The organism is Cupriavidus sp. UME77 (assembly GCF_014170355.1).
GTDB lineage: Bacteria > Pseudomonadota > Gammaproteobacteria > Burkholderiales > Burkholderiaceae > Cupriavidus > Cupriavidus basilensis.
In genome coordinates this window covers 1-115,343 of record NZ_LZZU01000075.1, presented here as the reverse complement: position 1 = coordinate 115,343, position 115,343 = coordinate 1, and the positions used below count along the sequence as shown (strand labels likewise).

The window sequence follows — 115,343 nt, the reverse complement described above, 5'->3', positions numbered from 1 at the left end:
CTCGCGGTGCCAACGCTTGAACTTCGGCTTCGAATTGTTGGACCACGGTGCGGTATGTGCCGAGGTCCAACAGTTCGGGTGGGAGAACTGCCTGGACGCACCGGCCTATCTCGGTATTGTGATGCCCCAAGAGAGCGTCTTTGTCATCGGCGACAAGGCCGATGTGCTGCGTGCAACGTCCCCTGGGCTGCTGTGCACTGCCATGGCGCTGGTGCGCGAAGCATCAAGCAGGACGGTGCATGTACGTGCGCCTGATGACTACCTCGAGATGTTCGGCCGTTGGCACTGGGAGTATGAAACCAGCGCCTGCGACGAAGACGTCAGGGAGGGACTGGCAGAGCGCTACGGAGACGGAGATTCCGACGTCGAGCGCTACCTGCCTTCGGTCGTCCGGGCGGAAATGGCGCCGGACGAGTTCCTGCCGAAGTACATGCGGGTCGATCGCCGATCTGGTGGCATCTTTCGGGAGCTTTCCGGCAAGGCTCTGCTGGCGGTCGCCGCGCGTCAGCGCGGCTGGGTGCGCAGCCTTTGTCTCGAACTAGCGGCCTTGAAGAAGCAGCTGGCGCGGAGCAAAGCGCAACGGCTATTCGGCGACGCACAGTGGGGCGAGCCTGCCTATGCCGCCGCGTCGATCGTCACCATTCCCGGCGGCTACGCGGAAGAGGTAATTGACGACCATTTTGAATGCCTGAACAACGCCGGCGACTGCACGATGTATCAGATGTTTATCCCTCTTGCGACCACACCCGAGTCCATCCGTGCGCAGTATGCGGATTGGGCAATCGCTTTCGAGGTCATGGCACGCCTTGACCGGGTGCTCACTCTACTCTCTTATCCGGATCCGAACCAATGACCAAGATTGTCTCCGACAAGAGCACGAACGAGGTGGCCCTGCAAGGGGCCATTCTGCTGTATGGGCCCAGGCCATGCGAGTTTTCCTACGCCACTGCGCACGTGGTGACGTTAGATGACAAGTCCCAGCGCCCGCTTATCGGCGCCGGCACACCGTTGAACCGCCGGGCATTGATTCACGCGGTCACCCAGGTTGCTGCGGCCACGCTACCGAAGGGGGAGTTTCTGACCCCCAACGTGTTGTCGATCAGCCCGCATGCGGTTACCTGGTGGTGTCCGCCTGCGGTGCGCCGTGTGTTCTTCGAATGCAAGGAGCTTGGTACCCGCAGTGAGCTGGTGCCACACCCGGGCCTGGTATTCCAGGCTTCCGAGCGTGGCTTTCGGGTCTTTAGCCTCAGCGCTGACGAACGGCCGCTGCCCGACACGATGTTGCACGAGCCCCCGTACTTCAATACGTGGGACAACGGCAAGATCTGCGTCGGCAACGCGCATCTGCCCAAACAGATTGACGTGGCTTCCATACCCGGCTGGGAGGCCGGCTTCTTCTCCTCCGCGTTCACCCATCCCAATGCCGGTGGAAAGCGTGTCGACTATGCAGACGGTGCCTTCGCGTTCTGGCGGGACATGCTGGACGGGAAGTTCCCTTCCTATCCCAAGCAAGTCCTTATCCCTATGAAACAGAAGCTTGGCGACCTGATCGCCGGCAGAATTGGAGTTTAGTGATGCATCCTATGGATCTGACGTTGCAGCAGTCGTTCCCGACTGTGATGATGCCGCGCTTCGGTAGCCTGCAGGCAATGCAGGCCAACGGAGAGAGGCTTGTGGTGGCCAGCAATGGCTTGTTCCTCGAAATCCTCCGTCCCTGGCTCCACCTCGTGCGCCGTGTCGCGCGGTTCGATGTCTCCACAGCCATTCCGTATGGGAAGGTTGACGTGTGCACCGAGCTGTTCTGCGGAAGGGTGCCGCCCGCGCTGATTGGTGAGTTCGCCGCGCTTGCGCGGCAGACCATGCCGAACGAGGCGGGTGCCTGGATTACCTGGCGCCGTGATACCAATACTTTCCGGCTGGTGCCTGTGAGAGTGCTGGAGCATAGTGCTGGCCATCTGCGTTATGACCGGCCGGAGCTGGATGCCGGCGAGTCATTGGTCATGGATTGCCATTCGCACGGCGCCGCGGAAGCGTTTTTCTCGCGTACCGACGACACCGACGATCAGCACGACGTGAAGTTCGCATTCGTGCTCGGAAACTGTGGGAGTCATTCTCCGTCGATGAAAGTGCGGCTATGTGCGAAGGGGATCCTTGAGCCGGTCACCGATGTCCCAGTGGCCTGGCGGCATGCCGTTTCGCCACGGGAGGTCGCCCTGTGACTGTATCCACTACTTTGCACAGTGTCCCATCAGCCATGACGCGCCGTGCTTGGAGCGTGGTGGTGGTGGGCGCCGGCGGCACTGGCAGCGCGCTGCTACCGAACCTGGCACGACTGCACCATGCGATGTTGGAGCTTGGCCACCCCGGTGGGATCGACTGCACTGTGTTGGACGACGATACGGTGAGCGAGACCAACGTGGGCCGCCAGGGCTTTTACCCCAACGATGTTGGACAGTACAAGGCATCGCTGATCGTCAACCGCCTGAACCTGCTGATGGGCACGCGCTGGGAAGCGCGGACCCAGCGGCTCGCCAGCGCGGACCGTCTGAGCTGCGACTTGGTGATTGGCTGCGTGGACACCCGCACTGCGCGCAAAGCCATCCTGGGTGCTGCGAAACGGGGAAAGGTCCGTTACTACTTGGATTGCGGCAACGAGACAGATCGTGGCCAGGTGATCCTGGGTGAGGTTGGCGTTCGCGGTCCGGATCGCCTTCCCCACGTTGGAGACCTCTTCCCCGACCTCCTAAACCCGCGGGGCGATGTTGTTGATGTCGCTCCCTCTTGCTCGATGGCGGACGCACTAGCCAAGCAGTCGCTGGTGATTAACCAAGCGATCGCCGTGCAGGCGTTCAACTTGCTCTGGACGCTGTTCCGGACTGGCACGCTGAGCTATTCCGGGGTGTTTGTGAACCTCCAGGCAGGTCGGACTAACCCGCTGCCCATCGATCCGGCTGCGTGGGCACGCTTTGGCTACGATGCCGCCAAGTGTGTGCCTCCGTCCAGAAAGAAGAGTTCAGCATGATGTTGAAGCGGCGCCGTTCCCCCAGAATCATGGGGGGCGGCGCTTTTTTTTTTGCCCAGGACGGTCTTGAGCAATGGGTTGTGCGCTTGCTAGAATGGATGCACACACCGCGTCGTCGACGCATCGAATCGCTTGCCTGCGCAAGCACACCACCCACGGGGATTCTTATCCCCGGTTCGGGCGATGGTTTCCTCGTTTCCAGTACCTCCAGGAGACGCCATGACCGTCCAGCACTACCTTACGCTGTCCACCGCCCATCTGACGCAACACACCGCGTGCGGATTCGCTCGCTTCCCCGTGATCGGGCAGGTCGACACCGGCCTGTTTGTACGGGTACCTACGCCTGGTGAGATTGGCGATCAGGTGCCGTCGGACCTGCAGACGATTCTGGAGCGCGCACGCGCTCTGGGTGCCTCACTGCTGCATTTCGATTGCGATGCGGAGGAGATTGAAGGGCTGCCGACTTATGAGTGGCGGTAGAGCCTGTATTTTCGCCACCATATCAGGAGCCAAGGATGATGAGCAACCTGGAGCCGATGGCCTGCGGCAATTGTGGCCACGGCCTCTTCCGGATGTACAGCGCTCAGCGCGAGCCAAGCCTCAAGCTAGTCGCGCAATGCAACAAATGCCGATCGACTTCGATCATCGAGCCGGCGCCAGCAGCTCTGCAGATCGAATTCGGCGAGCACTCCGATGGTCGGCTTTGCTGCATGCGACCAACTAGTTGAAGCTTCGCAGCGCCGAGGTTCGCTGCTATCATAGAAGTACTTACCGCGTCTGCGACGCATCGACACCTGCCGACAACCGTTGGCACAGCTTTTTCTCCCACCACGGGCCATCCTGCCCGTGGGCATGTTGGCCTATTTTTTTGAGGCCATCATGATCCGCACGTTCTCCATCGCTTTTTTCGTTGCTCTGTGTGCGCTTGCTTCCGGCTGCGCCACGCAACAGACCTCGCCTAACGTCTATCGCACCTCCGAAGCCCTCCGTAAAGGGGACATCGAGATGGTGACGGTGGTACGCGCGCGCCAGGTCACCATAACCGGCAATGACGGCATGCTCTCCACGAGCAGCGGTCTTCCCGGGATGATCGGTGCCGGCGTCGGTGCCTTGCTCGGCGCCCGCACGATCGGTGGTGGCAACGGTCGCTACCTGGTCGGTGCGCTCTCTGGCGCTGCAGGCGGCTTCGTGTCGCAGCAGATCGCCGAGCATGTCAGCAAGCGTGCCGGGCTGGAGGTGATTGTCCGCACGGACAATGGCCGCCAGCTTGCTATCACGCAAGATGCCGACCAGCAGTTCAATGCTGGAGACCGCGTCTACTTGGTCGCGGCCGGAAACGGTTATCGACTCACGCGTTGATGCCAAGGGGACCGGATTGCCGGTCCCCCACTTCCTCGCCCCTCGCTTCCCCCAACCGATTCAACGCACCCCGCGGGACGCCTCCCGCGACGGGGAGCGCTCCGCTTCAAGGAGCCCCCATGTTGCATTCCACACTCACTGCTACCCACAGCACCGTTGTCCGGCGCCCCAAGGTCGCCCCGATCGAAACGAGCGGCTTGACGGTTGAGCAAGTCGAATCCGTGCTCTATGCCTTGCTGCGCGGCATGGAGATCGAGCCCGAATGGATCAGCCCCACCAATCGCTACCGGGACGAAGAGCGCATCCACGGACTGCACGCGGATTCACTGTGGCCGGCGCTTGGTGCCCGCGACCGCCTGGCTGTGTCGGTCTTCCGTGGTTGGTCGGAAGGCTGGACAGTTAATGTCGAGAGGATCCATCTCGTGACGGACGCCTCCGGTCAGTACCTGGCCGCACAGAAGCTGCTGTGTGCCAAGGTCTTCGGCTCTGACCTCGCATTCATGATCGCGAGGGTGATATCCGAGGCATTGGATCTCGTCTGAAAGGGTAGGGCGCCGCGAGGTGCCTGGCCACCATAAAAGAGCGCTTGCGGAAACGTATCTGCGCTTCGGCAAACGCTTTTGACCGCGTCTTCGACGCATCGAACCTATGTCTGGCTTGCCCAGACCCCACCCATGCGGGACATCGTCCCGTTGGGGATTGGTGTCTCGCGCTTCTCTGGAAACACCATGAAAATCCCCAAATCCTTTACCCATCCACACGTGCCGGACAACCGTTCGGCCTGTGCCACCCTGCAGCGTGATGCGTCACGCGTGCTTCGCCGTTTCGCCGGTGATTTGTCGCTGCGTCAACGCGACTTCGACATCCGTGCCCGACGCCAGCGCCGCCACCAGGTCGAAGTGTTCTCGTTGCATACCGAGACGCTGTGCGTTCAGATTGCACACGGTCCCGACCGGAACGCGGCAAGCGTTTCCTTTCGCACTTGCCGCGGTCGCGGCGATATGAGTGGTGGCCGCGACAATGTCGTGAGCCTGGACTCGCTGGATACACCCCGAGGCTACACCGACCTGTTGACCTCGCTTCGCGCGGTCGCTGGCCGGCGCGGTTAAGGGGTTGCCATGACCAAGCTCGCAAAGGTAATTCTCAAGACTACTAGCGGCGACGAGTTCACCTGTTCCGTACACCACAATGTGGGAGCAGGGAGGGTGGAGTTGCCCGCCCGTCTGGCTGACCTGATCGATGACGCCGAGGCTAACGGGGAGAAGTATGTCCTCGTGCTTCTTGACAATGGATTCCAGTATCCGTTGGCGATTGGCGAGGATGGCGGCTATAGCGTGGATCTGCTCGCGGCTGCCAAGCGCGGCTTCTGGCAGGAGGTAAGGCTAGCCCTGTTTCTACCGTCCAAGGACCAGCGCATGCAGTACGGTCGCTTCGTCCATACGTTGTCCGCTTCGGCGGTCATCGGCATGGCGGGCTATCTTGCTGGGAAGCCCGGCTGGTCTTGGGGCGCTGCGCTCAATGTCATAGGCTTTTCCGTCACCGGCGTTGTATTATTCGCCGTAGGAGCTGTGCTTTCCAAAGGAGAAAAGTGATGCTTGGAACATTTGTGCTAGTGTTGGCGCTTGGCCTGGCCGCGTATTTCCTATGGGCCGACCGCAATGGTCGGCGCTACCACAAGGACTGACAGCTTAGCCATCCAACGATGTCGCCCGGCACTGCCGGGCCATCCATGAAGCGCACCCCGACCGGGTGCGCTTTTTTTTGTCTATCACGCGGGGCGTGCCCCGCTGGGGCAGCTCGCATCCACACCCGGAGTTACCCCAACATGACCGCACGGAAAATCTACGGCGCAGGCCTGACCGGCCAACCCGCCGGCGTCCATTTGGACGTCCAGCTGTATAGCGGCAACCGCCGCATCGCACTGCGCCTCACGGACGCGGATGACGGCATGCCCTACGGCATGCTGACCGCAAACGTGCCGCAGGTCGAGCTGGCTGAGGACGAGTTCGTCGTTCAGGCCGGCTGGATCCTGCCGACGGATCTGAAGGCTTCCTTCTTGGCCAGCGGCCTGTTCGAAGTCGTCCGACAAATCCCTGACGGCACCGGCCGCGCCGAAGTCTGGCGAGTCGTGTCGGCCGAACTGCTGAGCGCTGCTGCTGTGCTTCGCGCCCAGCTACCGGCCAAGCGCCGGTCCCGGGCAGCCGCCTGAGCCATTTCCTTCCAACCCAGACGGGGCAATGCCCCGTTGGGGCCTTGCTCCCCGGAGCAGACCCCATGTATGTGATTCACTTCGATTCGGGTCGAACCGAATCCTGCACCACCCTGGCCGGCGTCTTGGCCTTCTTCAACTGCAACGACGATCTCCGTCGGCGCACATCGGTGGACGCCGTGAGCGTTCGCCACATAGCACGCGGTGACATTCCGCTTGTTCGCCTGTCCAACGGGACTTTCGCTGTTCGCCCGAAAGGCACGATCCGTGAGATCCTGGACACCATCCTCAACGAGGTTGATCGGGTGATTGTCCGTCCTGACGGCAAGCCGTTGCGCCCGTTCGAGATGAGCCGCGAGGCATGGGAGGCAGTCACGGCCGCAGGGCGGTTGGGCTATTTCCCGCAGGAAGCCCTCGCACCAGAGTGCATCGACCAAGGCACGCTGTTTGCCGACCCAGGCGCGGCATTCATTGACCCGCAAGCCCACGTTGACCAGTTCTTTCGCCAACGGTTCGGCTACGGGACCAACGGGCCCGAGTACGCGCCCGGATCCGGCACCAACTCGCGGCACGAAGTGCATGTCGCCTATGCCTTGCAGCGCGGCGAGACGGTCAAGGACAGTGTACTGAACGCCTACCGTGCCAATGGGGACATTGGGCGCCACGATCTGCAATGGATGCGGGTGCTGATCGATGTCCCGGCGCTGCGGGGGGCGCTCGCGCCCAACCCGCTGCAGTGGCTGTGCGCAGCAATGCGTCATGAGCATCTGCCTATCGCGGCGGACAACGCGCGCCGTCTGATCAACCTCATGAAGCCGCTACCGATGGACTGCACGTTTATCCAGGTGGACGACGCGCTGTTTGCCGGTGGCGTGCTGCCACCGCGTACTGCGGTCGTGCGCCCACCAGTCGCGCTCGATCCGCCGGCCTCGCCGTTGGCGGCCAGAATTCGTGACGTGGTGGCAGACCAAATCCATCGGAAAACGGTGGATCGGGTCAGCCAGGAGCGTGCGCGGGGCCTGATGTCGCAACGCGAGGTGGAGCACCAACTGAGGCTCGCTGATCAGGAGAAGGTGCGCGCATCCTATGAATGGGGCAATCGCGTCGCGCTGGCCGTTCTGGAGCGCAACGTCGCCGCGTTGCTGGATATGCTGGATACACCCGCAGACAGCAATACGGCGACCAAGCGGGCCATCCGGGAGGTGCTTGGTGTGAGCCTCACGGGCGTGACTGCGGCCATTCGCCGGCGTCGCATTTTCGACCTTTGTGGTTTCTCGGTGTCCGAGCAGCAGCAGTGGGACGCGCAGGCCGCGGCCGACCGTGCCAATGCCATGAGCCTTCGCGATCTGGAGGAGGCGGCCAAGCGGGCTGAGGCAACGAATTACCGCCTTGAGACCGGCGCCGTGCTCAACGGACGCGAGTACGTCGACCTCTGCATTGCAGAGGGGTTCTCCAAGATCTGTCACGTGCCAACGGGCAGCGCGCGTCGCTACTACATCCAGGACCCTGGACGTCAGGCGGGACGACCTCTGAGAGCCAAGGACGGAACGCTGGCCTATGCGCAAGCGAGGCTTGCTGGCAGCGCTGTAGACGTTACCGTGGCGGCGTGAAGTCCTAAGCTTTTGTCGCCCTCCCTTTGCGGGAGGGCGGCGCCTTCTACTGGCGCTGGCGCGCTATTCGTCGTAACCTTGCATTTCGTTGAGCGGCGTTCGCATTGGCCCGAGCCAATCCCAACTGCGCTTTACCCGCGTCTTCGACGCATCGACCTCAGCTGGCTCCGCTGGCTTTCGTTCTCGCTCCCGCAGGGATTCCATCCCTGCAGGGTGGCGTTCATGCGGGATCTTTCTTTTTGGATCCCCAAATGAAAATCAATCCATCCCAACTGCGTTCCCTGCTGGCCGCCTATGTGCCGGCGCGTCTTCCCGTGCTCATCACCGGCGCCCCTGGCATCGGCAAGAGCGACATCGTGTCGCAAGCTGCGAAAGCCGCCGGCCACGACCTTCTCATTTCCCACCCCGTTGTTGAAGATCCAACCGATTCAAAGGGCTTGCCCTTTCCGAATTCGGACGGCTCCGGTGCCCGCTTCCTGCCCTTTGGGGATCTGGCGAAGGCGATGACGGCAGAGCGCCCACTCGTCTGGTTCATTGACGATCTGGGCCAGGCCTCGCCGTCCGTTCAGGCTGCAAAGATGCAGCTGTTGCTCGCGCGCAAGATTGGTGAGCACAAGCTGCCCGAGTATGTCACGTTTGTCGCCGCGACCAATCGTCGCGTCGACAACGCTGGGGTATCCAATATCCTCGATCCGTTGAAGTCTCGCTTTGCGACGATCGTGGAGCTGGAGCCTTGCATTCAGGCCTGGACGGAATGGGCGGTGTCCAACGACGTTGCTCCGGATCTGATCGCCTTCCTGCGTTTCAGACCAGCCCTTCTGTTCACCGACCAGAAGACGAAGGAACTGGAGAATCTTCCATCGCCGCGCGGTTGGGGTAGTGTTGCCCGGCAACTGCCGGTGGTGCCGAGAGGACTGGAACTGGAAGCGATTGCCGGCGCCGTTGGCGAGGCGGCCGCAGCCGAGTTCATTGCGTTTCAGCAGATCTATCAACACCTGCCTTCGATTGACGGCATTTTGACTGCGCCGGATGTTGCGCCGATACCGACCAACCTCTCGGCGCTTTGTGCAATCGCAACCGCGTTGGGCCAGGCGTCACACCCCAACAACTTTGACCGCGTGATGGTGTACGCGCATCGCATGATGGCCGCAGGCTATAGCGAATATGCGGTGATGCTGTGTAGCGACGCCGTCCGTCGCAACTCGGAGATCTGCGCAACCCCTGCCTGGATCAAGGCCCAGGGCACCGAGTTCGGTCGCCTGATCATGGGCAACGCCTAACCCCTTCCTGCTTCATCCATCCCCTGAACGGCGAGCCACCTGGCTCGCCGTTCTCGTTTCCGACGTATCCATCCCATTTCCAGGAACCACCATGAACATCAAAGACATTGGCTCGCGCGTCATGCTGGCCACACTCAATGTTTCCGTCTGGCGGGCACGCCGCTTCGACACCAAGGCCACGGCCGAGGTCGAAAACAAGCACGAGGCCAAGGACATCGGCCGCTTCAACAAGCGTCTGCTGACCGACGGTGCCATGTCGTACAAGGACGTGTGCGCCATTGGCAACCGCGCTCGCGCACTGTTCGACGCCCGGACCCTCGACTATGACCAGCTCGGTGTGCGTCTCATGCCGACGGCCGTCTATATGGACGTCGCCGATCGCATGCGCCAGTACCAGGACGAGTTCAGCACCGCGACCGAAAGGTTCCTCGCCGACTATCCCCTTTTCATGGAGGAGGCGAAATCCGCACTGAACGATCTCTTTGACGAGACCGACTATCCGACCGTCGCCGAATTGCGCAAGAAGTTCGGCATGCGCATGTCGGTCCTGCCGTTCCCCGATGCGGACCAGTTCGACATCAACCTTCCGCACGACGTGCTGGTGGGACTGAAGGGCGAAATGGACGATCGGGTGCTCAGCGCGGTGAAGACGGCGAATGACGACCTGGTCGGCCGGCTGTTCGAAGCCGTCCAGCACCTGGCCAACCGCCTCTACCAGGGCACGAGCGTGCGGCTGGACGTGGCGGACAAGGTGCGCGAGCTCTGCGATCTGCTGCCTCAGCTGAACTTCACGGCTGATCCAACCTTGACCACCATCCTGGCCGACGCCAAAGCCCACCTCGCCGTTCATTCGGGCGCGGAGCTGAAGGAATCGCCGGAGTTGCGTCAGCAGGTCGCGCAGAAGGCAATGGAGATCGAGGCGCAGATGTCGGCCTTCATGGGCGGCATGCCGAGTTTCTCGATGCCGGCGCCGGCACAAGCGGCGCCGTCGGCTATGGTCCGGCTGCTTTCGGCGTGAGGTGATCATGCTCGATCGCATCAAGAACCAGCGCGTGGCGATGATCCTGTCGGAGCCGTTCTTCGGCGTTCTGGCCAGACGGCTTCTCATCGTTGAGGATCCGACCTGCAAGTCCACGTGGACCGACGGCGTGTCCCTTGGGCTGAACCCGCCCTATGTCGCAGCCCTGACGGATCTGCAACTGCGGGGCGAGTTGGCTCGTAGCGTCATGCACCCGGCCCACGGTCACAACTGGCGCCGCGGCGGCCGCGATCCTGATCGATGGAATCGCGCTTGCCACTACGCCATCAACCCATTGGTGTTGGGGGCGGGGTTCCAGCTGCCTCCAGGCGCATTGGTCGATGGCCGCTTCCTTGGCAAGTCGGCCGAGGAGATCTATGCCGAGTTGCGCGAGGAGGATTCCGAAGCGCAGCAGCAAGCCGAGCCGGATGCGGGCAGCCGGGGGACGGGCGGTCCTCAGGCGCCGGCGGCGCCCGGTACTGACCCGACCTCCGAGTTCGAGGCCGGGGAGGTGCGGGACCGGCCTGTTGATGCCAACGGCAATGTCGAGGGCCAGTGGAAGGTAGCCATGCTGCAGGCGGCGCAAGCTGCCCGCATGCGGGGTGCCATGGGCGGGGATCTGGAGGCGATGGTGCAGGCTGCCGGCCGGCCCTCTGTGGACTGGCGGGCGGTCTTGCACCGCTTCGTCAACGAGGCCAGCAAGACGGACTACACCTGGTCACGTCCCAATTCCCGGTACACGCACCTCGGGCTGTACTTGCCCTCTCTGCACACCCAGGCTGTTGGCGATGCGGTGTTCGTGCGTGACACCAGCGGATCGGTGTTCGGTGAGACGCAACGGCAGTTTGCCGCGGAAATCGAAGCGGTTTTCCACCAGCTGCAGCCCGCGCGACTCTTCGTCATCGACTGCGATGCACGGATCAATCAGGTCCAGGTGTTCGAGCGTGGTGACGCGCTCGATCTCGGCCCAGTGAAGGGCGGCGGCGGTACCAGCTTCCGGGCGCCGTTCGCGTGGTTGGAGAAGGAGGGCGTCGATCCGGCGTTCCTTGTCTACCTGACCGACCTGGATGGCGCCTTCCCGGCCAGCCCGCCTGCCTACCCGACCCTATGGGCGTCGACCATTCCCCTGCACAAGACGAAACCGCCGCCATTTGGCGAAACAGTTGACGTCATCGTCTGAATTGACCCCGGCCTAGGCCGGGGTTTTTTTCTTTTGGAGGCTTCCATGCAAAAGCCTGCACATCCCGTTATTAGTCTCGATACACTCCCGGCTCATGGCCAAGCTCAGTACCTGGAGCAATGGCTTGCAGACAGGAAGAGACACCTCTCGTTTCTGCCTTACGATGAATGGCTTGAGGCGCGGCTGCATCTGGGTGCCACCCTCGGGCCGGCCGTACGCTACCAGCAAGGGCGACTCGTCTTCCAGTTGCAACACGGCGCTTGGTATCACATCACCGACGCAGTCCGCGGGGAACGCATGTTTCGATGCATGATTGTCGGTGAGACGCCGTTGGTGGCATTCGTATCCGCCGACTCTGGCACGCGATACCCCTGGCTGTGTGTCCCGGGGCTTTTCACGATCGAGGAGATCGTAACGATGCGCCAAATACGGAAGTAGAAAAAGAGAAGCCCGGCCATGTGCCGGGCTTTTTCCGTTGAAAGCTATCAGTTTGCTTCCGCGTTATCGGGGAATAGTGTGAATCATGATTAACGGCTAGCTCTCCGCCACTGGCGCCTCGGCGGGCTCAACGATCTTGATGTCGGCCGGCGCGGCCAACGCTACGACGCGAGACACCTTGCCCTCGAGCACAGCATGGTGGCCTAGTCGAATCGTGCCGGCATAGGAGATGTCCCCACGGACACGGCCGTTGACCACCAGCGAGGCCGCCGCAGTCACGTCGCCTTCGACGGTGCCGTCGATCACGACATGGTAGCCCTCGACGGCGCCGCGGACCATTCCGCCCGGCCCGATGTGCAGCAGGCCGTTGCTGGCCGTGATGCCGCCGTCCACCAGGCCAAGGCACGTCAGGCCATGATCGAGCGCCATATGCCCATGAATGCTCAGTCCTTGTTGCAGGACACTGATTGTCATCGCTTGCTGCTTCATGTCCGCTCCTTAGAACAACTTGATTTCCGACGCCTCACGGGGCTTCGGGTTGGCTGTCGGCTTCTCAGCGACAGCCGGAGGGATACGCGACGGCGCGAGTTGGGCCACCGCAGGTTGGACAGCGGGGCGAGATGCCTGGACTTGTTGGGGCGCCACTTGTTGGCGCGGTTGAACTGCCTCGGTTCGTTGGGCCTGAGGCGCCGGCATAGCCGCCGGCTGCGCTACCGGTGCAGCCTGGCTTGCGGGCTGAGCAGGCCAATGGATCGCGTCAGCCTGCGATGCTGCCGCTGCCGCTGCCGGTGGCACATCAGGCTGAGACGCCACGATGGGCGGACTAACCTCGGCTGTCCGTCCGCCGCGACCAAGGATCGATGCGGTGAGCATGCCGACCGCCGCTGCTGCTGCAAGGAAGACAACGCCGGCGGCAAGTCGCTTCATGCCCTGGCTCAGCGCGAACTTTCCGGGAGGCGCCGCATCGGGGGCAGCCGCAGGTCCGGGAAGCCCAAGGAAGGTGGGGGGGCCATCGGGCGTGGTTGGCATCTCGATGGTGAGTGCCGGCTGGTTGTAGTGTTCGTGAAGGCGTTGAATGTCCCGGAGGTCCATAGCGTCGTGTCCAGAATGAGAAGAAGGGGAGGCAGTTACTGATCAGCACCGCGACGCGTGCCGTCGGGTTGGAACTGGTCGTTATCGGGCATGCAGAGGGCGTGAATGGCTGCGATGTGGTGCCCTGCCGCGCCTAGCGCGTTGTCGCGGGATTGCCCGTCTACGGAGTTGACCATCAAGGCAAACGTCAGCTTGCTGGAGAGGGTGTCGTAGTGACGAAGCAATCGCAGCAGGCGCCCTGAGAGCGCGTGGGTGAGAAGCAGCTCCCTCTTGTGGTACTGGAGCGGTATGGTCCGCTTCTCGAGCCGGTCAGCCCATCGGTGCGCCCCTTCGAACCAGGCCTCAGCGTGCCGGAACGCCTCGTCGATCGCTTTCACCTTGCCGCCACGGGATACGCTGAATTTTGCGGAGCAGAAGGAGTAGTCCGCCCGAACGAAGTCCCGCACGAACGTGGTAGAGAACGACAACTGCATGGTTGTCTGGGTCTCCGGCACAATGCGGGACAGGCGATCCTCGCTGATCAAGCGCTTGATCGGCTTCAACCCAGAATCGGGTTGCTGGCCTGCGGCCTGCGTTACTCTGATGGTGGCATCGGTGATGATGTCTTCCGGTTCGGCTTCCATATCATTTCTCGGCGTATCTCTCTCGCCTGCCATTGTCGGGCCGTGGGATTCGCAGTGTTCGGAGAAAGCGATGTGATATTCGCGAGCTTTCTACTTTTCGCATCTGCGATAGTTGTGCCAGAATTCAATCACACCTCGCGTCACCGACGCATCGACCTCCGACTCCCTAGCGAGTCCATCTCTTTGTACCAAGTCGTGCCTTGCGCATGCTCCGACCAGTTGGCTACTGGTGTGGAATCTCTTTCTGAATAGTGTTTTCGCCGAGCACTTCCCATGTCAGCTTGTAAAACGCGCCTCGCAGCGTGCCCACTTCGGTGTGCACAGCGGGCACCGTTCGAGCCTGGGACCATGTGGCGTCTCTCTCCAGGCCCCTCCTAGGTAGAACGGCCGTCGTTGGCTGATCCGTGAACCTGCGGTGGACTTTGTCCAAAATGGGTATTTGTGCAGCGTGACCCTGCTGCACGAGGACGGCTTCACGTCCTCGCATCGAGCTGCGCGCATCCGCGCGTCTGCTCCCTGTAAGCCACGCCCCCGGAAGGGGCGTGGCTGCAGGTTTCTCGCAAGCAAGCTCGCTTCCGCATGTCGGAGCGAGCTTTTTTTGTTTGTGAGACACCTTCGAACGGGAGCCCATGATGACGATCAATTCCGAAGTTGATTTCAAGATTCCTGCCGCAATCGCGGCAACGCTGGCTCGCCGGCGGTCCCAGTACACGGACCAGCCGCAAGCCTGGCGCACCCTTTGTGAGGCGGCATTTGTCGCCGGACTTCCCGAACCCGCTCGCGCGGCGTTCCTTTCCAACGTAACGACCCAGCGCGGGGCCGACATAGCCCTGCGCCTTCGGGAGCATGCTGCGTCGATCCGCGCCGCCGTCGTTCAGCACCTTGAGCGAAGGAGTACCAATCCATGCATGCACCCATCACCTACAGCGAGTTCGGGGCAGTCCGAAGCCTGATCGAGGAGCGGCCCGCGCGGCCGCCCATCATCGGCAAGATTCGCCCAGGCATCAAAGTCCTGACGAAGAAGGCCCGCGAGAGTGAACGCGCGGTCAAGCTCCACGATTCGCTGCTCGCCCAGGGCAAATCCTTCGAGACGATCGAGAAAGAAATAGAGCGCGCGACGGGCATCCGGAATTCAATGGCCCCCAAGAATGTCGGCTGGTTCACGTGCCGGCGTTCCGACTTCACCAATCCGGCCATTGCCGACGAGATCCTGGCGCGGCACGGTGAGGATCGCGGGGATGGCCTGAAACTCTGGCGCTTCCCTGTGCTATTCGCCTTCGACGACTGGCTGAGCAATATGCCCAACCAGCTCGCCGCGTGGGGAGCCAGCGGTCGCCAGTTCTTCTCCGAATACGGACCTGACGGACGGCGCTACTGCAAGACCTATGCGCCGCCGGAGAAAGACCCCCGTGCCAGCCGCGTCAAGCGCAATTTTGGTGGCAGGACGATCATCCTGCGTCAGGATGACGATATCCCGGATGGCATCTGCGACCCCGCGCAATGCCCGCAGTACCAAGCGCGGACATGCAATATGTCCGCCTCGATGTTCTTCAGCATCCCCGGTATCAAAGGGCTAGGTTTGATCGAGCTGCCGACCAACTCCATATACGTTCTCCAGAAGGCCTATGCTGCCATGCAGACCGTTTCGCTCGCGCGAGGCGGACGGCTGGTGGGTGTGCATTTCTGGCTGAGCAAGCTGGAGGCCGAGATAAGCCGCATCGACGAGAACGGTCGCCCTGTCCGGCAGAACCAGATGCTCACTATGCTGGATGCGGAGATCGACCTCGGTGCGCTGTTGGACGGCGGCGATCAGGTGCCTCAGGCCATCGAGGCCGCTAGCCAGGCTGTCGGCGCACTGGAGGCGCCGGCCGCGGTGGCGTCCCAGGCTGACGATGCGGGAGGGGATCGCACCTCGGCCCAGGTAGGCCAGCCTGGGCTGGTCGAAGGAGATCCCGACGACAAGGCGCATCAGTTGGAGGATTTGATTGCGCGCTTGGGTCTTGCGAGTGGTGAGGATCGGCAAGACCTCAGGGTCTACGCACACGTTCACTATGGCAAGGGATGGTTCAAGCGTGCCAACGATCTGAGCAGCTTGCTCGAAGTGATGCGGGCTTCTCTGGCCGATCCGGCATCGTTCCGGGCACGTGTGCATGCCGCAGCCAGTGAGGCGCGTGCCGCCGCCTGATTGATGTTGCTGTTCCTCTCATGGTCACCCCGTTGGGGTGGCCATTTTCTATTTGGTGCCCGCGCGGCGCCACTTCCCATTCCTGGAGGTCTCTCATGCAACACGAAGGCGCGCGCCTGCGCATGGCGCATTTTTCTGATCTGCACTACTCGCCCGGGCACTTGGCCGAGGCGGAACGTTGTTTCGGCTTTGCCGTGGAGGACGCCATCGCAGCGGAGTGTGTCGTGGGAGTGGTGTCGGGAGATTCGACCGACCACCGCTTGGACGCGCACACGCCCGCACTGGGTGCGTTAGCCCGCCGCATTCACCAGCTCTCGGCGAGCATGCCACTCCTGATGTTGCAGGGCACCTTCAGCCATGAGCCAGCCGGCACACTGGACCTGTTTCGCCTCATCGGGGCGCGGTATCCGGTCTACGTCGCGGATCGCATCCACCAGGTGGCGCTCCGAGCGGGCGTCTTCATTCCGTCCGAAGGGCCACTGTTCACCCGGCTCGAACTGGACCGGCTGGTGGCCGGTGGGCTGCCGGACGTGGTCTTTACCTGCGTGCCGACGGTCAACAAAGCCGTGCTGGCGTCAGTGGCCGGTGTGGCCGCGGCCGCTACGGCACTGGGGGACCACCTGTCTACGTTCCTGGTTGCCGCCGGCGCCGTGAATCAACAGCTGCGGGGCTTCGGCGTCCGGACTGTCGGTGTGTCCCATGGCACGGTGAATGGCTGTCTCACTGAGCACGGCGTGCCAATGGCGGGTTTCGATCACGAGTTCACGATCGGGGCGCTGTTCGCTGCGCAGTGCGATGCCTTCATGCTTGGCCACATCCACCGCTGCCAGCAATGGGAGCGGGAGGGGCGAGTCGTCGCGTATCCGGGATCGATCGGACGCTTTCACTACGGAGAGGAAGGCGATAAGTCCTACCTCCAATGGTCGGTGGCCCCTGGCAACGCGGTGGCCACGCCGGTCGTGACGCCAGCTCGGGAAACCGTCTGCATCGACTTCAACGGTCCCCCCGATATGGATCAGCTTGCCTTGGCGGCTGCAACTGCCGACGACAAGTTCTTCCGCATCCGATGGACGATCGATGAAGAGCACCGCCAACTGGTGGATCGGGACGCAATCTGCGCGCTGTTTGGCGCGGCCGCCGAGCTGAAGCTGGAAGGCCGGGTCTTGCCGGCGGTGCGAAGCCGTGCCGAGGGCATCAGCCGGGCTGCGACGCTGGCCGAGAAGGTGGAACGCTGGGGCGAACTCGCCGCAGTCGATACCTCCCGTCTGGTGGAGTATCTGCCTGTGCTGGAGAGCCTGGACGCACAGGCCATTGTCGATCTCGAGCTTGCCGAACTGGCTGACGCTGTTGTACCTGCCGGGAGCGTATTGCCGCCCCCGGCAGTACCAGCGGTCACTCCGCCAGCGCCAGCGCCTGCAACCGCGCCGGTGCTGGATTGGCTGACTGATGATCTGTTTGCCGGCGAGCCGGCCTAACCCTTGAGCATGCGAGCCATGTTCCGATAGCCCTGTGGGGGTTATCGAAACCCGGTTTTCCCCGCGTCTTTGACGCATCGACCCGCTGTATCCATCTTCTTCCCTTTACCCTGACGGGTGCTTCCCGTCCGGGGCGCACTCCGTCCCATTTGGAGTGCATCATGATTTTGTATCCCGCGGGCCCGGAATGGACCCATACCTTTGACGCAGACATCGCCGCGACCGAGATGGCCGCGCGTGTCACCAACGCCCATGGCTTCACACGCAGCACGCTGTTCCAGCCTTTCGGGGCCGGACGGGGTGCCGTGATCGCGCAGCGCGACCATATCCTGCTCATGGCTTTGCATACCGACGCCGGCCATGGCTGGTTCTCGGTGGCGCCCTCGCTGCCCCTACAGCAGTTGCTCTGGTCCCTGTCCAACGGGCTGACCAGCCAGTGGAGCGAGCGCGAGCTGAAGATCCTGACCGGCTGTCGCACTTGGCCGGAAGTAGCCAACCTGGCCGGCAAGCAGTACGCCGCCGCGGTACGTTCGGTTGAGCGTGCGTTGCAGGGACTGCCGGAAGCGGAAACGCCCCCGGTGTCCGCTCTGTTGCCGGAAATGCCCGTGGATGAGTCCGGGTTGCTGGAATTGCCTGGCAACTACATGTCCTACATGCAGACCGATGAGGAGCTGTCATGCGCCCGCTGAAGCTGACCCTTTCGGGATTCCATGGGGTACGCGACGGCATGCGCCGCGAGAGCGTTACCCTGGACCTCACTGACCTGCCAACCGGCTTGATCGCGCTGGTGGGCCCGAACGGGGCCGGCAAGACGACGCTGATGGACAACCTCCATCCGTACCCGATCATGCCTAGCCATGCCGCCAAGATGTCTGCGGATGCGTTTTCCTACTGGGACCATCTCTGCGCCCCGCGCGCTGAGAAGGAACTGGTCTGGGAACACGGCGGCAAGACTTTCCGCTCGGCATTCTCTTTCCGCAATTCCGGCAAGACGCGCAAGGCAGAGTACTACCTGTTCGAGCGCGACGCTGCTGGGAATGATGTGCCGCTCCGCTTGCCGGACGGGACTGTCTCAGATGGGAAGGCCGATACCTACAACCGTTGTCTGGAAGGGGTCATGGGTTCGCCCGAAGCGTTCTTCACGAGCGTGTTTTCCGCGCAGAACCGGCGTCCGCTGGCCAGCTACCAGACTGGCGAGATCAAGAAGCTGCTAGCCGAGCTGCTGGGCATCGAGCACCTTCGGGAGCTGTCGACGAAGGCCGGTGAGGTGGCCAAGCTGCTTGGTCGCCATCTGGACGCCCTCCAAGGCGAGGTGGTTGCTCTCATGGGCAAGCGCGATCGCGGTTCCGTGCTGGCCGGCGAGATTCGGCAGATCAGCGAACGGCTGGGAGCTGAGCGGGAAGCGCGGGAGCGCGAGACTGCCAACGGCGCCAAGTTGCTGCAGGAGCGGGCCACGCTGGCGGCCAAGCAGTCCGCCGGCGCCGCTGTGGAAGCCCGCCTGCGGGAGTTGACCCAGCGCCAAAGCGAATTGACGTCGCGTAGCCGCCAACTGGTGGCCGATGACAAGGCTGCCGGCAGTCGCGCAGCCTTGCGCCGGCGCGAGCTGGATAGCCAAGTCGGCGCCCGCAAGGCGACGCTTGCCGATGGCGATGCGATCACTGCGGCGGTAGGGCGGCGCGATGCCGTGCAGATGGAGATCGGCCGCAGTCAGGCCGAGCTCGCGAAGCTGCACAAGTCGGTCACGGAGCTGGAAGCCGTGCGACTGGCGCATGCATCCCTTACCACTGAGTTGGCTGGCCTGGAAGCCCGCGGCGCCACCGAGGCGCAGCTGGCGAAGGGCCTCAAGGGGCAAGCTGATGTCATCGAGACCGTACCGTGTGCGGACCATCCCATGCATGCAGCTTGCCCATTGCTGGGCCAGGCCCGCGACGCGAAAGCGAAGCTGGACCGCCAAGTGGTGCTGGTCACTGACCTTCGGGGCAGCTACCGCGCCAAGCTGGAGGCCAAGAAGCCGATGGATCTAGCCTTGGCCACCCTGGCTAGCGCCCGTGCTGCCCACACCACGCTGCAGGCCGGGTTGGTGCAACAGGAGCGAGAGCTGCAACGCCTGATGGCGCTGGCCGCCAAGCTGCCATTGCTGGAGGCCGCCCGGGAGGGCTTGGCCGAGGCCACACGTGACTTGGCTACGCTCGCCGAAGAGGAAGCGGCGCGTCAGACCCGGCATACCCGGGATCTGGCCGACGTGGAATCGCAGTCCACTGCGGTGCAGCGCGAGTTGGCGACGCTGGCCACGGAAGACGTGAACGGCAAGCTGGCCCAGCTGGATCGCCAGGTGACTGCCAGCCGGGAGGCTGTTGCGGCCCTGGACGCCCGTATCGAGGCGCTCATCCGCCAGCAAAGCACGCTGGCGGCGGACGTGGAGCGGCTTGAGGCGGAGTTGTTCGGTTTGCCAGCGGCGCAGGGCAGGGCGCAAGCGCTGTCCGACCGCATCGCCGTATGGAAGCTGCTGGCGAAAGCCATTGGCAATGACGGCGTGATCGCGCTATCCATCGATGACGCGGGTCCCGAGTTGACTCGGACGGTGAATGACCTGTTACTGGCCTGCTATGGACCGCGATTCACTATTGCGATCCAGACGCAGACAGCGCTAGCCAATGGCGAGAAGCGCGAGGGGTTCGAGATCGCTGTGCAGGATGGCGATAGCGGTGAATCGAAGAGCTTCACCGTGATGTCCGGCGGTCAAAAGATCTGGATCAACGAGTGCCTGACCCGCGGCATCGCGCTCTACCGAGCGCGGGACACGGGGCAGGCCTTCCAGACCCTTTTTACCGACGAGGCAGACGGGCCGTTGGACCCGGATCGCAAACGCGCCTTTATGCAGATGAAGCGCGAAGTGCTTCGCCAGGGCGGGTACCAGCGTGAGTTCTTCATCTCGCACACCCCCGACTCGGTCGACGAAGCCGATGCAGTGATCGACGTGGCGGCCCTCGCGGCCTAAGCGATTGTTTAACCCGATGGGGCACGCCCCATCGGGGCTGCTCGGTCCACTCCTTCTTCCCATGAAATTCCCGACTCTTCTTCTTGTGCTTTTCATTGTCCTGCGAGCCGCGGCTGCAGTGTTCCCGCCTTCGCAGGCGAGACCGGCCAAGCCAGCCAAAGCCTCGCCTGTGCGGCTGGTTGTTGAGTGCCACGCGAAACTGCCCGCCGCACACAGCCTGCTCTAGGCTCGATCTCGTTCAACCGCTTGGCGCTCCTTCGGGAGCGCTATTTTTTTGCCCGATTTCCAAATGAAACATGACCTATCTACTACCGTTCCACACCCTGAACCACGCTGCCGATCGAAGTCCGCCGCGGTGTCCTTTGCCATGCTGAACGCCGCGGCACTGGTGGCCGATCTGGACGCCGCTCTGCAGCCGCTGATGGCTGCGGCCGGCGTTACCGATGGCGACGTTGCGGGACAGTTCTTCGCCTGCGAAGCCGGTGAGCAATGGCCCGCCGCATGCTCAGCCAAGAGGATCGGGTGGCTCGTGCAATGGCTGTTAGCGGAAGACCGCGACGCAGCCCGGCTAGCTACCCGCTGAGCGACTTCCAACGCGCTGTGCCTGACTGGCACTTTCAATCTCCTTCTCTCGTTTCCCGCAGGGTGTCCAGCGCCGCCCTCGGGCAGCTGGCCCCCCAACCTTATGAGGCCAGCATGACCCAAACCATTGATCTGTTTCCGCAAGGCGCCTTTGAGCCCGTCGAAAAGAAGATCGACCGCGCCGTCGCTGTGGTCGTCGGGCTGTTCCGCGCAGGCCATCCGTTGTTTCTCGCGTTTAGCGGGGGTAAGGACAGTAGCGTTGTAGCGGCGATCGTCCTTCACGCGGCGCTGGAGTATCGCGCTGCAGGCGGCCGACCGGTGGTCTTCGCCACGACCGGCGATACCCTCGTGGAATCCCCGGAAGTCACCCAACACTTCGCGCAGGAACTGCGCCGCATGCGGGCGTTCGGTAAGGCCCATGGATTTTCCGTTACCACTGGCATTGCACGGCCAGGATTGAGCGCAACCTTTCAGGTGAAAGTGCTGTCCGGCCGCGCGTTACCGAGCTTCCCTGGTGCCCACGGCGACTGCAGCACTGACCTCAAGATCTTGCCACAGCGGGCGTTGCGGCGAAGACTGTTCCGTGATGTGGCGGAGCGCGGCATGGCTGAGCCTGTGACGTGCCTTGGCACTCGCTACGATGAAGGCGATCGGCGAGCCGCGAAGATGAAGGCGCGCGGCGAGTCGGATCAGGTGCCTGTGCGCAACCGTGATGGTGAGCTGGTCCTCAGCCCGATTGCACATTTCGGAGTGGACGATGTGTGGGAGGCCATTGCTCTCTACAGCAGCGGGCAGCTGCCGGGCTACTCGGACTTCGAGGAGACCAAGCGGCTGTACGCCCACTCTGTCGGAACGTCGTGCGCCGTTGTGGCCGATGCCATCCTTGCCGGATCTAGCGGCCGCCGGCAGGGCAAATGCGGCGCGAGGCTTGGCTGCCATGTTTGCCAGATGGCCGAGGACAAAAGCCTCGCCAACATGATTGCCTATGACGAGCGCTATGCCTACGCATCGGGCCTACACAAGCTCAACCAGTTTATCCGGAGCACCCGGTTCGACTGGTCGCGCCGGCACTGGATTGGCCGGACGATCCGTGAGGGTTACATCAAGATCCAGCCCGATACGTACAGCCCATCGATGCTGCGCGAGTTGTTCCGCTACATGCTGCAGATCGATTTCGACGAACAGGCTCGAGCTGCCAGAGCGGGGGAACGGCCACGGTTCGAAATGCTGCCGTTGGAGATGATCGTTGCGATCGACGCCTTGCAGTCGCTCAATGGCGTCGCGAAACCGTTCGCCTGCTGGGCGGACAGGCGCGACGTCTTCGAGCGCGGCATACGTTTTGACGTACCGGCAGTGGAACCTGTTGCCATGTCGGCGGTCCCGGCCCCCCGCTTCCTGTTCGTTGGGAATAGCTGGGACGAAAAGGCACCTAGCGCAGAGTGGACGGGCATGCGGGATCCATTTCTTGAAGCAATGACTGCGGACTCGCCGTGTGCGCCGGATCTGGCGAGGACAGGGGCGGGGAGAGTCATATGGGATATGCCCACCGAGCAGCAATTCTCGGTGGACATAGAATCGGCAACGCTCCTTCAGGATTTCGAGCTCGCGGGGATGCTGGCAATGCATGACCGCGGCGTTGAGCCTGGTCAGGTGACGGCGGGATATCGCTGGTACCTGCAGTATGGGGTTTTGACTCTCTCACACGCGCAGCGCGCGGAACACGATGCCGTATGCCGACGCACTGCGTTCAAGGACCGCTTGGGGCTTACGCTTGAGTATGACCTTGGCCAGTTGAGGTCGCTGGCTGTCGAGTATGCGGAGCTCCCCAAGGGTGCCCAGTTGGCGTGGAGTTACGCTGCCGCCTACCAGGAGGATCTGCTGTTCGCCGCCTGAGGCGCATTGAGCCTTAAGAAGAGCGCCCCGACATCGTGAGATGCCGGGGCGTTTTGTCGTTCGTGGGGTCAATGTGATACGTACTTATCATCGGCTAGGAATGCGCGCTCTCGGTGAGCCGCTTCCCGCAAAAGCTCGTCGAAATCGGTGAGCTTTTGACCATCGACCCCCGTGGTTAATCCGACAGAATGTCGCTGGAGCGACATGCTTGCTCTATCGGACCGACGCGGCGGCTGGCCCCCTTTCGCGGCTAAAGAAGGCGCTGCCCACGTCTATTTCAGATCCCATCTAGGAATGAACAAATGCGTTATCCCGGCATAGCGAGGGCGATTCTTCTGTCCTCCGCGCTACTTTTGTCCCATCAAGCTCTGGCTGGTTCGGCCCAAGCAACGATCGCGGCCACCTTCACACAGACGCAAGACTGCGTATTTGGTAGCGGAGGTGCATCGTGGACCCAGCCAATGGTCATCAGTGGCTCGGTACTCCAGCAGCCGCTTACCGGTCAGCGAAGCGGGCCTTCCGCCGTGCGGCTGGGATGTACGGCCGGAACGCCGTGGCAGCTCGGCATCAGCCCCGGCACCGCCGCCGGGTCATCGGACGCGAAGCGGTTGATGGTTGGCCAGACGAGCGGTGCGACGCTGGAGGTGAAGTTCTTTCAGGACGCAGCGCGTACCGTGCCTTGGGGAAATACCCCCGGGGCGAACGTGATGTCGGGGGTAGGCACTCCGTCACCGGCCCCGGCCATTTACTACTCGATCCCAAACCAACCGTCTGCGGCACCTGATACCTATAACGGCAGCTTTGACTTCGTTGTGACCTACTAGCTGGACGCAGAAAGCGCTTCCAGAAGACACCTGCAAAACCGGACCAGTCATGAAGACCCGTACCACAAGAAAGCACGCCATTGCCCTTTTGCTAGTCGCTGCGGCCTTGCCGCTCGGCGCGCACGCAGACACCAGGAGCGTGACCCTGGACATATCCATGTCCGTCACCGCCGATTGCTTGATCTCGGCGACCCCACTCAACTTCGGCACGGGAAGCATTATGCAAAACGCCGTGACGCAGCAGGCCAACCTGTCGGTGACCTGCACAAACACGGTGCCCTACCAAGTGGCCCTGGACGAAGGGACAGTGCCGGGATCGACGGTCACCAACCGCCTGATGGCTGGTACTGGAGCCAATACGATCGGCTTCAACGTCTACAGGGATGCTGCCTACACGCAAGTGTGGGGAAAGACCGTGGGAACGGATACCTACGCAGGTACTGGCAATGGCGCGGCGCAGTCGATCCCGCTCTACGGCCAAATCACAAAGACGATGATCGTCGGCTCGCTTATCCCGGATAGCTACGCAACCACGCTCACCGCGACGCTCTCGTTCTAATAAGCGCCACCCCCGGCAACGGGGGAGCCCCTCTGCGTGCAAGCACTTCGCTGCGCGAACCCCACCCCAAGCCCTCAATGCACTTCGACCTACGCCTAGCCTTCGTTGCGGCGGCCGCAATCGCGACGCTGCACGCCAACGCCGCCTCTTTACAGGCATCCCCGATTTCCATCAACGTTGACGCGGAAAGGGGGGCGGCGACCTTGACGTTGAAGAACACGGACGATGCCCCGGTGCAAGCGCAGGTTCGACTTTTCCGTTGGACGCAAGCGGACAACAAGGACGTTCTTGAGCCGACGGAGGAGGTGCTGGCCAGCCCGCCGTTCGCAAGTATCAAGGCGAACGGCACTCAGCTGGTGCGGGTCGTCTTGACGGATCCCGCATTGAGTGTGCCGGAGCGCAACTATCGCATTCTCGTCGACGAAATTCCGAATCCAGAAGCAACGCCAAAGGGCATCACAGTGAATTTCCGCTACTCGATCCCGGTTCGGGTGGTGCGGCAAGCGGACGCCAGCGTTCAACCCAAACTCGTTTCTGCCTGGGTCGCAGACGGCGCTTCGCTCGCGCTCACGCTTCGCAACGAAGGTACCGGCAGGGCGCAGATTAGCGCAGTGTCAGCCAACGGCTCTGGGACCGAAGGAACCGTCCTGGAGAAGGGCCTGCTTGGCTATGTGCTTCCCGGCGCGGAGCGAACTTGGGTGTTCTCCATGCCGACGGAATCACTGGCCAAGGCCACACGGTCCTTCACCGCGCGGGTCAATGGTATGGACGCCAAGTTCGTGCAACGCCCCGATTAAGCATGCGCCAGCGCTTCAAGCGCGCGCGCCGGTCGTCGGTGACGCGTGCTATCCCGAAAGGACTGGCCTTTATCATGGCGCTACTTGCCAGCTACCCGGCGGTCAGCCATGCCCAAGGAGGCACGAGTGAGCGCGCAGAGCGGCTGCTGCTGGAAGCCTATGTCAACAGCGTCGATACCGGGAGAATCGTCCGCGTTGAGCAGCGGGGAGGCGAATTCTTCGTGGAGGCTGAACAGCTTCGATCGCTTTCCATTCGAGTACCTGGCAAGCAGAAGCTAAAGCTTGGCACCGTGCCGGGGTTGGCGTTTGAGTATGACGGCGCGAATCAGCGGTTGCTTTTGACGGCCGCGCCGGACCTCCTCCCAGAGAGCCACCTGTCTGCACCCGGCCGATCCATCGCTGCCGCGTCTGGTGGCTCCGGAATGATCCTAAACTACGACCTCGCGGCGATGAATGACCTGAAGGGGTCCGGGCGACCGACGCTGTCGACCTGGGCTGAGCTGAGGGGTTTCTCGCCCAAAGGCGTAGCAAGCAACACCGGAACGTTCCGGAGCCAGGGTAGCAAGTACACCAGACTGGATTCGTCGTGGGAGTACCTTTCGGCCGCGGACATGCGGGGCTACAAGGTGGGTGACCTGATCAGCGGGTCGTTGCCGTGGACCCGCGCTGTGCGCATGGGCGGCTTCCAAATCCGGCGGAATTTCGGCACCAGGCCAGACCTGATTACGTTTCCCACGCCGACGTTCGATGGAAAGGCGGTGGTCGCCTCTACCGTCGATGTCCTCATCAACGACGCCAAGGTGTTCAGTGGTGAGACCAACGCAGGCCCCTTTGTCATCAACAATGTGCCGGCATTGGTTGGGGCAAACACCGCCTCCGTCGTGGTCAAAGACTATTTGGGGCGCAACGTGGTCACGACAGTCCCGATCTATGTGGACAATCGCCTCCTAAAAGAAGGGCTGTCCGACTATTCGCTCGAGGCAGGGTGGCTCCGCTCGGGATACGGGACAAAGTCCTTTGAGTACGGCCTGGGGGCGGCCGCGTCAGGTAGCTATTCCTATGGATTCTCAAGATCGCTCACGTTGCAGGCGCACGCAGAAGCGGGCAGCAAACTGTTCAACGCAGGGACCGGGGCGGTGTTCCTGTTGCCGGTAGCGGGCGTGCTGACTGGCAACCTTGCCGTCAGCAGTTTCGCTGGGACTCTGGGCAAGAAGTATGGGGCAAGCTACCAATACAGCTCCCGGCAGATCTCTCTGAATGCGCAAGGTAGCCTGGCAGACCGGAACTATGCCGATATCGGCAGTGTGTCCGGCACGCCGAACCAGCGCAGTCTCTACAGTGTGTCTGGATCCATCCCGGTGACCAGCACGGGTAGTGTCAGCGCGACCTGGATCTCCGCAGTGTCGTGGCAAGGCAACAGATCCGGAAGCGCGGTGGCCACGCTCTCTTACCGAATCCTCCCCGGTGTCAATATCGTTGGGTCCGTCCGAAAGTCCCTATACGGCGAAGGAGGAGTCAGTGCCTATCTGGGCATCTCCTTCAACCTCGGCAAGGCGACAAACGTGACGATTAGTGGCGGCAGGCAAGACGGTGGCGCGTCCGCTGGGGTGTCAGTTTCTGGCCGTCCGGACTACACAAACAGCTTTGGGTATAGCGTGCAAACTACCCATGAGGCGCAAAGCTACCGCAATTTCGGCAGGCTCGACTATCTCGGGCAAGCACTCAGTGCATACGGGGCGCTGGACCAAGGGCGGGGCTCCGAAGTGGTGTCGGGCGGCGTCAGCGGCAGCGTAGCGTACATGGCAGGTCAGGCCTTTGCCACGCGAACCATCAACGACGGTTTCGCCGTGGTCTCGACCGACGGCGTCGCCGGCGTCCCTGTGATGGGCGAGAACCGCTATGTGGCCAAGACCAACGCAGATGGCTACGCGCTGGTGCCAGACCTGCTCAGCTACCAGAACAACCAAATTTCCATCGACACCTCAATGTTGAAGGCCAACCAGAGCATCGAGGTCGATGCCAAGTACGCTGTTCCGACCTACCGCTCGGGTGTGCTGGTGGAATTTCCGGTCAAGCGTTTCAGGGGCGGCTTGCTGGAACTGGTTGGCGAAGACGGCACGCAGCTTCCGGTAGGCACGCCTGTCGCCATCGGCGCTGGCGGCGGCGTCGCAACGGTCGGATTTGATGGGAAGGTCTTCCTGGAGCAGGTCGTGAAGGGGGCGAGCCTTAGGGCGAAGGTGGGCGGTCGCGAGTGTCTTGTGACGCTGCCCGACGCAATCGAACACAAAGGCGTTGGCAGAATCGGCCGATTTGTATGCCGGCCTGTTGAGTCATGAGATCCATGGTCGCCATGAGAGTCTTGATCCGGTTTATGTTCACCGCCGCAGTACTGCTGGTCGGCGTGGCTGGCACGACGCCGGCACGCGCGGCGAGCGGAAGCTGCTCGTTCTCGATCAGCAATCTGGTCTTCGGCAACGTCTCAACGATCTCGCCCAATCCGGTCGACGTGACGGCGACGCTGACAGCGAACTGCAGCGGATTTAGCACTTCCGCTGTGCAGATCTGCGCGGCATCCATCGGTTTTCCTCACTCCGATGGCACGCGACAGATGTCGAATGGGCGAGACGCCCTGGCGTACCAGCTGTACTCGGATGCTGGCCGCCAGAACGTTTGGGGCACAGCCAACAGCGGCATCGCGCCGGCGCCCGGCTACAGTATGTCCCTCTCGAACGGGAGTGGAACGGCCACCTTTCCGGTCTATGGCCGCTTGTTCGGCGGCCAATTCTCAGCCGGTGCCGGCGCTTACGTGGACACCTACAGCGGGTCCAACGCAGAGCTTCTCTATTTCGGCGGCGATGCTGGTGGCCAGCCCTGCGCCGTTGGCAGCGTTGCGACGTACGAAGTCGCCTTCAATGTGGTCGCTACCGTCATTCCCGACTGCGACATGACGGTGCAGCGGAACCTGGTGTTTCCGGCCACAGGCTTAATCCGCTCGCCGTTGAGTGTGTCTTTCCAGCTGGGCGCCACGTGCACAAATCGCTCGAGCTACAGCATCAGCCTTGACGACGGGGCCTCGAGCGGCGGCCCGTCGCGGGTGGACCAGCGCTATCTGAACCTTGCGAGCGGTGGCACGGCCTACCTCGTCGCTTACAACCTATATCTGGACAGTGCCGCGACCCAAGTTTGGGGGGATGGGACCCGGGGTACCGCTGTTCTGCAGGGAACGGGTATTGGTCAGAAGCAGGCCTATGTCGGCTACGGACGCGTTCCCCCTCAGGCCTTGCCGGCCCCAGGCACGTACACCGGCCGGGTGACCGCGACAATCACATACTGACAGGCTTAGTTTTCCAGATTTGGGAGCGGATAGTGCGCTCGAGTTGAAAGCTCGCAAGAATCGCATAGCTTTCAACGATCGCGACTGCCCGCGCGGAAGCAACAATAGTGGAGGCGCTAGTCCGCGAGAACGGAAGGTCGCGCTGCCACCAACAGGAATAATTAATACTGTGAGAAAGCTCCTCCTAATTGCCCTGGCCATAGGGGCAGGACTGGCCAACGCAGCTGAGCCTAACGCGCAACTGCCCGTGGTGCGTGTCGTGAAGTGGACTTTGACGAAGGACGGCTCGGTCCGAACCGGCTATGTTCCATTGTCCGCGGCCAATACCGATGCCGTGCTGTGGCGCGACGAAAGCCAATACACCTGGACTGACAGCTGCTCCGTGTTGAAGGACGGCACCACCCTGACGACGAAGGCGGTTACAGATCTAGGGGTCAATGTCACTATCGCTGGGGACCCTCAGGTGCTCGGGGAAGCGTCGCTTGACGTGTTTCCGCTCGAGGTAGCGGTATCCGCTCGTCGACTGGTTAAGACGGGTGCCGCACTGTCCGACCACGTGGCGCGCGCGGTTGATGTCCCGGAATTCGACGGGCGGATATCCCGTCAAATCATCACTTCGCGCCCTGGTGAAGATGTCGTCGCGGATGCCACGGCCCACTATCGCCTTACCTATAGCGTGGAGTAGGGGCAAGCGAAATGCAAGTACATCGAGCCAGAGGCGGCGACCCGTCAAGGGGTGAAGATCGTTGGGTGGGTGACGGGAATGTATATCGCCTGAAGGGCGTAGGAGAGGTTCATGAGTACGGGCTTGCCCGCTGGTTCGCGTACGTGAACGGACAAGCTACAACAGGCCCATACGCTACCCGTGAAGAGGCACAGCGCGCAGCTGTTGCTGCCGCCGATGCTCGCGTGTTGCAGGAGGTGACTGCTGCGCAGGATGCATTCTGGCCTCAGTGCGCAATGATAGTGGGCGGCGCCGTGGCCCTGTGGCTGATCCTGTCGATCGGGATCGCCATCGGCTCACTGCCGTCGTGGTTGGATCATCCCGAGTACGGGCTGATATGGTGTTGCGTCCTGGCTGTTGGCAGCGCGTGGATGGGCCAGCAACTGCTAGGAAGCGGCCATTTCTCTGCAGGCTTTGCGCCGCAGATCCTTTGCATTTTCACGGTATTCCCTGTGGCAGCGTACCCCGGTCATGTCGGGTTGCTTCTCACAATTGCTGCCGCCCTAAGCGGACTGCTCGCACTGGCAGGGGTAGTGGTGCTCTGCCACCAGGCTTTGGGCCGTCGGCGTCGATTTCCAACCTTGAGAGGCTAAATTCGCATCGCCGCGTCGAATACAAAAGGGAGCCGCGCGGGCTCCCTTTTTGCTACATTCTGGTTCCCGCTTACAGCGCGGCGGCGTCCTTCAGCTTCTTCAGTGGGCGCACCTTCACCTTAACGGTGGCCGGCTTGGCTGCGAACCACTGGTCCTCACCGGTGAACGGGTTTTTGCCGAAGCGCTTCTTGGTGGCCGCCACTTGCAGTGCAGTGACTTTGAGCAGGCCGGGGAGCGTGAATTCGCCCGCACCCTTCTTGTGCACCGCGCTCAGGACCGTGTTTTCCAGATGGGCCAGCACGGTCTTAACGGTCTTGGCGTCCAGCTCGGTCTGGGCGACCAGATGGGCCAGCAAGCTCGCTTTGGTGAAGGTTTCCTTCAGCGGCTTCGCTACTGGCGCAGCCGCTGCGGCTTTCCTTGCCGGTGCGGCCGCCTTCGTGGCAGGTGCCGCTGCCTTCTTGGCGGCAGGCTTGGCCGGGGTCTTTACGACAGCTTTCGCTTTGGTTGCCATGGATTCTTCTGTGGTCTGGTTACTCGTTGATATATCGCCGTGGAGGCGTTCGAGAGAATAGCAAAATCCATGCGGCGTGTGCGACTGCGTGAAACCAACGATTACAACTGCATGCCGATGGTAGCCCTGATCCGGTCGCAGGTGCGCGTGCTGGCCAGCCCAAGCAGCTTGCTGACTTCATCCCGGCCGTGGCCGGCAAGTAGCTGGCGCCGGCAGTACGTGTTGCGCAGCACCCGCGGGCTCATGTCTTCGTCTTCGAAATCGGTGGCCATGAGCGCCGCTCGCACAATCTTGCCAAAGCTCATATCGGTGATCGGCTCGCCGCTGGCCCTCAGTGAGAAAACGAGGTCGCCGGCGACCGGCAGTGTCTGGCGGCGAACGTGCCATTCCGCCAGGATCGGGACCGCGAAGGACCCGATCGGGACTGTGCGAATATCGCGCGCGCCGTGGGCTGGCACGCGCAGATAGGGCGTGGAAGTGCCTGGCTGCAGATCCTCCCGCCTGGCCGTGCGCGCTTCTGCTGCGGTGATGCCGGTGGCTAGGAAGAATGCCACGATGGCACGGCTTCGCAAGGCTGCCAGATCGTCGCCGTTGTGCGGCTGAACCCACGCCTGCAGCCGGGCGTCGGCGTCTTCGGGCAGATAGATAGGGTCCGGCTCATCCTTCGGCCAGTGGCCATTCCGCACCAGCTGATTGGCTGGGTTGCTCTCGCGCACGCCCACGGCAACCAGATGCCGGCAAAGCCGGTCCAGCAGCTTCAGATAACGCATGCGCGTGGCGGTGCTATAGCCGAGCGCGTCCGGCGATTGCCAGAAGGTATCGATATGGTCCGGGCCGAAAGTGGCCAGGGTGGCTTGGGCGGCCACCAGATGACGCCTGAAGTGTTCGAACATGGCCTGATGCTGGACGATCGAGCGGGCGGCGAAAGGGCGTCTGTCGGCGCCCGCGGCTTCACGGCGTTGCCAGTCTGCGTAGGCGAGGGTGGGGTTGCTGAGCCAGAGGGTGTCGACGGATGTCATGGCGTATTTATATACTGAATTTTGCATCCCCCACACCCCTGCCGCCTCTACGAGGCGGACATTGCCCGCAAGAAGAGGGGGCACGCGCCCTGGCGGCGAGAGGTCCGCCACTTCGTGGACCCGAAGGCAAGTCTGCCGGCGTGCTCATGCCCGATGCGGGTTCCGCTTGAGGTGGGCGTAGCGCGGATAGCGCCCGTCAAGCATTTCTTCTATCGCCTGCTGCCGGTCTCCGTCCTCAGGGTCAGGGGGGCACTCCAGCAGGTTTGTGTCTGCACAGAAACGCATGATTTCCAACAGCAACGCTTCGCGCCGCGGCGGTGGGAAATGCAGGCGTCTGGCTTTGGTCCAGCAGCGGTAGCCGGCATGAGTGAGGGCAAGCAGGGCGTCGGGCGTGCCATCGAGGTTGGCAGCGAGGGCCTTGGCTTCCAACTGCAGGGGGATGGTGATAGTCATTGGTTATGGAGATTCGTCAGGGCAATCCAACGGGAAGCGATGTGCGCGCGGTTTCCCATTCCTTCCTCGACATCGGCTTCGGCGGTCAGGCCACTCGGTCCTTGGAAAAGGGCCCGGATGGTTGCCCAACGGGGCGCAATGCCAGGCAGGTGTCGGTAGGCGTGAATGACGCGCTCGCCCACCGTGAACGGCCCAGCGCGGCGGAAATAGGGCAGCCCGTTGGGAAAGTGCCCGATCTCTTCGGAGAGTTCATTGCCTAGGCCGTCCAGATACTGGCCGAGCTGGGAGCGCTGCATCCCGATGCCGCCGCTGGTTTCCATGATCGTCGGTGCGCTGCCAGCACCGACCTGACGCGCCAATCGCTCCACGGCCGCACGCATCACCCGACGGTAGTGCATGCCGCCGGCGAGAAAGACCGGGCCGACCTGGTCGGGCCACACCGCACCGGCCATCGCGGTCGACAGGTCCGAGACCATGATCTCCGCGCGATCCGCAGTCATACGGGCATCGTAGGGGGCAATCTCCGCGTCCGGTTGGATAAAGCCATGCTGTGCCGAGAGAATGATGACCTGGGGCTGCGCATCGGCTGGCACGTGCGCGCGAAACGTTTCGTACATGACGCCTCGATACAGGTCGATGGCTGGGGCAGGGTGGTCAAGCTTTGTGGCGGAGCAGGCCATCAGCACCAAAGGACGAGCCATTGATCGTGCGACGGATCCGCGAGCGAGTTCGTCGAAGAGGTTGAGTTGGGGGGAGTGAGCCCGCATCGGAAGCACCTGGGTGATGAACGTGCATCCAATCTACCCGGGCGGGGCTGAAGTCAAGGTCGGTTCGTCGAAGCCCGTCAAATGTCGCGGCCGGCGCGTTTGGTATTGCGTGCACCGACGATCGAGGCTTCGCTGCGCGTCGCCAACTCCGGAATTGGCATCTGCATCATGTTGCGAGCAGCCTCGCGTATCGCGCTCGTGAGGCACTCACGTTTGCCAGCCAGGTCAAGACTCCCATGGTCCCGGATCAAGCGGGTCGCGTTGAAGCGCCAAGCGGGAAGCCGTGCGGTGGCTCCGGACTCGGGTGCCGCGCTGATGCCGACGGTGGCGTGGCACACATGGTCCATTCCCAGTTGAACCGTATCGTAGTGAATCACTAGGACCGTGCCGGCGGCACTAAAAAAGCGCTCGAACTCGGTCGAAATCAAATCCTGCACGACGGCACCTGGATCACCTACCGGCTCGTCGCCGTAGGCGAGGACGCTGAGAGCTAACGCGGGCGGGGCGGCAAAGGTGAGGGCGGCGCTAATTGCGGCGATGGTGCTACGCATTTATTTCTCCTGACGGATGAAGATCCTTCGGCTTCCAAGCCGGAACCTTGAGTGTTCAGTCTGTCAGGATGCCCTCCCACCAGCGAAGTCAAGAGGCGGCGGCAGGTGGCTTGCGGCTGCGGGCGGGTCTCTGCGCGTCGCTACCGGCGCCGTGGGTGTCCAGTTCCGCATGGCCCTTGGTCTCGGCCTGCTTTGCGGTTTCGGCCAGCCTTTCCCGCAGTGCTTTCAGTTCTGCCTGAGCGCCGGCAGCAACGCCGACAGCCTCGGTCAGCCTCTCTCGCGTGGATTGGTGCGCGGCCTGCGCTTCCGCCAGTTCCCCGCGTGCCCGCCCTTCCCGTTGCTCCGCGCTGGCCAGCCGTGCCTCGGCTTGTGCCTGGGCCGTTTCGGCGGCGGCCCGCCGTGCCTCGGCAACGGCTGCCATCTTGTCGGCTTCCGTGCGTGCCGTTTGCTCGGCAGCCAGTTGAGCCCGCAGTTGCACCAATTCCTCCTCGAGGCGCGGCAAGGCTTCCAACCTGAGTTCGGCCTGAGCCAACATGCGCCGTACAACGGCGGTATCCTCGCGCTCGCGCTCGGCATCTTGGGTCAGGCGCTCGATCTCGGCGGATTGACCAGCGGCTTTGCCAGCGAGCGTGTCGCGCTCGGTGGTAATCTGGAGCAATTGCTCTGACAGCGCGTCTCGCTCTGCCTCCAGCGCTTCGCCGTTGGCGCTATACACGGAAAGCTCGTGCAGCGCCTGGGCCAGCGCCGCTTCCGATTCAGAGGCAGCTTCCTCGGCGACCTTGGAAAGCTCCGCACCCAATGCCGATAGCAGGCGCGTGTTTGGTTCGCTCACCTTGCGCGGCGCTGGCTTGAGATGGCTCCGCCAAGCGGTCCAGTGTCGGTGGATCGTGTTCATGCTTCCGCTGTTACCCAGCCGTTCACGAACGGCCGTCAGCGTTGGCTTCTGGTTTTCAGCGATCAGCGCGTCGGCCGCGGCCGCGACGCTTTCGTAGGACACCCCTTGGCGAGCCATATCGTATTCTCCTGTACCAGCCGTATCGTATTTTTAATAATACGATACGATACGCTATTTTCCCAACCCGGCGCCTAAAACTGCCGGCGGGAGGGCTCGAACTGCATTGCCCGGTGACATGCGACCCGTTCGGCGGATAGTAAGCGAAGTCGAAGCCTCCCGGCCAGATACCGCGGCTGGCTTTGCACAGACCTAGGTGGCTTGCCGCTTACGGCGCCGATCCCTGCCACCCTGAACCCGCGCGCGAAAACTCAAGCACGCGCCTGGGGCCGTCCAACAGGAAAGACCATCCGCTGCTTCCGTTCCAAACGAAGGAGACGGCGTGGGGCCAAAGACCTGGCCCGATACGCGGACCAGGAGAGTTCGGCTGCGACCCAAGCTTTGGCGAAGGCGCCAAGGTGCCGCGCGGACTGTAAGTTGCCCGCGGCCCTGCACGCGGCTATCTCCTCGAGCCAAACATGCAAATGCCCACGCTCTGCCATGATTTCGTCGACAAAGGCGCAGGCGCATAGCACTTTCGCGAGCTCTCCGTGCGAATCGGTCTGACGGAGCTGCCTGAACCAGTATGCGAGCGCCTGCCGGCGACTCTTGTGGCCGTCGGCGTGAAGGACGCCGCCAGTCCCGTGATTGGCCAGTTCTATAAGATCGCCTAGCAAGCTCGCTCTGACCAACATGGATGTCGCGTCGAGCCATTCGAGGAAAACGGTGGCTGGCGTCCTGGGAAAAATAAAATTCATTGTCGAAGGTAGGAGTTTACCGAGGTCCCATTTACAACGGCATAACTTCTCCGACCTTTACGAGTTCCCCCTTGAGTTCCGCCGCTACGGAGCCACTTCGGATACGCGAACTGGAAGCACCTAAAACTTATCCCGAAGAGTTTTGTAGAAGATGGGGAATCCAATGCGCACCGTCCTTCTTTAGATGGTCGATTTAATCCATGCACAACCATCTGTGATATTTTTGCACCAAGTGAATTCAGAAACCGAGATGTGATCCGTAAATCATATAATAAGGCTTATGTTAAATCGTGAACATGTGAACGAATTGAGGTTGCGCCATGCCCGTTGAACACATTGAATGCCCGCTCTGCCATGGCGCATCAATTGCTGAGCCCCAGCGGTTGTACGGCGGCGGCTACGAGTACCAGTGCCCAACCTGTGGCGGCCCGTTTGAGGTGGGCACCAGCGCCCAGGCTCATGCTGAAAAAGGCGGAATCCACCCGCAAGCAATCGAGCAAATGCAGAAACTCTTGGCCGAGGGCAAGCGGCCTCGTGTGGAGTTCATCGTGGCCACCCCGAATAGCTACTACTCCGTTACTGTTGTCCCGCCCAGCGCGACCACAGAGTTGGTGATGCGTGCCTAGCAGCAGACTTTTCCCTGCCAACACGGAACCAGATCAACAAGAGTGTCATGTTTATTCCTACTACCCACACGGCATTGAACTACCGAGGCACGGGCGAAATTAGGGGATCCCGCTTGGGCTCCAGCCTGCATCTCACCGGAGACGGGCACTGGGTGATCGCCAGGAATGGAGAAAAGACGGTTCTCGATGAAGACGCGTTCTTCGACCTGTTGACGCAAACCAAGTGACCCGCGCGAGCGCTGTCTGGCCGGCCTCCACGCTGGCCGCGCGCTTAGACGGAGTTCCAACCGGGCCAAAACGCGCCCGGTTTTTTTATGCCGAGACAGATAGCGGGTTATGTCTAGCGGTGCCCTGTTCGCCGGGTTGTCCGGGCGCGCAGCGCACGCCTGGTGGTCGCCCCTCGGACAGGCGGTTTCTTGCGTTATTGAACTGGCACCCACTACGACACCTCCGGCGCGGATCCACGCCCTGGACCAGCCGCCCGATCCTCTCCCCCAAGCTCCTCCTGCCCGTGCTCGCGCTGACCACAGCCGCGAGGGCGTGACCGCTACGCCCCGCAGTCCGACTATGGGATGAGTCCGACATAAGGACAAGGGCCCACTATAGGAAAGTACCGGCGTGACGGGCCACTATGGCCCGTACGCCATGACAGCCAAGGGACTCGCAGTTGCACAACAGGATAGAGGGCCACTATGGGGAGAGACCAGGCACAACCCGGCGGTATGCATAACAAAAGGCAGTCGTGACACTATGGTCAGAACCAACACTTCACCACCAGACAAGGATCACGCGATGCGGCTCAACAAGGGTGTAAAGCCTGCCGTGCCGGCTTACTACGGCCAGTTTGTGTCATCCACTGCGACGACTTCCGGATCGGTCCATCCCATCCAGGAAAAGGCGAAAACATGGATTAATCTGCCGGCGCTGGCGGGTTTATCCGTATTTCTCAAGGGATTAAAGCTAAAACCGATGGCAGCGAAACCCCCGCTTTCGGGCAGGCGATTTCCGTTACAAAAGCATCTGTGCGGTGTGGCTAGTTTTTGGTTGTAATATAGCGGTCAGGCTTTGGCAGAACGCCAGAGAAGGGGGCTGGGAAAGGGCCGACGGCAATCGGCCCCACCCAGTGGTCAATAACCATAACGGAGATTCATATGATTACTGAATTCACCGGACTGATCATCGCGCTGACAATGCTGGTGATCGTGCTCCGGAAATAACACAGTAGAAAACGGGCAATCGATTCGTCGGAAGTGAGTCGATTGCTCTACCGCATCACACCGATTAGCCAGGGTTTCGACACCACTTGTTAATCAATGCGTGACAGCATCTTTTCACGTAACCGCCCCGCACGTCAACCTATCTAAACCCGGATGCACCCCGAAGCATCCCCCGACTGCCCCTCCTGTGCACCCAGAAGCATCCCCGACCGCCCCTCCCTCTGATATGCCACTGAAGATACGCTACTGATCGTCTGCGCGGCGCAGGATTTGCGCATGCGGTGGGCGAAATGTGGAGCAAGATGTACATAACGCACATTTCAGCCTATTAGCACAGGGCGACTCGCAAGTCTCCCATCTCACAGCCACCTCCCCGCAGGCGACCCGCGGAATAAGTTAAGTCTGCAGCCGGCGGTAGGCGTTGAAATGCCGGATTGCGCGCATCCCGTTGCCAAGCGTTTCGTAAATACGGGCTGCGTTGAAGTGGGCATCGGCAAAGTCCGGTGCAAGCGCAATGCATCGCTCGTAACTTGAGAGCGCGTCCCCTGTTCGGCCCATGTCCTCCAGGGCAACACCAAGATTGAAGTGGAGCAGCGGTTCGTTCGGCAGATGTGAGATTCCGAAACGATACAGTTCCACTGCATCGCCAAACCGGCCGGTGTCGCACAGCATGCAGCCCAGGTTGAGGTAGGGATCAAGAAATGTCGGCTCAGCCTCCAGCGCGCGACGGTACGCTGCCTCGGCTTCGATCGGCTTCTCCGTTTCCAGCTCGGCGCCGACGAGAAACCAATCTTGCGCCTCGGCCGCCGGCGCCCGCGCATCGTGCAGAGACTCCACGACTGCCGCGCCCGGCTCTCCAGGCTCAAAGTCCATCAGCATCTGACCCGACACGGCCTGCCATCCCCTACCCTCGTCTTTTGTCGCCACCTCGTTGCCCATCGCACGAATCCGCACACCGGTCAGCGGCTGGCCGGCGCCACGAGATGCCTTCACCCGCGCAAGCGCTCGGACGATCAATCTCGTTGGTATCCTCGCGTCATGCAGCGAATTCGCGGTCCTGAGCAGCACCATGTCCTGAAACGTGAATAGGAGTTGCCGGCGCGGCCCGCGTGTGGGCGTGATGATTCCCTCGGTGACCAACCTAGAGGCCACCGAGCGCGGGATGCCCAGCATCGTCTCGGCGTCCTTCAGGGTGTACGTCGGCATTGGCCCGTCACTTTTTTGCCGCTGAAGCTCGCTTGGCGGGAGCCGGCGCCGGCGCCGCTGTGGCACGCTTCGCGGACTTCTTGCTCTTGCCCTCCGCGGCAGCCGCTGAGGTCGCCGCCTTGATTCCGGCCTGTTTGCCCCGGGCCATGCTTGCGCGCAGGGCCTCCATCAGGTCGATCACTTCGGCGCCCTCGCGTGGTTCCCGCCGCTCTTCGCTCACGGTGATCTTTTTGCCCGCGATCTTCTTATCGATCGCTGCCAAGATGCGGTCTTTCTCCTCATCCTTGTAGGCTGCGGGGTCGTACCCTTCCACCGAGTTCTGTTCGATCAGCTGTCTAGCCAAAGCCAGTTCGGCTGGCTGGACCTCAGCTTTCTCCACGTGCAGATCCAGCATCGATCGGACCTCGTCAGCATAGAGCAGTTGCTGGAGCACCAGGCCTTCGTCGTTCGCCCGCACCTGCACCATGTACTGCTTGCCTTTCCAGACCCACTGCGCGAGCGCACAGGTCCCCGTCTTTCGCATGGCTTCGGCCAACAAGTTGTATGGCTTACCACCGCGCTTGTCCGGGCCCAGGTAGTAGGCCTTGTCGAAATAGATGGGGTCGACGGCTCCGGCCGGCATGAACGAGACGATATCGATCGTGTGCTTCGCCTCGTCTTCCAACGCCTTCAGTTCGTCCGGCTCAAACACAGCATAGTGATCCGGCTCGAACTCGTAGCCCTTGACCATCTCGGACCGCTCGACCACCACATCCTCTCGGATGCAAACATACTGCTGCTTGAGCCTGGAGCCGCAGCCTTTGTGCAGCAGATTGAAGCCGACCCCCGAGTTGCTTTCCGTGGCACTGAAGATCTTCACGGGGATCGACACGAGGCCGAAGCTGAGAGAGAGGGAAGCAATGGAACGGGCAGCCATGGCGATCTCCGTGCAGGTCAGGAGTACATCGATCTAGCTTAGATCGTGCCCACCGAATCGGCGGCGTTCCACTGTCACTTTGCGGATAGGTGAGCACTTCCTGGAAAAACATGTGCATGTAATTTCTGTCGGACCTGCATGGCGACCAGTGCCATACCACGTGTCGGACAGCGGCCTATTGCCGCTTCCATGGGGCGGGGAAATACTGCGATTACCGAAGACGAGGCAACGGAGACGGTCATGGCGAACAAGAATGTGCACGTCGTTCCACACGGCGATCAATGGCATGTCCTGCGCGAGCGAGCCCACGAGCCCTCTTCTACACATGACGACCTGGGGGACGCCATCGCGGCCGGCACGGCGGAGGCTAAGCAGGACAAGGTCGAGTTGCCGGTCCATGGGCGAGATGGGCAGATCCGCACGCGCAACAGCTACGGGGAGGATCCCCGCGGCGTGAAAGGGTAAAGCCCGCGCCAACCCGTCTCTGAACACAGTCCATGGCTAAGTCGGCCTCTTCCAACGCGCGGACCCTGGAGCGATACCGTCAGAAGCGTGATTTCGCCGCGACGACGGAGCCGAATGGCCAGGTGTCCGCCCTGGGCGTCGCCAGCGGCGCCCTGAGCTTTGTCGTGCAGAAACATGCGGCTCGCCGGCTCCATTACGACTTTCGGCTCGAGCTGGAGGGTACCCTCAAGAGTTGGGCGGTCCCCAAGGGACCCAGCCTGGATCCCGCAGAGAAGCGGATGGCCGTGCATGTCGAGGATCACCCGCTGGATTATGCGAGCTTCGAAGGCGTGATCCCGCCCAAGGCATACGGGGCCGGCACGGTCATCGTTTGGGATCGAGGGACGTGGACGCCGGTCGGCGATCCGGTGGCCGGCTACCACAGCGGCAAGCTGAAGTTCGAACTTCAAGGTGAGAAGCTACATGGCCATTGGACCTTGGTCAGGATGCACGGCCGCGGCGACGAGCGTCAGGATCCGTGGCTCTTGATCAAGGAGCGGGACGCGTTCGCGCGCTCGGCCGCCGCGTACGACATCACCGAGGCCCTGCCGGACAGCGTGCTGGCCCAGCGCAACAGCCAATCGGCTGCCGGTGGTAACGCAAAGATTGCCGTGCCGAAGCCGCGCCGCTCGCGCCTAGGCCAGGGCCGGCAGACACTACCCGCTGCAGCACGCCCCGCCCCCCTTGCGCTTGCGTTGGCCCCGCAACTGGCGACGCTCGCTTCAACGGTGCCGCGCAATGCCAAACAATGGGCCTATGAGATCAAGTTCGACGGCAATCGGTTGTTGGCTAGGGTCGACGGCGATGACGTCCGTCTCTTCACAAGAAATGGCCATGACTGGACATCGCGCCTCAAATCGCTTGCGGCGGAGATACGCGCTCTTGGCCTCGGCTCCGCCTGGCTGGATGGGGAGATCGTGATACTCAGCGACAAGGGCACCACGGACTTCCAGGCGCTACAGAATGCCTTTGATAGATCGAAGGTGGAGGACATCCAGTACTTCGTCTTTGACCTCCCCTTCTTCCAAGGCCACGACCTACGACAGGTCCCGTTGGCCGAGCGCAGGGCGCTGCTCAAGGAGGTGATAGCCGTGCGAGCCGTGCCAGCCGTGACACGAGTCAGGTACAGCGAGGCCTTTGAGGGCACGCCTGACGACCTTCTTGCCGTAGCGTGCCAGATGGGCCTGGAAGGTCTGATTGGCAAGCGCGTCGACGCGCCCTATGTCTGCGCCCGGGCGCCCAGCTGGATCAAGCTCAAATGCAAACAGCGGCAAGAATTCGTCATCTGCGGGTTCACGGCCCCGAAGGGAAGCCGACAAGGCCTCGGCGCGCTCCTGCTTGGCGTGCACGATGAGACCGGGAAACTGCACTACGCGGGCAGCGTTGGCAGCGGTCTGGATTCGCGCATGCTGACCAAGTTGCTCGCCATCCTGACTGAACTGGAAGTGCCAGGCTGCCCGTTTGGAAAAACACCGCCGCGCGTAGCCGCCCGATGGGTCAAGCCGAAGCTGGTGGCCGAGATCTCATTCGCCGAGTGGACCAAAGAAGGCCGAATCCGGCATCCCGTCTACCATGCCTTGCGCGCTGACAAGGCCGCTGGCAACGTGACAAGGGAACGGCCGTTCGATGTGGAACAGCCCCGGCCTCGGCCCGCGCGCTCGGTCAAGGTATCCAACGCGGAGCGCGTGATTGATCCAACGACCGGGCTGACGAAAGGCGACCTGGCCGGCTTCTACGAAGCCATCGCGCCGCACCTGCTGCCTCATCTCCGCGGGCGCCCTGTGTCCTTGGTACGCGGGCCAACGGGCATCGACGGCGAGCTGTTCTTTCAGAAGCACGCCGAAACCATCAAAGTCCCGGGGATCAACGTCCTCGATGCCAGCCTATGGGCAGGACATCCGCCGCTCCTGGAGATCGCCAGCGAGACGGCCATCGTTGCCGCTGCGCAGCTGAATGTGATCGAGTTTCACACTTGGAATGCCACCAAGAGAACCATCGACAATCCCGATCGCGTCATCTTCGATCTGGACCCCGGCGATGACGTGCCATGGCGGCACATGCTTGACGCCGCCATGCTGACGAAGACGTTGCTGGATGAACTTGGACTGGTGAGCTTTCTGAAGACCAGTGGTGGCAAAGGCCTGCATGTCGTTGTTCCCATGGCACCAAAACTGCCGTGGACCACGGTGAAGAAGTTCTCACAAGATGTCGTTCTCCATATCGCCCAGACCATTCCGCAGCGCTTCGTTTCCAAGAGTGGGTCGCGCAATCGCGTGGGTAAGATCTACATCGACTACCTGCGCAACGGCCAAGGTGCGACGACGGTGTCCGCATTCTCTGCGCGCGCACGGCCAGGTCTCGGGGTTTCGGTTCCGGTATCCTGGCAGGAACTGGAGGAACTGACAGCGGGCGATCATTGGACGATCCAGACCGCCCTGCAGCGCGTGGAAGCCGCCGGCTACGTCGATCCGTGGGCGGAGTACGCCGATACTAGAAAGGTGCAACAAATTGGTACGGCCATCCGCAAGCTGGCTGGCTAGTCGATTGGAGAATTTGTCATGGCAACCCTTGAGGCGTTTCCTACCGCGGAGCGCGATGCCTTTACCAGCGCTTGCCGTCGATACGGATTCATCGCGGCAGACTTCAGCGTCTGGGACATGACCGAGAAACAGGTTCGCCTGGTCAGCGTACTGAGACCAGAGACAGGCACTCTGATGCACTATGCAGCAGGGTCTCGTGATTCTTGGTCGACCAAATTCGAGCACGACCTGGCCATCCGGGTCTTCGGAGACGCCCCCGAGTAAAACCTCGACGCTGCCCCCTCTGCGAAGTGCTCGTTATCGTGCCCTACCACCCGGCTGCCCACCGCCTCCTACCGACCCTCAACAGCCCTTCAGATTCTCCAATAACGGTCGTTCATAAGGTAACGACCGGTGCCGGGTTTCGGACGTGTCACGTTTGGGAGAATCGTTGTGCCAATCGCCATCACCCTGCGCAAGAACTTTGCTGCTAGCTATTACCGTGACGCCTTTGTGCGCGCACTGAGCGCACAAAGTATCGACGCAGCATATATTGCTTCCGGCTTCTTCCTTGATTTCACAGGAAAGCTACAAAACTCTGCGCCCGATTTTGGTATTGGTGAGGAGATGCTCGGCAAGGAAGTTTTCCGCTTTGGTTCCTACAAGGAGGATGCCTCATCCCTGAGGGAGCTTAGGGATGCACTCGCCGTGCGCGGGCTTAAGGCTCACGCGCACCGCTTGGAGCAACCAGAGGCAAGTGGCCTTGAACTTCGTTGGCACGCAAAGATCGCTATCTTTCTGAGCGACATGCGCCCGGTTTTGGCCATCGTAGGCAGTAGTAACCTTACAGGCCCAAGTATGTATGGCGCGAGCGAGCATAGATTCATCGCTGCTCCCGGCTGCATTCAGGTCGAGGGTGACAGTTTCTATTGGCTTCGTAGCGACATAGACGCATCTCAAACAATGCACGATGTCTTCCACTATTGGGGAAGCGGGTCGTTGGCGCCCAAGATCGCCTTCAATCACGAGAGGTTTGATAGCGAAATCGAGATACTCATTGAGTCGCTATATCGCGACCTCCTTCGTTTTCCTTGGCGTAAGTTGTAATCCATCGCTTCCATCCGCCTTGTCGGAACTCAAAGGAGTGTTTGCATCGTCACGGCCAATAGTATCGATTGACCAAGGATCCTTTGGGGTTAACCGCCATGGTCCCCATCTCGGGCCACATTTTCAACGAAAGACTTGTAGCTGTCGAATGGCTCTTACTGGCTGCCGGTTGGCGACGCTGGCGGCAATCAGGCGGTCTCGGTCGCGGCGGCGGGCCAAGTGTGGTAGCCCCCGGTGCGGGCCTTTTTATCGATCTTGCGATGCCAGCCGTCATGTCGGAATGCCGTCATTGAAACTATCGAACCACTCCCGGATCGCGTCGGCCACAACGCTTGGATCGCAAGTGGCGGCATCCGGAACGCATGCCCGAATGAGACCTTCGACGTCAAATCTTCCTTCCACCCGTGCCCGCCAGCCATCGCGGTCGCTGGCTAGGATAGCGAGGTGCTGGTCTTGGATCGGTATGTAACGCATGGCGGAGACAGGAAATGGAGTTACCCCGTATTGACGGCCGCCTCTCCAATATCTTGACCCACTCACTGCTTTAGTCAGCAGAGGGTGAACCCATGTGCCGACCGTCGGGTCCTGGCTCAGCGTCGGCGGGAATTGCTCGCCAGTCCAGCTAATACCGGTTTCCTGTAAAGCGTCTCGTAAAGCACTTTTTGGTCCATAAAAGAAATTCGTGACCACTGTATATATATACAGTAAACTGAGTCGCATGGACTCATCCCACAGCCATGCCGACGCCCAATCCAGAATCCATCCATCCCGCCCTCTGGCGAGCCTCCCAGCTCGCGCGGGCGAACGGTCGCACCGTCGCCACCGGCTATCCGGTGCTGACGGCTGAGCTGCCGGGTGGCGGCTGGCCGACAGCATCGCTGATCGAGTTCTTGGTGCGCCAACCGGGTGTGGGGGAGTTGCGCCTGTTGCGCCCCGCGCTGGCGGAGGTCTGTAAGCGGCCTATCGCCCTGATTCAGCCGCCGCAAACGCCACAGGCACTCGCATTGGCCAACTGGGGCGTGCCGCCCGAACGTCTGCTGTGGATTCGCAGCCAGCGCACGGCGGATGCCCTTTGGGCCACCGAGCAATTGCTGCGCGCCGGCACCTGCGGTGCGATTCTCCTTTGGCAGACCCATATCCGCAATGACGCGCTCCGCCGCCTGCACCTGGCCGCGCAGAGTGGCGAGGCGCTGTTTTGCCTCATGCGTCCATTGGCCTGTGCGCGCGACGCTTCGCCAGCACCACTGCGCATTGGCGTTGCGCCCGCCGCCGGCGGCGTCGATCTCTCCTTCATCAAGCGGCGCGGCCCGCAGCAGGACCTGCCCGTGCGCGTCCTGCTGGAACCGTCGCCGATCCTGCTTCACCGTCATGTTGCGCCTCTGGATCTGCCTGCACCTCTCGTCCCTGCCACTCGAAGTGTTCCGGCCGAATTGGTCCACTGAGTTGGCTGTGGCGGTGTTGGACAAGGAACGCGTGCACCTCGCCTCGCGGCTGGCGGCGGAGGCTGGCGTTCGCCCGCAGATGCGCCGTGGCGGTGTGCTGACCATCGCACCGCAGACCCTGCTGTACGATCGGGCCCCGGAGAAGGAAGCCGACGCGCTGCAGCGCGTAGCCATGGTGCTCCTGCAGTTCGCGCCCAACGTGGTGCATGCCGAAGAAGCGTCCATGCTGGTCGACGTGTCGGCCAGCCTGCGCCTGTTCGGCGGCATCCGCCAGTTGCGCCGCCGCATGCGCGCGTCTGTCGCCGCGCTGGGCTTCAGCGCGGCCTGCGGCTGTGCTCCGACAGCCCAGGGCGCCTGGCTGTTGGCCCATGCCGGTGGCGCAAGCACCCTCAAGATCGCGGCATTGGAGCGCCGCCTCGGCGCCCTCGCCGTCGGCACCCTGCCCGCCGCACGGCCATTCCTGGAATGGCTGGATGGACTGGGGTGCCGTTGCCTTGCCGATATCCGCCGGCTGCCGCGGGCCGGACTGCAGCGCCGGTGCGGCCGCGAACTGAACGAGACGATGGATCGCGCCCTGGGCCTGGCGCCAGAGATCTTCGAATGGCTTCAGGCCCCGCCAACCTTCTCCGCGCAGGTCGACCTCCCCGATCGCATCGAGCATGCGGAGGCCACGCTGCTCTACAGCCGCGGGCTCATCGTGCAGATGCTGGGCTGGCTGGCCGCGCACCACTTGGCGGTCACCAAAGTCCTGGTGGAACTCAAACACGAGCGTGGCCGCGAGGCGCTGGCGCCAACCGTCATCGAAATCGCGCTGGCAGAGCCCAGCTGGAGCGAGGATCACCTGATACGCTTGCTGCGGGAGCGGCTGGCGCAGCTGCAGGTCGATGCCCCCATGATCGCGGTGCGCCTAACGGTCACCGACGTGCAGGCCAAGGCGCCGCCGAGCGAATCGCTGTTTCCTGAGCCCGGCGGCACGCCCGAGGACCACGCCCGGGTGATGGAGCTGCTCGCGGCGCGGCTGGGCGCCGACAACATCCTGCGTCCGGAGTTGCGTGCGGACTACCGACCGGAAGTGGCCAACACCTGGGTGCCGGCCGTCGGGAAACCCAGGCCAAGCGCGGAAGCGCCCGCCCTGCCCCGCCCGACGTGGCTGCTGGACAAGCCGATTGCCTTGCTGATCCGCGATCATCGCCCGTTCTATGGCTCGCCCCTGCGCATGGTCTCTCCCCCGGAGCGTATCGAGGCCGGTTGGTGGGGCGGCGAGCTGGTGACGCGGGATTATTACGTGGCCGAGGGGCGCGATCACGCCCATTACTGGGTCTATCAGGAACGCATGGGCAGCCGGGACGGCGATGAGGCCACGTGGTACCTGCACGGGCTGTTCGGGTGAGGCGGCGCCATGGAATCCCTACCCACCGGCGGCGGCTTGCCCGACTATGCCGAGCTTTACTGCCTCTCGAACTTTTCCTTCCTGGAAGGCGCGTCCCGCGCGGAAGAGCTGGTCGAGCGCGCCGTGCAACTGGGATACAGCGCGCTCGCCATCACCGACGAGTGTTCGTTGGCCGGCATCGTGCGGGCGCACGCCGAAGCCAAGAAGCACGGGCTCAAGCTGCTCGTTGGCGCATCGTTTCACTTGGTCAATGCAGACGGCAGCCGCTGTATCTCGTTCATTGCCCTAGCCCGCAATCGCGAAGGCTACGGCAACCTCTGCGAGCTGATCACGCTGGCCCGCACCCGCACGGCCAAGGGCGCCTACCTGCTCACCCGCCGGGATCTGGACGCACCGGAAGGCGCCTACGCGCACCTGCGAGGCCTGCCCGATTGCGCGATCATTTTCACGCCGGAGTACTGCACCCCGGCGGAGCGGCTGGACACCCAAGCCGCATGGATCACGGCCACCTTCCCAGGTCGCGCGTGGATGAGCCTGACCCTGCTGTACCGCGCCATGGATGACATCCATCGGGCGGGCGTCATGGAAGCGGCCGCGGCGAATCACCTGCGGGTGGTGGCCACCGGCCACGTGCAGATGCACGTACGGTCGCGCAAGCCGCTCCATGACGTGCTGAGCGCCATCCGCCTGGGCAAGGCCGTGCCCGATTGCGGGTACCAGCTGACTCCCAACGCAGAACAGCATTTGCGCTCGCGCCTACGGTTGGCCAATGTCTATCCGCACCGACTATTGACCGAATCGCTGCACATCGCCAATCTCTGCCAATTTTCGTTGGATGAGTTGCGCTATGAGTATCCCGATGAAGTGGTCCCGACGGGCGTCTCACCTGCGGAATACCTGCGAAGCGAAACCTACATCGGTGCGCACCACCGCTTCCCAAAGGGTATCCCTGCCGCCGTCCAGGCCCAGATCGAGCACGAACTGGCGCTCATTGGGGACATGCACTACGAGCATTATTTTCTGACCGTCTACGACATCGTCCGCTTTGCGCGCTCCAATCGCATCCTGTGCCAGGGGCGCGGCTCGGCGGCCAACTCCGCGGTCTGCTACTGCCTCGGCATCACCGAAGTGGATCCGGCGCGCGGCAACCTGCTGTTCGAACGTTTCATCAGCAAGGAGCGCGGCGAGCCGCCCGATATCGATGTCGATTTTGAGCACCAGCGGCGTGAGGAGGTCATCCAGTATCTGTATACCAAGTATGGGCGGACCCGCGCAGCGCTGGCAGCGGCGGTGGCAACCTACCGCCCGCGCAGTGCGCTGCGTGAATCCGGCAAGGCGCTTGGCGTGGACCCGGCCATCGTCGACTTGGTCGCCAAGGCACACCACTGGTTCGACAGCAAGGCCGATCTGCTCAAGCGCTTCGCCGAAAGCGGCGTCGATACGGAAAGCGAGCTGACCCAACGATGGGCGAACATGGCGACCCAGCTGCTCGGCTTTCCTCGGCACCTCTCCCAGCATTCGGGCGGCTTCGTGCTCGCCCGCGGCAAGCTATCCCGCCTGGTGCCTATCGAGAACGCTGCCATGCCCGATCGCAGTGTGATCCAGTGGGATAAAGACGATCTGGATGCCGTCGGCCTGCTCAAGGTCGACGTGCTGGCGCTGGGCATGCTCACGGCGATCCGCCGTGCGCTGGATCTCGTCTCCGAACAGCGCGGGGAGGCGTTCGAGCTGCAGGACATCCCGGCGGAGGATCCGGCCACCTACGACATGCTGTGCCGCGCGGACAGTGTCGGGGTGTTCCAGGTGGAATCCCGTGCGCAAATGTCGATGCTGCCCCGGCTACAGCCTCGCACCTTCTATGACCTGGTTGTCGAGGTGGCCATCGTGCGGCCGGGGCCAGTGCAAGGAGGCATGGTCCACCCGTACTTGCGGCGCCGCCAAGGCAAGGAACCGGTAACCTATCCGAGTCCGGAAATGGAACGGGCGCTGTCGCGCACGCTCGGCGTGCCGATCTTCCAGGAACAGGTGATGCAGGTGGCCATGCTCGCGGCCGGCTTCTCGGCTGGCGAGGCTGACCAGCTGCGTCGGGCCATGGCGGCCTGGAAGCGCAAGGGTGGGCTGGAACATTACTACGATCGCATCGTCTCCGGCATGTTGGAACGTGGATACGAACGCGAGTTCGCCGAAAGCATCTTCCGGCAAATCCAAGGCTTTGGTGAATACGGCTTCCCGGAAAGCCACGCAGCCAGCTTTGCGCTGCTGGTCTACGCCAGCGCCTGGCTGAAATGCCATGAGCCGGCCGTGTTCCTCTGCGCGATGCTCAACAGCCAGCCGATGGGGTTTTACTCGCCTTCGCAGCTCGTGCAGGATGGGAAACGCCACGGTGTCGAAGTGCGGCCAGTGGACGTCACGATCAGCGGCTGGCACGCGTCACTGGAAGCCGTCGACAAGAAGCCGCCAGCGGTTCGGCTCGGCCTATCGCTACTACGCGGGATGCGTGCGGAAGCAGCGCAGCGTATTGAGGAGGCACGCGCCGTGCGCCCGTTCTCTGGGACGACTGACCTCGCCCGCCGCGCGAACTTGGATAGGCACGATGTGCAGGTCCTGGCCGCCGGCGACACACTGCGAGCCCTCGCGGGCCACCGACGCAATGCGCTCTGGCAAGCCACGGCCGCGGTGCCCGACAAGGATTTGTTGCGGCCAGCCGACGTGCCGGAAGAGCTACCGTCGCTTGCGGCGCCGAGCGAAGGCGAGGCTATCGTCGCGGACTATCGATCGACAGGCCTGACACTCAACCGGCATCCGCTCGCGCTGCTGCGCCGACATCTCGCCGGTAGCCGGTTTGTGCCAGCGGAAACGCTATTTCGCTACCAGGACCGCCAGTTGGCCCGCGGCGCCGGCATCGTGACGGTACGACAGCGCCCTAGTACCGCGAACGGCGTGCTGTTCATGACCATCGAGGATGAGACGGGATCGGTCAACGTGATCGTTTGGCCGTCGGTCCTCGAGCGGTTCCGCAAAGAGGTGCTGGGCGCTCGGCTGATCGGTGTCCTGGGCCAGTGGCAGTGTGAGGGCGAAGTGAAGCACCTCGTTGCGCAGCGGTTGGTGGACCTCACACCTCTACTCGGCCATCTGCAAACGAGCAGCCGCGATTTCTGCTAGATGACGGATGCAGCAGGAACACCTTGCCGAAAATAGCTGTTATCGGCATGGTGGCGGGTGACAAAAAAGCCGCCCGCAGGCGGGCCCGCAGGCGGCCTCTCTTTCACTTCATGCCGTCGCGTGTCGGCGAAAACACGGCCCGGTGTCCGACCTTACCGCTTCGGCGTGTCGCAGCCGATTGGGCAAGCTCCACGGACTTCGCCACGCAGTACACGGCGACCGCACTGCCAATGAGGCCCATAGCAGCACGAACGTCGCCCCGCACCTTCAGGCAATACAAACTCAAGGGTACCGCTGCCACCGCCATGCAGACGGTTGCAAGGTTTAGCAGCTTCTGGCTGTTCTTCATATCGGCTCCAATGACAGCCCACCTTTGGGGAGCGTCTTCCTGTATTTCCCTACTGGGGCGTTTTCTCAGGCTAGCTTCGTGTGGATGGACGGGAAGTAGATAAACGGCTTCAACCCCTTCTCTCGCACTTCCTTCTTGATGCCGATAGTAGCGCCCATGCCATACAAATGCAGTTCCGTGGCGCCGGAGCCTAGAGCGTCTTCCAGAGCGCCCCGGCATGCCGCAATCTTCGTCGCGAAGACCGCGCGCCGAAAGCGCACCGGCTCCGCGATGGCTGATGCCTCATCTGCCTTGGGCACGAACCAGTAGCCCGGCGCGTCCTCGAATACGGTGTACTCAGCTTTCATTTCGTTTGACCAGTTATCGGCAAGGAGGTTTGTTGCGAAAAAGCCGGATCGCGGGCGGCCGGGGTTACTCTTCGCCAATTGCCAAAGGAGCTTTAGGGCTAGCGGTTTGGCTTCCGGTCCCGGTCCGAAAGCCAGACGGCCCCTTTGCGGCGTGCGTGCCACGGAGATACCCGAGTTGCAGCGCTTTTGCCTTCGCTCCACAGCGGGGACAGTCCCACTCGATCGGGCGAAGCGGATCATCCTCTTGGGCATGCGGTGCCAGTCGAAACACCTTGTTTGGTCCGGCATGTCCAAAGAACTTGCAAATGAGTCGAGCCAGCATCGGCTTATTCCAGTCTACGGCTTCCGGCCGGGTGCGGGGCGCGTGGTGCGCCTAGATGCCCTGCTGGGGGCGTTTTCGCTTGCTAGCCCGCGTGCCGGAAGATCCAACGCATAATGGCTGCGGCCGCTCGTTCCGCACAGAATACCGCGGCACCCGCTAGTACACCGCCCAGCACAAGGATTAGCCCCTGGACAACCGCTTCCTGGCAGGCCAAGCGCCAGAGCTCGTGCAGGAGCGGAAGACGCCCCAACATGCCAAAGCAAAGAACACCAGGGTCAGCATCGCTTGCAGGCGAGCCGGCGCCGGCGGCCAGTTCGCCTTGTTGTTTTGCACTCTCGCTTCTCCAACCTCCCCTCGGGGACGTATTCCTAACTCGTCCTTGCGCCAGCTTGTGCATGACGACGTCGGAATCAAGAGTTAGCCAAGATTCAACATGTCAATCATGGTCGTGAGATCAGTGAACCATGCATCAACCTCTCGATTGTCTATTGAGTCGACGATGAACACCTTACCATCATGCACGAGCAGCAGAATATGCCGGATCGAGTCGGGGGCACCGACAATACAGACGCCCTTGCTCACCAACTCCCAATCTTCCGTCTCTGCCTGAATAGCTTCAGCCATCCATAGCCTCGAGCCAAGACAGAAAATACCGCACATACAACCGCTGTCAAGTCTTCACGCCCTGTGCCTACGGCTTCCGCCGAGGGCCTCAGATAAGCGCTTGACGTCTCGCGCCTGCTGCGGAGCGAACGTAGCGGCTCAACGATGACCTATTGCCCTCGGGCTGCAAATCTGAGGGTGCGCTGTGGCGGCGGTGGCAAACTACGGCTAGCGATGCGGTGGCGCCTGCCGCAGATCAGGCAACTTCGGGGCAGTTTCGTAGTGATTTCGTCATCATGGGTTGTTTCTTCAGTAGCCCTTTGGGATACGATAGGTGTCAGGCAATTTACCAAAAGCACCAGTGAATTGCGACTCATCGGTGCGAACGCAGTAGCGAACCTTCCCATTTCCAACGTCACACTTCTCCCACTGCATCCGGGACACCAGTTTCTCCAGTCTTGCAGCCTCGGCGTCAAGTCGCTGGACTTCGGCTCGGCGCGACGAGATCTCATCTAATGGTGGGATCAGCATATAGGCGAATATACCCACCATTAAAACAATCGCAAATTGCGCACTCACAAAATAGAGCCAACGCCGCTTGCTCAACGTGTTTGCCGCACCTCGGTAGCGCTCTGCCACCTCCACTGCTATCGCGTCTGCCGCAACGAATTTCTCTCTCAGTAGCGAAGCTGCCTCCCTGGCCGTCCGCTCCACAGCGCTGTCGAGTCCCGTGTTCACACTGCGCTGAAGTTCGCCCAATCGGGCTTCCATGAGGTTCCGCGCTTCGGCCAATGCCGCAGTAGCCCTACCAACGCTTGCCTCGTTGGCTCTGGACGCTTCCAATACACTTTTTGCCGCGTCAAAGAGTAACTCGAAGTTCCGTTCGTGTCCCTGACTTCTCGTGTCTACCATAGTCACATTCCAGGCTCATAAGAGGGAGCTTCCCTCTCCAATTTCCGCTGCAAAACAGGCTCGTGCGATAGAGCCAGAACCCCGATCTTCTGGTGGTGCTCGATCCAGCGATCGTGCATCATATTCAGCTCTCTGATGTCCTGCAAGGCAGCGAACCCCAGGCCACCCGATGAGCTACCAACAAGCACCAGTGCGCCGGACCCCGTTGCCTTTGTCCCGCTAGCTACGCTCACAAGATCCAAATAGTCCCGCTGCGCTCGCGCATCCTCGGGAGAGGAACCGCTAAGAATGCAATCGGTAATCTTCGCGATGAATTTTGGAAGAGCCTCCGCCGTCTTCAATCGCTCCCCTGGCCCAAAAGCATTTAGATACGCCTCGACGTAAGCCAACACTGCATGGGACGTTGAGGGAGCCGTCTCTATATACCAGTGCATCTGCCGCGACACTTCCACCATATCCGAGCGAGCCTGCAGAGCCTGGGTGAGAATCGCATGACGGTCCCGTTCTTTGGGCGATCGATTCCCCTCAGCCTTGAATTCGATGAGCCGAACCACACCCGGGAAGTTCAAGAGCACGTCCCCAAGTCGCTTGTCTTCCGGAGTCTGCTGCAGCAAATTCACGGCGCTCGGCAAAGGGTGCCCCCGCAGACGTCCGCCGATCGAGTATCCCAATCCGTACAAGACATTGCCAATAACAACATTTTCGTATAGTTTCAACATCTATCCTTGCACCTCTCGTAGTTTCTCCGATTTGGGGATGACGCACCGCGGACGGCATACCGGCTGGTCCATCGGAGCATCTATCGGCGGGTGCCAAGAGAAACTTGAGACATTGGCGTTCGCCCTACCCGCATTCCGCCCAATCGCCAGCATTTGGGTGTGTTTTGCGATTAGCAAATCGATGACGCACGTACTTTCAAGAATAATGTACGATCCACTCTATTTTGAGGAAAGAATAATGGCAACATACAAGCAGCTATTGGCAGAGCGGGAAAAGATCGAGGCACAAATTGCCGAAGTCCGCGCATCGGAGATCGCTAGCGCGATTGGGCAGATCCGTGCTCTGATGAGCGAGTACGAACTCACGGTGGAGGACTTGGCACCCAAGCGTGGCCGCGGCAGGCCTGCGGCTGGTGTAAAGGCAGTGGCGGCGCCCCGCTCCGAGATACCGCCGAAGTATCAGGACCCGAAGACTGGCGCAACGTGGTCTGGCCGTGGCCGCGCGCCGGCCTGGCTCGGCAAGAATCGAGATAGGTTCCTGATCCCCGCGGCCTAAGAAACTGTTGCGAAATTACCCGTTGGGTCTGTTAACTTTTTCGAGCCGGTGTTAACTTCCTGTCTTGTTTTGCCTGACAGGAAGCGATGCCCAGAGAACTGATAGACGACGAGCTGTGGTCACTCATCGAACCGTTGCTGCCGGCGCGTGCGCCGCGCAGCCGCCGATATGCAGGGCGCAAGCCGACGCCGGACCGAGCGGTGCTGACCGGCATCGTGTTCGTTCTGCGTTCTGGCATCGCCTGGAACCTACTGCCGCAAGAGATGGGCTGTGGCTCGGGCACCGCATGCTGGCGGCGGCTGGTTGCATGGCAGGAGGCTGGCGTCTGGCAACGCATCCACGAGACACTACTGGCCGAACTGCGCCGTCGCGGCCAACTCGACATGGCGCGCGCCATTGTCGACAGTTCCTCGGTTCGCGCCATGCTGGCGGGAAAAAAACCGGCCCGAACCCAACGGACCGACGCAAGCTCGGCAGCAAGCACCACCTCATCGTCGACGCGCAAGGCATCCCGCTCGCGGTCATCCTGAGCGGCGCGAACTGCAACGACATCACGCAACTTGACGCTCTGGTCGAGGCGATTCCCCCGATTCGCGGAAAGCGCGGACGCCCTCTGCGTAAGCCGGAAATCGTCCAAGGCGACCGGGGCTACAGTTCCGAGCCACACCGAGAACGCTTGCGCAAGCGCGGCATCACGCCCGTGCTTGCCAAAATCGGCTCGCCTCACGGCAGTGGACTTGGCAAAACGCGCTGGGTCGTGGAGCGCTCGATTGCTTGGCTTCACTCGTTCAGACGCCTGAAGTTTCGATACGAACGATATGCCCATGTCCACGAAGCCTTTCTGTCACTTGCCTGTTCATTGATTTGCTGGAGCAGGCTAAAGCCCTGCATGAACTAATTTCGCAACAGCTTCTAAAGGGAAATCTCCTGCTCCACGCAGGGGCGAATCAGGGAGTGCTTCGATGGAATCCCGTCGAGGCCCGACCGATGTACGTCTAACGAAACGGTAAAACGGATGCCCGGCCCGATCATTCTCGTCGACATGGAGAACATCCAGCAGATCGCACCGGCTGCTGTGCCTGGGGGAGCCCGCCTGATTATCTTCGCCGGCGCCAGCCAAAAGTCCATTTCTCTGGATCTCGTGATCGCCGGGCAGGCACTTGAGCCGCCGGCACAATGGATTCGAGCCAGCGGCAGCGGTCGCAATGCACTGGATTTCCACATTGCCTTCGAACTGGGACGGCTCGCAGAGCGTGGCGAACGCGGCCCTGTCTTCGTCCTGTCCAAGGATAAGGGATACGACCCGCTCATTGCACATATTGTTGGCGGCGGCATGCGTTGCAGGCGCATTGAGTCGATGTCGGAAATCCCATCGCCTGCGAAGACGAACCACAGTGGTTCCGCGCAAGTCACCGACGGTATTGATATTGGCGCTGCCTTCGCCGCGACCATCAAGGTCCGCGAGATCTTGGGTCGGTCGCCAAAGACAGCACGGCCGGGCAAGCGCGCGACCTTGGTCAAGCATCTCAAGGCGATGGAGCACCTGAAGCTGAAGGACAAGGACATCTCCGGTGTCATTGATGAGATGCTAGCCACGAAACTGATCGTGGAGGCCAAAGGCAAGCTCTCGTACAATTTCTGATCAGAGAGGACCCGACTGCGGATTGCCAAAGTGCCCGACAGCAGAAGACTTAAGTTGCCGCGAAAACGGGATCGAGCTCCAAGGCTTCAACTTATCGCTGTCAGGCTTGCCGCTGAAAGCGGCGTCGCAACCCGGTGAACGGGGCTTTCAACTTTCTGGCTGTGGCCGCGCCCCGGCTTGGCTTGGTAGAGTCGCGATCGGTTGCTGATCCCCGTGGCCCGAACACATTCCTCTGCTCTACTCAGCGGCAGAACAGGGGACTTCGGTGGTACTTCATCGGCTCTAAGGATACCTCGCCTAGCTCGCTAGACAGGTGCCAAAGCGCCTTAGTTGGTCCCCTGCGCCTTCCAGCCGTCGGCAGTCCGATTGAGACTCACGAAGTCCTGCTTCTTTCCTGCGCCATCCATAGCAATCTTGATTCCGACGAACGCGGCCTGAAGTTTGGCGTCATTTGCCCAGGCCGCAGGTTGTGCAAGCTTGTAGGTATAGGTCGCGACTACGACTTTGAAGTCGGTGTCGCGATGAGGCCCCTCCCATCCATTTATCTTATCGAGGACACGCTTGCTCCAACACAGATCGGTGAGAGTTCTTGTCTGCGGACCACCATCTGGATTGAAGGATGCGATCTCCCACGAGCGGATATAAGGCTTCGCTGCGTCCGACAGCTTATATCGCCTGACCTGGTATCTCCGCACGGCGCCGCCCCACCCCTCGCGCACCACTTCTGTGTCTGCTGCCGATACGAGGCCCAGGGACTCCAAGGCTCGCATCTTGCCAGCGGGACCTGCACCTGGTGTCCTGTTTGCTAGGTCAATTTCGCCCGGTGTCACATCTACGGGCCATGACGTGACGCCAAGACAGAGGTTGCCGGTTTGATCAAGGTACTTGGAAACGGCAGCCCCGAGGATGTCCTCGCTGACCTCGTTCTTACTGCCGCACCCGACAAGTGCCGTTGCACCAACTAGGGCGCAGAGAAAAATTTGGCTTCGCATCGATCTCTATTCACGGTTGATTGACTTTCCACTACTCGCGCCCGGCAGCCCGGCCGCAAGCGATGTGATCAATTCTACCTACCAACCAACCCTGTCAAATCCCCAATATCCTATGCTGCCTTACGATGCTCATAAAATGGCCGTTGGCGGTCATCCAGAATGGCGTATTGCGATGAAATATCCGCAGGATCGGGATTGAGCCATGCAGATAGATTCTGCTCCTTCACTGGAACGATACAGCGATCATGCCCGGCGGCCGCAACCTCCGCTGGTGGTTCGTCAGTGATTGCAGCGAAGGACAGCAGATCCTGCTCCCCCTGCTCGCCCTTCGTGAACGACCAGAGACAAGCCACAAGCATCGGCTGCTTAGTCTCCGGCCGGAACTCAAGGACCACGTTCTCCTCGTGCTCCCCGGGGGCCAATCCTCTATGTTCCATCGTGTGCAGGGCAACGTTCTCGCAGAACGCGTCCACCACCAGGATGCCGTGGCGGTGACCAAAGAGCTTGCGCCAGGCCTTCTCGAGATTGTCGCGGCGAGCATTGTAGGTTCCCGGCATCTTGCGCTCCATCGCAGGCGTCCAGCCAGCCAGGCAGGCGGCATTGGTAGCGCATTGGCACAACAATTCGCTTGCCATCCTTCTCCACGATGACAGGAGCGTAGCTGCCCGGGAAAATTCGCGCGTCCCTTGGCAACAACTCGGTTCGGCGCAGGTCCGCTAGATTTCGTTGAGCCCGCTCGATCTTGTCGGTTGCCACCCGTCTGTCGTTCTCCGCCTTCTTCGTTGGCTTCCCCGCCAGACTCCGCTCGGCGCCGGCAAGTCGGGTCTTCTGCTGGAAAAGCTCGGCCTCGTAGGTATTTGCCTGGAGTGCCTCAACCGCCTCAACCATCTGCGCCAACTCGCCTTCCACTTCGCCGTCAAATCCAGCCAGGCTGGATCGCATCGCCTTTGGAATCTTTTGCCAGCCGCTGCCACCGCGCATGCCCCCCAACAGCTCAGCGAAACGCTGATAACTTATGACGGCGCCATACTCGCGCTCCAGCCGTCGCAGATCCGCTTGAACTTGCGCTGAGTAACACACGGGGGCCTCCTTGTAGCTCTTTGCACAGGCCTCAATTGTGGCACCAACCCGATCTGTCTCGGTAAGCGCATCGTCAGCTTTCGGCATGGAACTGGGCCGCGTGCGCCGCGCCACATCGCATTGGCCCGTGTCTCCCGAGCGCCAGTCCCCCTGTTTCGAAAAAAAAGCTGCGTGTCACCAGTTGGACCGGCTTGGGCCCATCTAAGGTACCTAGTACCCACGCAGTACCGCCGCCGCGGGCAGGAATTCAAATTGCGCCTCACATAGGCCGTGCGCGCAAATGGGCTTCTTGAGCGTGAACGGCCGTTGGAACTTCGAACGACGGCATTTCGGACAGGTGAAATGGCGCTGGAAGGTCTTGAATTCCTCCCAGCGCGCACGTTCATCGCCAATCGATCCGTCGCCGTAGGGTCCGTCCTGAAAGTGACTGCCGAAATTCTCAATGACGCCTTGCTGCAGACTCGTCAGGAAGCGATTCTTAACACCTGCCACAGCAGGAGGTTCCAGCTTGGCGTCCCTGAGGAAGGATGCAAGCGCCACAGCCAGTTCACTGCGCTCATAGGCGTACGCCCTTTCCAGCGGCCGAATCCGCACATTGACGCCGAAAGCGCGGCACATGCCGAGCAACCATTCCTCCTCAGCTTGTCGCATTTCATTGGCCGCGGATTGTCCGGCCGCCCAGCGCGCCTCGATCATCTCGTCACTGACCTGATGGTCGGAGAAGCGGGGTCCGAATTCCGGGTCCAGACCGATGATCCGAGTAAATTGCCAATCGCTGGCCTCCAGCTGGTCTTTTAGGTAGAGGAAGAAGCGTTCATCGTGGGTGGTGACGATCATTTGCCACCCGCCGAACCTAGTTGCAATCAAGCTGGCGATTGCACGACGATGGTCAGCGTCGTAGGACGTCACAATGTCATCCAGCGCAAGGATGGGAGCGCGGCGATTGAACTGCCAAATGGCCGCCATGCGCAGCGCTAGGCCCACCGAGTGAATCTGGGAATCGCTCAAGTACCCGCCAGGTTGCACACCAGTGCGGTTCATTGCGAAGTCGATCAATAGGTTGAGCCGCTGTTGGTTAGTATCATCTTCCGCTGGCAACTCCAGCCGAATTGATGGAGCGCCCGGGCCCTGGATCTGCCGATAGATTTCGTTCATGGGCGCCCGCAAGGTGTCTAGCATCGCCTGCACCTTTCCGCGGATCTCAGCCGTGACAATCGCAGCCTGCGCAGCGAGCCCGTCGAAGAGTTTCTCCAGCTCGGCCTGCGTCCGCTGCTCCCGCGCCCAATCAGCTTGCAATTCGATCAGGCGATCGATCTTGCCTTTCGACTTGACATACGTATGGTCCCCTTGCTTTGCCTCTATCTCAGCAATCTGCTTGTCCAGGTTTGCGAGCAACTCGCCTAGCGCCGTGGTGAGCGCACCTGAGTCCGGCACGCCAACAAGTGTCCAAGCCTCAACGCCTTCCCGGTAGGTCTCGAGGTCAGCCTTCAGCACTGCCTGCGCCTCCCCGAGGAGACCGGCCACCCCAGGTAGAACACTGGTGAGCCGTATCTGGATGCGGTTCATCGCGACGGCGGCGCGATCGAGCGCCTCCTTCGCCCCCACATAGTCTGCCAACTCCGTCTGGTGCTTTGCCAAGTGGGCGCGCACCCCTCCCGCGCTTCCAGCTATCGTCTCCCCGAGTGGCGTCGCGCAGATCGGACAGGTCTCCGGACTCTCCACGCCATCCGCAAACAGCGGCTCCGCTGCCTTCCAAACAGCCTGAAACAGGGCAGTCGCCGCCTTGCCGCGCTCGCTTGCTTCGGCCTTCTCGGCTTTCTCGAGCGCTGCCGCTGCAGCCTCGAAGTCGGGAATCGCCCCCGTCAAGATGCGTTCGCCGTTCGATTCACGCACGGTGCACGTCCAGAGGTTCGCGACCGATTGCCGCATTTGACGCAGGGCGGGGAGCCCCACTTGTCGCTCTTCGGCGTCGACCCGGCTGACTAGCTTGGCATAGGCATCATCGGAGGCATCCAGCGACTTCAGCGCCAGCCCCTTATCGAGCGGGGCGAGCACGACCTCGTTGGCGTGGGCAAGAACGTTGTGATCATTCCAGGCCACGAGCACGTTGCCGGTTTCTCGCTTAACCAGCCCGTCAATGTGCCGAAGCGCCCCCTTATCCTCGACAGTTGCTTTCAGTTGTGCTCGCAACGCGCGCAGGTTCTTCTGGACCTCAACCAGCGGGCCGAGCTGCAGCCAACCGGCAACGTCTGCGTACCGCTGTTCTGGGGTGTGGTCTTCGACAAATGTCCGCAAGGTATAGCCGCGGATGATCGGGCTGACCACGAAACACCCGCGCACCGTTGCCGCGATTGGAGGAATTGGCCGACGCCCCCCCACAGCCGGCCTAGAACCACATTCAACGACCTTCCCCTTCGCAAGGCAGATGGCGACGCTTGCCGCGATCCGCGCCTCGTCGGCGAGGTTGTGCACGAGCGCACCAACACCGGCTTGATTATTTATCGTTCGGATGCCGAGCCGATCGAGCGTGCCGTCCTTCGAGAAGATGAATTCCAGCGCGTCGATGAGGCTGGACTTGCCATTGCCGTTCGGCGCAAAAATTGCCAGGCAGCGCTTCTTGCCAAAATCAAAGGTCTTGGGCTGCAGGTAAGCCCGGAACCCGTCCAATTGCAAGGTCTGGATGAAGTAGGGTTCGTCAGCCATCGATAGTCCCGCAGTCTGCTTGACTCGCTCGTTCACCCGCCAACTTCACGATGGCAGCCATTGCCTTTGCCACTGCTTCATTGGCTGGAGCGACCGTCAGCAGATGTTCCTTCAGGATTTTGGCAAGATTTGCATCCACGCCATCCCGAGCGGACAGATCGTCGCCAAGCTTAGTGAGAAAGGCTTCCGTGCTTTGGGCCTGCACCTGATCATCCAATTTGGTCCCCTCCGCAGATTGTTCATAACGATACAACGAACGGAATGGTGGGAGAACCCTCCACGACACGTTCTTCTCTACACATACAAGTCCCCGCCGGTCCCGGCTTGGTCTATACATAGAGGGACCAGAATGGCGCGCGCCCAGCCTTGGCGAAGTGTAACGTCTGACAGAAAGCGGGACGCAGACTAAGAGCCGCTAACAAAACCGTGTCATCGTCACATGACTGTTGAGCGTTGCCATGTGTCGTGGCGCGAAAGAAGATCAACAACGAATTGTGGAAGGCATTGCAGCCGCTGCTGCCGACGGTGGAACCCTCGCCCAAAGGTGGTCGCCCCAGAGTGGACGACCGAACCGCGTTGAACGGCATCTTGTTTGTACTGCAGACCGGGATTGCGTGGAAAGACTTGCCGCAGGAACTGGGCTTTGGCAGCGGCATGCCTTGTTGGAGTCGCCTTCGTGATTGGCGGGCCGGCGGCATCTGGGAGCGCCTGCATTTGGCCCTGCTGACGCGTTTGCGTGAGCATGACCAGATCGATTGGAGTCGGCCAAGTATCGATGGTGCGGCGGTGGCCAGCCCCCGGGGGGCCAGCAGACCGGCCCGAACCCCACGGATCGCGGCAAGCTCGGCAGCAAACGCCATCTCATCGTAGACCGGCGCGGCCTTCCCTTGGCGCTGGTCGTGACCGGTGCCAATCGGCACGACTCGGTGGTCTTCGAAGACTTGGTCGATGCCATACCAGCGGTACCTGGTCTGCTCGGCCGCCCGCGAAGCCGCCCCGACAAACTCCACGCCGACAAGGGGTATGACTTCGCACGGTGTTGTCGGCATCTGCGTAAGCGGGGCATCAACTCACGAATTGCGCGTCGTGGCATCGAGAAGAACGACCGACTCGGCAAGCATCGTTGGGTCGTCGAGCGGACGCATGCGTGGCTTGCAGCATTCGGCAAATTGCGCATTCGCTTCGAGCGTCGCATCGATACGCACTTGGCGTTACTCACCTTTGCTTGCGCCGTCATCTGCTCCCGATTTGTCGAGGAGCTTTGCTAGCTCGCCCGAGATTCCGACCAAATCAAGTCCGATGGATGATGTTCTCGAATGACATCGATTGCGTGTGTCATTGCGCCAGCGCTCTGTAGATAAATCTCATGGGTAAAGATCGACCCAGACATTCCACTTGCGCGTAGCTCATCTACTTCCTGCTGCGATAGGACGCCACGGTGGCATCCCCCATCGAGGAAGCGCAGCGCCCGCTCGCGATAGCGCGCATTGGCTTCGCGCAGCGCGACGTACTCGTCGTTGCGACCCTCTGAACGATGAACTGGCAACCCTTGCAGTGCTTGGGATTCGGGTAGTTTGATCACATAAATCCGAACCGTTGCGTCCCCCAAAATCTGAACTATGGGGTCCCCTTGATTCTGGTGCAGTTTACCGGGATAGCGCTCCCTAGCAGCTATGCGGGTTTCCGGGCGATGGTCGGGTAAATAACCTTGTAAATCAATAAGTTGCTGTCTACTATTCCCCCGCTGAAAAATTGCCTCATGGCGCACTTCCTTGACTTGTGCGTTGCGTTGCCGTCGCATTGCCGCTAACCTCTGCCGTCCGTCTCACGCTTGGAGAGCGCGATGGATCACTGGCAACTGGCGTATCTCGGCATGCAGCAGATTCCGCGCGAACTCAGCGAGTTCGAGCTTGCCACGTTCTTCACCTTCTCCGCCAAGGAGCGGGCCCTGATCGACGCGCGGCGCAGCCACCTGCACCGCCTGGCCTGCGCCGTTCACATCGGCTTTGTCCGCATGACGGGCCGCACCCTCGATGCCTACAAGCAGGTGCCTAAATTCCTCTGGGCCTTTGTCGGCGCGCAACTGGGCATCACCCCGCCGGATATGGGCACGCTGGGGGCGCTGTATGACGGGCGCACCGATACCCTGGTGGACCACCAGTTGCTGGCCTACCAAGCGCTCGGCTTCGGCCCGATGGCCGAGCATCAGCGTCGTTACGTGACGCGCTGGCTCAAGGAGCGGCTGGCAGGCCAACCGAGCCGCAGTGACTTGCTGCATGACTTGAAACGCTGGCTGTACGAGCATCGCATCCTGATCCCGCATGACCGGGCGCTGAAGCGGCTGATCAACCAGGCCGTGGACGCCTGCGAGGCCGCGCTGGCTGAAGCGCTGATGCAAGCCTATGGCGAAGCTTCCCTCGACGCGTGGGGGACGTTGCTCCCGCGGCCCGAAGGCGACCGCGCGAGCCTCCAGCAATGGCTGTGGGCGGTTCCGCTGCGCAACTCCACGCATCAGATGGGCGAGCTGTTTGACAAGATCGACCGGCTGTACCAGCTGGGCGTCCACCAAGGCTGGCCGGCGGTCTGCAATGAAGCAGTGGTTCGCCACTATGCGCGGCGTTGTGCGAATCGTCCAGCGTCAGTCAGCAAGCGGGTTGCGCAACAGTCCCGCCGCCTGGAAGCCGCATGCTTCTTGCGCTATGCCTTGTGTGCGGCCACGGATCACCTGTCATCCATGCTGCGCCACTGGATTCGCAAGTCCGTCAACGATGCGGGACGCCTGATCGACGCCGGCCGGCCGGACCCTGGCGTTAAGCTCCGGGAATTCGCTGCCGCCGTCAAGGCGCTGGTTGCCGATGAGACGCAGACACGAGAAGCCCTTTGCCAGCAATTGGGCGCCCTGGCCGACGCGGCGACCTCCCAGAATCTGCCAAGCCGAGCCAGCCTGATCCGCGCACAACTCCTGTCCCGACACCGGCAAGCCAAGGCCATGCTGGGCAGGCTGGTTTGCCTGCCATTCGCCGCCCAGTCGGCCCACCCGGTGATCGAGGCCATGGAGGTGCTTCGCAAGCTCTATGCGCGGAGGGCCGACTGGCTCCCTGATCGGGTGACGGCTCGATTGGGACGCGCCTGGCAGCCAGCATTAGAGGGCCAGGATCGCAAACGGGCGCTGGCCGCCTTCGAATGGGGGACGCTGTTTGCCCTACGGGTGGCGCTGCGTAATGGCTCGGTTTTCCTGGACCACAGCTTCGCATTCCGTAGCCAGGCGGCACTGCTGATTTCCAACGAGGATTGGCAGGCCCGGCGTAACCATTTCTACGGTCATCTCAAGCTGCCGCAGGACGCCAAGGCTTTTCTGGAGCCCGTGGTGGCACATTTGGATGCGGGGCTCGCCAAGTTGCGAGACGCGGCCTCGCGCGGCGAACTGAAGATTGATAGCGCGATCCATATCGATCCGCTCACGGCAACGAGGCCGGAAGCCTCCGTGGAGGCGTTGCGGCGCGCGCTGTTCGAGCGGCACCCCGGTGGGCAATTGCCGGAAATCCTGCTGGAGATTGATAGCAGCACCCACTTCAGTTGGCTCCTGCTGGGCCGGGAACCGCATTCGCGCAGCGAGCTGCTGATGGTCTACGCCGCGGTACTGGCGCACGGCACCTCAATGTCGGCGGCAGACCTCGCACGCATGGTGCCGGAGTTGTCGCCCAGCGCGATCCGACAAATGATGCATCGCATCGCGGACGAGCGCAAACTCCGCCAGGCCGCCGATGCTGTCCTGGTCTTCATGCACCAGCATCCGATTGCCCAACACTGGGGGCGCGCCGATCTGGCATCATCGGACATGATGTCACTGGAGACCACGCGCACGGTCTGGCGGGCACGGGCCGATCCGCGCCGGCGCACGAAATCGATAGGCATGTACACGCATGTCCGCGACCGCTGGGGCATCTTCTACGACCAACCGATCCTGCTCAATGAGCGGCAGGCCGGCGCGGCCATCGAGGGCGTCATCCGCCAGAGCGGATCGGAAGACGTGGCGCAACTGGCTGTCGATACCCACGGCTTTACCGATTTCGCCATGAGCCACTCCCGGCTGCTTGGCTTTGATCTTTGTCCACGGCTTGCGCATCTGCGCGACCGCCGTCTCCATGTGCCCAGGGACCACGACATATTGGCCGAATTGGCTTCGGTGACGGACGCGGATGTCCGGCTGGATCTGATCGAGCACGCCTGGGACGAACTGGTCCGCGTTGCGGCATCGGTGCAGAGCGGGCAATGCACCGCCGTCCAGGCGCTCACGCGCTTTGGCGCGGCGGCGAAGGGCCAGCCTGTCTATGAAGCGGGCGTGCATCTCGGCCGGCTGTTTCGCACCATCTTCCTGATTGACTATTTCACCATTCCTGCGTTCCGCCACGAGATGCAGCATGCCTTGAACCGAGGCGAGGCGGTCCACACGGTGCAGCGGGCCATCCACTACGGAAAGATTCCGCTCGAACTGACCCGGCATGATGCGTCGCTGGCGGCGGTGTCATCGGCGCTGACCTTGTTGTCGAATGCCGTAATGGCTTGGAACACGCTGCACATGCAGCGCGCGCTCGATGCCATCGAGGCGATCGGCGGCGAAGCCATGCGCGCCGAAGACCTGCGCCAAATTGCCCCGACTCATCTGGAAGGCATCAACCTGCGCGGCACCTTCGACTTTCCGATTGCACGCTATGCCCATCGCCTCCTGCCGAACGTCGCAACGGCGCTGGATCAATCAGCCCTGCATCAGCAGGCCGGTTAGAGGCAGCCAAGCCTGGAACCGGGACCAGGCTTCTTGGCCCATCACGCTTCACCGGCCATCGAGCTTCGCCGAGACGGCACGTGCCAGCGGTTCAATCACCGCGCGACGACGCTCAATCATGCTGGCCGGCCCTTCGCTGTAGACCTCGCAGTCAAGCCGGGCGCCACCGCCGGGAGCTGGCGTCAGGAGGATGCGGCCCAGCTTGCCGATTGCCGCATGCGACAGATGGTAGACGAAGGTGCCTCCTGGCATGAGCTCGCGCTCAACCGCTACATCCTTCGGCCAGACAAATGACGAAGTGGCCATCGATTGGCTCCAGTTGGGGTTCGAGGCGGAATCGTGGAGGCGCTGCCGGAAGGACTGAGCAACGCGGCGCTCCCTATTGTAGAACGCCTACCGCTGGGAGCCTCGCTTGGTTGCAGCGCTACACCGGCCCTCTGATGTTCGTCAACTGGGACAGAGCCCAGATTTGACTAGAATCGGGAAATTTCCAGGGCAATTTTCGCATTGCTCCGATATCCCGGCGGACTCGATATCCAATGGGGGAGAAGGGTCGCCAGCCGCCGGGCAAACACCAGCCTATGTCCCTTCCCGGCCACAAGCGGCCGTTGAACTCGGCCCTCTCGCTGCCATTCGAATGTCGCCTTCGCTTCGGCAACAGACCTGCACACGGCAGTCTACGTCGGCGTTCTTAGACCATCGCAGTTTGACGGCGTAATACGCTTGCCCAACGCGCGGTGCGGTCTCTATCACACTGAGCCTGACCCCAGACGCTCGAGGCCGGCGGCAGACCGTCCTCTAGTCGGAAAAACTATTGACAGGCTACTTTGGTCAACCTAAAGTTTGGGTAACCAAAACAGTTAGGCCCAGCCGAGGCTACACCCGTGCCTCCCGTGCGAAGGCAAAAGGGCTTCTCACAGTCAAATCCAGGAGACGAGCAATGACCTATCCCCCCATAAATTTCAGGCGTCTATACAGCAACGCCTGGCTGAGCAAGGCGGCATTAAACAAGTTCAAGGCGATGCGCTGGCTACTCGCATGCGTGGCGCTCGTCCTTGCGGGGCCCGTATTGGCGCAAGATTTTCCCCAGTCTGGCCGCGCGATCCGAATCGTCGTGCCCAGCGGCGCCGGCAGCGCATTGGACTTGCTGGCACGGGCTTATGCAAAGGCCATCGCCGAGACAAAAGGGTTGAGCCCCTATGTGGAGAACAAGCCGGGCGCGGACGGCACCATCGGCATACAGTCCTTCCTCTCTTCACCGACTGACGGATATACCGTGCTGCTGGGAAGCAGTTCGTGGACCGTATTAAATCCGCTCATGTTGCGCAAGGTCCAATACGATCCGCAGAAGGACCTGCTCCCGCTCGTGACGATCAGCAAGACCGGGATCGTGATGAGCATCGACGCCGCGGCACCGTACAAGACGCTCCACGACTTCATCAAGGCGGCCAAGGCCAATCCGGGCAAGTACACCTGCGCGAGTGCCTCGCCGTCGCTGCGCATGGCATGTGAATACCTGCAGGCCAGCGCGGGCATCAAGCTGCTTGTCGTCCCCTACAAGACGACCGCCGCGGCAATGTTGGCCGTCTCTTCTGGCGAAGCCGATGTGGTCTTCGCGGACGCAAGCTCATCCATCAGCTACTGGCAAACGGGACGTCTGAGGGGCGTCGCGTTCGCCACGCCGAAACGCAGTACCGCGTTTCCGAAGATTCCGACGACCGGCGAAGAGGGTGTGCCCGATTTCCTCATGGGTGCGTGGTACGGGTTCTATTACAAGGCTGGAACGTCGCCTGCCATTGCCGCCTCCATGCGCGACATCCTGCAGAAAGCGGCTGACACCGCTGCAGTAAAGGATGCGTTGAAGAGCTTTTCCCATGAACCGATGAACCTCACGCCCGAGCAGATGACCGAGCTGACGCGCAAGGAATCGGCGCAATGGGCCGACCTCATCCGGACTCACGGCATCAAGCTTGTGGACTGACGCCGGTCCGACCTAATCCACCATGACAGGCGCGCGCCGGTCGGGGGCCGGCGCGCGTGGCACACGCAAGGCGTGCCCATGCGAGAACAAGACACAGACGATTCGAGAAGCAAAAAAAGGAAGGAGAGGAGATAAATGAAGAAGCTTTACGCCGCCACTTTGCTGGCACTCGCTGCGCCTCTTGCCAGTGCGCAGAGCTCGATCACCCTATACGGGGTGGCGGACATCGGATTCGAGTTCCTGAATCACGTCAATGCCAACAACAACACGCTCACTCGCATGAATGCGGGCAACGTGTCCGGCTCACGTTGGGGTCTGCGTGGCACGGAAGATCTGGGCGGCGGCCTGAAGGGGCTGTTCGTGCTGGAAAGCGGCTTCGATCTGGACACCGGCGTAATGAGCCAGGGCGGACGCCTGTTCGGCCGGCAAGCTTTCGTCGGAGTGGAGCACTGGTGGGGCCGGTTCACGCTGGGCCGTCAGCAGAACGCGCTGTACGACTTGCTGCTCAACTACGAACCCATGGTGCTGGCGGCGCGCTATTCGGCGCTCGGCCTCGATCCGACGCTGGTCGGACGCTACGACAACACGGCTAAGTACACCGGCAAGTACGGGCCCCTGACCGCCACTGCCTTCTACAGCTTTGCGCGCGGCACCTCGGTGACCACGGCCGGCGTGACGTCGATTGCCGGCGAGACACCGGGCGACGTCAAGAGCGACCGGGCCTTTGGCGGCGGCGTCGAGTATGCAAGCGGCCCGTTCGGCGCAACGCTCATCTACGACCAGCAGCAGGGCACGCGCGGCATCACCGGTCAGAACTCGGACCAGACCGACCGTCGCATCGCCGCGGCGGCCAACTTCGCTTTCGGCAACTCGACGATCCTGGCGGGATATCGCTGGTTCAACGGGGACATTGGCGGCGCCCGCCGCAACGATCTGTACTGGTTGGGGTATCGGTATGCCGCCACGCCGGCCCTCACGCTGACTGGGGCGGGGTACTACTTCAACAACAAGCGCAACGGCCAGGATCCGTGGGAACTGGTGGCGTCGGCCAACTACGTGCTGTCCAAGCGCACCGACGCTTCTTTCACTGTGGGTTACGTCCACAACAAGGACAATTCGAACCTCGGCCTGAACGGCTTCGGCAGCACCATCAGGACGGGTGCCAGCCAGACCGGCGTCTCGATGAGCATCCGCCACAAATTCTAGGCGGGCCGCGGAAGGGAATACGCTGTTGCAATAGGACCCGGGCCGTGAGGCCCGGGTTTTTGTCGTGATGACTGGCGCCGCGCCCCCGTCAGTCCGGCCTAGTTGGCGCGCGCCCTGCTTTCGATCGGCCTGGCGCCCCCGGGTAATCAAATCGCCTGATTCTTGCGCGTTCGGGAGCTTCGAACCGCCCTGACCGGCGGTTGAGGCGACGCGGCGCCCTCCGATAGGAGCACCTCCGCCGAGGGTTGCGCAAGCGAGTGAACACGCGACGCCGTCATGTGCTTGCGCATCGCATGTTCCGCGGCCTCTGGCTGGCGTGCCGCAATCGCCTCGTTCACGCGCGCGTGAATGTCGATAACCTGCCGCCTCGTCTCGGGCGTGTCGTACTCTTCCGCCATCGACGCAAGCTGCACTCCGTGCGAGATCGAGTACAGGAGCGTGGCGAGCAGTTCGTTGCCGCTCGCCTGCGACACCGCGGTGTGCCACTTGAGGTTGGCCACCGTGAAATCCTTGAAGCTGTGCGCGCTGTTCACCAGCTCTTCATGGAGAGCCTTCAGTTCCCCGAGTTGCGTCTCCGTGCGGCGCTCGGCAGCCAGCCGTGCCAGAAACGGTTCCAGCAGTTCCCGCGTCTCCAGCAGGCTGCGTATGGAAATGCGGCGCCCCTGGACGAATCTGAATATTGCGGAAGCCATCGACTCATGGCTCGGCAGCGTCACGATGCTGCCGCCAGCCCGGCCGGGCTTCGTCTGAATCAGCCCTTCGGCGGACAGCACTCGCAATGCGTCGCGTACGGCGCTGCGGGGCAGCCCGGTTTGCTCAACCAACTCCCGCTCGGGCGGAAGCGCTTCGCCCTCGGGAATCTCCCGCTTCAGGATGCGATCCCGCAATTGGTTCGCCAGGACCTCATGCGCGCGCGGTACCACGACCGGGCTCACCGTGATCGCCTTCCTGCGTTGACCCGTCTCGCGTTGCATAATGGTTTCGAAGTGTATTTGTTGACCAAATCATACTCTAGCAGCAAGACGGCATTCGGTCGATCTTTCGACGTTTAGCCAGGGCCTCAAGGTAGTAACCGTGGCCCGCAGTCGCCCCGGACCTCCAAAAACCGCATGCCGCCACGCCGCAACGGGGGCCAGAAGGCCTTCCTGGCGCACGCAGTAGCCGCCCTCTCCGCCTCACAACACCTCGAAGCCCTTGACGCCGCAAAATGTCCGCACTATAGTTTGGTCAACCAAACGTGTTTTCAACCATTTACTGATACGAAGGCAGGGGACCATGGCTGAACGTGACTCGAACCACCACAGCGCAATTGAGGATGGCGTAACCGCCGTTTGCGAACGATTCGGCGACGACTACTGGGCGGAATGCGACCGCTCCGAGCGCTTCCCGGTCGAGTTCCACCAGGCCATGGCCGCCGACGGGTGGTTGGGCGTCACCATGCCCGAGGAATACGGCGGCGCAGGTCTGGGCGTGACCGAGGCCGCGATCGTGATGCATACGGTCGCCAAACACGGTGCGCAAACCGCAGCCTCCTCCATCCACATCAACATGTTTGGGCCGCACCCAGTGGTGGTGCATGGCACGGACGAGCAGAAGAAGGAGTGGCTGCCCCGCCTCGTTCGCGGCGAAGACCAGGTCTGCTTCGGCGTGACCGAGCCCGACGCGGGTCTGGACACCACCAGCATCAAGACCTTTGCCACGAAGGTGGAAGGCGGCTACCGCGTCACCGGTCGCAAGATGTGGACCAGCACCGCGCAAGTGGCAAACAAGATCCTGCTGCTGACCCGCACAGCACCGAAGTCGGACGGCGCGAAGTCGACGGACGGCATCACCCTCTTCTATACGGACCTGGACCGGTCCAAGGTCGAAGTGCGGCGCATTCCGAAGCATGGCCGCAACGCCGTGGAATCCAACGCGGTATTCATCGATGACCTCTTCATTCCCGAAGCGCATCGCATCGGCGAGGAAGGCAAGGGATTCCGGTATCTGCTCGACGGCCTGAACCCTGAGCGCATCCTGGTGGCTTCCGAAGCCATCGGCATTGGCGAAGACGCGTTGCGCCGCGCCGCCCAGTACGCGCGCGACCGGGTGGTATTCAACCGCCCCATCGGCATGAACCAATCCATTCAGCATCCGCTCGCGGAGTGCTGGGTGAACCTGAAGGCCGCCCGTTTGATGGCCAACCATGCCGCCGCGCTGTACGACGCCGGTCAGCCCTGCGGCGCCGAGGCCAACAGCGCAAAGCTGCTGGGTGCGCGCGCCGGTTATCAAGCCGCGCTGCAGGCCGTCATGACCCACGGTGGTATGGGCTACGCTAAGGAATACCACGTGGAGCGACTGCTGCGCGAAGTGCTGATTTCCCGCCTGGCGCCTGTGTCGGAACAGATGATCCTTTGCTTCATCGCGGAGCGCGTGCTCGACATGCCGAAGTCCTACTGATACGGCGCGACCGGGGTCGCCGCCACGACATGCATCGGCCGCGGTGCATGTCGAGACTGGCGACTCCCATTGCAGACCCACTCTGACCACGCAATCACCAATATTCGGAGAAATCAGTGTCCAAGTCACGCAAGGTTATCGTCACGTGTGCCGTCACGGGTTCGATTCACACGCCCAGCATGTCGCCTCACCTGCCGGTGACCGCAAAGGAAATCGAAGAAGCCGCGGTTGGCGCAGTGTCCGCTGGCGCCGCCATCGTGCATCTGCACGCGCGAGATCCGATCGATGGCCGGCCGTCACAGGACGTTGGCCTGTTCCGCGAGTTCGTCGGCAACATCAAGCGACGCACCAACGGCGTCATCAACCTGACGACCGGGGGCGCGCAGACTATGACGGTGGAGGAACGCCTGCAGCCGGCGCTCCAGCTCAAGCCCGAACTGGCGTCCCTCAACATGGGTTCGATGAATTTCGCATTGCATCCCATGCTGACGAAGTACAAGCATTTCAAGCATGAATGGGAAGCGCAGTATCTGGAATCGACGCGCGACTCGGTGTTCCGGAACACCTTCAAGGACATCGAGTACATCCTGCGGTCCTGCGCGGACAATGGCACCCGTTTCGAGTTCGAGTGCTACGACACGGCGCATCTGTACAACCTCGCGCACTTCGTCGATCGCGGTCTCGTGAAGGGTCCGCTGTTCGTGCAGACGGTGTTCGGCATTCTGGGCGGTATCGGCACCCATTCGGACGACGTCTCGCACATGAAGCGCACGGCCGATCGCCTGTTCGGAGATCAGTACGTTTGGTCGGTGCTCGGCGCCGGCCGCTTCCAGATGCCCATCGCCGCGCAGGCCGCCGCCGCTGGGGGTAATGTACGCGTGGGACTCGAGGACTCGCTGTGGGACGGCCCCGGCCAATTGGCCGAAACCAATGCCGCGCAGGTCCAACGGGTACGCTCGATTCTCGAAGGGCTGTCCCTGGATATTGCCACGCCCGATGAAGCTCGGACCATGCTGGGCTTGAAAGGCCATGGCAATGTGGCCTTCTGACCGGCGCATCGCCGCCATCGCTGCAATGACCACATGCGAGGACTGACATGGCTGGACCGTTGACGGGAGTGACCGTTCTGGAACTGGCTGGAATGGGGCCTGGCCCATTCTGCGCCATGATGCTGGCCGATATGGGCGCGGACGTCCTGCGGGTGCAACGCCCCACTGCCGGCGCCGCGAAAAGCCCCACCAATCCGGTGGTCGGGCGCGGCATGCGATCCATCGAACTGGACTTGAAAACGGAAGCCGGCCGACAGGCCGTGCAGCGATTGGCGGCGCAGTCGGACGTCCTGATCGAAGGCTTCCGGCCCGGAGTGATGGAGCGGCTGGGACTGGGACCCGATGTGTGTCTGGAGCGCAATCCCCGCCTGGTCTACGGCCGCATGACGGGCTGGGGCCAGAACGGCCCCCTCGCGCAAAGCGCAGGCCATGACATCAACTACATCGCACTGACCGGGGCGCTTGCCGCCATCGGAACCCAGGACAGCGGGCCCATTCCACCGCTCAATATCGTGGGCGACTTTGGTGGCGGCGGCATGCTGCTGGCTTTCGGCATCGCTTGCGCGTTGTTCGAAGCCATCAAGTCGGGCAAGGGCCAGGTCGTCGATGCCGCGATGACCGACGGGTCGGCCATGCTCATGGCCACGACGTTCGGGTACTACGCGGCTGGGATGTGGAAGCCCGAGCGCGGCAGCAATTTGCTCGACGGCGCGGCGCCCTTCTATACGACCTACCGCTGCGCCGATGGAAAGTGGGTCGCGGTCGGCGCGATCGAACCGCAGTTCTATGCCGCCCTGCTGCAGCGCCTGGAGCTCGACCAGGCGGAATTCGAGCCGCAGCACGACCGCCGCCACTGGCCCCAATGGTGCGAGCGGCTGGCACAACTTTTCGCAACCCGGACCCGGGATGAATGGTGTGCACGGATGGAGGGTGCCGACGCCTGCTTCACGCCGGTCCTCGACATGCGTGAAGCGCCCTCGCATCCGCACAACATGGCCCGCAACACCTTCGTCGAGCGCGAGGGCGCCATGCAGCCGGCCCCCGCCCCCCGCTTCTCCCGCACCGCGCCGGAGCTTCGGCCTCGTGGCGAGGAATCGATGGCGGCCATTCTGACCGGATTCGGATTCAGCGACGCTGAAATCGCGCAGCTCGCGGCCGGCGCCCGGTGAACTTCACTTCGTCTCACCCATCTACCCTTCAGCTTCAAACGGACATCATGAATTCTTCCGCCCAAAGTGTCGTAGTCGAGACTCGCCAGGACGTCTGCTGGATCACCATCAATCGACCGGAACTTCGCAATGCGATCAATGAAGACGTGATCTGGGGCATCTCCGCCGGATTGCGGCAGGCCGAAAGCACGCCCGGCGTGCGCGCGGTGGTACTGACCGGAGCGGGTGAGCGGGCCTTCTGTGCCGGCGCCGATCTGGGTCAGAACTCGAACATCTTCGACTTCGATTTTTCCCAACCGCGCACGGATTATGCCGACCTGCTGCGTCAGGCCGTGGCCTTCGACATCCCGCTGATCGCGCGCGTCAACGGCGCTTGCATGGCGGGCGGGATGGGGCTCCTGAGCATGTGCGACATGGCCGTCGCGAGCACCAATGCCGCGTTCGGCCTGCCCGAAGTGAAGATCGGCATGTTTCCGATGCAAGTGGCCAGCGTCATGCAGCATCTGGTGCCGCGCCGCAAGTTCGCCGAGATGTGCATCACCGGCGAACCGCTGTCCGCGCAAGAGGCGCTGGAGATCGGGCTCGTCAATTACGTGGTCGCGCCCGCCGAACTGGACGACAAGGTCGACTGGCTCGTGTCACGTGTCACGGACAAGTCGCCGACCGCGATCCGCCGCGGCAAGAATGCGCTGCGCGCGATCTCCGACATGACGTTCGCCCAGTCCATCTCCTTCATGGAAGCCCAGCTTGGCAGCCTCCGCATGACACAGGACGCTGCCGAAGGCCTTATCGCTTTCGCCGAAAAGCGCAAGCCGGTGTGGACGGGAAAGTAAGCGAGGCGCCCATGTCGACATATCAGCTTCCCGACCGCGTCATTCTCCAGGAGGAAGGCCCGCGCGAGGGATTTCAGAGCGAAGGTCTCATCCCGGTTGACGCCAAGCTGCGCCTGATCCACGGCCTTGCCGAGACCGGCCTGGAAGTCATCAATTGCGTCTCCTTCGTCGATGTCCGCAGGGTGCCGCAAATGGCGGATGCGGAGGAGATCGCCGGACGCATTCAACGGCGGAACGGCGTGAGATACACCGGCATCTGGCTGAGTCCGAAGGGCTTCGAGCGAGCGCTGGCTTCCGGCCTCGACCTTGTGCCAAACGTGTTCACCAGTGTCTCCGACACCTTCGCCCGCAACAACAACGGCCGCAGCGCGGCGGACCTGCTGCACGTTCAATCGGGCATGATCGAGCGCTACCGGGCCGCCGGCTTGCGCGTGGGCGCCGCGCACGTCTTCACGGCATTCGGCTGCCCCTATGAAGGCAAGGTCAGCCCGGAACGGTGTCTGGAAGCAGTGGCAGCGCTGCTCCGGACCTGCGAGGAACATGGCGAGACACCCGAGGTGGTATATCTCTGCGACACCGTCGGCGCGGCCAACCCGTTGGATGTGAGCAAGACGGTCGACCTGGTTCGCAACCGGTGGCCCGCCATGGAATTCGCCCTGCACCTGCACGATACCCGGGGCATGGGTCTCGCCAATGTCCTGGCCGGACTTCAAAGCGGCGTGCACCGCTTCGACACGTCAGTCGCCGGGCTCGGTGGCTGCCCATTCGCCGGAAACAAGTCGGCTGCCGGCAATGTCTGCACCGAGGATGTCGCCCTGATGTGCGAGGAAATGGGCATCAGCACCGGCCTGGATCTGGACCGCCTGGCCGAAGTGGCGCGCATGGCGGAGGAGATCGTCGGCCATTCGCTGCCCGGAAAATTCATGAACGCGGGCCGCATTCGCGCCGCTGCGGGCAATGCGGTTGCATAAGCTTGGTTACAAGATAACGCTCATCAAAGGAGATGGACATGACAAACACATTCATTACGTTCGAGCAACTCGAGTACAACGTAGTCGACTCCGCCGCCTACATCCGCCTGAATCGCCCCGACGTGCTGAACTCGTTCACCACGCAGCTCTATGGCGAAGTCAAAAATGCGGTGCGCCTGGCCAACTCGGACCCTGACGTCGACATCATTGTCATCACGGGCACGGGCCGTGCCTTTGCAACGGGTGGCGACCTCGAGGAAGTCCTGTCCAGAATGGAGGACGAGAATCCTCTTGCCCTGTATGCGTACGACGACAACATGCCGTTCGACGCGGTGAAGTACTCGTCGAAGACCACGATCGCGGCGGTCAACGGCATCTGCGTGGCCGGGGGACTGGCCATCGCATCGGCGTGCGACCTCCAGATCGCCGTGCGCAGCGCCGTATTTGGCGCACCAGAAGCGCGCATCGGCCTGGCAAGTTCCATGATGCCGAGCCTGCTGCTGAGCAAGATCAGCCTGTCGAAGCTCAAGTATCTGCTGTACACCGCAAAATCGATCTCCGCCACGGAAGCGGAACGCATCGGCCTGATTACGCAGGTGGTGGAAGACGGCACCCTGGAGGAGAAGGTCCAGGAACTGATCAAGGATATCCGGAAGACCTCCCCGAACGCGAGAAGCCTCTACGCGGAATATATCAACCGGATGTTGCCCACCGCGCCCAATTCCGACCTGCAGCGCGGCTTCCGCTCCGAGGAATGCCGGGAAGGCTTGCGCGCATTTAGTGAAAAGCGCAACCCCGGATATCAGCGTTAAGGAGGCGGCTGGATCGGACCAGGAAGGAACCATGAATAGCATTCCGTTGCATCAAAGAACACTGGCGCAATTGCTGCGCGAACAGGCGCACGCTCACGGCGACAAGACGTTCCTGTTGTATTACGGCCAGGCTTTCTCCTACGCCGAGGCGTATGAGGCGAGCCGCCGCATCGCGGGCGGACTGGCGGCCGTGGGCATCGCGCCCGGCCAGCACGTGGGCGTGATGATGGAGAACCGTCCGGAAGTGGTCTGGCTGAACTTCGCGCTCGCGCTGATCGGTGCCGTGGTCGTGCCGATCAACAATGCGTCGCGCGGCGACCTGCTGGCTTACTACACCAGCCAGTCGGACTCGGTGGCATTGGTACTGGACGAGGCGTTCGTCGATCGCGTTGCAGCCATCCAGCCGCAATGCCCCAAGCTGGGCCACATCATCGTCTGCCCGGACGAAACCACCACCGGACCGAAGGCCTGGGCGTTCGACAACGTGCAGGTGCATGTCTGGGAGGCGATCGCCAATGCGCCGGCGTTGCCGGCCGACGCGCCCGAACCCGCCTACAGCGACATTCTCCAGATTCTCTACAGCTCCGGCACGACCGGTGTCTCAAAGGGCAGCATGATCGCGAACGCCACTGCTGTCCGCGCGGCGCAGAAGCATGTGGAGATGTACGGTTACACGAGCGAAGACGTGATGTACACGTGCCTGCCGATGTTCCACGGCAACGCTCTGAACTGCACGGTGCTGCCCGCGCTGATGGCCGGCGCCACCGTCGCCCTGTCGCGCCGATTTTCAACCAGCATGTTCTGGCGCGAGATCAACGAATGCGGCGCGACCAGGACTTCTCTGCTGAGCGCGATGATCAATTTCCTGTGGCTGCGCGAGCGTTCGGACGAAGAGCGCAGCCATCGGCTGAAGACTTGCCTCGTCGTACCGGCGCCGGAATTCGCAAACGAGTTCGAAGAGCGCTTCCGCGTAAAGGCCACCTCGCTGTATGCATTGGGCGATTTCGGCTACGCCACCATGTTCGGCCCGGATGAGCCCCGCGAGAAGATTCGTTCCGCCGGCCGTCCGCTCCCCGAGGTCGCTCTGGCAATTCTGGACGAAGACGACCAGCCGGTAGCGCCCGGTGATGTCGGCGAAATCTGCCTGCGGACGAACGAAGCTTGGTTCGCGCGCCAGGGATACTACAACCTTCCGGAACTGTGGGTCGGCGCCAATCGCAACTACTGGCTGCACACCGGCGACCGGGGCAGGCTGGACGAAGACGGGTATCTGTACTTCGCGGGACGCAACAAGGAATTGATCCGCCGACGCGGCGAGAACATTTCCGCCATTCAGGTCGAGGACGTCATCAGACGCCATCCCTCGGTGGCCGACGTGGCGGTATATGCCGTGCGCGCGGAGTTCCTTGAGGATGAAGTGATGGCCACCATCGTGCGCAGGGAAGGATGCGATCTCGACCCCGCCGAACTGGTCCGCTTTTGCGCCCCACAGATGGCTTATTTCATGGTGCCGCGCTTTGTCGAGTTCCTGGCCGAGCTTCCCTTTACCGCGACCGGCAAGGTCGAGAAGTACAAGTTGCGCGCGGCGGCGGAAGAGCGAATGAGCGAGATCTGGGACAGGGAAGCAGCCGGCATCAAGCTGGAAAAGTGAGCCGCAACGAACGGAATGCAACCCATGACCCGCCAGAATCGACAATTCTTCGCCAACGCGCCTGCGAGTGCCGAAGGCTTTCCCTTTGAATCCGTCCTCCGCCCCGGCGACAGGATATGCTTCGGTCAAGCCTGCTCGGAGCCGCAAAGCCTGCTCCGCGAACTGCTGAATCAGGGCGAACGGCTGCACGCGAGGTTCGGGCGTCTCAAATTGTTCGTTTTTGGCAGCTATTCCGGGCTGATCAAGCCCGAGCATGCTGCCTGGTTCGATTTCGAAGGTTACGGCGCGATCGGCGATACGTCGGCCTTGGCCCGGGCCGGACTGCTTGACATCTATCCGGTCCACTACTCGGCGCTTCCTGCCCTGCTGGCGAGTACGCTGCGGCCGGATGTCATGCTGCTTCAGCTCAGCCGGCCGGACGGCGCCGGACAATACAGCCTCGGTGTCGCGTGTGACTTCCAGTTGACCGCCAGCCGCAACGCCCGTGTTGTGATTGCCGAGGTGAACGCCCACGCACCGTTTTCGCCAGGCGCGCTGCTTCCGGATGATGTGCGCATTGATCATGTGGTGCGCAGCGATCTGCCACTGGTCGAAGCGCCGCGCGCCGCGCGCGATGACATCAGCGACAGGATCGCCTCCCATGTGGCGGGGCTGATCGAGGACGGCGCCACGCTGCAGATGGGCGTCGGCAGTGTAATGGACGCCGTTTGTCGCGCCCTCGCCACCCACAAGGATCTGGGCGTCCACGGCGGCATCCTGACCGATGGGCTCGCGGATTTGATGAGGCAAGGCGTTGTCACCAACGCGCGCAAGGGTTCGCATGTGGGACAAAGCGTTGTGGGCTCCCTGCTCGGAACGCGGCACCTGTTCGAGTTCGCCGACAACAATGCGCAGATCAGCCTTGCGGAAACGCACGTCACGCATAGCCCCGAGTCGCTTGCCAGGCAACTCCGGCTCTGTTCGATCAACTCCGCCGTCGAAGTCGACTTGACCGGACAAGTCAATGCGGAGATGAGCGGCGGCCGCTACATCGGCGCGGTGGGCGGCCAGCTGGATTACCTCCGCGCGGCGGCCCGCTCGCCAGGCGGCGCGTCCATCGTGGCGTTGCCGTCCACGGCGCGCGGGGGCAGCGTCAGCCGTATCGTGGCCGACCTCAACGGACCGGTCACGACGCCCCGCTCGGATGTCGGGTATGTTGTGACGGAATGGGGTGTAGCCCGACTGAAAGACCGTCCGCTCGCCGACAGGGTGCGGGCCATGATCGCCATTGCCCACCCCGATCACCGGGACGCCCTGGTCGAGCGGGCGGGAGCCTTCCAAAGGAAAGCCGCACCGGAACGCGCGGCATCGTTGACGGGACATCAATCATGAACTTTGCACTCACCCCGGAACTGCAGCAGCTCCAGCGCACCACGCGCGCATTCATTCGCGACGTGATCATCCCGATGGAATCCGATCCTCGGCAGGACGCCCATGGCCCGCACGAGTCCCTGCGTCTCGATCTGGTCGCGCGTGCGCGCGAAGCTGGCCTGCTGACGCCCCATGCCTCAGTCGAGATGGGCGGCATGGGACTCTCGCATATCGCAAAAGCGGTCATGTTCGAGGAGGCGGGATATTCGAAACTGGGCCCCACCGCGCTGAACATCCACGCGCCGGATGAGGGAAATATCCACCTCATGGACGAGGTGGCGTCGGCCGTGCAGAAGGAGCGCTGGCTTCGTCCGCTAGTCTCGGGGAAGACCCGTTCCTGCTTCGCGATGACGGAGCCCTCGCCTGGCGCCGGCGCTGATCCTGGCATGCTCGCCACTACAGCGACGCGAGACGGGAAAGGCTACCGCATCAATGGTACGAAATGGTTCATCACCGGTGCCGACGGCGCCAGCTATGTCATCGTGATGGCACGCATGGAGGACGGCACCGCCACCATGTTCCTGGCGGACATGAATCAGCCGGGCATCACGCTGGAGCGCAACATGGATGCCATGGACACCTGCTTCACGGGAGGACACGGCGTACTGCGCTTCGACAATCTGTACGTGCCCGAAGAGGACATCCTCGGTGAGCCGGGGAAGGGTTTCCGCTACGCACAGGTCCGTCTGGCTCCGGCGCGACTGACTCACTGCATGCGCTGGCTCGGTCAGGCGCGCAGAGCCCACGACGTTGCCGTGGCGTACGCCAGCAAGCGCCAGGCATTCGGCCGCCCCATTGCCGAACATGAAGGCGTAGGGTTCATGCTTGCCGACAATGACATGGACTTGCAGACCTCGCGTCTGCATATCTGGCACACCGCGTGGCTGCTCGACCAGGGCGCTCGCTGCAACTTCGAATCCAGCCGGGCGAAAGTCGTCTGTTCTGAAGCGCAGTGGCGCGTGGTGGACCGTTGCGTCCAGATTCTGGGAGGCCAGGGTGTCACGGGCGAGAAGGAAGTGATGCGCATCTTCACGGACATGCGGGCGTTCCGCATCTATGACGGTCCCAGCGAAGTACACCGCTGGAGCATGGCGCGAAAGATCGTGCATGCGGCGACCAGCGACAATCAGGGAGGCAAGTCGGCATGAGCGTGTCAGTTTTCGATCGGCTTCGACTGGATGGCCAGATCGTTCTCGTAACAGGGGCGTCAAGTGGTTTGGGCCAGCACTTCGGGCGTCTTTTTGCCGCCGCCGGAGCGCGCGTGGTGCTTGCCGGCCGGCGCGCCGACAAGCTGGCGGTCAGCGTGCGGGACATCGAGGCGGCGGGCGGCCAGGCACGGGCGTTGACGCTGGATGTCACGCTGGCGAACAGCGTCACCCAAGGATTTGACGAACTGTGCGCCGATTGGGGTGTGCCCGATGTCGTCGTCAACAACGCGGGCGTCACGGTCACGCGCGCGCTCCTCGCTCAGACGGAAGAGGACTGGGACCAGGTCATGACGACGAACCTCAAGGGTGCATGGCTCGTCGCGACTGAGGCAGCCCGGCGCCTCGTGGCGGCCGGCAAGGAAGGCGCCATCGTCAACATTGCCTCCATCCTCGGCGAGCGCGTCGCGGGTGGGGTAGCGCCTTACGCAATCAGCAAGGCAGGGATCATCCAGGCGACGAAGTCGATGGCACTGGAGCTCGCACGTCACAAGATCCGGGTGAACGCCCTGCTGCCCGGCTACGTCGTCACGGACCTCAATCGCGAATTTCTCGAAAGCGAGGGCGGCGAGAAACTTCGCTCCCGCATTCCGAGCAGGCGCTTCCTGCAACTGACGGATCTCGACGGCCCGGTATTGCTGCTGGCCAGCCGTGCGGGGAGTGCCATGACCGGTGCGTGCCTGGCCGTGGATGGTGGTCATCTGGTGAGTTCCCTATGAGCAACGCGATTCCGGATTCGAATGCGCCCCTGCATGCGCCCTTCGACGTGAAGCGGCTGGGCGAGTATCTGCACAGGCTTGGACTGCTCCGTACGTCGGACGTTAAAGTCCAGGCAATCTCCGGCGGGCAGTCCAATCCCACCTTCATCCTTCACGCTGGCGGTGACCGCTATGTGCTTCGCAAGAAGCCCGCCGGCGCGACGCTTCCCGGGGCCCATGCCGTGGATCGGGAGTACCGCGTCCTGGCGGCACTGCAGGGCACCGATGTGCCAGTGCCCCGCGTCCATGTCTACTGCGACGACACGGAGGTCATCGGCACGCCGTTTTACGTCATGGATTGGCTGGAAGGGCGCGTGCTCGTGGATCAGTCGCTGCCAGGGGTGTCCGCCGCGGAGCGTGCGGATATCTATGGAGAGATGAATCGCGTGATGGCCAGACTGCATGCTGTCAACCCAGCAAGTGTTGGCCTCTCCGACTACGGTCGACCAGGCAATTACTTTGCGCGCCAGATTTCCCGCTGGTCCAGACAGAGCGTGGAATCGTCACTTCCCATGGGTGATGCAATGCGCAGGCTGATGGACTGGCTGCCCGAGCATATTCCGCCTGGTGACGAAACGACGCTGGTCCACGGAGACTTTCGGCTGGACAACTTGATATTCCATCAGTCGAAGCCTCAAGTCATCGGCGTTCTCGACTGGGAGCTTTCGACGCTGGGTCATCCCCTTGCCGATTTCGCCTATCACTGCATGAGCTGGCACATTCCTGCGTCGTTGTGGCGAGGCATCGGCGGCCTGGATCTGGATCTTCTCGGCATTCCGAGCGAATCGCGCTATGTGGCGGCGTATGCGCAGTCCACCGGCCGAAAGGCGGCGGATCACTGGGACTTCTACATGGCCTATAACCTGTTTCGCATGGCTGCGATTCTGCGAGGGATCGGTCAGCGAGCTGCCGACGGCACGGCTGCCGCCTCGGATGCCGGTGACATCTCGCTCAAGGCGGACCCGCTTGCCGAAATCGGCTGGCGGTGTGCATTGCGGTACGCAGCCGGTTTGTAGGCGGCTAGTCCCGATGTACCTGTAGCGTCCAACGCCCCCTGCCAGATACCGACGTACGGCCACCAACAGATAACATGCACAGCCAGGGCAAATCGTTCCGGGCGCTTTCTGTGGCATTTGCCGAACTTCAGAAAGAGGTTCGGGCGGTGACCAGGCAAGTGCAGGAATGCGCAATGAAGCAGGTGTGCGATGGCGATGACGATGGCCATTACATGGCGCGCGTGATACGCCTCATCGACTACTTGATCGACCAAGCAGACGCGCGCGGTCGGGTTGTTTGTTTCGCGTCTGCGGCGGAATTCGGCCTATCGCTCCACCATCAAGGGGAGCGTTGCAGACAGGCAGCGCTGAACACGGGATCCGACTCAGTCAGGGCGCTTTACTGGGCAGCGATCCGGCGCATGCGCACGCAAAAGAGCAAGCCCGCCATGTTGTCGGAAAACAGGGTTGTTCCAATTACCCCGGCTGGCGCCCGTTCCGGCGGCGGCATGGGCTGGACAGATGCCCCTTCTCTCACCAGCGAATTGTGTCGATTGTGCGAACATCTTCGCGTCGATGCACGCCGCGAGAGCGGTCACGACGCGTTGCGGCCGATCTCCGGCAAGTCATTTCGTCGAATTGGGCAGGGCCTGCTTTCGGAAGCGCTGGGGTATCAATGCAATGCCTGCAAGGCCGTTTGGACTCGGTACAAGCATTCCGCAGCCCCGTTTGCGATGTGGGTTGTCAAGCCAAGACAATAGTGTGGTTCGAAAGCGCGGTATCCTCACATCGCTGACTTTTGGCTCGCAAAGTGGCTCGGACTCCATCGCTCGCTCTCCGGCGATTCGCCCTGCTCGATGTATCCGCGAGGACCATACCCGCGCACGAGAGACCCCGACACAAAATTCCGAAACAGGCGCCCAGGTACGCCGCTGGGGCCTGCTTCCGCCGCTGGATCAGTTTGCGACCTTGGCCATCAGTTTTGGACTTTAACTTTTTCGTTCACGGCCTTGGTCCAGGTCTGAATCTCATCGCGGGTCATGTCGTTGATCTGCTCCGGCGTCAGATCCAGCTTTTCCATGGCATAGCTGGACATGACCTCGGTGAAAGGCTGGGATTTCGCAGAAATCCGGACGATATCGCGGATTTTCGCCACCACCGCAGGAGGCGTCTGGTTGGGAACATAAACCGCGTACCAGGCGGACATGTTGAAACCCGACACGCCCTCTTCACGCAAAGTGGGCAGGTTTGGCAAGCCCGGAATCCGGCGTTCACCCGTGACAGCCGCACCACGAACGCGCCCGCTCTGCCACTGGGCCTTGGCTGAGCCCGCGTCGACGAAAATCACATCGACCTCGCCACCCGCCAGGGCGGTCATGGCCGAGGACGTTGCCTTGTAAGGTACCGGTAGCAATTTGACGCCGGCCATGGCATTCAACATTTCGCAGGCCATCCGTTGCGTAGTCGAGCCAGTTGCGCAGGTGTACTTGCCGGGGTTTTTTCGGGCAGCCTCAATGAACGCGCGCGCAGTCATCGACCCAGTACTCGCACCGAGATTCATCACCAGCGCCGTTCTAGCCAAGGTGGCGACCGGCGTGTAGTCCTTCACCGGGTCATATTTCAGATGCGGGATGATGACCGGATTCAGCGTCTGCGACGAACTGCTTGTCACCATGAGGGTGTAACCGTCCGGCGGCGACGACATCAGCGCGCGCACGCCAATCGACAGTTCGGCGCCGGGCTTGTTCTCAACCACCACGTTCAACCCCGCTTCATCCGACATACTCTTGCCGAGCGCGCGCGCGAGCATGTCGACTGCACTAGCCGGGCCGGTACCAACGATCATCTTGATCGGCTTGCTCTTGTCGGGGTAGCTTTCCGTGGACGCCATTCCCGCAGCGCTCGACACTGCGAGCACACAACCAAGCAAGATCGCGCCTCGCGTGTGCCGCTGTCGCGAGTATTCCGTAGCAATGCGTTGTCGTTTCCTGGTATCAGCCAAAACGCCGCTTCCTGGTCTCATGATGCCGTCTCCTTCTATTTTGGATATTGATTGACTACCGCGACTGCCTGCAGACTACCGTGTTGAAATGCGCCCTCCTCTATGGCTTCGCCACCAGCCGGAAGAGTTCCCTCACATCGACCATCGACTCGAGCTTCCATAAGCCGTTAATGAACTGGTCGACATTCCGCTCTGAAATGACACCTTCGGCATTGCGCGCGAACTTGGCAGCGAGTTCCTCGTTTGACATCGTCGTGGCAGGATCGGGTGACGGACTTCCCTTGGGATACCGCCGTTCCGCGACAAAAGACTTTCCGCGAGCACGAACCTCGATGCGTGTCGGACGGCTTGCCGCATTACTGGTCAGAAGCGTCTCGTAGTCGGGATGCACCGCGCATTCGATCTTGTCCATCAGATCAAGCACGGAAGGATCGAATACCACTTCAGGCGATTGCCATGCTTTGCCCGGAGGAATGCGATGGGCGCCGACCGACAGTCCATGCGCAATGCTGAATTGCGCTTGCGTCACGTGCGTGATCTCGCGGTTCAGCCATAACGGCTGCATAACGAAACCTTCGACCCATGCCTTAATGCCGTCGATCTCGGAGGGCCGGATATCGTTGCCTTCCAGTATCTCGGCGAGGGCATCGAGCGGCGCATGCAGAATCCGGCAATGGGGATATGGCTTGTAAGCCTGCTCAGCCGGAAATCGCCATGTGGTACCCAACTCCGCAGTGATGTGTTCGGGCGCCCAGCGCGAACTCCCAATCATTCTTCGCCAGCCGCAATCGGGATCGTCCAGCAGTTGAACATCGCCGGTATGGCCCAGTTCGGCGAGCCAAGCGCCCGTCATAGCCGCTTGCACCAGTGCCCCGGCCACCGCATACTTCACTGACGCGGTGGGCGAGTGCACCGACCAGGACCACTGAGCATTGACTGGTGACATGCTGCCGGTGATGCCGATAGCGCTCGCCGTCATCTCCGGCGAATAGCCTTTTACCTTGCCGATCGCCGCAGCCGCCCCGAATACCGTGCTGGAAAAGCCATTGACGGGCGGCGGAGATATCTTGCCGTCCTTGACGTCGCGGAGATAGTCGAGCGCCTTGGCGATCCGATAGGAAATCTCGTGACCGATCGCGATGGCGCTCAGCAGGTCCTTGCCAGAGCCGCCGCGCGCCTCGGACTCGGCCAGCGCCCCTGGTATCACATAGGGGCTTACGTGGCCTGGCGGCAGGATGGCATCGAAGTCGAGGGCATTGGTGAGTTCAGCGTTGGCGAATGCTGCCCCGACGGCGGACAACCGTTCGTTTGTACCAAGAACCGTGGCCTGCGCCCCGGCAGTGCCGGCGCCGATTCTGCGCGCGAACTCGATACCGATGGTTCCCTTTGAATGGCTGTGACCGCCAAGCGCGCATCCGACCGCGTCAAGCAGCAGGCGCTTGCTTTCCTCCACGACGTGATCCGGAAGATCTTCGAAGCGAGTTTCGGAGGCGAAGCTGCCCAGCTTTTCGACAATGGTGGCCATGATTTCTCCCGAGCCGAAAGCCGGCTCTTGTTGATCGTTATGGATGTCCGTCGAGGTGCAGCGAAAAATGCGATTTATCGTTGTGCACCTAGACGATCTGTGGCCCGTCCACGTGTAATCCAGGGTACGTTCAGCACTAGTCGGGCGTTCGAGGAATTGTGTAGACTGGTTAGAGGACAGTCCAATCGCAATTTCCCATCTGACGATCCGTTTTTCTTATCGTTCTGCTGCTGCGCCAACTTATGGAATTCAGGCAACTTCGCCACTTCGTGGCCCTCGCAGAGGACATGCATTTCCACCGCGCCGCCGAGCGGCTGTGCATCAGCCAGCCAGCCTTGAGCGGTAGTATTGCGCGACTGGAAGAGCACTTTGGTGTACGGCTTTTCGACCGGGACAGCAAGATGGTTCGCATCACCCAGGCAGGCGAACTGATGCTGAAGTCCGCGCGCGAGATGTTGAGCTATGCTGCGCGCACGGAGAACTTCTCCCGTTCGCTGGCCGAGGGAAAGGCTGGCCATATCGAAGTCGGGTTCTCCGGCCCGGTATTGCAGTCCGGACTGGACCGGGTAATCCTCGACTGTCGCCTAGCGCATCCCGACATCGAGATAGTCATGCGGGAGACAACTTCGCAGAATCAGACCGACCTCGTGCGCTCCGGCCAGCTCGACGCGGGACTGCTGAATTTCCCCGTCCCTCCCACAGGGTTGGAGTCCATTGAGTTGTTCGAGGACCGCTTCGTCTTGTGTCTTCCCATTGGTCACCCGCTGACCAGTCACAAGACAATCGACATTGAACTATTGCGCGACGAACATTTCGTCATCCCCACGCGCGACCGGGCTCCAAACACCCATGATCAACTGATCGGCGCATGCGCCATGGCCGGCTTTTACCCCCACATCTCCTTTGAATCGGAGGGGGCCATGAGTACGTTACATCTGGTGTCGCGTGGCCTGGGCATAGGCTTCGTGCTTGAGTCGCTGGCGCGCATTGCGTTGCCCGGCGTCGTCTTTCTGCCATTGAGCCAGAGCCTGCCCCGTCGCTACGCCTATTTTGTGTGGAACCGCGAGCGCATTGCGCCGGGATTGGAGGCGCTACTGATTGGCATCAGGCATTTTGCCTCGTCACAGAAAAGTCTCCGTCAGCGCAAGAGAACCCATCCAAGCGTCGATCCACTGCCGGAGCGACAGTAGGCGCGGATGACCGCTAGACTCGGATAGCCGCCATCGAGTTGTGGAAGCTTTGAACGGCCCAGAAGGGTCGTTCTGAGCCATCTGATTCGGGCCGACAAGGCCTCCAGCCAAGATAAAGCCTTATGCTCTGCAGCGCATAAGGCCGCATCTTGGTATGACCCCGACAAGGCGCCGCGTCACCTGCACAATTGATCCGCCGCTGGCCGGGGCGACAAGCCAACGATCTCAATACATAGTCTCCTTACTGGACTGAGAAAAGGCGTCTGCGGCGCGCACGGCCGCGGCCCGCCAGCGCGAGCTGCGACGTTCTATGCCGCGCTCGGGATTGCGCTGCCATGACAGACCAGCGATACGCCAGTCCGACAGATCACTGCGGCACATCCTCAGTAAACGTGGCATCGACAAAATCCCGCAGCCGGCTCAGGTCGGTTTTCGCATAGGCGGCAGTGGTCTGCACCGAGGCGTGCCCGAGCAACGCCTGCGCGGCGGGCAGCGGCACCTGGTGGTCGACCACCAGTGTGCGCGCGTAGGCGTGCCGCAACCAGTGCGGCGAGGCCTTGCGTAGCAGCAGCGCCTGCGCCGGGTCGTTATCCGCCAGGCCGGCCGCGACCGCCGCCAGCAGGGTCTTGAGTTCCCGGTACAGGCCCGCCGCCTGCGGGGCCTCGCCCTTGTTGCCGTGGATCAGCGGCAGTGCCTCATGCGGCGGCGGCTCGGCCGGTAGGCCCCGCGCGAGCCGGTAGGCACGCACGATGGCCACGCACGCAGCCGGCAGCGGAATGGCGCGCCGCTTGTCGCCCTTGCCGCGCACGTACAAGGTCCAGCGTCCCAGGGTCTCGGCTTCCAGGCGCGGCAGCCCAGCCTCGGCCGACCAGGCCAGTTCCGCCAGGCGCACGCCGGCATAGCGGAACAGTGCCCAGATGGCGCGCTGGCGCCGAGCGACCAACGCGTCAGCGCCGTCTGGCACAGGGATCGCGCACCACGCATCGCAGGCGGCCATCAGCGCCGGCGGCAGCCACCGCGTCGGCGTGAAGCCGGCGCGGGCGCGGCTGCCCGCGGACAGGCCCGCAGCCGGGTTCGCGTGCAGGTAGCCGGTGTCGTACCAGAAGCGGTAGCAGCTCGCCACCACCGCCAACGCGCGGCTGCGGGTCGCCTCCGCCAGCGGCCGGTTGCCGGGCGCGACGGTATTGCCACGGTCGTCACCGTGCTGCAGCGCGTGCCGGTAGGCGAGCAGGTGCTGGCGGCTCAGGTCGGACAGCGGCCCCAGCTGACGCGCCTCGCACCAGGCCATCAGCCGACGCAGCTCTGCGCCATAGGCGCGCCGCGTGTGGGCTGAGCGGGCGGCCCGGTCGCGCAGGAACAGCGCCAGCGCCTGGGCGTCATCGGTCGCGCCGAGCGTGTTGGTGGCGGCATGCGGCTGGGCGAAGCGCCCGGCGCGGGCCAGCCACGCCAAGGTGCGCGCGTCCTGATCCGCGAGCCACGGGCCCGGTGCCGCCGGCGCAGATGTTGCCTTCAGCGTCGTCGCAGTCGGCGCTGCCGCGCGCTGAAAGCGGCGCCGGTGGGTGTGCAACACTCGGGCCAGCACCGCCTCCGGGCTTGGCGCCTGGTCTGCCGGCACCGTGCGCAAGCGCCCGCGCTCCCAGTACTCAACCGCCGCGTCGTGTGCGAGCAGCAGCTTGAGCACGGCCGGCTGCGCGGCCTTGGCCTCGGCCAGCGAGCCGTAGCGGCGCTTGACGCGCGCCAGCGTCCAGTGCGCGTAGACCGGGTGCCCCAGCACCTCGGCCAGGTAGGCCAGTGCGGCCTCCACCGTCGGCGGCAGGGGGCGCGGCGGGATCGTGGCCGTGTCGATCCAGTCGGCCGGGTTCATGACTGGGCCCCTCGTTTGGCGCTCGCCTTGGGCGCCGATTTGGCCGATCCGGGCCTGGCGGCCTTGGCAGCGGGCGCCGCGGCCGCGAGCGTGGCGTGCAGTAGCTCGTCCAGTTGCGCGCGCTGGCTGGCGGTCACCGCCTTGAGCGCGCTCGCCTCGCCGGCAGCGGTCTGGCGCGCGGCGCGCTCGCTGGCCAGGTCCGCCTCGAGGCGCCCACGCACGTCCTCGAGCGAGGCCAGGCGCCGCTCGGCGAACTTCAGTTGCGAGGTGAACTGGCCGCGCTCGGCCTGCAGCGCGTCGCGCTGGTGCGCGGTCTCCTGGAGCAACTGTTTCGACAGCGCCTCGTAGCGCGCCTGGATGGTGGCGACCGCCTCCGCGTGAGAGCGGTCGCCCGCCGTGGCGCGTTCCTGCGCGGTCGCCAGCGCCGCTTCCAACGGGCCGACCCGGCTCGTCAACTGGTCGGCGCGGGCGGTCATCGTGGCCAGCGCGGCGCGCGCCTCGGCCAGTTCGGTATCGCGCGCAGCCAGCTGTCCGCGCACCTCGGTCAACTCCTGGCGCAGCAGCTCGACCCGCAGTTCGGCCTCGGCGCGCGCGGCCTGCGCGGCCTCGACCGCCGCCTGCGCCTCGCGCTTCAGAAGCACCACCTCGTCGAGCTGCACCGCGACGGCGGCCTGCCACAGCGCGCGCATCGACTCGGCGATCTCGGGCGGGAGCTCCGGGATGGCGACCTCTGCCAGGCCCGCGCGCACGACCTCGGCCTCGATCGCGTTGAGCGTGCGCGACAGCGTCGCCGGGTCGCCGCCGCCCAGGCGCGCGCGCAGCTTGCGCACCGACACCGCGCGCCGGAAGCGCGCGGCGGTGGGCGGCGCCGCGTCGCCGGCCTCGGTCAGCATGGCCAGCACGGTGGCGCGGATCTCATCGAGGGTGGCGGCGAGGCGGGGCATGGCGGCTTCCGGGCGTGAGTTTGTCGTATATCTTACGCACAATGCTAGCGTTAGGATGGCCCTTTATTGATGGATGAAAGCAAGGTAAGACGGATAAATCTTATTATCAGACCAAAACGACCCGTGAGGCGCCGCTGAACCTGGCAGGGCGCCCCGGTTGGGCTCACAAATTTTGGAAGGAAGGAGGAAAAAGGCCAGTCAGCAAGTGACTGATTTGATTGGGGTTTCAGCAGGGCATCGCCCGGAAACCCGCGTGGGTGCTAGGGGTCGTTACCCCGGTAAATTGCAGCAAAATCAAGGGGACCCCAACTATCGGTGACCTTGTTCATTCATAGTTGAACAATCCGCGGCCTCACGCTTGCCCGGCATCCTCCTTGGCCCGTACGGCAGAATGAGCCCGCCTGGGACGGTGGGGCCACTCCCGCCCCAGTGCTGTCGCTAGGGCTGCCACTGTCATGTCTGTTGTGCAGCGGTCGGCCTGCGCAGGCGGACGTACTCACGCTGACTGTCGCAAAGCAGTCGTTGGTTCTGGCGAGCGCGCTGGCTGGACCTTTGAAGCAGCCGCCTCAGCCACCGGAGTCCGGGGGACCTTAAGGTCTGCAATCAAAAACACCACAGCGACCTCCCGGTGGTCGGCGCGATAGGTGGCGATATACCCGTTTGTTTCGTAATCGGGAGGCCCCAGAAACTCGCAGCCAAGGAATGCAAGACCGGGAGGAACCTCATGTTCGAGCATTTGTCTGACATAGCCGAGGAGAGGTTTTACTTCCTTCGCGTACGAGTAAGTGACGTGGAAATAGATGTCACAGACGCCGTACGACAACAGCTTGTCGAAATGTGCCTTAGTATAAGTCCTGTCGAGTCCGGAGCAGACGAGCGCCTCGTAGATGGATATTTCCTGACCAGATACCCGGATAACGGCGTCCCGTTCGCCGGGATTGCCGTTTGAAGTTGCTCCTCCGAGCGACTGGTCACCCACATCCCACTTGGCCACTGCGAGCGAGGCTCCCAGAACCTCTCGCACGGCGGTGTTGAGGTCGTTCTCGAGCCTTGCCTCGTCCTCTGGATTTTTACGGTCACGCAGCATCGCCGCCATGTGTTGAAGCGCGGCAACGGCACGTGATACTTGCCGTACGAGATAGCCTCGAACTCCGCGGCCGGGGGGGCCAAGTACGTCACCAACCTGGGAAGGCTGAAGCTCGGTCAACTGCTGCAAGGCGGCGCGGATGGATGAAATCGAGTCGACGGCAACAGCTGCGGAAGCGACACTGGGCGTAGCGACACTAGCTTGGAGGTCGTTTTTGACTGCGATAAGCCGGTCATCATTACCGAACTCTGTGATAGCAGCGTCCAATATCGCCATCGCCTCGACCCGGAACCCCTGCTCGGACTTTGCAAGTACGGCGATGAGCTCGAGATCTGGACTTCGCGTCTCCTGACGACGCGCGGCCACACTCTCCAATGCATCGTCTGGCCTTTGCAAGGCAAGCAAGAGCAGCGCACGGTTGGCGAGCAAGTTGCTGCGGGCTAGTTGCCCGTCCGCGGCGACCGCAGCGTTGATTTCCGCAAGCAGGCCCTCGCCGGAAACTTTGTCCGCACCGGTCAACGGATGAAGGGTGGGTCCCAGAAGCTGCTGAATGGCAACCGCAAAGGCGTTCTCATTGTATGCAGAGGCCGCACCGGGTCGCGCTGCGAGCCGCTTCAGCACGACCCGAGCACCTGCCAGATCGCCGCACGGGCGCAGCAGTTGGGAGGTCGCCCTGTAGAAGTCCAGTTGGTCTTGTGCTTGTCGCGTCGTGGGTACATCCAATGCCGATGGGACGACCGCGACATCGAGTGCAGTCCAGTTCTTCTCCTTCAGAAGCAGCTGAAGTCCGAGGCCAAAAAGGCTAAGCCGGAACTGCGATGGCGCGCGGTCTAAGTCCTTCTCGGCTTCATCCAGGTGCTGCCGGGCAAGCCCGTATTCGCCAGCGACCAACAGGGACCCGACGCGATGCTGTAGCTCTGGCCAGGTCCAAAGCGTTGAAGCCTCCCCCGGCTTCAGTTGCCGCAACCTCGCTTGGATGTCGGGCTTCGCCGCTTCTGGCAGGTGCTGGCAAAGCTCGGCAAGAAGCACCGGGTCGTCGGACTGAGCAAGCGCCTGCAGCATGGCTTCCTTATTATTGCTGTCTAGCTTTCGCCATGCGGCTGTGAGGTCTTTTGCTGGCGAGCCTTCCTCACGTGCAAGAAAGCGGCTCGGGCTGTACCTGTCCGTGAGGGCTCCGACGCGCCCTTTCTCGGCATGCTCAATGACACTGCGCGAAATGAGCGCTTGGAATGCGTCGCTGAGCTCCGTCGGCGCGGCTCCGTCAGGCCAACCGGCGACGGCGCGTGCGAGCAACCGCACGTGCCCCCTCAAGGTCTGAGCAATGGAAGAGCGCAGGAATGGCCTCTCATCGTCCGGCGTCTCTCGCAGCAGCTTCGCACTATCGAATGGGACTAGCAGCGCATTTCGGTCGGACGGTGCTTGTGCGAATGCAGTCGCGACAAGTCGCGCGGCCAGTTCAGCAGACAAACTGGACGCGTCGGTCCATTCTAGGTGCAGATCACGCGCAAACTTTGAATACAGTGCGACGATTGGGAAAGCGTCGGCACCCGGCGCGTTCGAAAGGCAGTTCAGTCCGTCGAGCACTCCCGCAAAGCGCGCCCGGGGCACGTTGTCCTCGTAGGCCGCTTGGTCCACGAGGTTTTGCAGAACCGCAGACTGAACTTCTTCCTTTTCCTTTGCGACCATCCCGAGAAGCTGTCGCCCAATAGGCCTCCTCGAATCTGCAACGGCCCGCCCGCTGCCAGCGCCGCCGGCATAGCACCAAGTAACCAACGACGCGCATTCCTCGAGGTCAAGCGTGCCCTCATCCAGGTGGTAAGCCAGGAGCGATAGCGAGTCTTGGACCGCAAACGTCTTGGTCTGGGCTTCGCGGCTCACATTGCGGTCACTATCCCGCCCTGACTCTGGTCGCCACTCGATGGCAAATTTGGCAGCCAGGCAGGCAATGCGCTGGTGCATCAGCATGTCCACCAACAGCGCTGGCACGGCATTGACTCGGAACAGGAATTGCTGCATAGCCATCGGATGGTCGGCTGCGAACGATAGGACCGTCGCCGCCGCCGCGGTGATGCCCGGACCAATGCCGGTCTTCTCAAGCTCGGAGCAAAGCAGGCCGAATGCAAAGCTGACCGTGCTCGCGCGGAGCCGTTCCATCATCAGAGGCTCGACATCGGGCCTTGTCAGCCAGTCGACCCGAGACACCAGTGTCCGCGGCGGCGCCCTCCTCGCAGTCCAGGCAAACCGCAGTTGGTCCTGAGGAATCGCGAACGTCTTTTCGAGCACGTCCGCGTAGCGTGCAGCATCGTTGTCCCATGCTCCCCAAAGGGCCTGGCGGTCCAAGACTCGATTAGCCGCCTCACGGCAGTACCGCATCTCAGTGAAGCCCCAGCCAATGTCCCATCTGCCGGCACAGCCGAGGACGTCACACCACGCAGCCCACTCCAAGAAGGCCCTGTCGACAGCCTCGGCCTCAGCTTCTAGCACGGCCGGCGAATCATTAGCCTCGTTCACGATGGGAGTCGCTGCCAGCATCGCGGTGCCACCATTATCCGCGGCGCGAGGCTGCGGCTTCGGGCACAGTCGCTCCCACAGCCGGCCTGCAAGCCAGTCCGGGTCTCTGGTAGGAATGTGCTGGTCGAGCAAGTCTTCGACCCTGGCAGCAAGCGATTTGGCGCCCTGAGGCGGCGTGTCATTCTTCGCGACAAGCCGAGCCTTGCCGAGCCCCGTCAGAAAAGTCTTCGTGCTCTGGCTCGGGTAGTTGATGTGCGAGAACGTGCCTAGAGGCGGGTTCTGCATAACCCAGCGGCCTCCGTCAAAGAGCACCCAGCCCAAACGCGCGAGGTCGTCGAACGTCAGGCCGCCGCCTGCAATGCGCTGCTCCGATGCGTCCCAGGTCTTGGCAACGCCCTCTGCGCTGCCTGGATACTCCATTCGGTAGTGCTGGCATAGGTCGAGGAGACTCACCTCGTCGACCATTCCGTCAGGCCCGAGGATGGGACGCGGTTGCGGCGACCGCGACAACCAGCGCTCGAACATCTGCCTCAGCTCGAGGCGCACCTTCAGCGGCGCCCGCATGCCTTCAAGCGGACGCACCTCTTCGACTCCAGCCACGACTCCCCCTCTCTAGTGTCTCCGCCGCGCATCTTACCGTCTCCATTTTTCCGAGCGTGTAAAAGCGTTGACGTTGGGTAAGGCTTTTCTCTCGCGCTAGCGAATGTCCTTCCCTACCAGACTGTCACTGATTGAAATATCTATTGAAAAACAGTTGAACTGGGAAAGAGACATCGCAGCGAGCGACCGCTCGTGATCGGCCGCAGGAATCTTGCCTGCGCGTCCACGAGGGCGGTCACTTTGTCAAGCTGAGATAGGCAAACGATCACCAGGTCAACCGAGTCGGCTGCCTAATGTGGATGCCCTTGCGAGGTTCTTCTGCATCCAACCGGGGTCGCTGGCATCTAGACTAAAACCTTTGCGGCAGTACCAAGACATCAGGCTCTCGTCCTTGATGAACTCGTGGTCGAGAGAGCGCGCCAAAAGACGGAGTGTCTTGCACCCAGAATCAAGAGCTACAGTTTCTGCCAGTGACAAAAGCAGGTTGCCAACGCCCATCGCTCTGCATTTCGCTAGCACGTGGCGTTGTTGCATTAATCGAATCTGAAGACAAAATGGCCCCCGTGATCCGAAAATCAAGCAATGCGGACGGAATGCGGGCGTGCGAGAGCCGCCATGCGGTTGAGCACGCCCACGCGGATCGCCACCTCGGTTGCTTGCGAGCCGATGCAGCGTGCCCACAGGCGATTGCCCGTGAGCGTCTTGAGCCGATACATCAGGTTCTCGACCAGCGAGCGGCGGTGGTAGCCGCAGGCCTTCTTCCATTCCCCTCGCCCGTTTCGCGCAATGGCGTCGATGGCTTCGTTGCGCCACTGCGCGCCAGGCGTTCTCTCAGACCAAGGCGCAGCCCCTTCGCGCGGAGGGATCGACGGTTGCGCGCCGCGGGCCTCGATTTGAGCGTGGCACTGCCTCGTGTCATACGCACCGTCACCGCCGACGGTTCCGATGGGCACGTCTGCGGGGATCTGATCGAGCAGATCGGGCAACACGTCGGCATCGGGAACATCCTGGTGAGTCATCAGTGCCGCGCATACCTGGCCGGTCTTCGCGTCCAGAGCCAGATGCACCTTGCGCCAGGTTCGCCGCTTCGAATAGCCGTGTTTGCGCACTTTCCATTCGCCTTCGCCGTACAGCTTCACGCCGGTGCTGTCCACCAGCAGGTGCATCGGTTCGCCGGTGTGCGAGGCGGGCAACGTCACCTCAAGCTCCTGCGCGCGGCGGCTCAACGTCGTGTAGTTGGGTACCGGCAGGTCGGGAAAAGCGAGCTCGCGCAGGCTACGCGCGAAGCCCTGAAGGGCCCGCAGAGGCAGATGGAAGACTTGCTTGAGCCCGAGCAGCATCTGAATCGCTGCGTCCGGGTAGACGTGCGGCCGCCCCCGCCTGGGCGCTCCGCCCCGGGGCGCCGCGTTCAGTACGCTCTGGTCAATCCACATCGTCACGTCGCCCCTGGCAATCAAGCCAGCGTTGTACTGCGCCCAGTTCCTGACGCGATAGACGCCTTTGGGCTCGCTTCGCTTGTGTACATCCTTGCGCATCTTCTCGGGAAAAAATCGAGAATCTACGCAAGTCCGCGAAGAGTTAACAGAGGTACCACCCTGGCTGTTGCGCGTAAACGTCAGCCCGCGCGGCAGCCGGATTTATACAACAACACCCTAGCACGTAGATCTCATACACAAGTCCCAAAGAATTGTTGGGGAAATGTTCGAAGATTAGAAGCCCCGCCTCCACACCGTCGATCAAGGCAACGAACTCCCGGGTTCCAGGTCGCTTCCCTTTTTCCACTCGCTCGCGAAGGAGCGGATGGCTTACTGCGTGCGTCTCTTCAACTTCGACGGAATTCATGCCTGATTACATCCCTTCAATTGCTTGCAATGCGCAATCTACCACTACCGCGAACGACCGCTCCTGGTCGTGAGACCCAATCGCCTGGAGGTTCACTTTCACATCTTGTCCGGCAGTCCTGCATTCGAACTTGAGCCGGTGGCTACTTTGGCGAAGCGTATTCAGACATTTTCTCTTCAAAAACCGGCACAAGTGTGTGCCGACCGGCTATCGTAATGAGTTGGCAGGCAGTTATCAGCCCCAGCGCCCCGGCTGCACCCATTGCGTGGCACAAATCTTCGTCGGAGTAGTTGCTTTCGACACGGCCGGGCTTGTGTCTGCGCGTGACCTGCAAAAAACCCGTGTGCGTGAACGAGTTCAATTGCGTCCATGCGGACGATTTGAACTGCGACAGGACGCCGTCCGGCGTGCGAAGGACATTCTCGTACTCCGCAATGAGGGTGCCAAACGTCTTGTCCAAGCGGCCCTTTTTAAACGCCGTGAGTTCTTTGTCCGTGGCGCAACTATGCAGCCACAGACCCCGGACCATGGATTCCGCGAGCACGCGCAGCAAGGCCAGCATCGAGCCGTATAGTTGGACCGAATAAAGATGTGCAATCGCTGCCTGATGTTCCAGCGCAACATCGAAGCAACCGACGGCAATCTGGGATCGTTCATCGGCAGGAAGCTCTATGCCAGCGGTGTGATCGTCGATCCAGCGGACGAGGTCCACTAGCGCACGGTATTCTTTGACAGCTTTCATTGCGCCCCTCAATGGCGATTTTTGCACGCGATAGTAGCAGCGGCCGGCTTCAAATTGTCCGTGTCCCGCCGGCTACGCGGCATGGGCACGCCAGTAGTTCGGAGTCCGTTGCCGCAGTCGCCGGGAGACGTTTGACGGCGGGACAGGGTATTTAGCGCAATATGCTCGGATTGTGTGCAATCTAGGTGCGTATGTCGGGTGGCAGCTTCTGGCCGTACCCGGAAGTTCGTCGCCGGCCGGCACTCGATCGCCCCGACTCGGCTCCGATTTTTCGTAGTCGACCCGTTACCGTCATTCAAGTCTCCGCAACGTCAACGGCCGTTCGCGATTCACTCACGCTCGGTCGGCTGCGGCTTTTCGGCCATTGCCGTCATTCGACTATCGGCTTCGGGCCGGCGGCTAAACGTCGCTTTCCGGCCGCTCGAACCACACCTATCGCGAGGGGCGGGTCTCACTGAAACTGGCTACGTGCTTCACCGACTGGCCGACGACCCACTCGCCGAATTCATCTCATTCCTGTGCCTTTTTTCTCACATACTTCATCCCGAGGCCCGCCTTGTAGAGCTGTCGCGCCCTCAGCTCACCCGGGTACCCTGCTCGGGCCTCGAACATCCCGATCTTCTGCATGCTAGTCAGGGAGCGCCGCACCACATCTACTGGAATGTTTGCCCGCTCCGCCAGTGTCTCGATAATTTCCTCAATGGAAAACGGCGTCTGAAGCCCGTCGAAGGCGGCAATCAACCGGTCTACGGCCGATTTGTTTGCGTCGATGTTGGACTCGATGTTGAGGAATGAATACAGTTCGGTCCTCACATCGCCGATGAAGGACCGAGAAGCCTGATCGTAGGCGAGCAGGACACTCTTACTGGAGAGCCGACCGTCGACCAGTTCGGCCGGTGCCGCCTCACCGGCATTGTCCGCCAATGTTCGCAAGAATCCATCGAACAGCCTCGGATAAAAGGCCGAGTCGGTGCCCGCATCTCCTCCCGCATCCGAGAAATAGGAGGCAAAGAATGTCGTCGTTTTCAGGCGATTGCGCTCCAGACCTGCGGGAAAGATCTCCAGCAGTAAAGACTCCGAATCATCATCAGACAAAGCCCCGCGCGAGATGCTGTTGGCCTTGGCTTCTATCCGGTTGCAAACGCTGGCGAAGTGCTGCTGGAACCAGGGCAGACTCACAATCCGCGCAAGTGCGAAGTTAAGAATGGTGGTCTTATTCCAGTGCAGATAGAGCGCGGCTCCTTCAATTTGCTGTTCGACGTTCTCCGCCGCCCCAGTTGCAAGGTCGGAGCGGAGTAGCAGCCGTATCGTGAGCAGCCTTGAATAAGTCCTATCGAACTGGACTGCCGCGAGAAAGCGGAACAGGGCTTCGACGAAGGAGCGAAGGTCGCCCGCCGGAACCGCCGTTTCCACACCATCGATCACGAACACGCGCTTCTCAGTGTGGCTGGCGAAATCCTGTGGGCCGAAACGAACGAGCGCGCCTGAATCTGCGGCGAGCAGCTCGACCTGTTCGAGAAGAGCGGCTTCCAACACCCCTTCGCCCTTCGTGCTCGGCGTCGAGAGGGCGGCGCCCAGCAACATCCACCAGAACTTTTCAAAGTCCCGGTTACATGCGGCCAGTGCGGACTGGAAACTGCGGTTTGCGCTGGGCAACCCGCCGGCACGCGAGTCGTTCGCGACGAGCAGCGGTTCGGCCAGATCACGACGCACGAGCTCGGTCAACAGCCTGGTCTTTCCCGTCCCCTTCCGGCCAAATACATAGGTGTACGGACTATCTGCGGTAAACAGCTTGGCCAGCCCCGGCGTCAGGATGAACTGCCCGTCATCCGTTGAGCCGCTGCTCGTCAGCGAACCCTGCTGCATCGGGACAGCAGGGTTGCCGCTCAGGCCCAGCACGGAGCGCAGTTGGCCGATGGCTTCGCGGCTAGCGCTCGACATGTCGCGCGGATTCGGCTGCTGTCCGTCTACGAAATTCTGGTCGTGTCTCCAGAACACCCAGTAGGGATCTAGATCCTGGGGATCGATCGCATCCCCGATCTGCATCGCATCAGCAATCTTACCAAGCAGGCCCTCAATAAATCGCGCGCTCTGGCTACGCGTGTCCCTTGCGGTCTTTTTGGGATCGAGCGAAAAGCTGACGAAAGCCCCCGGGGATTCTGGATCGTGGGCCAGCAAGGTATCGAGCAGTCGTGAGTCCAGGATATGCCGTGCCATGCCGTCCGGACGGACAAAAATCACGGCCGGCCCAGGCCACGCCTCCATAATGGGCAGAACGGAGGGGGCGAGCCCGGTTCGATGATCAAAAAGCACGATGTCATAACGTGGCGAGCCGTTATCGGCTTCTGTCTCGATCTGCCGCCGGAGACCCGCCACAGCCAGTTGCAGCACCGACGCATCCAGCGACGCGTTCAGCAGGAAAGCGGCGAAGTCCATGTCGAATCGGGCCGCAACAGGCCGCGCCGACACAAGGTCAACGTATCCCGTGACCGATGCGCCAACGTACGTGCGCGAAAGCGGTGTCAGAGTGGCGCCTGGCGTCGCCAGGCCCATCAAGGTCGAGCCGATGTCCGCAGCCGCGACGCCAAACATCGCGTCTAGCGAAGGCGCTTCAATATCGGCATCCACAGTGAGCACGCGGTAGCCCGCATCGGCCAGCACCTTGGCCAGCGCCACCAGCACGGTCGATCGTCCCTGGCCACCCTTGTACCCGTAAAAGTGAACCGCCTTCGCAGTGCGCCGGCTGGGGGAGGCTTCGCCGGCCCGATCGGGCTGATCATCCAAAACGGCGGGCGGCGCCATCGCCGTTTCGCTGCGCGGGACGAACGCGCTCAGCCAGCTAGTTCCAGCTTCGCCTGAACCCAGAAAGCCGAATTGTTCCTGACGTTCCCTTTCCGTGACCAGTGCCAACTCGATCATCGGACTCGTTGCAACCGATGCGACATCAACTGCTGACATGCCGACAGCCTCGCAAAACGCGGTGAACCGGGCATCGGTGGCCATGCCATCGAACAAACCGCCGACACACAGGATATATAGCGTCGGATGTGCGTATTCGACTTCGACCTTGATGCTGTCAATGCGCGCAATGGATTCAATGAACTCGGAAATAGTCATGGCCGGATCAGAGTGATTTCTGGAACTTCGTTGCAAGATAAGACCGGGTGCCGCCCACGAGATCGGCGAGCGTTTTCGCCTGTTCATGGGTCGTCGACGGGGCAGGCCAGCCGTCGGTGACGTGCCGCGTATAGCGGATGTAGGGGTAGGACTCCGCAGGGGCAAACCGGGCCACCCCGTCCTTGCCTTGCACGCTGATGGCCTTCAGGGCGTTGCTCAACTGGGCGGACAACGCATTGAGCCGGACCTTGCAGCCTCGCTGGTCGCCCACGGCAAAGCGGTGTGCGAAGACATTGAGTGCGGCCGGGACATTGTGGTCGGTTAGTCCGGTTGCCTGTTTGAGGACCAGTTCGATTGCGACCATGCCGCAATAGGCCCTGACGATCTCATCGGCACTTGATGCTGCTGCGTCGGCAAAGGCGCGGATGTTCGTTGTGTGTTGGCTCATTCGTTTGTTTAGCGTTCGTTTGCCGGAACGGTCGCACCGGGACCTGGGCACCCGGTAATGATACCAATTGGGCGGTGCCAGCCACGCGCCGGCTGGCGACCACCGCTCGGCAGCTCAGGGCGGTACTGCAACTGGCGTGGAGTCTGGATGGCGGGGCGGACCTCTGAGGCGCGTTTTTTTCCAGGCGGGGGCGCAGGTTTCTCGGGCCTCCGCGCCGAGAAGAGAGTCTCGCCGCGCGGGCCGCGTTTCCTCAGGTTCGCGTGACGTAGATGGGCAGTAACGACGGAAGACACTGACGCGACGGCAGACAGTGCGATGGGCTGCCGCAACAGCGACCAGGAATGGTGATGAACAATTGCTGGGTGGTGCGTGGGGTGGTTAGGAAGCGGTGCCCGTTCCCACCCCTGTGCTCACACGACGGGGGCGCGCATGCTGCTTAAAGTGACGGAAACGGCTCGTGAATTCGAGTTCGCGGATAGACAGCCAATCTCAGACATTCGCCTTCGTCGACGCGTGGTCATCCAAGCGACTGGTGCCCCCTGTACGGTCGCGGCAGGAATAGATGCGCTTAACGGATGGGCTTCGTTCCGTCGTCACCCGACTCGGCCGCGAGCCAGGTCACAATGCGCCATTGGCGAGTGTTTCCTTTCCCAGCCCTGTACCCTCGCTCGCCGAGCCCTTCTGACCGGCAGTTCAGAGTTGAATGACCAAAGTTCAGAGTTTGGCGATTCTCGACACCTGCGGCAGCCTGAGTTCGAGCCCCGGAATGGCCGGATTGGTAATGACCAGTTCACGGTCCGCGGGCGAGGGAACGTCCACGGCGTGCCGCTCGTCAAGCCGCGACAGCCAGATGGTGTAGTCCAGAACGTTCGTCCTGGACGGCTCGATCGCGACCATGGCGCCCTGCCTCCTCCTTTCCCGTCTGCCTCCCTTGGAATGGCGCCCCGCCGGTCGTTCCACTTTGAGATGTGACAAACAGCGCCTTATGAGTCACACAAATCAATGGGTACATTATTTTGTACCGGATGCATTACTTTTCCCTATTCTTGATAATCTTTCTTCTCAAGAACAGAGAAAGTAAGGCACGCCTCACCGCTCCATGCACCTATTCTCCCCGACCTATCGCCCGCTACGCCGCGTTTGGCCTGGATCCCGGGCTAGTTTCGATGCCGTTTCGCCCGCGAGGCCAGCCTTATCCGTCCTTGTTCGCGACCCGCCAGCGACACTGGGCGTGCATGCAGATCTTGTATGACCGCACGCAGCCGAAGTGGTCCCGGTACAGCAGATGGCGGCGAGCGAGGACCTACGGTCGAGGGCAGCGAGATCGAAGTGGAAACAAACCGCCTGTATCGGGTAGTGACAGGCACCGAGGTCATCCAGCGCGCGCCTGGGCCGGCCATCCTGACGCCGGGGGCTTCCTGGCATGCGCGCGGAGCTAACCGGGGGCGGCCACTGTGAAATCAAGATGGCAAGAGATGTAGCCCGCTCAGTCATTTGATCAGCGGACATCGTTCGCGGATTTGGCCGTTGGTTGCTTGATCGGCGGCGGAGGCGGCAACGTTGGGATCGGCGGGAGCCCGCGGAGAGATTCTGGGGGGATTGGCGGTAGCGAAGCTCTTGGCTGATCTTCACTAGGCTCTTCCGTCACCGCGCGAGCTTTGACAGATTGCTGTAACTCTCTGATCTCATCCGCGCTTAGCTGTATCGGTTGCGGCAATCCCTTCGTAGGCGGAGCGCTTTCTCTTGCAGCTCGGCGTTGCGCCGCAATCTTCGACGCTGACTCCTGCATCGTACTGTCCAAAACCGGTGCGCTCAGTGTATAGAGAGTAATCGCATCGTCAGAGCTAGCCTTAATGAGGTATGGGCCATACAGCACGTCGTCGGCACCTTCAATGTTTATGCCAAGGCTCGTGAACGCATTCCGGCCATCCCTGTCGCCCAACACAGAGATTAATGTCCCATTATCGGAGACGAGATCAGTTGACTTAATACCTAATGGATAGGTCTTCGCGCCCTTCCCGGCAGAGGTCTCGTAGTCGTAAGTGACCGAGTTGGATTCCGTTGTCCTTGATACCTTCGACTTCGATTTGTTGTGGACGCCCATTACGCAAGACACATCAACCTGGACATCAAAGAACGCGATCTTCCCTGCGTTCCTTTTGACGTCGTGTAGGAGGTCGAGCATGTTGGGGTTAGCGCCCGTGTCTTCCTGCGGGCAAAAGGTGTACCAGCCGCTCACGGTTGGCATGCCTGCATCCGGGGAAGGGAACCAGCGGTTCCAGATTTGGGGGACAGTTGTCCCTGAAAGAGTTGCAAGGGTGCCCAGAAAGCCAAGCACACCGACGATCGCACCGACAACTTTGGCGGCCCTCCAGCGGCCAGGTTTAGCCATTACGTCATGGAGCCTGGATCTACCGAGCAGGTAGCTAACGCGCCAACGATCGGAGCGCGATCCTCCATCGAGTGCGCTTGAGACGCGCCAGTACCGACCAGCGTCCGCGATTGCGCGGTCAATGACTCGTGCCGTTACACAGTCCGGACTGTTATAGTGCTTCAGGACAATTCCTTCTTCGTGCCGTCGCCGCAACTCTGACTTAAAAGGACGCAAAATGATTGCTACCGATCCATCGGCAATTGATTGCGCAATCGTTAGGGATGCCCCGCCTTCTACGGCTAGGCCTGTGCCGGACAACGAGTTTCCGATGGGATGATTTCCAGGATAGAGGGTTACCGAGCGTCGCTCGGCATCATGCTTGACGTACAAGAATTCCGCGAAAGCACCCAAAAAGCCTTGCGACGCAGTCACTTCAAATTTCCCGACCACGAGCTCAACTAGCACGCAGCTCCAATTAAGCATTCGATACCAGCGTTGATCCGCTCGCCTTTGAGCATCGTTCATTTTTTTCTAAAAGTCCGAAAAATTCGCAGTTAGCGTCCTGCCTCGGTGACCCACCGACAACGCCAAAGTGACGAATTATATAAAAATTGTGAGTCAGAAGCCTACCAGCCACTGATCTCTCGCCTCAAGTCAAGTGGTTCGTTGTTCATGGCTGGTAAAAATCCAGTGAGTCTGGGCCAGGCCCGGAGGTTTAACGCCGGGGAGCTGCCTCGGTCTAGATTCGAGGGTTGTGCTGTTTCCAGTTGCCTCCTAGGTGTGGGCTAGGATTCTCCACCGCTGCCGGCCCTGGCCCAGATGCACTGGCCTTTCCTTCGCAGACAAACTGACACTTTCGCTTCGCTGTCCGCGAAGGAAAAAGTGTCACCGCTGCACTATAGGCAGGCCCTTCCCGGCTGTTTTCCAGTGACACTTTCAGTTTGTTCGACGTCCGGCTTGCGTACGAAAGTCCTTTGCGCATACGGACCGCCGAGGCACGAGTTCAAATCACAGCGAGCGCGACTAGCTTGTCCCAGCTTGCAGCGCATCCAGCCGCCGCCGCATCTCGCCGGCGCGGTTCCGCAGTTCTGCCATCTCCGGTTGCAGCAGTTTTTCCAGCGGCGTCAATCCGTCCTGCCCGCGGCTGCCGAGGTGCCTCGCCACGAACTCGATCGCGGCCTCGGTCTGCGCGAGGCGGCGGCCGTAGACCGGCTCGTGGTGGGCGATGCGGTTCCGGGTCTGGTAGATCGATTCGAGATGGCTGGCCACGGCCGCGCGCGAGATCGCTTTGTCCGGGAAGACGCGCTTGAGCGCCGGCTTCCACAGCGCGTGGTCGTAGTCGGCTGAGAAAAGGCGTTTCCAGAAATACATCGTCAATTGCGCCACCACCTGCCCCATCGGGACCGGGATCGCGGCCTGCCTGACCCTGGACAATTGCTCATGGGGAATGCCGTTGGGAGCGATACCACCCCGGCTTCGGAAGGCAGCCGCGTCGAGTTGGCGCTTTTGCTCCTGGGTCAGCTTGGCATAGGCGGCCTTCTGCGCGCTTTTCTCAGCCTGAACGATCTTGTCTCGTTCCTCCGCCCCCCAGGCAAACGCGCCACTCGGGCCGCGCAGCCAGTCGGCGACGCCGAAGTGGTCAGTCAGCCGGTCGCAGACCGCATTGCGCAGCGCGATCTCGACCACCGCCGTGACCGTCATCAACGAGGCGGCAAGCCGCAACATCTCCTGGTGCAGGGCAATGGCGCCGCGGTTGGACCCCACCAGCCGCTCGAAAGTGCTGAGTTTCTCACTTGATAGGAGGACAGCTACTGCAGCCAGTTCCTCGTCGGATAGGTGGTCCATTGACTTGGTATAGAAAATCTTCGATAATCGCAGGTGAAAAGTTGGGATCAGTGTCGGCAGCTATCTTCGGGTGGGCGGACCCCCAACTTCCTGCTTTGGGGGCGCTCTGCGGAGCGCCCTTTTCTATTTTGGCCTCGCGTTACGACACGCCCAGATAGGCGCCGATCGCCTTTGCTACGCCGCCGGCTAGCGCCTCCACGCCCACGCCGGCGGCGCCTTCGATGGCCTTGCCCGCCAGCCTGCCCATCCACGACTGTGGCTTGCCTTCCAGTCCGGTCCCCTTCGCCCTCGCCTCGTCCAAGTCGGCTTGCAATCCGGCGAGGTCCGCTTCCTTAAGTCCCAGTGACAAAAGCTGCTGCCGCAGCGCGTCCCAGTCGCCCGCGCCCACGGCCACCTGGGCGGTCTGGGTAAAGCCGGTGCCGCCGTTTGCCACGTTGCCCACGCTGCCGGCGATGTTGGTATTGAAGATCTGGGTCAATCGTTCCTCGCTGATTGGTTTGGTGCCCATGGGAAGTTCACCGGCATTCGGGCTGACCTTCTCAATGTCAATCGCATAGCCGAGCACCGCATTCTTGACCGCATCCAGTAGCCGGTCAATGGCGCCGATCGGCAACTCCTGCCATGCCGCATGGCACTGCATCCCGCTTGCGATCTTCGATCCATACTTGATGGCCGCCCCGATGTCCCATGGCAAGTGCACGCTGCCGGCCTTGTCACCCTGAACCAGATTCTCGTAGCTGCTGATTGCGCCCCCGAGTCGAGCGACGCGGTAGTGGTCGCGGAGGGCTTCCGGCAACACGCTCACCGGGATTTGCAGGTGGGAGGCCTGGCCGGCCATGCCGGCGAAGTTTCCATAGGAATATGTCGGGGTCACCCGATAAGGCGGAAGATCAACGCCGTTCGGATATCCGTTCAATTCCCACTCCACCCACTGCGCCAAGTGAGCATGATCGAGGCGTGCGGCAAGCAGCTTGCATTTGCGCAGCAAGGACGAAACGCTGGTGGCGGCCTCGATGGCTTCGGCCTGGATGCTGCGAATCAACGACATGCCCATCTCCCGCCGATTGGATTGCCGATTGTACCTGCCAACATGCTCCCCAACGTACACCGACACAGCGATACCATTTTCCCACTACATGATAATTACTATTATCATGTAGTGGGAAAATGCGCATACAGGAACCTGCGAAAGCGAAAATCGTCCTCCCGGGCCTCGACAGCGCAGTCGATTTCCTCTGCATCGAGATACCCCAATATTGAAATCGAGCTGACATAAACCTCAAATCTAGATCAATGTCCTATTATATTTAAGGCTCATCGATAATAACTCGCATGGCGATACGGCTGAATCGCCCGCTTTGCCTCAGCGAGGATCAAAGCAACTTTTCCCCGAGCTGGTAGCACTGATCTTTCACGATCATTCAGCTGATAAATGCCGGCAATGGTCGATCTAAATGGTATCTGATAGCTATCAGATACCCCTCTTCTGTGCGCTCACGGACATCCACGCGGCTGCGAATCGTCCGGTGCGGCACAGCTTTAGGACTCTCAAGGACCTACTGGCGAATCCTGGCCGTCCCTCCGCTAGACGCGGAATTGTTCCACCGTCTGCCACGGAGCCAGGGTAGTTATCAGGCCCCGCAGGCTTGGCCTGCAAGACGAGGCCGGATATAGGCCTGCAGCCATTTACCTGTCGAGTGTCATGCCAAATCTACCTAGCAAGCTGGGACGCGTTCATACCATCCCTAACCGTCTCCGAGCGTCATCGACCGGCGATGCGAAGGTATTCCGATCTGGGTGTGAGTTGGCTGCCTTCCTGTGCCTTGTGCCGCAGCAGACCGGCACCGGCGGCAAAGTGCGGCTGGGTGGGATCAGCAAACGTGGCGATCCCTATTTGCGGACCCACGTGGCGCCCAGCGCTAGCCCCGTGAGCATATCGATGCCTGGAATGGCTGCAATCTTTTGGCAAGCCTGCAGCTGCTTTTGCCAGCCGACCAATCGTCGCTCGATCCTTCCGATCTCCTCGTCCAACCGGTCAATGCGTGTGAGTTGCTCCTGCAACGCACTGAATAGCCATCCTGGTACCGCTTGTTCCACTTCATCAAGACGAAGCCGGATCTCGGCCAGACCCGCCTGGTGCCCAGTCTTGAAGCTGATGCCGTACTCGTATAGCACTCCTTGTAACGGATTGATCTGCATTGTGCGCATCTTATTGGCAGCGCTCTCATGCTCGGCTCCCCGGAGGGACGCGTTCATACCATCTCTTAGAAGTGTCCAAGCGCCTGGACGATATCGTCAACGATTTGTCGCGGCACGCTCGCAGCGGCAGCGAACTCAGGCCACCGTGCCGCGGCCGCGCGGACGTCGGCTACGATGTCCTTGCACACGCCGAGCAGCTCGAGCGGTCTCATAGTTAGTGGGCAAACGGAGGCGGAGTACTGCCAATGCGGGCTGGCCCTACTCGGCGATGGCCTATGACTATACGAAATTCGCCGGGCGGGCGAGGGCGGCGCGCAAGCACCGGCTGGCGGCGCTGCCTCAAGCTTGACATCGGCGATAATCGCAGCGCACCGGCATGACGAAGTATCGAACGGTCGTGCCCGTATCCCGTATTTGAATCTGGAGGACGCCATGCGTGACATCATCGACGGCTTTCTGCGCTTTCAGCGCGACGTCTATCCTCAACGAGTCGAGCTTTTCAAGCAACTCGCAACGACACAAAATCCGAAGGCGCTGTTCGTCACCTGCTCCGACAGTCGGGTTGTGCCCGAGCTCCTCACCCAGCGTGAGCCGGGAGAACTGTTCGTCATTCGCAATGCCGGGAACATTGTGCCGTCCTACGGTCCGGAACCTGGTGGCGTTTCGGCCACCGTCGAGTATGCGGTCGCGGTCCTGGGCGTGCAGGACATCGTGATCTGCGGGCACTCCGACTGTGGCGCGATGGGCGCGATCTCGCGTTGCACTTGTCTTGATCACCTGCCGGCAGTTGCGAACTGGTTGCGTCATGCAGATGCCGCGAAAGCAATCAACGCGGCATATCAGTTCGATACGCCTCGCGCTAAGCTTGACGGTCTCGTCAGAGAGAACGTGATCGCGCAGTTGGCCAATCTACGCACCCATCCGTCCGTGGCACTTGCACTCGAGCAGGGGCGCATGAATTTGCACGGATGGGTTTACGACATCGAGAAGGGTAGCATCGATGCCCTTGACGGCCCGACACGACGATTCGTACCGCTCGCCGAGTCGCCGGCCACAGTTGCCGTGGCTTCGCGCAATCACGGACAGGTGTGAGACTCACTGAGCCATATCGAGCGAGTTGGATCGAGTGGGAAGGGCTCAAGCGTTACCTAACCCTGAAATGTTCCACCGTCTGCCCCCGCAATGCCGATGTGCATCTCGCCGCGCAGGTCCGCCCTACTACCGCCCAGTACTTCCGAACGGAGATGCTGATCGACGCGCCAGTACAGCATCGTCAACGCCGCACTGCTGGGGCATCGACTACCGCATGCCGCCGGAGCACCCGTATCCGGCCGCGCTGGATGACTGCCTGGCTGTGTACCGTCGGCTTCTGCAACAGTATCCGGCGCAATTTGATCATCGGCGGACGGTCCGCCGGCGGCAATCCGGCCGCCGTACAGCTGCGTACGCGTGACGAAGCCCTGCCGCTACCGGGGGCGCAGGTGCTGCTATCGCCAGAAGTGCATCTGACCGGCCGACCTGGCCCATCCCTATCTGTCGCCGCTATTCGGCGATTTTCCAAGGGCTTTGTGCCGGCCTTTATCCAGAGCCGCACGCGCGACCTATCGCTGTCGAACGTTGTACGCTTGCACCGCGCTCTGCTCCGCGCCGGTGTTCGCTGCGAGCTGCACATTTTCGAGGCCATGCCCCACGGCGGTTTCATGGACGCGCCGGAAGACCGAGATCTGGGAGCTGCGTGCGGAAGTGGCCCGCCTTATTCGCACCAATCTGCCAGGCGCGAGCTGAGCCTGGCGGGCGTTTCGGGCCGGTGGGGTAGCCCTCCGCACCGCCTCATGTATTCATTGCCGTGGCGACAGTCCCGAGCAGGGATCAGCTCGGCAACGCGTCGCGCTATGATGCGTCTCCACCGCATCGGCAACGGGCACCGCAAGGCCGCGCGCCACTGTCCATTTTTCTGGCGTGGATTGACCCGATCAATGAAGAAGGAATGCGTCATGGCGCTCGAAAAACCTCCATTGCACTCTGTCTGGCAAAACGACCAGGGAGACGCATTCATCGTCCTTGACGTGTTTGACCCAGCAGAAGACGACGAGATGGGCGAAGACGACTATCTGCCCGGCCACTACCTCGTAACATTTGTTGATTACGACTAGCGCAACGAGGCCGATGTCTATGGGGAGGAATTCGACAACGAGCAATGGACGGCGCTGGTTAGGTCGCTTGACCTCAAGCAGAGTGGCGTGCAGCCCGGCGATTACGCAATTTGACACATTACCGCCAGCGCGCGGTTTTGCGCGCCGTGCATTCGCCAGCACCGCCCTCACCTGTTCCAGCGCTGCGAAGGCCGCCGCGTCGTTTTGCAGTGTGCGCTTGGCGATTTCGCTCACGCCGGCTGGCCGGCCGATCTTCCAGGAACAGGTGATGCAGGTGGCCATGCTCGCGGCCGGCTTCTCGGCTGGCGAGGCTGCCCAACTGCGCCGGGCCATGGCGGCCCGGAAGCGCAAGGGTGGGCTGGAGCGTTACTACGATCGCATCGTCTCCGGCATGCTGGAACGTGGAAAAGCAGCCGCAATTTCTGCTAGCTTGCCAGGCCGCAATCGAAGCGGCGCCGATTTTTCCGAGGACGGCAGGTAGTGGGCTAGCCGCCATCGGACATCGCTCGTGATCTCGGCAGATTGCTCTTTTCTTTCACTAACGCGAAGACGCTTATAAGCCGACCACCCAATCAACGAACTAGGAAAAGATTGTGAACAGTATCCGCAACGGCTGGTTGGGGTGGGCGGCATGCCTACTCGGAAGGCACAAATGGGAGCAAGGGCCTCACTATCATTACATTCTGAATGACAGTGGCTACAGCTTCTACCAGTGTGCTCGCTGTGGTAGGTCACAGACCACGCGTTGAACGAGTCGGAAAAGACAGCATGCGAATACTACTTTCTTCTGCGATCCACCTCGCGGGCCTTGCCGGAGGACTTCTGGCTATATGGCAAGTGGTACGGTTTTGCCAACGCTCGATCGGAACGGCGCAACCATTCGGCCTATTGGCATCATTCAGAGTTGGCCGCTGACCTTGCCTCGCTAGATCCGACGGGCGCTGGCTCACTGACCAACGTGACAAGGCGCTTCCAAATGCCTGCCCTGTAGCCAGCCTGCCAGCTCAGGCAACCAGGTTGCGTAAGCCCTCGCCCGCCTGCCAGCGCCTCAAGTTGTCCAGAAAGATGCCCACCACGCGCGCGGCATTCCCATCCGAGAAGCCCGCGCTATGCGGCGTTGCAATGACGTTGGGCAACGTCCACAGCGGGGAATCCGCCGGCAGTGGCTCGTGCGCGAACACATCCAGATAGGCGCCAGCGAGGCGTCCGGCTCGCAGCGCCTCGATCAGCGCGGACTCGTCCACCAACTCGCCGCGCGCCACGTTGACCAGCCTGGCACCCACAGGCAGCAATGCTAGCGCGGCGGCATCCACCAGCCCGTGCGTTTGCGGCGTCAGCGGACACGCCAGCAATAGCCAGTCGGTACGCAGCAGCACGCTGCGCACCGCATCGAATGCCACCGTCTCATAGCCAGGGCCGGCCGGCACGGCGCTCTGCCGTACCACGATCACCTTCATCCCCAGCGTTTGCAGCAGCCTGCCGAGCAGTTGCCCTATCGGGCCCCAGCCGACGATGGTGGCGGTCTGTCCGGCTAAGTCGCGTGGCAGGCCCGAGCCGATCAGGGGGGCCCACACGCTATCACGCTGCGCGGCCAGCATCTGGGGGAAATGCCGCGCCAGTGCCAGCAACCCGGCCAGCGCGGTCTGCGCCACCACGCCCGCGTTGGCGCCTGACGAAGTCGTCACCGTCACGCCGCGCGCGCGCAACACGCCAAAGATCGCGCGGTCCGCACCGGCCGAATGGGTATGAACCCAGCGCAGTCCGGGGCTTGCCAGCATGGCGTCATAGAAGCGCCGGGTAGCGGGCAGAATTTCATGCTTGGTGGACAGGCCAGTGACGTCGCGCGAGACAAAGGCAATATCGGCATCCGGTTCGGATGACACGGCTGCGCCTTGCCCGGACGGCGCTACCACCGGCACGAAAACCGCTCCGCCAAGCGCGGCGCCGATATCCGCGCCATATTGCTGCAAGGCCGCCTCCGACAGCAGAATCCGCAAGGGTTGCGCGGTTGCAGGGATACTAGTATTCATGTTCATGCTTATTCCAGAGAAGCACCCGACTCGCGCACCACCACTTTCCATTTCGCGTATTCCTTGTGCGTGAACTTGCCGAACTGCTCCGGTGAGCCACCCACGGGATCGGCCCCTTCCCGCACCATCTGAGCCTGCAGCGAAGGCAGGGCCTCATTGATTGCGTGGTTCAGCTTGGCGATCACAGGCTTGGGTGTGCCCTTGGGCGAGAACACGCCAAACCAGGAGCCAGCTTCGAAGCCGGGGAAGCCTTTTTCCGCCACGGTGGGCACATCTGGCAGCGACTGCGAACGGTGCGCACTGCTCACCGCCAGCGCGCGTAACTTGCCGACCTTGATATGGGCGATGACCGACGGGATCGTGGCAAACATGAACTGAACCCGACCGGACAGCAGATCGTTGAGTGCATCGGCGCCCTTGTATGGGATATGGGTAGCCTCGGTCCCGATACGCTGAGTCAGCATGAAGCTGGAAAGCTGCGACGACGTACCCACACCGGTGGAACTGTAGTTGAGTTTGCCGGGGTTGGCCTTGGCGTAGGCGACGAACTCCTCGAAACTCTTGGCCGGCAGTGAGGGATGCACCACCAGCACGTTGGGCACGTCGGCAATCTGCACCACCGGCACCAGGTCGGTGAGCGGATCGTAGTTCAGGCGCTTGTAGAGCGTCTGGTTGATCGAGATCGGGCCAACCGAGGTGACCAGCAGCGTGTAGCCATCGGCCGGCGCGCGCACCACGGCCTCGGTGCCGATATTGCCGCCAGCGCCCGGACGGTTGTCGACCACAAACGATTGCTTGAAGCGCTGGGCCAGCACCTGGCTAACGCTGCGCGCCAGGATATCGGTGGTGCCGCCGGCGGTGAACGCCACCACCACGCGCACCGGTTTGGCGGGGTAGTCATTGCCGGCGGCTTGGGCGTTGACGGCCCCGACGCACGTCAGCAAGCCAGCGAAGGCGGTCAGCGCCGCGCGAGCCCGCCCCGCGGCGGACCGCGATGCGAGGGTCGTGGAAATGGTTGGAGCAAAACAATGCATGGTGTCTCCTATGGATGGCCGGCGTCGGGACGCGCCGCGTCCGCCGTGTGTTCTGCATGACCGGCGTCGCCGAAGCCGGCACCGCCGGGTGTGAAGGGCCTGGGGGCTAAGCGTTCGCTTAGCCGAAGCCGTACAGTCGCGCCGGGTTGCTCACCAACACGCGTTGGCGCGCCTCGGCATCCGGTAGCCACCGCGGCAGCAGGTTGAACAGCATGCCGTCGTCGGGCACCTGGCGCGCCTCGAAGTAATTGATATGCGGCCAGTCCGATCCCCACACCACGCGCTCTGGATTGGCCGCGAGCAGCGCGGCGGCGAATGGATCGACATCGGCATAGGGTGCACCCGCCGCGCTCAGGCGATCGGCCCCTGATATCTTGGTCCACGCCGCACCCTCGGCCAGCAGCGCGCACAGCGACTGGAAGCCTGGATCGGCCACGCCGCGCGCAGTGGACATGCGGCCCATGTGGTCGATCACCAGCGGCACGCCTAGCGCGCGCAGGCGCGGGGCAAGCGCGGGCAGGTCCGGCGCGTGGATCCAGATCTGCGCGTGCCAGCCGCGCTCGGCCAGGTGCGGCGCGAGCGCTTCCAGCACCTCAAGCCCCACGCCGTTGCGGTACACCGCGTGGCCTTCCACCTGGTACAGGTTAATGCGGATGCCACGCACGCCGGCCGCGTGCCAGTCGTCCAGTTCGGCATCGCTGGTATCGGGCGCCGGCACGGCGATGCCGCGCAGGCGGTCCGGGTAGCGCCGCAGTGCCTCCAGCACGGAGCCGTTGTCGGTGCCGCAGGCGCTGGCGGTGACCAGCACGCCGCGCGCGAGACCGAGCTGCTCCAGGTGAGCGATGAATGCCTCGGCCGGGTGCTCGGCGGGTGTATAGCTGCGCTCGGCGGCCAGTGGAAAGCGCTGGTAAGGCCCGAACACATGGGCGTGGCTGTCGCAGGCGCCGGCAGGGACACGGAAGGTAGGCGCAGTGAAATGGTCCAGCGGAGGCAGGCAGGGTCGGCTCATGATGGTGGCAGTTTTTGGGGGCAAGATACGGCTTAGTCGGCTTTCAGCCGCCCGGAAGCGGCCAGCGCCTGCGCACGCACATCCTCGCGCTGCAGTGTTTGCAGCAGCTCCTGGGGGCTCGAGCTGCGCGCCACGCTGCCGACGTTCAGCAGCCGGCTCTTGACGCTGTCCTCGGCCAGTGCCTTGCGCAGCGCCTTGCTGAGCGTCTCGATGGCTGCGGCCGGCGTCCCCGCCGGCGCCAGCAAGCCGGTTGCGGTAGTGGCTTCGAAATTCGCCAGGCCGGCCTCGCGCAAGGTCGGCACGGTAGGCAGGGTGGCGTCCCGCTCGCGCGACATCACCGCCAGCACGCGAAGTGCACCGGACTGGATATGCGGCGCGGAACTGGTGAGCTGGTCCACCACCATATCGATCTGCCCGCCCATCAGGTCCATCAGCGCGGGGGCCGACCCCTTGTACGGCACTTCGTTGAGCTTGATGCCGGCCGCGTCTTCCAGCTGCAGCGTGGCCACGTGGTTGGTGGTTCCGGGCCCAGCATGGCCAGCGGCAACCTTGCCGGGGTTGGCCCGTGCATAGGCCAGCAGCGCCTTGACATCCGCGAAGCGTTTGTCGCTGCCCTTGACCACGATCACCAGTGTGGTGGTAGACACCAGCCCGACCGGCTGGAAGCTCGCCAGGCTGAAGGTGGTACGGGTCATGCGCGGCAATACGACGATGGCGTTCGGCGTCGTCACCAGCAGCATGCTGCCGTCGGCCTCGGCGCGGGACACCGCGGACGCGCCTAGCACGCCGCCTGCCCCTGGCCGGTTGTCGACGATCACATTGCGCCCCAGCTCCTGTTCCAGGGCCGGCGCCAGCGCGCGCGCCACCACGTCGAGATTGCCGCCGGGGGCGAACGGCACTACTAGGGTCACCGGCTTGTTCGGCATCGCCTGGGCACGGGCGGCTGCGACCCACGGGGCAACGCCGAGCGCCAGTACCTGCGCCAGCATGTGTCTTCTGTTCATCTTGTCTCTCCGTCCGTCTTTTATTTCTATATCTTGCCGCTGCGGGGCACCGGAGCCTGGCGTCAGTCGCGGAAGCTCGGATCCAGCCGGTCCAGCTTGCGCAGCAGCGCCGGCCACTCCATCACACCGTAGGGGCGGCGCGTCCCAGGCTGGTAGTTGTTCCAGGTTTCCTGCAGCACGTCGGCTCCCACCTCGCGCAGCGGCGTGTTGCACGACATCGCGCCGATCTGCGCGCGGCAGGCCAGCTCCAGCCGGTGCATCCAGTTGAAGGCTTCACCCACGGTATTGCCCACGGTGAGCGCGCCGTGATTGCGCAGGATCAGGGCCTCGCCCTTGCCGAGGTCTTCCAGCAGAGAAGCCTGCTCGGCGGTGTCGAGCACCACGCCCTGGTAGTCGTGATAGCCGATCTTGAGGAAGCGCATGGCGGTCTGCGTCAGCGGCAGCAGCCCGCAGGCCAGCGACGACACGGCCATGGAGGCCCAGCTATGCGTGTGGATCACGCAGGCCACTTCCGGGCGCGCTTCGTGCACGGCGCTGTGGATCACGTAGCCGGCCTTGTTGATGCCGTAGTTGAGCGCGCCAAAATCCGGCTTGGCGAGAATGTTGCCGGCATGGTCCACCTTGATCAGGCTGGAGGCGGTGATCTCCTCGTACATCATGCCGTAGGCGTTGATCAGGAAGGCGCCGTCCTCGCCCGGCACGCGCACCGAGATATGGTTAGCCATCATGTCGGCCATGCCGTACAGCTCCACCAGCCGGTAGCAGGCGGCCAGGTCCACGCGCGCCTGCCATTCGGCGTCGGTGCACTGGTCCCGCATCGAGGAAATGGCGAGGATGCCGGGCTTTATCATGAGGTTCTCCTTGGTCCTTTGAATGCTTGATGGTCAGTCCGAGCCAAGCGCCAGGTTGCTGGGCCGGCCTTTTTCGATATTCCACTTGAGCAGCGCCGCGCTGCGGTAGATGCCGTGCGCGAACTTGCCGTAAGGCAACGTCAGGAACAACGCCATCACCACGCCCAGGTGCACCGCCAGCAGCAGCGCCATGGCCGCGGTGTCGCGCCAGGCCAGCAGCGCCAGCCCGGTCAGGCTGGTGAAGAACAGCAGCGCGATAAAGCCGCGGTCCATTGGCTTCTGGGCGGCATCGCCGGTGCGCGGGTCGCGCTTCAGGTTGAGCCAGAGCAGGCCCGCCGGGCCAATCAGCAAGCCGATGCCGCCGGCCGTGCCCAGCAGCACCGGCAGGCTGGTGGGCGCATACGGTGCGTGCAGGCCCAGCAGGTAGTGGTACAGCGTGGCGACCGCCGTGGCGGCAAAGCACAGCATGAAGCCATAAAACGTGAAATGGTGGAAGCGCCGGCGCCACAGGGTGAACGCGTCGTCCGCGTTGTTGCAGCCCTGGCCGTGGCCGCCGCCCAGGTAGCGCAGCCGCAATGCATCATGCGCCGCGCCGCCGATGGCCGGGCCGCGCGCCTCGCCCTGCAGCTCGCCGGGCGAGACCCTGCGCCAGAAACGCGTCACGCCCACGCCCAGCGCCAGCACCGCGCAGCCGAACACCAGGCCGAACATCGCCGCCAGCAAGTTGTGCGGGAAGATGGCGTAGAAGTTGCCGGCCAGCGGTGCGTGCAGCAGGCTGCCACGCATGGCAAGCACCATCACCAGGAACAACGCCAGCCCGGCTGCCAGCGCCAGCGCGGTGGCCAGGCCGGCGCGGCGGTACAGGCCACCGAGGGCGGCGGGCCAGGCGTAGTCGGAGTATGTCTGGACACGCACCTTGGCCATGGCCTGCGGCACGTTGACCGCAAACTCGTGCGGCGGCGCGTACTGGCAGGCGTGGTAGCAAGCGCCGCAGTTGTGGCACAGGTTGGACAGGTAGTGGATATCGGCCTTGCCGAACTCCAGCCGGCGCGTCATGGCGGGAAACACCGCACAAAAGCCTTCGCAATAACGGCAGGCATTGCAGATCTGCATGACGCGGCCGACCTCGGCCTCGTCCCCGGTGAGCGGCAGCACGCCCTGGGCCAGCGCCGCCGCTTCGCGCGTCAGCGCTTCAAGATGTTGCATGCTGTTTTTCCTGGAATACGTTGTGACCGGGCCGCCCGAGCGCGGCGGCGGCGGCCTGGGTGCCGGCGATGCGCCCGAAGGCGGTGCCGATGGCCATGCCGACACCTGCCGTATAGCCCTTGCCGAGCACGTTGCCGGCCATCATCTCGCCAGCCACGAACAGGTTGGCGCTGGGCTTGCCGCCGAAGTGCACGGCGGCGTGCTCGTTCACCTTGAGGCCGAGGTAGGTAAAGGTGATGCCGGGGCGCAGGGCATAGCCGAAGAACGGTGCGGTATCGATCGGCCGCGCCCAGTGGGTCTTGGCCGGGGCAATGCCCTCGGTGTGGCAGTCGTCCAGCACGGTGTGGTCGAAGGTGCCGACGCGGCACGCCGCGTTGTAGTCCGCGATGGTGCGCATGAAGGTGGCCTCGCCCAGCCCGAGCTGGCGCGCCAGTTCCGGCAGCGTGTTGGCGCGCACGCCCGGGAATACCGGCGGCATGAAGCGGCCCACGGCCTTGGCGTCGATGATCGAATAGCCGATCTGCCCGGGCTGCTGCGCGACCAGCCGCCCCCAGATGGCGTAGCGCTTGGGCCAGAAATCCTCGCCTTCGTCGTAGAAGCGCTCGGCATTGCGGTTAAGCATCACGCCCAGCGAGACGCAGTCCACCCGGGTGCAGATGCCGCCGTCGTACAGCGGCGCGCGCGCGTCGATGGCCACGCAGTGCGATTGGGAAGGGTCGCCGATGGCGTCCGCTCCGGCTTCGATCATGAACTTGAGCAGCACGCCCATGTTGAAGCGCGTACCGCGGATCAGGAAGTTGTCGGCCGGCCAGTCACCGTCGGCGTTCTGGCCCCAGGCCTCGCGCAGCCATGCGCGGTTGGACTCGAAGCCGCCGGCGGCCAGCACGCAGCTGCGCGCCTCGATGCGCTCGCTGCCGATGCGGGCGGCCTTGAAGCGGTCGCCGTCCATCTCGATGGCGTCCACCGGGGCGTTGTAGCGCACCTTGACGCCAAGGGCTTCGGCGCTGCGGAAGTACGCGTTGACCAGCGCCTTGCCGCCGCCCATGAAGAAGGCATTGGTGCGCGCCACATGCAGCGCGCCTGACAGCGGCGGCTGGAAGTGCACGCCGTGGCTGCGCATCCAGTCGCGGCAGGTCGACGAGGCGCGAATGGCCAGGCGAGCCAGCCGCTCGTCGGTCAGGCCGCCGGTGACCTTGAGCAGGTCTTGCCAGTATTCCTCTTCGGGATAGGCATCGACCAGCACGTCTTGTGGCGCGTCGTGCATGCAGCGCAGATTGCGGGTGTGCTGCGAGTTGCCGCCGCGCCACTCGCACGGGGCGGCTTCCAGCAGCAGCACGCTGGCGCC

The 115,343-nt window shown here is 62.2% G+C and carries 101 protein-coding genes and 3 pseudogenes (1 of these 104 running past the window's edge); 60 read left to right on the top strand and 44 right to left on the bottom strand.

Annotated elements, in window-relative coordinates:
- The 14 genes from A9975_RS30130 to A9975_RS30065 form a co-directional block, all read left to right on the top strand.
- Positions 1-853, top strand: the 3' portion of a protein-coding gene (locus A9975_RS30130; RefSeq protein ID WP_370565801.1) for a PRTRC system protein F. It extends 176 nt beyond the left edge of the window; 853 of the gene's 1,029 nt are visible here — the last part of the coding sequence; the start codon falls outside the window, past its left edge; its stop codon occupies positions 851-853.
- Complete coding sequence (locus tag A9975_RS30125; protein ID WP_183035946.1) at positions 850-1,572, top strand: PRTRC system protein B; 723 nt, start codon at positions 850-852, stop codon at positions 1,570-1,572. Before A9975_RS30130 ends, A9975_RS30125 begins: the two co-directional genes overlap by 4 nt.
- A gap of 2 nt (positions 1,573-1,574) precedes the next feature.
- Entirely contained in the window at positions 1,575-2,219 is a 645-nt protein-coding gene (locus tag A9975_RS30120; RefSeq protein WP_183035945.1) for a PRTRC system protein A, read from the top strand.
- Positions 2,220-2,233: 14 nt separating this feature from the next.
- A complete protein-coding gene (locus tag A9975_RS30115) occupies positions 2,234-3,022 on the top strand; it encodes a PRTRC system ThiF family protein (protein WP_255504069.1) in 789 nt (262 codons plus the stop codon).
- A 219-nt stretch (positions 3,023-3,241) separates the two neighbouring features.
- The gene (locus A9975_RS30110; protein WP_183035943.1) at positions 3,242-3,502 is read left to right on the top strand and encodes a hypothetical protein; all 261 of its coding nucleotides are present in this window, start codon (positions 3,242-3,244) and stop codon (positions 3,500-3,502) included.
- A gap of 399 nt (positions 3,503-3,901) precedes the next feature.
- Positions 3,902-4,381, top strand: coding sequence for a glycine zipper 2TM domain-containing protein (locus A9975_RS30105; RefSeq protein ID WP_255504048.1), 480 nt, complete (start codon positions 3,902-3,904; stop codon positions 4,379-4,381).
- A gap of 119 nt (positions 4,382-4,500) precedes the next feature.
- Positions 4,501-4,923, top strand: a complete 423-nt coding sequence (locus tag A9975_RS30100) for a hypothetical protein (protein ID WP_183035942.1) — start codon at positions 4,501-4,503, stop codon at positions 4,921-4,923.
- Between the two features lie 186 nt (positions 4,924-5,109).
- Complete coding sequence (locus tag A9975_RS30095; RefSeq protein WP_183035941.1) at positions 5,110-5,490, top strand: hypothetical protein; 381 nt, start codon at positions 5,110-5,112, stop codon at positions 5,488-5,490.
- Positions 5,491-5,499: 9 nt separating this feature from the next.
- Positions 5,500-5,973 (top strand): hypothetical protein, encoded by a 474-nt coding sequence (locus tag A9975_RS30090; protein ID WP_183035940.1) that lies wholly within the window; start codon positions 5,500-5,502, stop codon positions 5,971-5,973.
- A 233-nt stretch (positions 5,974-6,206) separates the two neighbouring features.
- Complete coding sequence (locus A9975_RS30085; RefSeq protein ID WP_183035939.1) at positions 6,207-6,590, top strand: hypothetical protein; 384 nt, start codon at positions 6,207-6,209, stop codon at positions 6,588-6,590.
- Between the two features lie 65 nt (positions 6,591-6,655).
- Positions 6,656-8,200, top strand: coding sequence for a hypothetical protein (locus A9975_RS30080; RefSeq protein ID WP_183035938.1), 1,545 nt, complete (start codon positions 6,656-6,658; stop codon positions 8,198-8,200).
- A gap of 251 nt (positions 8,201-8,451) precedes the next feature.
- A complete protein-coding gene (locus A9975_RS30075) occupies positions 8,452-9,480 on the top strand; it encodes an ATP-binding protein (protein ID WP_183035937.1) in 1,029 nt (342 codons plus the stop codon).
- Between the two features lie 91 nt (positions 9,481-9,571).
- Entirely contained in the window at positions 9,572-10,498 is a 927-nt protein-coding gene (locus A9975_RS30070) for a hypothetical protein (protein ID WP_183035936.1), read from the top strand.
- Positions 10,499-10,505: 7 nt separating this feature from the next.
- Positions 10,506-11,678, top strand: a complete 1,173-nt coding sequence (locus A9975_RS30065) for a VWA-like domain-containing protein (RefSeq protein ID WP_183035935.1) — start codon at positions 10,506-10,508, stop codon at positions 11,676-11,678.
- A 534-nt stretch (positions 11,679-12,212) separates the two neighbouring features.
- On the opposite strand, the gene A9975_RS30060 is transcribed toward A9975_RS30065, so the two are convergent.
- Together A9975_RS30060 and A9975_RS30055 are read right to left on the bottom strand one after the other, a co-directional pair.
- On the bottom strand, positions 12,213-12,605 hold the full coding sequence (locus A9975_RS30060) for a polymer-forming cytoskeletal protein (RefSeq protein WP_183035934.1): 393 nt from the start codon (positions 12,603-12,605) through the stop codon (positions 12,213-12,215).
- A gap of 638 nt (positions 12,606-13,243) precedes the next feature.
- Positions 13,244-13,831 (bottom strand): hypothetical protein, encoded by a 588-nt coding sequence (locus A9975_RS30055; protein WP_183035933.1) that lies wholly within the window; start codon positions 13,829-13,831, stop codon positions 13,244-13,246.
- 904 nt (positions 13,832-14,735) lie between these two features.
- Here A9975_RS30055 and A9975_RS30050 point away from each other — a divergent pair.
- From A9975_RS30050 to A9975_RS29995, 12 genes are all read left to right on the top strand, one after another.
- Positions 14,736-16,016: a hypothetical protein gene (locus tag A9975_RS30050; protein WP_183035932.1), complete on the top strand. Its 1,281-nt coding sequence runs from the start codon at positions 14,736-14,738 to the stop codon at positions 16,014-16,016.
- Positions 16,017-16,111: 95 nt separating this feature from the next.
- Positions 16,112-17,491: a metallophosphatase family protein gene (locus tag A9975_RS30045; RefSeq protein ID WP_183035931.1), complete on the top strand. Its 1,380-nt coding sequence runs from the start codon at positions 16,112-16,114 to the stop codon at positions 17,489-17,491.
- Positions 17,492-17,652: 161 nt separating this feature from the next.
- Positions 17,653-18,180: a hypothetical protein gene (locus tag A9975_RS30040; RefSeq protein ID WP_183035930.1), complete on the top strand. Its 528-nt coding sequence runs from the start codon at positions 17,653-17,655 to the stop codon at positions 18,178-18,180.
- A complete protein-coding gene (locus A9975_RS30035; RefSeq protein ID WP_183035929.1) occupies positions 18,168-20,489 on the top strand; it encodes an AAA family ATPase in 2,322 nt (773 codons plus the stop codon). Before A9975_RS30040 ends, A9975_RS30035 begins: the two co-directional genes overlap by 13 nt.
- Before the next feature lie 367 nt (positions 20,490-20,856).
- Positions 20,857-21,072: a hypothetical protein gene (locus A9975_RS30030; protein ID WP_183035928.1), complete on the top strand. Its 216-nt coding sequence runs from the start codon at positions 20,857-20,859 to the stop codon at positions 21,070-21,072.
- Between the two features lie 113 nt (positions 21,073-21,185).
- Positions 21,186-22,964, top strand: coding sequence for a phosphoadenosine phosphosulfate reductase family protein (locus A9975_RS30025; protein ID WP_183035927.1), 1,779 nt, complete (start codon positions 21,186-21,188; stop codon positions 22,962-22,964).
- Between the two features lie 302 nt (positions 22,965-23,266).
- Positions 23,267-23,788, top strand: a complete 522-nt coding sequence (locus A9975_RS30020) for a spore coat protein U domain-containing protein (protein ID WP_183035926.1) — start codon at positions 23,267-23,269, stop codon at positions 23,786-23,788.
- A 49-nt stretch (positions 23,789-23,837) separates the two neighbouring features.
- Complete coding sequence (locus tag A9975_RS30015; RefSeq protein ID WP_183035925.1) at positions 23,838-24,347, top strand: spore coat U domain-containing protein; 510 nt, start codon at positions 23,838-23,840, stop codon at positions 24,345-24,347.
- A gap of 77 nt (positions 24,348-24,424) precedes the next feature.
- A complete protein-coding gene (locus A9975_RS30010; RefSeq protein ID WP_183035924.1) occupies positions 24,425-25,144 on the top strand; it encodes a molecular chaperone in 720 nt (239 codons plus the stop codon).
- Positions 25,145-25,146: 2 nt separating this feature from the next.
- Positions 25,147-27,480 (top strand): fimbria/pilus outer membrane usher protein, encoded by a 2,334-nt coding sequence (locus A9975_RS30005; protein ID WP_183035923.1) that lies wholly within the window; start codon positions 25,147-25,149, stop codon positions 27,478-27,480.
- A 5-nt stretch (positions 27,481-27,485) separates the two neighbouring features.
- Complete coding sequence (locus tag A9975_RS30000; RefSeq protein ID WP_183035922.1) at positions 27,486-28,478, top strand: spore coat U domain-containing protein; 993 nt, start codon at positions 27,486-27,488, stop codon at positions 28,476-28,478.
- A gap of 169 nt (positions 28,479-28,647) precedes the next feature.
- Positions 28,648-29,163 carry a hypothetical protein gene (locus A9975_RS29995; protein ID WP_183035921.1) on the top strand — a complete coding sequence of 172 codons (516 nt, stop codon included), beginning with the start codon at positions 28,648-28,650 and terminating at the stop codon, positions 29,161-29,163.
- A 702-nt stretch (positions 29,164-29,865) separates the two neighbouring features.
- Here A9975_RS29995 and A9975_RS29990 read toward each other — a convergent pair.
- The 6 genes from A9975_RS29990 to A9975_RS29965 all read right to left on the bottom strand — a co-directional run bounded on the left by A9975_RS29990 (position 29,866) and on the right by A9975_RS29965 (position 34,108).
- The gene (locus tag A9975_RS29990; RefSeq protein ID WP_183035920.1) at positions 29,866-30,306 is read right to left on the bottom strand and encodes an HU family DNA-binding protein; all 441 of its coding nucleotides are present in this window, start codon (positions 30,304-30,306) and stop codon (positions 29,866-29,868) included.
- A gap of 101 nt (positions 30,307-30,407) precedes the next feature.
- Positions 30,408-31,325: a tyrosine-type recombinase/integrase gene (locus A9975_RS29985; protein WP_183035919.1), complete on the bottom strand. Its 918-nt coding sequence runs from the start codon at positions 31,323-31,325 to the stop codon at positions 30,408-30,410.
- Between the two features lie 144 nt (positions 31,326-31,469).
- Positions 31,470-31,778 (bottom strand): hypothetical protein, encoded by a 309-nt coding sequence (locus tag A9975_RS29980; RefSeq protein ID WP_255504032.1) that lies wholly within the window; start codon positions 31,776-31,778, stop codon positions 31,470-31,472.
- Positions 31,775-32,458 (bottom strand): DUF6884 domain-containing protein, encoded by a 684-nt coding sequence (locus A9975_RS29975; protein ID WP_370565809.1) that lies wholly within the window; start codon positions 32,456-32,458, stop codon positions 31,775-31,777. The genes A9975_RS29980 and A9975_RS29975 overlap by 4 nt, the downstream gene beginning before the upstream one ends.
- Positions 32,459-32,622: 164 nt before the next feature.
- On the bottom strand, positions 32,623-33,096 hold the full coding sequence (locus A9975_RS29970) for a hypothetical protein (RefSeq protein ID WP_183035918.1): 474 nt from the start codon (positions 33,094-33,096) through the stop codon (positions 32,623-32,625).
- Between the two features lie 88 nt (positions 33,097-33,184).
- The gene (locus A9975_RS29965; RefSeq protein WP_183035917.1) at positions 33,185-34,108 is read right to left on the bottom strand and encodes a DNA-binding protein; all 924 of its coding nucleotides are present in this window, start codon (positions 34,106-34,108) and stop codon (positions 33,185-33,187) included.
- A gap of 1,057 nt (positions 34,109-35,165) precedes the next feature.
- On the opposite strand from A9975_RS29965, the gene A9975_RS29960 reads away from it, so the two are divergent.
- The 3 genes from A9975_RS29960 to A9975_RS29950 all read left to right on the top strand — a co-directional run bounded on the left by A9975_RS29960 (position 35,166) and on the right by A9975_RS29950 (position 36,521).
- Positions 35,166-35,471 carry a hypothetical protein gene (locus A9975_RS29960; protein ID WP_183035916.1) on the top strand — a complete coding sequence of 102 codons (306 nt, stop codon included), beginning with the start codon at positions 35,166-35,168 and terminating at the stop codon, positions 35,469-35,471.
- Between the two features lie 47 nt (positions 35,472-35,518).
- Positions 35,519-35,698 (top strand): hypothetical protein, encoded by a 180-nt coding sequence (locus A9975_RS29955; protein ID WP_183035915.1) that lies wholly within the window; start codon positions 35,519-35,521, stop codon positions 35,696-35,698.
- A 565-nt stretch (positions 35,699-36,263) separates the two neighbouring features.
- A complete protein-coding gene (locus tag A9975_RS29950; RefSeq protein WP_183035914.1) occupies positions 36,264-36,521 on the top strand; it encodes a hypothetical protein in 258 nt (85 codons plus the stop codon).
- Between the two features lie 563 nt (positions 36,522-37,084).
- Here the strand turns inward: A9975_RS29950 and A9975_RS29945 are convergent.
- Both A9975_RS29945 and A9975_RS29940 read right to left on the bottom strand, forming a co-directional pair.
- Positions 37,085-37,894 carry a tetratricopeptide repeat protein gene (locus A9975_RS29945; RefSeq protein WP_183035913.1) on the bottom strand — a complete coding sequence of 270 codons (810 nt, stop codon included), beginning with the start codon at positions 37,892-37,894 and terminating at the stop codon, positions 37,085-37,087.
- A 7-nt stretch (positions 37,895-37,901) separates the two neighbouring features.
- The gene (locus A9975_RS29940; RefSeq protein ID WP_183035912.1) at positions 37,902-38,810 is read right to left on the bottom strand and encodes a Ku protein; all 909 of its coding nucleotides are present in this window, start codon (positions 38,808-38,810) and stop codon (positions 37,902-37,904) included.
- A 240-nt stretch (positions 38,811-39,050) separates the two neighbouring features.
- Between A9975_RS29940 and A9975_RS29935 the strand changes: the two genes are divergently transcribed.
- From A9975_RS29935 to A9975_RS29905, 7 genes are all read left to right on the top strand, one after another.
- On the top strand, positions 39,051-39,275 hold the full coding sequence (locus A9975_RS29935) for a DUF2188 domain-containing protein (RefSeq protein ID WP_183035911.1): 225 nt from the start codon (positions 39,051-39,053) through the stop codon (positions 39,273-39,275).
- Positions 39,276-39,307: 32 nt separating this feature from the next.
- Positions 39,308-41,854, top strand: a complete 2,547-nt coding sequence (ligD, locus tag A9975_RS29930) for a DNA ligase D (RefSeq protein WP_183035910.1) — start codon at positions 39,308-39,310, stop codon at positions 41,852-41,854.
- 18 nt (positions 41,855-41,872) lie between these two features.
- On the top strand, positions 41,873-42,118 hold the full coding sequence (locus A9975_RS29925) for a hypothetical protein (RefSeq protein WP_150984759.1): 246 nt from the start codon (positions 41,873-41,875) through the stop codon (positions 42,116-42,118).
- A 168-nt stretch (positions 42,119-42,286) separates the two neighbouring features.
- Positions 42,287-42,940 carry a hypothetical protein gene (locus tag A9975_RS29920; RefSeq protein ID WP_183035909.1) on the top strand — a complete coding sequence of 218 codons (654 nt, stop codon included), beginning with the start codon at positions 42,287-42,289 and terminating at the stop codon, positions 42,938-42,940.
- A 737-nt stretch (positions 42,941-43,677) separates the two neighbouring features.
- Positions 43,678-44,382 (top strand): translesion DNA synthesis-associated protein ImuA, encoded by a 705-nt coding sequence (gene imuA, locus A9975_RS29915; protein WP_183035908.1) that lies wholly within the window; start codon positions 43,678-43,680, stop codon positions 44,380-44,382.
- Complete coding sequence (locus A9975_RS29910) at positions 44,309-45,772, top strand: DNA polymerase Y family protein (protein WP_183035907.1); 1,464 nt, start codon at positions 44,309-44,311, stop codon at positions 45,770-45,772. Before imuA ends, A9975_RS29910 begins: the two co-directional genes overlap by 74 nt.
- Before the next feature lie 9 nt (positions 45,773-45,781).
- Positions 45,782-48,934, top strand: a complete 3,153-nt coding sequence (locus A9975_RS29905) for an error-prone DNA polymerase (protein ID WP_183035906.1) — start codon at positions 45,782-45,784, stop codon at positions 48,932-48,934.
- A 103-nt stretch (positions 48,935-49,037) separates the two neighbouring features.
- Here A9975_RS29905 and A9975_RS29900 read toward each other — a convergent pair whose 3' ends face one another.
- From A9975_RS29900 to A9975_RS29880, 5 genes are all read right to left on the bottom strand, one after another.
- Entirely contained in the window at positions 49,038-49,283 is a 246-nt protein-coding gene (locus A9975_RS29900) for a hypothetical protein (RefSeq protein WP_183035905.1), read from the bottom strand.
- A 65-nt stretch (positions 49,284-49,348) separates the two neighbouring features.
- Positions 49,349-49,630: a hypothetical protein gene (locus tag A9975_RS29895; RefSeq protein WP_183035904.1), complete on the bottom strand. Its 282-nt coding sequence runs from the start codon at positions 49,628-49,630 to the stop codon at positions 49,349-49,351.
- Positions 49,631-50,369: 739 nt separating this feature from the next.
- Positions 50,370-50,576, bottom strand: coding sequence for a hypothetical protein (locus tag A9975_RS29890; RefSeq protein ID WP_183035903.1), 207 nt, complete (start codon positions 50,574-50,576; stop codon positions 50,370-50,372).
- Positions 50,577-50,864: 288 nt separating this feature from the next.
- Positions 50,865-51,326, bottom strand: coding sequence for a hypothetical protein (locus A9975_RS29885; protein WP_183035902.1), 462 nt, complete (start codon positions 51,324-51,326; stop codon positions 50,865-50,867).
- A 143-nt stretch (positions 51,327-51,469) separates the two neighbouring features.
- Positions 51,470-52,186 (bottom strand): hypothetical protein, encoded by a 717-nt coding sequence (locus A9975_RS29880; RefSeq protein ID WP_220810939.1) that lies wholly within the window; start codon positions 52,184-52,186, stop codon positions 51,470-51,472.
- A 238-nt stretch (positions 52,187-52,424) separates the two neighbouring features.
- On the opposite strand from A9975_RS29880, the gene A9975_RS29875 reads away from it, so the two are divergent.
- From A9975_RS29875 to A9975_RS29865, 3 genes are all read left to right on the top strand, one after another.
- On the top strand, positions 52,425-52,742 hold the full coding sequence (locus A9975_RS29875; RefSeq protein WP_183035901.1) for an H-NS family nucleoid-associated regulatory protein: 318 nt from the start codon (positions 52,425-52,427) through the stop codon (positions 52,740-52,742).
- 86 nt (positions 52,743-52,828) lie between these two features.
- Positions 52,829-53,640, top strand: a protein-coding gene (locus tag A9975_RS29870; RefSeq protein ID WP_183035900.1) for an IS5 family transposase whose coding sequence is annotated in 2 segments (ribosomal slippage) — positions 52,829-53,168 and positions 53,168-53,640 — 813 coding nt in all. Because the reading frame shifts where the segments join, the coding sequence is not laid out codon by codon here.
- Positions 53,641-53,757: 117 nt separating this feature from the next.
- Positions 53,758-54,384: a PIN domain-containing protein gene (locus tag A9975_RS29865; RefSeq protein ID WP_183035899.1), complete on the top strand. Its 627-nt coding sequence runs from the start codon at positions 53,758-53,760 to the stop codon at positions 54,382-54,384.
- A gap of 326 nt (positions 54,385-54,710) precedes the next feature.
- On the opposite strand, the gene A9975_RS29860 is transcribed toward A9975_RS29865, so the two are convergent.
- The 4 genes and pseudogenes from A9975_RS29860 to A9975_RS29845 form a co-directional block, all read right to left on the bottom strand.
- On the bottom strand, positions 54,711-55,376 hold the full coding sequence (locus A9975_RS29860) for a hypothetical protein (protein ID WP_183035898.1): 666 nt from the start codon (positions 55,374-55,376) through the stop codon (positions 54,711-54,713).
- A gap of 110 nt (positions 55,377-55,486) precedes the next feature.
- Positions 55,487-56,456: pseudogene (locus A9975_RS29855) on the bottom strand (SOS response-associated peptidase family protein).
- A gap of 210 nt (positions 56,457-56,666) precedes the next feature.
- The gene (locus tag A9975_RS29850; protein ID WP_183035897.1) at positions 56,667-59,159 is read right to left on the bottom strand and encodes an AAA family ATPase; all 2,493 of its coding nucleotides are present in this window, start codon (positions 59,157-59,159) and stop codon (positions 56,667-56,669) included.
- A complete protein-coding gene (locus A9975_RS29845) occupies positions 59,152-59,376 on the bottom strand; it encodes a hypothetical protein (RefSeq protein WP_183035896.1) in 225 nt (74 codons plus the stop codon). The genes A9975_RS29850 and A9975_RS29845 overlap by 8 nt, the downstream gene beginning before the upstream one ends.
- Before the next feature lie 248 nt (positions 59,377-59,624).
- Between A9975_RS29845 and A9975_RS29840 the strand changes: the two genes are divergently transcribed.
- A protein-coding gene (locus tag A9975_RS29840; RefSeq protein WP_183035895.1) for an IS5 family transposase occupies positions 59,625-60,427 on the top strand; the annotation gives its coding sequence in 2 pieces (ribosomal slippage) (positions 59,625-59,952 and positions 59,952-60,427; 804 coding nt in all).
- Here A9975_RS29840 and A9975_RS29835 read toward each other — a convergent pair.
- Complete coding sequence (locus tag A9975_RS29835; RefSeq protein WP_183035894.1) at positions 60,424-60,960, bottom strand: hypothetical protein; 537 nt, start codon at positions 60,958-60,960, stop codon at positions 60,424-60,426. The two genes, A9975_RS29840 and A9975_RS29835, sit on opposite strands and share 4 nt — an antisense overlap.
- A 42-nt stretch (positions 60,961-61,002) precedes the next feature.
- On the opposite strand from A9975_RS29835, the gene A9975_RS29830 reads away from it, so the two are divergent.
- Complete coding sequence (locus A9975_RS29830) at positions 61,003-63,942, top strand: Tn3 family transposase (protein ID WP_183035893.1); 2,940 nt, start codon at positions 61,003-61,005, stop codon at positions 63,940-63,942.
- A 48-nt stretch (positions 63,943-63,990) separates the two neighbouring features.
- On the opposite strand, the gene A9975_RS29825 is transcribed toward A9975_RS29830, so the two are convergent.
- The gene (locus tag A9975_RS29825) at positions 63,991-64,248 is read right to left on the bottom strand and encodes a hypothetical protein (protein ID WP_183035892.1); all 258 of its coding nucleotides are present in this window, start codon (positions 64,246-64,248) and stop codon (positions 63,991-63,993) included.
- Between the two features lie 634 nt (positions 64,249-64,882).
- Here A9975_RS29825 and A9975_RS29820 point away from each other — a divergent pair.
- On the top strand, positions 64,883-65,923 hold the full coding sequence (locus tag A9975_RS29820; RefSeq protein ID WP_183035891.1) for a tripartite tricarboxylate transporter substrate binding protein: 1,041 nt from the start codon (positions 64,883-64,885) through the stop codon (positions 65,921-65,923).
- A 135-nt stretch (positions 65,924-66,058) separates the two neighbouring features.
- Positions 66,059-67,129 carry a porin gene (locus tag A9975_RS29815; protein WP_183035890.1) on the top strand — a complete coding sequence of 357 codons (1,071 nt, stop codon included), beginning with the start codon at positions 66,059-66,061 and terminating at the stop codon, positions 67,127-67,129.
- Between the two features lie 146 nt (positions 67,130-67,275).
- Here A9975_RS29815 and A9975_RS29810 read toward each other — a convergent pair whose 3' ends face one another.
- Positions 67,276-68,103 (bottom strand): FadR/GntR family transcriptional regulator, encoded by an 828-nt coding sequence (locus tag A9975_RS29810; RefSeq protein ID WP_183035889.1) that lies wholly within the window; start codon positions 68,101-68,103, stop codon positions 67,276-67,278.
- Between the two features lie 301 nt (positions 68,104-68,404).
- Here A9975_RS29810 and A9975_RS29805 point away from each other — a divergent pair, with 301 nt between their 5' ends.
- From A9975_RS29805 to A9975_RS29750, 12 genes are all read left to right on the top strand, one after another.
- Positions 68,405-69,568, top strand: a complete 1,164-nt coding sequence (locus A9975_RS29805; protein ID WP_183035888.1) for an acyl-CoA dehydrogenase family protein — start codon at positions 68,405-68,407, stop codon at positions 69,566-69,568.
- A 116-nt stretch (positions 69,569-69,684) separates the two neighbouring features.
- Positions 69,685-70,617 (top strand): 3-keto-5-aminohexanoate cleavage protein, encoded by a 933-nt coding sequence (locus tag A9975_RS29800; protein ID WP_183035887.1) that lies wholly within the window; start codon positions 69,685-69,687, stop codon positions 70,615-70,617.
- A 47-nt stretch (positions 70,618-70,664) separates the two neighbouring features.
- Entirely contained in the window at positions 70,665-71,786 is a 1,122-nt protein-coding gene (locus A9975_RS29795; protein WP_183035886.1) for a CaiB/BaiF CoA-transferase family protein, read from the top strand.
- A 47-nt stretch (positions 71,787-71,833) separates the two neighbouring features.
- Entirely contained in the window at positions 71,834-72,619 is a 786-nt protein-coding gene (locus A9975_RS29790) for an enoyl-CoA hydratase/isomerase family protein (RefSeq protein ID WP_183035885.1), read from the top strand.
- Positions 72,620-72,630: 11 nt separating this feature from the next.
- Positions 72,631-73,590, top strand: coding sequence for a hydroxymethylglutaryl-CoA lyase (locus A9975_RS29785; RefSeq protein WP_183035884.1), 960 nt, complete (start codon positions 72,631-72,633; stop codon positions 73,588-73,590).
- A 38-nt stretch (positions 73,591-73,628) separates the two neighbouring features.
- Positions 73,629-74,402 (top strand): enoyl-CoA hydratase/isomerase family protein, encoded by a 774-nt coding sequence (locus A9975_RS29780; protein ID WP_183035883.1) that lies wholly within the window; start codon positions 73,629-73,631, stop codon positions 74,400-74,402.
- A 31-nt stretch (positions 74,403-74,433) separates the two neighbouring features.
- Positions 74,434-76,053: an AMP-binding protein gene (locus tag A9975_RS29775; RefSeq protein WP_183035882.1), complete on the top strand. Its 1,620-nt coding sequence runs from the start codon at positions 74,434-74,436 to the stop codon at positions 76,051-76,053.
- A 24-nt stretch (positions 76,054-76,077) separates the two neighbouring features.
- Positions 76,078-77,424, top strand: a complete 1,347-nt coding sequence (locus tag A9975_RS29770) for an acetyl-CoA hydrolase/transferase family protein (protein WP_183035881.1) — start codon at positions 76,078-76,080, stop codon at positions 77,422-77,424.
- The gene (locus A9975_RS29765; RefSeq protein WP_183035880.1) at positions 77,421-78,611 is read left to right on the top strand and encodes an acyl-CoA dehydrogenase family protein; all 1,191 of its coding nucleotides are present in this window, start codon (positions 77,421-77,423) and stop codon (positions 78,609-78,611) included. The genes A9975_RS29770 and A9975_RS29765 overlap by 4 nt, the downstream gene beginning before the upstream one ends.
- Entirely contained in the window at positions 78,608-79,387 is a 780-nt protein-coding gene (locus A9975_RS29760) for an SDR family NAD(P)-dependent oxidoreductase (protein WP_183035879.1), read from the top strand. The genes A9975_RS29765 and A9975_RS29760 overlap by 4 nt, the downstream gene beginning before the upstream one ends.
- Positions 79,384-80,442 (top strand): phosphotransferase, encoded by a 1,059-nt coding sequence (locus A9975_RS29755; RefSeq protein WP_183035878.1) that lies wholly within the window; start codon positions 79,384-79,386, stop codon positions 80,440-80,442. Before A9975_RS29760 ends, A9975_RS29755 begins: the two co-directional genes overlap by 4 nt.
- A 74-nt stretch (positions 80,443-80,516) precedes the next feature.
- Complete coding sequence (locus tag A9975_RS29750; protein ID WP_183035877.1) at positions 80,517-81,182, top strand: hypothetical protein; 666 nt, start codon at positions 80,517-80,519, stop codon at positions 81,180-81,182.
- 215 nt (positions 81,183-81,397) lie between these two features.
- On the opposite strand, the gene A9975_RS29745 is transcribed toward A9975_RS29750, so the two are convergent.
- Positions 81,398-82,444 carry a tripartite tricarboxylate transporter substrate binding protein gene (locus tag A9975_RS29745; protein ID WP_183035876.1) on the bottom strand — a complete coding sequence of 349 codons (1,047 nt, stop codon included), beginning with the start codon at positions 82,442-82,444 and terminating at the stop codon, positions 81,398-81,400.
- A gap of 79 nt (positions 82,445-82,523) precedes the next feature.
- Positions 82,524-83,948 (bottom strand): MmgE/PrpD family protein, encoded by a 1,425-nt coding sequence (locus A9975_RS29740; protein WP_183035875.1) that lies wholly within the window; start codon positions 83,946-83,948, stop codon positions 82,524-82,526.
- 242 nt (positions 83,949-84,190) lie between these two features.
- Between A9975_RS29740 and A9975_RS29735 the strand changes: the two genes are divergently transcribed.
- Positions 84,191-85,138 (top strand): LysR substrate-binding domain-containing protein, encoded by a 948-nt coding sequence (locus A9975_RS29735; protein WP_183035874.1) that lies wholly within the window; start codon positions 84,191-84,193, stop codon positions 85,136-85,138.
- 367 nt (positions 85,139-85,505) lie between these two features.
- Here the strand turns inward: A9975_RS29735 and A9975_RS29730 are convergent, their stop codons facing one another.
- The 11 genes from A9975_RS29730 to A9975_RS29680 all read right to left on the bottom strand — a co-directional run bounded on the left by A9975_RS29730 (position 85,506) and on the right by A9975_RS29680 (position 103,560).
- The gene (locus A9975_RS29730) at positions 85,506-87,002 is read right to left on the bottom strand and encodes a tyrosine-type recombinase/integrase (RefSeq protein ID WP_183035873.1); all 1,497 of its coding nucleotides are present in this window, start codon (positions 87,000-87,002) and stop codon (positions 85,506-85,508) included.
- Positions 86,999-87,946 (bottom strand): DNA-binding protein, encoded by a 948-nt coding sequence (locus A9975_RS29725; protein ID WP_183035872.1) that lies wholly within the window; start codon positions 87,944-87,946, stop codon positions 86,999-87,001. Before A9975_RS29725 ends, A9975_RS29730 begins: the two co-directional genes overlap by 4 nt.
- 496 nt (positions 87,947-88,442) lie before the next feature.
- A complete protein-coding gene (locus A9975_RS29720; RefSeq protein ID WP_183035871.1) occupies positions 88,443-92,108 on the bottom strand; it encodes a hypothetical protein in 3,666 nt (1,221 codons plus the stop codon).
- Between the two features lie 611 nt (positions 92,109-92,719).
- Positions 92,720-93,679, bottom strand: a complete 960-nt coding sequence (locus tag A9975_RS29715) for an IS5 family transposase (protein WP_183035870.1) — start codon at positions 93,677-93,679, stop codon at positions 92,720-92,722.
- Positions 93,680-94,128: 449 nt separating this feature from the next.
- On the bottom strand, positions 94,129-94,728 hold the full coding sequence (locus tag A9975_RS29710; RefSeq protein WP_183035869.1) for a hypothetical protein: 600 nt from the start codon (positions 94,726-94,728) through the stop codon (positions 94,129-94,131).
- Between the two features lie 510 nt (positions 94,729-95,238).
- A complete protein-coding gene (locus A9975_RS29705) occupies positions 95,239-97,845 on the bottom strand; it encodes a P-loop NTPase (RefSeq protein ID WP_183035868.1) in 2,607 nt (868 codons plus the stop codon).
- A gap of 7 nt (positions 97,846-97,852) precedes the next feature.
- Positions 97,853-98,293, bottom strand: coding sequence for a hypothetical protein (locus A9975_RS29700; RefSeq protein WP_183035867.1), 441 nt, complete (start codon positions 98,291-98,293; stop codon positions 97,853-97,855).
- A gap of 714 nt (positions 98,294-99,007) precedes the next feature.
- Positions 99,008-99,190 carry a hypothetical protein gene (locus A9975_RS29695; RefSeq protein ID WP_183035866.1) on the bottom strand — a complete coding sequence of 61 codons (183 nt, stop codon included), beginning with the start codon at positions 99,188-99,190 and terminating at the stop codon, positions 99,008-99,010.
- A 601-nt stretch (positions 99,191-99,791) separates the two neighbouring features.
- Positions 99,792-101,132, bottom strand: coding sequence for a hypothetical protein (locus A9975_RS29690; RefSeq protein WP_183035865.1), 1,341 nt, complete (start codon positions 101,130-101,132; stop codon positions 99,792-99,794).
- Between the two features lie 558 nt (positions 101,133-101,690).
- A complete protein-coding gene (locus A9975_RS29685; protein ID WP_183035864.1) occupies positions 101,691-102,512 on the bottom strand; it encodes a hypothetical protein in 822 nt (273 codons plus the stop codon).
- Between the two features lie 139 nt (positions 102,513-102,651).
- Positions 102,652-103,560 carry a hypothetical protein gene (locus tag A9975_RS29680; RefSeq protein ID WP_183035863.1) on the bottom strand — a complete coding sequence of 303 codons (909 nt, stop codon included), beginning with the start codon at positions 103,558-103,560 and terminating at the stop codon, positions 102,652-102,654.
- Between the two features lie 723 nt (positions 103,561-104,283).
- On the opposite strand from A9975_RS29680, the pseudogene A9975_RS29675 reads away from it, so the two are divergent.
- A pseudogene (locus tag A9975_RS29675) lies at positions 104,284-104,419 on the top strand (transposase); the annotation flags it as partial.
- On the opposite strand, the gene A9975_RS29670 reads toward A9975_RS29675, so the two are convergent.
- The gene (locus A9975_RS29670) at positions 104,403-104,768 is read right to left on the bottom strand and encodes a hypothetical protein (RefSeq protein WP_183035976.1); all 366 of its coding nucleotides are present in this window, start codon (positions 104,766-104,768) and stop codon (positions 104,403-104,405) included. The pseudogene A9975_RS29675 and the gene A9975_RS29670 sit on opposite strands and share 17 nt — an antisense overlap.
- Before the next feature lie 375 nt (positions 104,769-105,143).
- Here A9975_RS29670 and A9975_RS29665 point away from each other — a divergent pair, with 375 nt between their 5' ends.
- A complete protein-coding gene (locus A9975_RS29665; protein ID WP_183035862.1) occupies positions 105,144-105,803 on the top strand; it encodes a carbonic anhydrase in 660 nt (219 codons plus the stop codon).
- 67 nt (positions 105,804-105,870) lie between these two features.
- The gene (locus A9975_RS38665) at positions 105,871-106,164 is read left to right on the top strand and encodes an alpha/beta hydrolase fold domain-containing protein (RefSeq protein WP_370565772.1); all 294 of its coding nucleotides are present in this window, start codon (positions 105,871-105,873) and stop codon (positions 106,162-106,164) included.
- Positions 106,165-106,684: 520 nt separating this feature from the next.
- Here A9975_RS38665 and A9975_RS38325 read toward each other — a convergent pair.
- On the bottom strand, positions 106,685-107,098 hold the full coding sequence (locus A9975_RS38325; protein WP_255503968.1) for a hypothetical protein: 414 nt from the start codon (positions 107,096-107,098) through the stop codon (positions 106,685-106,687).
- A gap of 7 nt (positions 107,099-107,105) precedes the next feature.
- Between A9975_RS38325 and A9975_RS38320 the strand changes: the two are divergent.
- Positions 107,106-107,318 (top strand): annotated as a pseudogene (locus tag A9975_RS38320) (hypothetical protein); the annotation flags it as partial.
- A gap of 550 nt (positions 107,319-107,868) precedes the next feature.
- Here A9975_RS38320 and A9975_RS29650 read toward each other — a convergent pair.
- The 7 genes from A9975_RS29650 to tcuA all read right to left on the bottom strand — a co-directional run.
- Positions 107,869-108,894: a D-2-hydroxyacid dehydrogenase gene (locus A9975_RS29650; protein WP_183035968.1), complete on the bottom strand. Its 1,026-nt coding sequence runs from the start codon at positions 108,892-108,894 to the stop codon at positions 107,869-107,871.
- A gap of 8 nt (positions 108,895-108,902) precedes the next feature.
- The gene (locus tag A9975_RS29645; RefSeq protein WP_255503964.1) at positions 108,903-109,928 is read right to left on the bottom strand and encodes a tripartite tricarboxylate transporter substrate binding protein; all 1,026 of its coding nucleotides are present in this window, start codon (positions 109,926-109,928) and stop codon (positions 108,903-108,905) included.
- Positions 109,929-110,046: 118 nt separating this feature from the next.
- Positions 110,047-110,937 carry an amidohydrolase gene (locus A9975_RS29640; protein ID WP_183035861.1) on the bottom strand — a complete coding sequence of 297 codons (891 nt, stop codon included), beginning with the start codon at positions 110,935-110,937 and terminating at the stop codon, positions 110,047-110,049.
- A gap of 32 nt (positions 110,938-110,969) precedes the next feature.
- The gene (locus tag A9975_RS29635) at positions 110,970-111,941 is read right to left on the bottom strand and encodes a tripartite tricarboxylate transporter substrate binding protein (protein WP_255503963.1); all 972 of its coding nucleotides are present in this window, start codon (positions 111,939-111,941) and stop codon (positions 110,970-110,972) included.
- A gap of 62 nt (positions 111,942-112,003) precedes the next feature.
- Positions 112,004-112,792 (bottom strand): class II aldolase/adducin family protein, encoded by a 789-nt coding sequence (locus A9975_RS29630; RefSeq protein ID WP_183035860.1) that lies wholly within the window; start codon positions 112,790-112,792, stop codon positions 112,004-112,006.
- Positions 112,793-112,825: 33 nt separating this feature from the next.
- Positions 112,826-113,998, bottom strand: coding sequence for a tricarballylate utilization 4Fe-4S protein TcuB (gene tcuB / locus A9975_RS29625; protein WP_183035859.1), 1,173 nt, complete (start codon positions 113,996-113,998; stop codon positions 112,826-112,828).
- Positions 113,985-115,343: FAD-dependent tricarballylate dehydrogenase TcuA (gene tcuA, locus A9975_RS29620; RefSeq protein WP_183035858.1), on the bottom strand; the 1,359-nt coding region annotated here is incomplete at its 5' end. The genes tcuA and tcuB, both read right to left, overlap by 14 nt.

Coding starts and splice junctions, on each gene's coding strand:
- A9975_RS30125 (WP_183035946.1), top strand. CDS start 850: ATGACCAAGATTGTCTCCGACAAGAGCACGAACGAGGTGGCCCTGCAA.
- A9975_RS30120 (WP_183035945.1), top strand. CDS start 1,575: ATGCATCCTATGGATCTGACGTTGCAGCAGTCGTTCCCGACTGTGATG.
- A9975_RS30110 (WP_183035943.1), top strand. CDS start 3,242: ATGACCGTCCAGCACTACCTTACGCTGTCCACCGCCCATCTGACGCAA.
- A9975_RS30105 (WP_255504048.1), top strand. CDS start 3,902: ATGATCCGCACGTTCTCCATCGCTTTTTTCGTTGCTCTGTGTGCGCTT.
- A9975_RS30100 (WP_183035942.1), top strand. CDS start 4,501: ATGTTGCATTCCACACTCACTGCTACCCACAGCACCGTTGTCCGGCGC.
- A9975_RS30095 (WP_183035941.1), top strand. CDS start 5,110: ATGAAAATCCCCAAATCCTTTACCCATCCACACGTGCCGGACAACCGT.
- A9975_RS30090 (WP_183035940.1), top strand. CDS start 5,500: ATGACCAAGCTCGCAAAGGTAATTCTCAAGACTACTAGCGGCGACGAG.
- A9975_RS30085 (WP_183035939.1), top strand. CDS start 6,207: ATGACCGCACGGAAAATCTACGGCGCAGGCCTGACCGGCCAACCCGCC.
- A9975_RS30080 (WP_183035938.1), top strand. CDS start 6,656: ATGTATGTGATTCACTTCGATTCGGGTCGAACCGAATCCTGCACCACC.
- A9975_RS30075 (WP_183035937.1), top strand. CDS start 8,452: ATGAAAATCAATCCATCCCAACTGCGTTCCCTGCTGGCCGCCTATGTG.
- A9975_RS30070 (WP_183035936.1), top strand. CDS start 9,572: ATGAACATCAAAGACATTGGCTCGCGCGTCATGCTGGCCACACTCAAT.
- A9975_RS30065 (WP_183035935.1), top strand. CDS start 10,506: ATGCTCGATCGCATCAAGAACCAGCGCGTGGCGATGATCCTGTCGGAG.
- A9975_RS30060 (WP_183035934.1), bottom strand. CDS start 12,605: ATGAAGCAGCAAGCGATGACAATCAGTGTCCTGCAACAAGGACTGAGC.
- A9975_RS30055 (WP_183035933.1), bottom strand. CDS start 13,831: ATGGAAGCCGAACCGGAAGACATCATCACCGATGCCACCATCAGAGTA.
- A9975_RS30050 (WP_183035932.1), top strand. CDS start 14,736: ATGCATGCACCCATCACCTACAGCGAGTTCGGGGCAGTCCGAAGCCTG.
- A9975_RS30045 (WP_183035931.1), top strand. CDS start 16,112: ATGCAACACGAAGGCGCGCGCCTGCGCATGGCGCATTTTTCTGATCTG.
- A9975_RS30040 (WP_183035930.1), top strand. CDS start 17,653: ATGATTTTGTATCCCGCGGGCCCGGAATGGACCCATACCTTTGACGCA.
- A9975_RS30035 (WP_183035929.1), top strand. CDS start 18,168: ATGCGCCCGCTGAAGCTGACCCTTTCGGGATTCCATGGGGTACGCGAC.
- A9975_RS30030 (WP_183035928.1), top strand. CDS start 20,857: ATGCTGAACGCCGCGGCACTGGTGGCCGATCTGGACGCCGCTCTGCAG.
- A9975_RS30025 (WP_183035927.1), top strand. CDS start 21,186: ATGACCCAAACCATTGATCTGTTTCCGCAAGGCGCCTTTGAGCCCGTC.
- A9975_RS30020 (WP_183035926.1), top strand. CDS start 23,267: ATGCGTTATCCCGGCATAGCGAGGGCGATTCTTCTGTCCTCCGCGCTA.
- A9975_RS30015 (WP_183035925.1), top strand. CDS start 23,838: ATGAAGACCCGTACCACAAGAAAGCACGCCATTGCCCTTTTGCTAGTC.
- A9975_RS30010 (WP_183035924.1), top strand. CDS start 24,425: ATGCACTTCGACCTACGCCTAGCCTTCGTTGCGGCGGCCGCAATCGCG.
- A9975_RS30005 (WP_183035923.1), top strand. CDS start 25,147: ATGCGCCAGCGCTTCAAGCGCGCGCGCCGGTCGTCGGTGACGCGTGCT.
- A9975_RS30000 (WP_183035922.1), top strand. CDS start 27,486: ATGGTCGCCATGAGAGTCTTGATCCGGTTTATGTTCACCGCCGCAGTA.
- A9975_RS29990 (WP_183035920.1), bottom strand. CDS start 30,306: ATGGCAACCAAAGCGAAAGCTGTCGTAAAGACCCCGGCCAAGCCTGCC.
- A9975_RS29985 (WP_183035919.1), bottom strand. CDS start 31,325: ATGACATCCGTCGACACCCTCTGGCTCAGCAACCCCACCCTCGCCTAC.
- A9975_RS29980 (WP_255504032.1), bottom strand. CDS start 31,778: ATGACTATCACCATCCCCCTGCAGTTGGAAGCCAAGGCCCTCGCTGCC.
- A9975_RS29975 (WP_370565809.1), bottom strand. CDS start 32,458: ATGGCCTGCTCCGCCACAAAGCTTGACCACCCTGCCCCAGCCATCGAC.
- A9975_RS29970 (WP_183035918.1), bottom strand. CDS start 33,096: ATGCGTAGCACCATCGCCGCAATTAGCGCCGCCCTCACCTTTGCCGCC.
- A9975_RS29965 (WP_183035917.1), bottom strand. CDS start 34,108: ATGGCTCGCCAAGGGGTGTCCTACGAAAGCGTCGCGGCCGCGGCCGAC.
- A9975_RS29960 (WP_183035916.1), top strand. CDS start 35,166: ATGCCCGTTGAACACATTGAATGCCCGCTCTGCCATGGCGCATCAATT.
- A9975_RS29955 (WP_183035915.1), top strand. CDS start 35,519: ATGTTTATTCCTACTACCCACACGGCATTGAACTACCGAGGCACGGGC.
- A9975_RS29950 (WP_183035914.1), top strand. CDS start 36,264: ATGCGGCTCAACAAGGGTGTAAAGCCTGCCGTGCCGGCTTACTACGGC.
- A9975_RS29945 (WP_183035913.1), bottom strand. CDS start 37,894: ATGCCGACGTACACCCTGAAGGACGCCGAGACGATGCTGGGCATCCCG.
- A9975_RS29940 (WP_183035912.1), bottom strand. CDS start 38,810: ATGGCTGCCCGTTCCATTGCTTCCCTCTCTCTCAGCTTCGGCCTCGTG.
- A9975_RS29935 (WP_183035911.1), top strand. CDS start 39,051: ATGGCGAACAAGAATGTGCACGTCGTTCCACACGGCGATCAATGGCAT.
- ligD (WP_183035910.1), top strand. CDS start 39,308: ATGGCTAAGTCGGCCTCTTCCAACGCGCGGACCCTGGAGCGATACCGT.
- A9975_RS29925 (WP_150984759.1), top strand. CDS start 41,873: ATGGCAACCCTTGAGGCGTTTCCTACCGCGGAGCGCGATGCCTTTACC.
- imuA (WP_183035908.1), top strand. CDS start 43,678: ATGCCGACGCCCAATCCAGAATCCATCCATCCCGCCCTCTGGCGAGCC.
- A9975_RS29910 (WP_183035907.1), top strand. CDS start 44,309: ATGTTGCGCCTCTGGATCTGCCTGCACCTCTCGTCCCTGCCACTCGAA.
- A9975_RS29905 (WP_183035906.1), top strand. CDS start 45,782: ATGGAATCCCTACCCACCGGCGGCGGCTTGCCCGACTATGCCGAGCTT.
- A9975_RS29900 (WP_183035905.1), bottom strand. CDS start 49,283: ATGAAGAACAGCCAGAAGCTGCTAAACCTTGCAACCGTCTGCATGGCG.
- A9975_RS29895 (WP_183035904.1), bottom strand. CDS start 49,630: ATGAAAGCTGAGTACACCGTATTCGAGGACGCGCCGGGCTACTGGTTC.
- A9975_RS29890 (WP_183035903.1), bottom strand. CDS start 50,576: ATGGCTGAAGCTATTCAGGCAGAGACGGAAGATTGGGAGTTGGTGAGC.
- A9975_RS29885 (WP_183035902.1), bottom strand. CDS start 51,326: ATGGAAGCCCGATTGGGCGAACTTCAGCGCAGTGTGAACACGGGACTC.
- A9975_RS29880 (WP_220810939.1), bottom strand. CDS start 52,186: ATGTTGAAACTATACGAAAATGTTGTTATTGGCAATGTCTTGTACGGA.
- A9975_RS29875 (WP_183035901.1), top strand. CDS start 52,425: ATGGCAACATACAAGCAGCTATTGGCAGAGCGGGAAAAGATCGAGGCA.
- A9975_RS29865 (WP_183035899.1), top strand. CDS start 53,758: ATGCCCGGCCCGATCATTCTCGTCGACATGGAGAACATCCAGCAGATC.
- A9975_RS29860 (WP_183035898.1), bottom strand. CDS start 55,376: ATGCGAAGCCAAATTTTTCTCTGCGCCCTAGTTGGTGCAACGGCACTT.
- A9975_RS29850 (WP_183035897.1), bottom strand. CDS start 59,159: ATGGCTGACGAACCCTACTTCATCCAGACCTTGCAATTGGACGGGTTC.
- A9975_RS29835 (WP_183035894.1), bottom strand. CDS start 60,960: ATGCGACGGCAACGCAACGCACAAGTCAAGGAAGTGCGCCATGAGGCA.
- A9975_RS29830 (WP_183035893.1), top strand. CDS start 61,003: ATGGATCACTGGCAACTGGCGTATCTCGGCATGCAGCAGATTCCGCGC.
- A9975_RS29825 (WP_183035892.1), bottom strand. CDS start 64,248: ATGGCCACTTCGTCATTTGTCTGGCCGAAGGATGTAGCGGTTGAGCGC.
- A9975_RS29820 (WP_183035891.1), top strand. CDS start 64,883: ATGACCTATCCCCCCATAAATTTCAGGCGTCTATACAGCAACGCCTGG.
- A9975_RS29815 (WP_183035890.1), top strand. CDS start 66,059: ATGAAGAAGCTTTACGCCGCCACTTTGCTGGCACTCGCTGCGCCTCTT.
- A9975_RS29810 (WP_183035889.1), bottom strand. CDS start 68,103: ATGCAACGCGAGACGGGTCAACGCAGGAAGGCGATCACGGTGAGCCCG.
- A9975_RS29805 (WP_183035888.1), top strand. CDS start 68,405: ATGGCTGAACGTGACTCGAACCACCACAGCGCAATTGAGGATGGCGTA.
- A9975_RS29795 (WP_183035886.1), top strand. CDS start 70,665: ATGGCTGGACCGTTGACGGGAGTGACCGTTCTGGAACTGGCTGGAATG.
- A9975_RS29790 (WP_183035885.1), top strand. CDS start 71,834: ATGAATTCTTCCGCCCAAAGTGTCGTAGTCGAGACTCGCCAGGACGTC.
- A9975_RS29785 (WP_183035884.1), top strand. CDS start 72,631: ATGTCGACATATCAGCTTCCCGACCGCGTCATTCTCCAGGAGGAAGGC.
- A9975_RS29780 (WP_183035883.1), top strand. CDS start 73,629: ATGACAAACACATTCATTACGTTCGAGCAACTCGAGTACAACGTAGTC.
- A9975_RS29775 (WP_183035882.1), top strand. CDS start 74,434: ATGAATAGCATTCCGTTGCATCAAAGAACACTGGCGCAATTGCTGCGC.
- A9975_RS29770 (WP_183035881.1), top strand. CDS start 76,078: ATGACCCGCCAGAATCGACAATTCTTCGCCAACGCGCCTGCGAGTGCC.
- A9975_RS29765 (WP_183035880.1), top strand. CDS start 77,421: ATGAACTTTGCACTCACCCCGGAACTGCAGCAGCTCCAGCGCACCACG.
- A9975_RS29760 (WP_183035879.1), top strand. CDS start 78,608: ATGAGCGTGTCAGTTTTCGATCGGCTTCGACTGGATGGCCAGATCGTT.
- A9975_RS29755 (WP_183035878.1), top strand. CDS start 79,384: ATGAGCAACGCGATTCCGGATTCGAATGCGCCCCTGCATGCGCCCTTC.
- A9975_RS29750 (WP_183035877.1), top strand. CDS start 80,517: ATGCACAGCCAGGGCAAATCGTTCCGGGCGCTTTCTGTGGCATTTGCC.
- A9975_RS29745 (WP_183035876.1), bottom strand. CDS start 82,444: ATGAGACCAGGAAGCGGCGTTTTGGCTGATACCAGGAAACGACAACGC.
- A9975_RS29740 (WP_183035875.1), bottom strand. CDS start 83,948: ATGGCCACCATTGTCGAAAAGCTGGGCAGCTTCGCCTCCGAAACTCGC.
- A9975_RS29735 (WP_183035874.1), top strand. CDS start 84,191: ATGGAATTCAGGCAACTTCGCCACTTCGTGGCCCTCGCAGAGGACATG.
- A9975_RS29730 (WP_183035873.1), bottom strand. CDS start 87,002: ATGAACCCGGCCGACTGGATCGACACGGCCACGATCCCGCCGCGCCCC.
- A9975_RS29725 (WP_183035872.1), bottom strand. CDS start 87,946: ATGCCCCGCCTCGCCGCCACCCTCGATGAGATCCGCGCCACCGTGCTG.
- A9975_RS29720 (WP_183035871.1), bottom strand. CDS start 92,108: ATGCGGGCGCCGCTGAAGGTGCGCCTCGAGCTGAGGCAGATGTTCGAG.
- A9975_RS29715 (WP_183035870.1), bottom strand. CDS start 93,679: ATGCGCAAGGATGTACACAAGCGAAGCGAGCCCAAAGGCGTCTATCGC.
- A9975_RS29710 (WP_183035869.1), bottom strand. CDS start 94,728: ATGAAAGCTGTCAAAGAATACCGTGCGCTAGTGGACCTCGTCCGCTGG.
- A9975_RS29705 (WP_183035868.1), bottom strand. CDS start 97,845: ATGACTATTTCCGAGTTCATTGAATCCATTGCGCGCATTGACAGCATC.
- A9975_RS29700 (WP_183035867.1), bottom strand. CDS start 98,293: ATGAGCCAACACACAACGAACATCCGCGCCTTTGCCGACGCAGCAGCA.
- A9975_RS29695 (WP_183035866.1), bottom strand. CDS start 99,190: ATGGTCGCGATCGAGCCGTCCAGGACGAACGTTCTGGACTACACCATC.
- A9975_RS29685 (WP_183035864.1), bottom strand. CDS start 102,512: ATGGACCACCTATCCGACGAGGAACTGGCTGCAGTAGCTGTCCTCCTA.
- A9975_RS29680 (WP_183035863.1), bottom strand. CDS start 103,560: ATGTCGTTGATTCGCAGCATCCAGGCCGAAGCCATCGAGGCCGCCACC.
- A9975_RS29670 (WP_183035976.1), bottom strand. CDS start 104,768: ATGAACGCGTCCCTCCGGGGAGCCGAGCATGAGAGCGCTGCCAATAAG.
- A9975_RS29665 (WP_183035862.1), top strand. CDS start 105,144: ATGCGTGACATCATCGACGGCTTTCTGCGCTTTCAGCGCGACGTCTAT.
- A9975_RS38665 (WP_370565772.1), top strand. CDS start 105,871: ATGTTCCACCGTCTGCCCCCGCAATGCCGATGTGCATCTCGCCGCGCA.
- A9975_RS29650 (WP_183035968.1), bottom strand. CDS start 108,894: ATGAATACTAGTATCCCTGCAACCGCGCAACCCTTGCGGATTCTGCTG.
- A9975_RS29645 (WP_255503964.1), bottom strand. CDS start 109,928: ATGCATTGTTTTGCTCCAACCATTTCCACGACCCTCGCATCGCGGTCC.
- A9975_RS29640 (WP_183035861.1), bottom strand. CDS start 110,937: ATGAGCCGACCCTGCCTGCCTCCGCTGGACCATTTCACTGCGCCTACC.
- A9975_RS29635 (WP_255503963.1), bottom strand. CDS start 111,941: ATGAACAGAAGACACATGCTGGCGCAGGTACTGGCGCTCGGCGTTGCC.
- A9975_RS29630 (WP_183035860.1), bottom strand. CDS start 112,792: ATGATAAAGCCCGGCATCCTCGCCATTTCCTCGATGCGGGACCAGTGC.
- tcuB (WP_183035859.1), bottom strand. CDS start 113,998: ATGCAACATCTTGAAGCGCTGACGCGCGAAGCGGCGGCGCTGGCCCAG.